84 protein-coding genes, 1 tRNA gene and 1 pseudogene (1 of these 86 running past the window's edge) are annotated in these 93629 nt (G+C 58.9%); 55 read left to right on the top strand and 31 right to left on the bottom strand.

The window, feature by feature from the left end; all coding sequences use genetic code 11:
• Window positions 1–174: 174 nt before the first annotated feature.
• Both GOB86_RS02040 and GOB86_RS02035 read left to right on the top strand, forming a co-directional pair.
• A pseudogene (locus GOB86_RS02040) lies at window positions 175–1290 on the top strand (cytochrome c peroxidase); the annotation flags it as partial.
• Between the two features lie 161 nt (window positions 1291–1451).
• Window positions 1452–2087, top strand: coding sequence for a Smr/MutS family protein (locus GOB86_RS02035; protein WP_165990736.1), 636 nt, complete (start codon window positions 1452–1454; stop codon window positions 2085–2087).
• Here GOB86_RS02035 and GOB86_RS02030 read toward each other — a convergent pair.
• Complete coding sequence (locus tag GOB86_RS02030; RefSeq protein ID WP_165990699.1) at window positions 2064–3206, bottom strand: hypothetical protein; 1143 nt, start codon at window positions 3204–3206, stop codon at window positions 2064–2066. The two genes, GOB86_RS02035 and GOB86_RS02030, sit on opposite strands and share 24 nt — an antisense overlap.
• A 101-nt stretch (window positions 3207–3307) precedes the next feature.
• Window positions 3308–4222, bottom strand: coding sequence for an oxygen-dependent coproporphyrinogen oxidase (hemF, locus tag GOB86_RS02025; RefSeq protein ID WP_165990698.1), 915 nt, complete (start codon window positions 4220–4222; stop codon window positions 3308–3310).
• 169 nt (window positions 4223–4391) lie between these two features.
• Between hemF and GOB86_RS02020 the strand changes: the two genes are divergently transcribed.
• The 4 genes from GOB86_RS02020 to GOB86_RS02005 all read left to right on the top strand — a co-directional run bounded on the left by GOB86_RS02020 (window position 4392) and on the right by GOB86_RS02005 (window position 7489).
• On the top strand, window positions 4392–5570 hold the full coding sequence (locus tag GOB86_RS02020; protein WP_165990697.1) for a cytochrome b: 1179 nt from the start codon (window positions 4392–4394) through the stop codon (window positions 5568–5570).
• Complete coding sequence (locus GOB86_RS02015; RefSeq protein ID WP_165990696.1) at window positions 5567–6328, top strand: cytochrome c1; 762 nt, start codon at window positions 5567–5569, stop codon at window positions 6326–6328. Before GOB86_RS02020 ends, GOB86_RS02015 begins: the two co-directional genes overlap by 4 nt.
• Window positions 6315–7202 carry an S-methyl-5'-thioadenosine phosphorylase gene (locus GOB86_RS02010; RefSeq protein ID WP_165990695.1) on the top strand — a complete coding sequence of 296 codons (888 nt, stop codon included), beginning with the start codon at window positions 6315–6317 and terminating at the stop codon, window positions 7200–7202. The genes GOB86_RS02015 and GOB86_RS02010 overlap by 14 nt, the downstream gene beginning before the upstream one ends.
• Window positions 7203–7348: 146 nt before the next feature.
• Window positions 7349–7489 (top strand): hypothetical protein, encoded by a 141-nt coding sequence (locus tag GOB86_RS02005; RefSeq protein ID WP_165990694.1) that lies wholly within the window; start codon window positions 7349–7351, stop codon window positions 7487–7489.
• Here the strand turns inward: GOB86_RS02005 and GOB86_RS02000 are convergent.
• Window positions 7458–7543: transfer RNA gene (locus GOB86_RS02000), tRNA-Tyr, on the bottom strand. The genes GOB86_RS02005 and GOB86_RS02000 overlap by 32 nt on opposite strands.
• Before the next feature lie 213 nt (window positions 7544–7756).
• Here GOB86_RS02000 and panB point away from each other — a divergent pair.
• Complete coding sequence (gene panB / locus GOB86_RS01995; RefSeq protein WP_165990693.1) at window positions 7757–8575, top strand: 3-methyl-2-oxobutanoate hydroxymethyltransferase; 819 nt, start codon at window positions 7757–7759, stop codon at window positions 8573–8575.
• A 141-nt stretch (window positions 8576–8716) separates the two neighbouring features.
• Here panB and GOB86_RS01990 read toward each other — a convergent pair whose 3' ends face one another.
• Window positions 8717–9808, bottom strand: a complete 1092-nt coding sequence (locus GOB86_RS01990) for an NADH:flavin oxidoreductase/NADH oxidase (RefSeq protein ID WP_165990692.1) — start codon at window positions 9806–9808, stop codon at window positions 8717–8719.
• A 99-nt stretch (window positions 9809–9907) separates the two neighbouring features.
• On the opposite strand from GOB86_RS01990, the gene GOB86_RS01985 reads away from it, so the two are divergent.
• Window positions 9908–10228 carry an ArsR/SmtB family transcription factor gene (locus GOB86_RS01985; RefSeq protein ID WP_165990691.1) on the top strand — a complete coding sequence of 107 codons (321 nt, stop codon included), beginning with the start codon at window positions 9908–9910 and terminating at the stop codon, window positions 10226–10228.
• On the opposite strand, the gene GOB86_RS01980 is transcribed toward GOB86_RS01985, so the two are convergent.
• The 5 genes from GOB86_RS01980 to argH all read right to left on the bottom strand — a co-directional run bounded on the left by GOB86_RS01980 (window position 10225) and on the right by argH (window position 17260).
• Window positions 10225–11208 carry a zinc-dependent alcohol dehydrogenase family protein gene (locus GOB86_RS01980; protein WP_165990690.1) on the bottom strand — a complete coding sequence of 328 codons (984 nt, stop codon included), beginning with the start codon at window positions 11206–11208 and terminating at the stop codon, window positions 10225–10227. The genes GOB86_RS01985 and GOB86_RS01980 overlap by 4 nt on opposite strands.
• 196 nt (window positions 11209–11404) lie before the next feature.
• Window positions 11405–14200, bottom strand: coding sequence for a DUF4175 domain-containing protein (locus GOB86_RS01975; RefSeq protein WP_165990689.1), 2796 nt, complete (start codon window positions 14198–14200; stop codon window positions 11405–11407).
• Window positions 14201–14203: 3 nt separating this feature from the next.
• A complete protein-coding gene (gene lysA / locus GOB86_RS01970; RefSeq protein WP_165990688.1) occupies window positions 14204–15547 on the bottom strand; it encodes a diaminopimelate decarboxylase in 1344 nt (447 codons plus the stop codon).
• A 118-nt stretch (window positions 15548–15665) separates the two neighbouring features.
• Window positions 15666–15806, bottom strand: a complete 141-nt coding sequence (locus GOB86_RS01965) for a hypothetical protein (RefSeq protein ID WP_165990687.1) — start codon at window positions 15804–15806, stop codon at window positions 15666–15668.
• 5 nt (window positions 15807–15811) lie between these two features.
• A complete protein-coding gene (argH, locus tag GOB86_RS01960; protein WP_165990686.1) occupies window positions 15812–17260 on the bottom strand; it encodes an argininosuccinate lyase in 1449 nt (482 codons plus the stop codon).
• Window positions 17261–17505: 245 nt separating this feature from the next.
• Between argH and GOB86_RS01955 the strand changes: the two genes are divergently transcribed.
• The 6 genes from GOB86_RS01955 to GOB86_RS01930 all read left to right on the top strand — a co-directional run bounded on the left by GOB86_RS01955 (window position 17506) and on the right by GOB86_RS01930 (window position 21407).
• A complete protein-coding gene (locus GOB86_RS01955) occupies window positions 17506–17814 on the top strand; it encodes a hypothetical protein (RefSeq protein ID WP_165990685.1) in 309 nt (102 codons plus the stop codon).
• A gap of 73 nt (window positions 17815–17887) precedes the next feature.
• Window positions 17888–18658 (top strand): N-formylglutamate amidohydrolase, encoded by a 771-nt coding sequence (locus tag GOB86_RS01950; protein ID WP_165990684.1) that lies wholly within the window; start codon window positions 17888–17890, stop codon window positions 18656–18658.
• Window positions 18655–19524: a shikimate dehydrogenase gene (locus tag GOB86_RS01945; RefSeq protein ID WP_165990683.1), complete on the top strand. Its 870-nt coding sequence runs from the start codon at window positions 18655–18657 to the stop codon at window positions 19522–19524. The genes GOB86_RS01950 and GOB86_RS01945 overlap by 4 nt, the downstream gene beginning before the upstream one ends.
• A 38-nt stretch (window positions 19525–19562) precedes the next feature.
• Window positions 19563–20150 (top strand): dephospho-CoA kinase, encoded by a 588-nt coding sequence (gene coaE, locus GOB86_RS01940; RefSeq protein ID WP_165990682.1) that lies wholly within the window; start codon window positions 19563–19565, stop codon window positions 20148–20150.
• A complete protein-coding gene (gene dnaQ, locus GOB86_RS01935; protein ID WP_165990681.1) occupies window positions 20147–20821 on the top strand; it encodes a DNA polymerase III subunit epsilon in 675 nt (224 codons plus the stop codon). The genes coaE and dnaQ overlap by 4 nt, the downstream gene beginning before the upstream one ends.
• Window positions 20822–20918: 97 nt before the next feature.
• Window positions 20919–21407 carry a hypothetical protein gene (locus GOB86_RS01930; protein WP_165990680.1) on the top strand — a complete coding sequence of 163 codons (489 nt, stop codon included), beginning with the start codon at window positions 20919–20921 and terminating at the stop codon, window positions 21405–21407.
• 238 nt (window positions 21408–21645) lie between these two features.
• Here GOB86_RS01930 and GOB86_RS01925 read toward each other — a convergent pair whose 3' ends face one another.
• The 5 genes from GOB86_RS01925 to purM form a co-directional block, all read right to left on the bottom strand.
• Complete coding sequence (locus GOB86_RS01925) at window positions 21646–23532, bottom strand: heparinase II/III family protein (RefSeq protein WP_165990679.1); 1887 nt, start codon at window positions 23530–23532, stop codon at window positions 21646–21648.
• Window positions 23533–23633: 101 nt separating this feature from the next.
• Entirely contained in the window at window positions 23634–24296 is a 663-nt protein-coding gene (rpe, locus tag GOB86_RS01920) for a ribulose-phosphate 3-epimerase (protein ID WP_165990678.1), read from the bottom strand.
• A 94-nt stretch (window positions 24297–24390) separates the two neighbouring features.
• The gene (locus tag GOB86_RS01915; protein WP_165990677.1) at window positions 24391–25713 is read right to left on the bottom strand and encodes an RsmB/NOP family class I SAM-dependent RNA methyltransferase; all 1323 of its coding nucleotides are present in this window, start codon (window positions 25711–25713) and stop codon (window positions 24391–24393) included.
• 40 nt (window positions 25714–25753) lie between these two features.
• Window positions 25754–26377 carry a phosphoribosylglycinamide formyltransferase gene (purN, locus tag GOB86_RS01910; RefSeq protein WP_165990676.1) on the bottom strand — a complete coding sequence of 208 codons (624 nt, stop codon included), beginning with the start codon at window positions 26375–26377 and terminating at the stop codon, window positions 25754–25756.
• Window positions 26374–27456 (bottom strand): phosphoribosylformylglycinamidine cyclo-ligase, encoded by a 1083-nt coding sequence (gene purM / locus GOB86_RS01905; protein WP_165990675.1) that lies wholly within the window; start codon window positions 27454–27456, stop codon window positions 26374–26376. Before purM ends, purN begins: the two co-directional genes overlap by 4 nt.
• 107 nt (window positions 27457–27563) lie before the next feature.
• Here purM and GOB86_RS01900 point away from each other — a divergent pair, with 107 nt between their 5' ends.
• The 8 genes from GOB86_RS01900 to GOB86_RS01865 all read left to right on the top strand — a co-directional run bounded on the left by GOB86_RS01900 (window position 27564) and on the right by GOB86_RS01865 (window position 38339).
• Window positions 27564–28340, top strand: coding sequence for a P-loop NTPase family protein (locus GOB86_RS01900; RefSeq protein WP_165990674.1), 777 nt, complete (start codon window positions 27564–27566; stop codon window positions 28338–28340).
• A 159-nt stretch (window positions 28341–28499) separates the two neighbouring features.
• On the top strand, window positions 28500–30785 hold the full coding sequence (locus GOB86_RS01895; RefSeq protein ID WP_253543661.1) for an RNA degradosome polyphosphate kinase: 2286 nt from the start codon (window positions 28500–28502) through the stop codon (window positions 30783–30785).
• Between the two features lie 90 nt (window positions 30786–30875).
• Window positions 30876–32366: a Ppx/GppA family phosphatase gene (locus GOB86_RS01890; protein WP_165990672.1), complete on the top strand. Its 1491-nt coding sequence runs from the start codon at window positions 30876–30878 to the stop codon at window positions 32364–32366.
• A 173-nt stretch (window positions 32367–32539) separates the two neighbouring features.
• Complete coding sequence (locus GOB86_RS01885) at window positions 32540–34858, top strand: adenylate/guanylate cyclase domain-containing protein (protein ID WP_165990671.1); 2319 nt, start codon at window positions 32540–32542, stop codon at window positions 34856–34858.
• Window positions 34855–35754: an MlaE family ABC transporter permease gene (locus GOB86_RS01880; RefSeq protein ID WP_165990670.1), complete on the top strand. Its 900-nt coding sequence runs from the start codon at window positions 34855–34857 to the stop codon at window positions 35752–35754. The genes GOB86_RS01885 and GOB86_RS01880 overlap by 4 nt, the downstream gene beginning before the upstream one ends.
• A gap of 1 nt (window position 35755) precedes the next feature.
• Entirely contained in the window at window positions 35756–36457 is a 702-nt protein-coding gene (locus tag GOB86_RS01875) for an ABC transporter ATP-binding protein (RefSeq protein WP_165990669.1), read from the top strand.
• Window positions 36457–37407: an MlaD family protein gene (locus tag GOB86_RS01870; RefSeq protein WP_165990668.1), complete on the top strand. Its 951-nt coding sequence runs from the start codon at window positions 36457–36459 to the stop codon at window positions 37405–37407. Before GOB86_RS01875 ends, GOB86_RS01870 begins: the two co-directional genes overlap by 1 nt.
• Window positions 37404–38339: a hypothetical protein gene (locus GOB86_RS01865; protein WP_165990667.1), complete on the top strand. Its 936-nt coding sequence runs from the start codon at window positions 37404–37406 to the stop codon at window positions 38337–38339. Before GOB86_RS01870 ends, GOB86_RS01865 begins: the two co-directional genes overlap by 4 nt.
• A 6-nt stretch (window positions 38340–38345) precedes the next feature.
• Here the strand turns inward: GOB86_RS01865 and GOB86_RS01860 are convergent.
• Window positions 38346–39142, bottom strand: a protein-coding gene (locus GOB86_RS01860; protein ID WP_198912025.1) for an IS5 family transposase whose coding sequence is annotated in 2 segments (ribosomal slippage) — window positions 38346–38803 and window positions 38803–39142 — 798 coding nt in all. Because the reading frame shifts where the segments join, the coding sequence is not laid out codon by codon here.
• 170 nt (window positions 39143–39312) lie between these two features.
• Complete coding sequence (locus GOB86_RS01855; RefSeq protein ID WP_165990666.1) at window positions 39313–40779, bottom strand: hypothetical protein; 1467 nt, start codon at window positions 40777–40779, stop codon at window positions 39313–39315.
• A 410-nt stretch (window positions 40780–41189) separates the two neighbouring features.
• Between GOB86_RS01855 and GOB86_RS01850 the strand changes: the two genes are divergently transcribed.
• A complete protein-coding gene (locus GOB86_RS01850; RefSeq protein WP_165990665.1) occupies window positions 41190–42197 on the top strand; it encodes an ion channel in 1008 nt (335 codons plus the stop codon).
• Between the two features lie 104 nt (window positions 42198–42301).
• Here the strand turns inward: GOB86_RS01850 and GOB86_RS01845 are convergent, their stop codons facing one another.
• Window positions 42302–44485, bottom strand: a complete 2184-nt coding sequence (locus GOB86_RS01845) for an FUSC family protein (RefSeq protein WP_165990664.1) — start codon at window positions 44483–44485, stop codon at window positions 42302–42304.
• Between the two features lie 241 nt (window positions 44486–44726).
• Here GOB86_RS01845 and GOB86_RS01840 point away from each other — a divergent pair, with 241 nt between their 5' ends.
• The gene (locus GOB86_RS01840; protein WP_198912024.1) at window positions 44727–45098 is read left to right on the top strand and encodes a YidB family protein; all 372 of its coding nucleotides are present in this window, start codon (window positions 44727–44729) and stop codon (window positions 45096–45098) included.
• A 76-nt stretch (window positions 45099–45174) separates the two neighbouring features.
• Window positions 45175–45705: a hypothetical protein gene (locus GOB86_RS01835; protein ID WP_165990663.1), complete on the top strand. Its 531-nt coding sequence runs from the start codon at window positions 45175–45177 to the stop codon at window positions 45703–45705.
• A 26-nt stretch (window positions 45706–45731) separates the two neighbouring features.
• Here the strand turns inward: GOB86_RS01835 and ccmI are convergent, their stop codons facing one another.
• From ccmI to GOB86_RS01800, 7 genes are read right to left on the bottom strand one after another with little or no spacing between them, the layout of a single operon-like run.
• Window positions 45732–46463, bottom strand: a complete 732-nt coding sequence (gene ccmI / locus GOB86_RS01830; protein WP_165990662.1) for a c-type cytochrome biogenesis protein CcmI — start codon at window positions 46461–46463, stop codon at window positions 45732–45734.
• Window positions 46464–46467: 4 nt separating this feature from the next.
• Entirely contained in the window at window positions 46468–46941 is a 474-nt protein-coding gene (locus GOB86_RS01825) for a cytochrome c-type biogenesis protein (RefSeq protein WP_165990661.1), read from the bottom strand.
• The gene (locus tag GOB86_RS01820; protein WP_165990660.1) at window positions 46938–47513 is read right to left on the bottom strand and encodes a DsbE family thiol:disulfide interchange protein; all 576 of its coding nucleotides are present in this window, start codon (window positions 47511–47513) and stop codon (window positions 46938–46940) included. Before GOB86_RS01820 ends, GOB86_RS01825 begins: the two co-directional genes overlap by 4 nt.
• Window positions 47510–49495: a heme lyase CcmF/NrfE family subunit gene (locus GOB86_RS01815; protein WP_165990659.1), complete on the bottom strand. Its 1986-nt coding sequence runs from the start codon at window positions 49493–49495 to the stop codon at window positions 47510–47512. The genes GOB86_RS01820 and GOB86_RS01815 overlap by 4 nt, the downstream gene beginning before the upstream one ends.
• 37 nt (window positions 49496–49532) lie before the next feature.
• The gene (gene ccmE / locus GOB86_RS01810; RefSeq protein ID WP_165990658.1) at window positions 49533–50063 is read right to left on the bottom strand and encodes a cytochrome c maturation protein CcmE; all 531 of its coding nucleotides are present in this window, start codon (window positions 50061–50063) and stop codon (window positions 49533–49535) included.
• Complete coding sequence (locus tag GOB86_RS01805; protein WP_165990657.1) at window positions 50060–50221, bottom strand: hypothetical protein; 162 nt, start codon at window positions 50219–50221, stop codon at window positions 50060–50062. Before GOB86_RS01805 ends, ccmE begins: the two co-directional genes overlap by 4 nt.
• Window positions 50218–50991, bottom strand: a complete 774-nt coding sequence (locus tag GOB86_RS01800; RefSeq protein WP_165990656.1) for a heme ABC transporter permease — start codon at window positions 50989–50991, stop codon at window positions 50218–50220. Before GOB86_RS01800 ends, GOB86_RS01805 begins: the two co-directional genes overlap by 4 nt.
• Before the next feature lie 180 nt (window positions 50992–51171).
• Between GOB86_RS01800 and GOB86_RS01795 the strand changes: the two genes are divergently transcribed.
• Window positions 51172–51465, top strand: coding sequence for a YciI family protein (locus tag GOB86_RS01795; protein ID WP_165990655.1), 294 nt, complete (start codon window positions 51172–51174; stop codon window positions 51463–51465).
• Window position 51466: 1 nt separating this feature from the next.
• Window positions 51467–51886, top strand: coding sequence for an EVE domain-containing protein (locus tag GOB86_RS01790; protein WP_165990654.1), 420 nt, complete (start codon window positions 51467–51469; stop codon window positions 51884–51886).
• Window positions 51887–51974: 88 nt separating this feature from the next.
• Here GOB86_RS01790 and GOB86_RS01785 read toward each other — a convergent pair whose 3' ends face one another.
• Together GOB86_RS01785 and GOB86_RS01780 are read right to left on the bottom strand one after the other, a co-directional pair.
• The gene (locus GOB86_RS01785) at window positions 51975–52310 is read right to left on the bottom strand and encodes a TIGR01244 family sulfur transferase (RefSeq protein WP_165990653.1); all 336 of its coding nucleotides are present in this window, start codon (window positions 52308–52310) and stop codon (window positions 51975–51977) included.
• A gap of 106 nt (window positions 52311–52416) precedes the next feature.
• Window positions 52417–53115 carry a hypothetical protein gene (locus GOB86_RS01780; RefSeq protein WP_242012383.1) on the bottom strand — a complete coding sequence of 233 codons (699 nt, stop codon included), beginning with the start codon at window positions 53113–53115 and terminating at the stop codon, window positions 52417–52419.
• Between the two features lie 247 nt (window positions 53116–53362).
• On the opposite strand from GOB86_RS01780, the gene GOB86_RS01775 reads away from it, so the two are divergent.
• Complete coding sequence (locus GOB86_RS01775; protein WP_165990733.1) at window positions 53363–54187, top strand: EcsC family protein; 825 nt, start codon at window positions 53363–53365, stop codon at window positions 54185–54187.
• A gap of 68 nt (window positions 54188–54255) precedes the next feature.
• On the opposite strand, the gene GOB86_RS01770 is transcribed toward GOB86_RS01775, so the two are convergent.
• Together GOB86_RS01770 and GOB86_RS01765 are read right to left on the bottom strand one after the other, a co-directional pair.
• Entirely contained in the window at window positions 54256–54426 is a 171-nt protein-coding gene (locus GOB86_RS01770; RefSeq protein ID WP_165990652.1) for a hypothetical protein, read from the bottom strand.
• Between the two features lie 26 nt (window positions 54427–54452).
• On the bottom strand, window positions 54453–55427 hold the full coding sequence (locus tag GOB86_RS01765) for an NAD(P)-dependent oxidoreductase (protein ID WP_165990651.1): 975 nt from the start codon (window positions 55425–55427) through the stop codon (window positions 54453–54455).
• Window positions 55428–55604: 177 nt separating this feature from the next.
• Between GOB86_RS01765 and aat the strand changes: the two genes are divergently transcribed.
• The 4 genes from aat to GOB86_RS01745 all read left to right on the top strand — a co-directional run bounded on the left by aat (window position 55605) and on the right by GOB86_RS01745 (window position 58430).
• Window positions 55605–56246 (top strand): leucyl/phenylalanyl-tRNA--protein transferase, encoded by a 642-nt coding sequence (aat, locus tag GOB86_RS01760; protein WP_165990650.1) that lies wholly within the window; start codon window positions 55605–55607, stop codon window positions 56244–56246.
• A 75-nt stretch (window positions 56247–56321) separates the two neighbouring features.
• Window positions 56322–57116: a DUF4412 domain-containing protein gene (locus GOB86_RS01755; RefSeq protein ID WP_165990732.1), complete on the top strand. Its 795-nt coding sequence runs from the start codon at window positions 56322–56324 to the stop codon at window positions 57114–57116.
• Window positions 57116–57784 (top strand): hypothetical protein, encoded by a 669-nt coding sequence (locus GOB86_RS01750; protein ID WP_242012381.1) that lies wholly within the window; start codon window positions 57116–57118, stop codon window positions 57782–57784. The genes GOB86_RS01755 and GOB86_RS01750 overlap by 1 nt, the downstream gene beginning before the upstream one ends.
• 46 nt (window positions 57785–57830) lie before the next feature.
• Window positions 57831–58430, top strand: coding sequence for a hypothetical protein (locus GOB86_RS01745; protein WP_165990649.1), 600 nt, complete (start codon window positions 57831–57833; stop codon window positions 58428–58430).
• A 71-nt stretch (window positions 58431–58501) separates the two neighbouring features.
• On the opposite strand, the gene GOB86_RS01740 is transcribed toward GOB86_RS01745, so the two are convergent.
• Window positions 58502–61765, bottom strand: a complete 3264-nt coding sequence (locus GOB86_RS01740) for an AsmA-like C-terminal region-containing protein (RefSeq protein ID WP_165990648.1) — start codon at window positions 61763–61765, stop codon at window positions 58502–58504.
• A 38-nt stretch (window positions 61766–61803) separates the two neighbouring features.
• On the opposite strand from GOB86_RS01740, the gene GOB86_RS01735 reads away from it, so the two are divergent.
• Together GOB86_RS01735 and bcp are read left to right on the top strand one after the other, a co-directional pair.
• Window positions 61804–64914: a bifunctional [glutamine synthetase] adenylyltransferase/[glutamine synthetase]-adenylyl-L-tyrosine phosphorylase gene (locus GOB86_RS01735; protein ID WP_165990647.1), complete on the top strand. Its 3111-nt coding sequence runs from the start codon at window positions 61804–61806 to the stop codon at window positions 64912–64914.
• A 46-nt stretch (window positions 64915–64960) separates the two neighbouring features.
• A complete protein-coding gene (gene bcp, locus GOB86_RS01730) occupies window positions 64961–65449 on the top strand; it encodes a thioredoxin-dependent thiol peroxidase (RefSeq protein WP_165990646.1) in 489 nt (162 codons plus the stop codon).
• Window positions 65450–65498: 49 nt separating this feature from the next.
• On the opposite strand, the gene GOB86_RS01725 is transcribed toward bcp, so the two are convergent.
• Together GOB86_RS01725 and GOB86_RS01720 are read right to left on the bottom strand one after the other, a co-directional pair.
• Window positions 65499–65804, bottom strand: coding sequence for a hypothetical protein (locus GOB86_RS01725; RefSeq protein WP_242012379.1), 306 nt, complete (start codon window positions 65802–65804; stop codon window positions 65499–65501).
• Window positions 65805–65940: 136 nt separating this feature from the next.
• Window positions 65941–67209: an MFS transporter gene (locus GOB86_RS01720; RefSeq protein WP_165990644.1), complete on the bottom strand. Its 1269-nt coding sequence runs from the start codon at window positions 67207–67209 to the stop codon at window positions 65941–65943.
• Between the two features lie 193 nt (window positions 67210–67402).
• Between GOB86_RS01720 and GOB86_RS01715 the strand changes: the two genes are divergently transcribed.
• From GOB86_RS01715 to rpsS, 21 genes are all read left to right on the top strand, one after another.
• A complete protein-coding gene (locus tag GOB86_RS01715) occupies window positions 67403–68674 on the top strand; it encodes a DNA recombination protein RmuC (RefSeq protein WP_165990643.1) in 1272 nt (423 codons plus the stop codon).
• A gap of 21 nt (window positions 68675–68695) precedes the next feature.
• Window positions 68696–69409, top strand: coding sequence for a response regulator transcription factor (locus GOB86_RS01710; protein WP_165990642.1), 714 nt, complete (start codon window positions 68696–68698; stop codon window positions 69407–69409).
• Window positions 69396–70769 (top strand): ATP-binding protein, encoded by a 1374-nt coding sequence (locus GOB86_RS01705; RefSeq protein ID WP_165990641.1) that lies wholly within the window; start codon window positions 69396–69398, stop codon window positions 70767–70769. Before GOB86_RS01710 ends, GOB86_RS01705 begins: the two co-directional genes overlap by 14 nt.
• 119 nt (window positions 70770–70888) lie before the next feature.
• Window positions 70889–74062 carry an efflux RND transporter permease subunit gene (locus GOB86_RS01700; protein ID WP_165990640.1) on the top strand — a complete coding sequence of 1058 codons (3174 nt, stop codon included), beginning with the start codon at window positions 70889–70891 and terminating at the stop codon, window positions 74060–74062.
• On the top strand, window positions 74059–75372 hold the full coding sequence (locus GOB86_RS01695) for an efflux RND transporter periplasmic adaptor subunit (RefSeq protein ID WP_165990639.1): 1314 nt from the start codon (window positions 74059–74061) through the stop codon (window positions 75370–75372). Before GOB86_RS01700 ends, GOB86_RS01695 begins: the two co-directional genes overlap by 4 nt.
• A complete protein-coding gene (locus GOB86_RS01690; protein WP_165990638.1) occupies window positions 75369–76976 on the top strand; it encodes an efflux transporter outer membrane subunit in 1608 nt (535 codons plus the stop codon). Before GOB86_RS01695 ends, GOB86_RS01690 begins: the two co-directional genes overlap by 4 nt.
• A gap of 106 nt (window positions 76977–77082) precedes the next feature.
• Entirely contained in the window at window positions 77083–77517 is a 435-nt protein-coding gene (rplK, locus tag GOB86_RS01685) for a 50S ribosomal protein L11 (protein WP_165990637.1), read from the top strand.
• A 4-nt stretch (window positions 77518–77521) separates the two neighbouring features.
• Window positions 77522–78214: a 50S ribosomal protein L1 gene (gene rplA / locus GOB86_RS01680; protein ID WP_165990636.1), complete on the top strand. Its 693-nt coding sequence runs from the start codon at window positions 77522–77524 to the stop codon at window positions 78212–78214.
• 284 nt (window positions 78215–78498) lie between these two features.
• Window positions 78499–79017 carry a 50S ribosomal protein L10 gene (rplJ, locus tag GOB86_RS01675; protein WP_165990635.1) on the top strand — a complete coding sequence of 173 codons (519 nt, stop codon included), beginning with the start codon at window positions 78499–78501 and terminating at the stop codon, window positions 79015–79017.
• 98 nt (window positions 79018–79115) lie between these two features.
• Complete coding sequence (gene rplL / locus GOB86_RS01670; RefSeq protein ID WP_165990634.1) at window positions 79116–79490, top strand: 50S ribosomal protein L7/L12; 375 nt, start codon at window positions 79116–79118, stop codon at window positions 79488–79490.
• A 213-nt stretch (window positions 79491–79703) separates the two neighbouring features.
• Window positions 79704–83876 carry a DNA-directed RNA polymerase subunit beta gene (gene rpoB / locus GOB86_RS01665; protein WP_165990633.1) on the top strand — a complete coding sequence of 1391 codons (4173 nt, stop codon included), beginning with the start codon at window positions 79704–79706 and terminating at the stop codon, window positions 83874–83876.
• Window positions 83877–83969: 93 nt separating this feature from the next.
• Window positions 83970–88145: a DNA-directed RNA polymerase subunit beta' gene (gene rpoC / locus GOB86_RS01660; RefSeq protein ID WP_165990730.1), complete on the top strand. Its 4176-nt coding sequence runs from the start codon at window positions 83970–83972 to the stop codon at window positions 88143–88145.
• A 340-nt stretch (window positions 88146–88485) separates the two neighbouring features.
• The gene (gene rpsL / locus GOB86_RS01655) at window positions 88486–88857 is read left to right on the top strand and encodes a 30S ribosomal protein S12 (RefSeq protein ID WP_003622698.1); all 372 of its coding nucleotides are present in this window, start codon (window positions 88486–88488) and stop codon (window positions 88855–88857) included.
• Window positions 88858–88871: 14 nt separating this feature from the next.
• Window positions 88872–89348: a 30S ribosomal protein S7 gene (rpsG, locus tag GOB86_RS01650; protein WP_165990632.1), complete on the top strand. Its 477-nt coding sequence runs from the start codon at window positions 88872–88874 to the stop codon at window positions 89346–89348.
• A gap of 90 nt (window positions 89349–89438) precedes the next feature.
• Window positions 89439–90629 (top strand): elongation factor Tu, encoded by a 1191-nt coding sequence (gene tuf / locus GOB86_RS01645; RefSeq protein WP_165990631.1) that lies wholly within the window; start codon window positions 89439–89441, stop codon window positions 90627–90629.
• A 106-nt stretch (window positions 90630–90735) separates the two neighbouring features.
• Window positions 90736–91044, top strand: coding sequence for a 30S ribosomal protein S10 (gene rpsJ, locus GOB86_RS01640; RefSeq protein ID WP_007282720.1), 309 nt, complete (start codon window positions 90736–90738; stop codon window positions 91042–91044).
• A gap of 10 nt (window positions 91045–91054) precedes the next feature.
• Window positions 91055–91738 (top strand): 50S ribosomal protein L3, encoded by a 684-nt coding sequence (rplC, locus tag GOB86_RS01635; protein ID WP_048852977.1) that lies wholly within the window; start codon window positions 91055–91057, stop codon window positions 91736–91738.
• Between the two features lie 4 nt (window positions 91739–91742).
• On the top strand, window positions 91743–92357 hold the full coding sequence (gene rplD, locus GOB86_RS01630; protein ID WP_165990630.1) for a 50S ribosomal protein L4: 615 nt from the start codon (window positions 91743–91745) through the stop codon (window positions 92355–92357).
• Window positions 92354–92689, top strand: coding sequence for a 50S ribosomal protein L23 (locus tag GOB86_RS01625; RefSeq protein WP_059023541.1), 336 nt, complete (start codon window positions 92354–92356; stop codon window positions 92687–92689). The genes rplD and GOB86_RS01625 overlap by 4 nt, the downstream gene beginning before the upstream one ends.
• 16 nt (window positions 92690–92705) lie before the next feature.
• Window positions 92706–93536: a 50S ribosomal protein L2 gene (gene rplB, locus GOB86_RS01620; protein ID WP_165990629.1), complete on the top strand. Its 831-nt coding sequence runs from the start codon at window positions 92706–92708 to the stop codon at window positions 93534–93536.
• A gap of 13 nt (window positions 93537–93549) precedes the next feature.
• On the top strand, window positions 93550–93629 hold the start of the coding sequence (gene rpsS, locus GOB86_RS01615; RefSeq protein WP_012812769.1) for a 30S ribosomal protein S19. The gene runs 199 nt beyond the window's last position; 80 of the gene's 279 nt are visible here — the first part of the coding sequence; its start codon is at window positions 93550–93552; its stop codon lies off the right edge, out of view.

The following is a 93629-nucleotide window of genomic DNA, read 5'->3' as shown; positions in this document are numbered from 1 at the left end:
CCCGTCAAAACGGGCCACAACACGCCGTCCACAGGAGGCTGGAAACTCATACGCGCCTGCGCTACACTCTGTCTGCATCGGGTTTTCTTATAGCTTACGAAAATTTCTTTTCTACAAAACAGACTTTTTCATAATCTAACCCGATGTACAACCCTTCTGTGAGATTTCCGCGTTGAACACGGTACGCCGCCGTCGGAAGAAGAACTGTCCCGCATTGAGGAAGTGATCGTGCAGAACCGCATGCCGCCTGCGCAGTATCTGCTGCTGCACTGGCATGCCCATCTGTCCAATGCGGAGCGCCAGAGCATTCTGGCCTGGGTGCAGCAGACCCGGCGCAAATACTACGCCAACACGGGTGCAACCGAGGCATTGGCTGCCGAACCCGTGCGCCCCGTGCCAGAAAGCGTGGAAGTTGACCCTGTAAAGGTGGCGCTGGGCAAAAAGCTGTTCTTTGATAAAAAACTGTCTGGCGACAATACGCTCAACTGCGCAAGCTGCCATGGTCTGGATAAGGGCGGGGTTGATAATCTGGTCACGGCAACGGGGATTGGTGGTCAAAAAGGCCCGATCAACGTGCCCACCGTGTACGATGCGTATTTCAAGGTTGCCCAGTTCTGGAACGCCCGCGCGCCTGATCTTGCCGCACAGGCCGCAGGCCCGGTCATGAACCCGCTGGAAATGGGCTCGCATGACTGGTCCGAAGTGGCCGCCAAACTGGCGACCGACCCCGATTACACCGGCATGTTCAAGGCCGCCTTTGGCCCGGATGTGCAGGTTGGAGAGCAGACCATTACGCAGGCTATTGCCGAGTTTGAAAAAACCCTGATCACCCCCGACAGCCCGTTTGATGAATATCTCAAGGGCAAGGAGGATGCGATTAGCGCGCAGGCCAAACGTGGCTATGAGCGGTTCAAGGCCATTGGCTGCTCGGGTTGCCATAGCGGTATTGGCGTTGGCGGCGGTGGTTATGAGGTCATGGGGCTGGAGTCCGATTACTTCAAGGACCGTGGTGGCAAACTGACGGATGCGGATGAAGGCATTTACGCCATTAGCCACAACAAGTTGGACGAAAACCGCTTTGTGGTGCCCACTTTGCGCAACATCGCCCTGAGTGCGCCGTACTTCCATGATGGCAGCGTTAAAACACTGGACGAAGCCGTGCGTAAAATGGCGCATTACCAGACCCCGGATGCCAATCCGTCTGATCAGGACGTGGCGGATATCGTCGCCTTCCTTCAGAGCCTGACCGGCAAGTATGATGGTCACGCCCTGACAGATATAAAGCAGTAAAACAGGGGCATTTTGGGCGGGCATCTTTGCAGGTGCCCGCTTTCTTTGCTTGAACAACGGCTCGCTCGCAGGCGATAAAGCCTGCTGGGCGGGCCGTTTGTGTTTGCGGTTGAACCCTGCACGGACCAGATTGGTGTAAACAGAGCGCGGTGGGTGACAGGGTGGTAAAAAGGCGGCGTCAGTTACAGGAGGCGGAAAAGCAGCTCTGGGCGCTGGTGGTGCGTGACGTGGCCCCCCTGACCAGCCCAAGCCTTGTACCTCCTGCGGCAGATACGGCATTTGCGGTGGAAGACCCTGCTATTCCCGCAGCGGTTACAGCTATTCCGCAAAAAAATTATAAAAAGAGCCAGTCTGGGGTCAGGCCCGCAGGGAGCCTGTTATGGACGGAGCGCCCATTGGCGGCTCTGCCTGTGGCTCCACCCACCGTAACATTGCGGCCAGCCCCCCCGATTGCGGAAAAAATTGGCCAGCGCCAGCCCGGTGTGGATGATTATAGCTGGCGGCGTTTCCACCAGGGGGACATGCGCGTGGAAAAGCGGCTGGACCTGCACGGTATGGTCGCGCAGGAAGCGTTTGTGCGCCTGATGGAATTTATGGATGTTGCGGCTCATCGCGGCCTGCGCTGCGTGGAAATTATTACTGGTCTGGGAACAGGGCACGAAGGCGGTATTTTACGGCGCGAACTGCCCCACTGGCTGGAACGGCCAGAAATGCGTTCGCGCATTCTGGGGCTGGCTTACCCGCATATGGGTAATAAGGGGTCTGTCCGGGTTTTACTGCGCAGGCGCAGGCGGTAGAGCCTGCACGGCGGGCAGAGCGCTCCGCCAGCGCGGTAGGTTAAGAGCCAGCCAGCGGCGCAGCGCCATACCCACGTTAACGTCGGGTGTTGCCATGGCGTAATAGGCAATGCATTTGCTGCCCGAAAGCACGGTCTGGCCATTGGCCAGAGCAATCTGTTGCAGGCTGAGTTTGGCAGCACATGTTTCCGCCGCATGGCGCCAGCGCGCGACTTTGGCTGGTGGGGTCAGCAAAGGCAGAACAAGGGCGGCCTTAAGGCTGGCGGCAGAGGCAATGGCCTGCCAAGCCTGGGGCAGAAAAGCCGGAGTGGATGTTCTGCGTTCACGCAATAAGACGGTTGGAAACGTGGGGGGGAGTTCCATGTCCGCCGGTGTGGGGCCCTGCTGTGCGACGGTGTTGAGGAAGAGCGGTATAAACCCCAACTTGTCCAGCATGGCCAGCCGGTCCTTAAGTGCCGCGTCCATGGGGAGCTGAATGGCATCCACCAGTCCGCCGGTCAGGGCGGCCATGGCGGCGTCTGGTGTTGCGTAGCCGCTGACCGGCAGGGGCCGCAGGGCCAGCAGGTCAAATGCCAGAAGGGTGGGGAGTTCCGGCCCGGTGGGGGTGGAAACCGCAACACGGGTGGTCTTGCTGCTTAAAATAACCCCAAGCGAGCGATGGAGGCTGACATGCCCCACAACCACGCTGGGCTGGCAGATTGTGAGGACGGGCGACCAGCGCTGGTAGGCGTAATGCACGCGGCTGTCCCCGGTCATGGAGGCCATCAGTGCTGTGCCGGGCACCAGTAGCGTGCTGGAGGCGCTGCTTAACTGTTCCTGCGCATCAAACAGATTTGCACCGGTTACCCCGTCCCACCCGGTGGTAAAGGTGAGTTCAAAGGGGGGTTGCCCCAGTTCTTCGGCCATGTCCGGGGCCAGTCGGCTGGCCCATGCGCCGCAAGGGGTTTCCGCACTGCCAGCCACAATCAGCTTTGTTGTCTGGTCGGATGTGGGGGTCGCCGCAGGGCCGACCAGAATGTCATCCGCCGCATGGGCGGTGGCGGTTGTAGCCACACATCCCAGCGCGCCGCTTATAAACAGGCGGCGGGACAGGGCAGGGCCTTGGTGTTGACGCGTCATTGAAGAAGCCGGGATGAGAGTAGACAAACACCAATAGCCTTCATTGTGGTTATCGCCGCTCCATACTATGCGAAATTAAAGGCAGAAACACGGCCATTTTATTACGGCCATTTAACTTCTGGTGGCATGCTCATCAGAATGGCTTCCGTGTTCCCCCCGGTCTTGAGCCCGAATAGGGTGCCACGGTCGTGCAGCAGATTGAACTCCACGTAGCGGCCACGGCGCACAAGCTGGGCGTCGCGCTGTTCGGGGGTCCAGTGTTCCATCATGCGGCCACGGATAATGCGTGGATACGCATCCAGAAAAGCAAGCCCGACATCCTTGGTAAAGGCAAAGTCCTCATCCGCGTTGCCGCTGTCCAGCCGATCATAAAAAATGCCGCCAAGGCCGCGCGGTTCGTTGCGGTGGGGAAGGTAGAAGTACTTGTCGCACCATGCCTTGAAGCGGGGATAATAATCCGGGTCATGCGTATTGCAGGCTTTGGCGAAGGCTGCGTGGAAGGTGGCGGCATCATCCTGAGCCTCCGCACTTTCGGGGAACATGGGCGTAATATCGCCCCCACCACCAAACCAGCCCTGCGTTGTAATGATCATGCGGGTGTTAAAATGGGCAGCGGGAACCAGCGGGTTGCACATATGCGCAACAAGGCTGATGCCGGTTGCAAAAAAATGCGGGTTTTCGGTTGCGCCGGGAATGGACGTTGCAAAGTCGGGGGAGAACGTGCCTTCCACGGTGGAGATGTTTACCCCCACTTTTTCAAAAACCCGGCCATGCATCAGGCTCATTACACCGCCACCACCGGGGGTTCCGTCCTCGTTCTGGCGGTTCCAGCTTTTGCGTTCAAAGCGGGCGGGTTGTTCGTGGCCGGGTAGGACCGGGCTGTTTCGTGCGGCGGCGTCTGTCTCAATGGCTTCAAAGGCTGCGCATATCTGGTTACGCAGCGTTTCAAACCATGTGCTGGCCGCGTCCTTGAGCTTGTCGTGCGAGGGAACAGAGGCGGGCTTTGTTGGCGTCATGTATAAAGCTCTTTCCATACTGGTCTGCTGCCCGGCAAGCAGAGAATCGGCTTTGGGCATTTTTTCAAGGGGTGCGCCTTAGGGCCGGTCATTGCAAGATCGCCCGGTTCATCGTTAAACGGGAACCGGAGTTCGCCCACGGTGTGGCGGGTCATGGGGGAGGGGTGCAATGGCTGGCAAACCAGTCTGCCACAATGGGCACGACACGGAGCCTGCGGCGCAGGACCAGCCCGGTGCGTGGGTTAGAGCCTACGGCCGCCTGCCCCTGCCTGCGGACCTGAACTGGCTGTGGACCATAGGGGCCATTCTGTGCGCCATTCTGGCTCTTATGCTGCTGAGCGGGCTAACGCTTACACTGGCCTACACGCCCGATGCCGGGTTGGCTTTTGGTTCGGTCGAAGGGATCGAACGGCGCATGCCCGCAGGTTGGCTGCTGCGCGCCATGCACATGACCGGCGCATCCTTTTTTATGCTGGCGCTGTATATCCACCTGCTGCGGGGGCTGTACTATCGCTCCTATCAGCCGCCACGCAGGGCTGTGTGGCTGAGCGGGTGCGGCCTGCTGGTTATGGTTATGGTTACAGCTTTTGCAGGTTATGTGCTGCCATGGGGGCAGATGTCCTATTGGGGGGCGGATGTGGCAGGCAAGGCCGTGGGGGCGCTCCCACTGGTTGGTGGTTGGCTGGAGGGCGTTTTTCTGGGGGGGGATGCACCGGGCACGCCAACCCTGCACCGTATGTTTGCGCTGCATTTTGGTCTGGCGTTCCTGATTGTGGCTATGGTTGCAGGCCACATTGCCCATGTGCATGCACGCGGCAGTTCCAGCCCGTCCGCCCGCCCGGTGGAGGTAACCGGAGCATTGCCTTTTCATCCTTATTTTACGGTGCGGGACATGCTGGCCATTGTGCTGGTGGCTATAACTTTTGTTGGGGTGTTGTGCTTCTGGCCGGAGTTGATCGCCGAGCCTGCTAATTACCGCCCAGCCAACCCGCTGCATACTCCGGCGGATATTGAGCCTGAATGGTATTTTCTGCCTTTTTACGGAATGATGCAGGCTGTGCCGTTCAAGCTGGGGGGGCTGCTGCTTTCCGGTGGTGCGGTGGCCGTGCTGTTTGCCGTGCCATGGCTGGACCGCAGGGCAGGGGCAGCCTGTGGCGCGCCTGCTCTGGTCCGGGTTTTTGCGGTGGCTGTGCTCATCTGTTCGGCTGTAGCAGCCGCTTGTGCGGGCCTGCACCATATGCAGGGCTACTGGCTGCTGGTGGCGCGGCTGGGCATGGTTGGGTATTACGCTTACTTTCTGGCCTATCTGCCCCTTTCTGGCCGTTTGCAGCGCGGAGGTGCGGCATGATGCCCCGGCGGTTTATGGCTATTGGGGCTGGTATGCTCTGGGCTTGCGCGGCGTGGGCGCAGCCCTCGGGCGGGCCAGTCCAGCCCGCGCGGCAGCAATGGTCCTTTGCGGGGGCTCTGGGGCATTTTGATCTGGCGGCAGTCCAGCGCGGCTATGCGGTTTTTGCGGGGTCCTGCGCATCCTGCCACAGTCTGTCCCAGCTTCATTTTTCCGATTTTACGGGTATGGGCATGCAAACTGCGGAGGTCGCGGCACTGGCGGCCACATGGCAGGTGCCAGACGGGCTGGATGCGGAGGGCAGACTGAAGCACCGCCCCGCCCGCCCTGATGACGCCCTGCCATCCCCCTATTTTGGGCCGGAGGCGGCACTGGCGGCCAATCAGGGGGTTGTCCCGCCTGATCTTTCGCGCATTCTCAAGGTTTATCCCGGTGGGCCGGACAGGGTGTACGGTCTGCTAACCGGGTATGCGCCACAGGCCGAACGGCAGAAAGGGCGCGGTTTTTTTAACCCCTATGCCATTGGCCACTTTACGGCCATGCCCCCGCCGTTGCATGGCAACGAGGTCAAATATGCAGATGGCACAGTGCCGGATGTGCAGGCCGAGGCGCGGGACGTTACAACGTTCCTTGCATGGGTTTCCGCCCCCTATCAGGACCAGCGCCGCAGGTTGGGTGTGGGAGCGGGGCTGTATCTGTGCTTTCTTGCCGTGCTGTTTGCGATTTTAAACCGGAGAATCTGGTCTGATGTCAGAAAATGAAGTTGTGGAACCCGTTATCGGTCTGGTTGGCGGGTCGGGCCTGTATGATATTGATGGTCTGGAAGACAAGGAATGGCGCACGGTGGAAACGCCGTGGGGCAAACCTTCCGACCAGCTCCTGTTTGGTCGGCTGGATGGCGTAAAATGCGTGTTTCTGCCCCGCCATGGTCGTGGTCACCCCATTCCGCCCTCACGGCTGAATTACAAGGCCAATATTGCCGCGCTTAAAATTTCTGGCGTGACCGATATTGTGTCCCTTTCCGCTGTGGGTTCGCTCAAGGAGGAACTGCCACCGGGTCGGTTCGTGATCATTGACCAGTTTATTGATCGCACCATTGCGCGGGATAAAAGTTTTTTTGATACAGGGTGTGTTGCCCATATTTCCATGGCGGACCCGCTGTGCAACCGCGTGGGCGATGTGCTCAAGGCCGAAGCCGACCGGCTTGGTATTGAGGCCACGCGCAAGGGTACGTATCTGGTCATGGAAGGGCCGCAGTTTTCCACACGGGCGGAGAGCGAACTCTACCGCACATGGGGCTGCTCGGTCATTGGCATGACCAACATGCCAGAGGCCAGCCTGGCCCGTGAGGCCGAGATCTGCTACGCCACCGTGGCCATGGTGACCGATTATGACTGCTGGCACACCGAGCATGATAACGTGACAGTGGAAAGCGTTGTAAAAACCATGCAGGCCAACTCCGCCAAGGCCAAGGCGCTGGTCAAGGCGGTCATTCCCGCACTGGGCGGCAAAAAGCGCGGCCTGTGCAGCGCAGGCTGTGACCGTGCGCTGGAATACGCCCTGATTACCGCCCCCGATGCGCGCGACCCGGAACTGATGGGCAAGCTCAAAACCATTGCCGGGCGGGTTATTTAAAACAGAGCATACCTGATGGCCTGTGGGGTTTGAGCCTTACGGGTCTATCGGTCTCGGTTATGGGGAACGGGCGGGCCTGCGGGGTTCGCCCGTTCTGCTTTGTGGGGGTGTCCAGCAAGTGCGAGTAAGGCAGGGCATGCAGCAGCATGGCCCACGCACAGGCCATGGAAGTACAGCGGCACAGTGCAACGCATGCAAAAACACCGCATTTGAGAAAAATGCAGGTAAAATATGACGATTTTTATTTTGGAAAAATGGTGGAGGGGGTTGGATTCGAACCAACGTAGGCGTACGCCAGCGGATTTACAGTCCGCCCCCTTTAGCCACTCGGGCACCCCTCCGACTTGTTGAGCACTCACCTAAAGCCTGAGTTGGGGGTTGTCAATGGCTTTGATGAATATTCTTTGCCCGTGGTGGGTTAGGGGGTTTTATGCTGCATCAAGAGCGTTACGGATTGGCAAAAGATTTACAGGCTTTGGGGTGGACATATGTGGAGGTTAGGGGAAAAGCTGCATCCGGTTTTGGGTATCCGACAGTTACGGGGAGTTTAGGTTTTGAGCAAACACCACACAGTGCGGCGGCACACGCCCCGTTCGCTGGCGGCACTGGATACGCCCATAGTCTCCCTGACCGCATACACAACCCCCATGGCCCGCCTGCTGGACCCCCATTGCGACCTGCTTCTGGTAGGGGATTCGCTGGGCATGGTGGTGTACGGCATGGAGTCCACACTGGCGGTCAGTGTGGATATGATGATCGCCCACGGGCAGGCCGTTGTGCGCGGGAGCCAGAAGGCCTGTGTGGCCGTGGATATGCCTTTTGGCAGTTATCAGGAAAGCCCGCAGCAGGCGTTCCGGGTGGCGGCGGATATTATGGCCAGAACGGGGGCTGGGTGCGTCAAGCTCGAAGGGGGGCAGGAAATGGCCCCGACCATAGAATTCCTCGTTCAGCGCGGTATTCCGGTTATCGGGCATATCGGGCTTAAGCCGCAGGCCGTGCATGCGCATGGGGGCTTCCGGACTATCGGGCGCGGGAGCGAGGCCGAGCAGGTTATGGCCGATGCTCTGGCGGTGGAAAAAGCCGGAGCCTTTGCCGTGGTGATCGAGAGCACAATGGAACCCCTCTCACGCGCCATAACCGAAGCCCTTGGTATTATGACCATTGGCATAGGGGCATCCCCGCAGTGCGATGGGCAGATTCTGGTAGCCGAGGATATGCTGGGTCTGTTCCCCGACTTTACGCCAAGGTTTGTGCGTAAGTTCGCCAATCTGGGGCAGGAGGTGGACCGTGCCGTGGCGGAGTATGCCCAAGCGGTGCGCACACGCACTTTTCCCGGCCCTGCGGAATGTGTGGGCATGCCCAAGGCGGACTAAGCCTGCCAGAATGTTTTTTGGGGGATTTGGGGAGGTAGAGCGCCATAACCCGCCATAATATGTGCGGGTTATGGTGCAGCCAGCCCGCACAGGTCAGGCCTGATACGGGCTGGTCGTTAACGCGGATTTTGGGGTGCCGCGTTACTGGTAGCGTGCGAGCCACCATGCGTAGGATGGCGGCAGAACGGTTTTTGCGTCCTTGGCGTGCAGAATACGCGCGGCTTCGTGCGGCCAGTGTGGGTTGGCCAGCAGCGGACGGCCGATTGTGGCCACATCCACAATCTCGTTACGGATCAGCGCATCAGCCTGACGTCCTTCGCTGATGTACCACGATGTGGTGACGGGCAGCCCCGTTGCCTGCCGCACCTTGTGGGCGACGGGGGTCATAAAGCCCGCACCCCACGGAATGGTGGCATCGGGGGTGGAAAATCCGATGCTGACATCCAGAAAGTCCAGTCCGTGCTCTTTCATTTTACGCACGAGGGCAATGGAGTCCTCAAGCGTCTGCTCGTCGTTGCCATCAAATTCAATGACGCCAAAACGTGCGCTCAGCGGGCGGTCTTCTGGCCAGACGGCGCGCACGGCGGCCAGTGTTTCCAGCAAAAAGCGTCCACGGTTTTCGGCCGAGCCACCATAACGGTCGGTGCGTTTGTTGGAGTGCGTGGACCAGAAGCTCTGCGCCAGATACCCGTGGGCAAAATGGAGCATCAGCCACTCAAACCCTAGGTCACGCGCACGAATGGCTGCGGCGACAAAGTCGTTTTTAACGCGCTCAATGTCCTCAAGGGTCATTTCATGCGGAACGCGGGGCAGGTTAGCGCCAAACGCTACGGGGGAGGGGGCAATGGGCTGCCAGCCGCGCGGGTCGGAGGCTGCAATATGGTCGTCGCCCTCCCATGGCACATGGGCGCTGGCCTTGCGGCCTGCATGGGCAATCTGGATCCCCGGTGTTGCCCCTGTTTTGCGAATGCTGGCAACAATGGGGGCAAAGGCTGCGGCCTGCTCATCATTCCACAGGCCAAGGCAGTTGGGGGTAATCCGCCCTTCGGGGGAGACAGCGGTGGCTTCCAGCGTGACAAGCCCCGCGCCACCCCGTGCGAGGGAGGCATAGTGTACGCTGTGCCAGTCATTGGGCATACCGTCCTGCGCCTGATACTGGCACATGGGGCCAACAGCAATGCGGTTGCGCAGTGTGCTGCCTTTAAGGGTATAAGAGTCGAAAAGCGTTGGCATGGACCATGCTCCTGTTACAAAGGGGCGTTATAGCCCCGTTAGTTCGACTATAGTCGAACTAACGGGCAAAGCAAGGGAAGAGGCAGGTCAGATATTTTCATGAAGCAGTATGACCACCCTTTGACGCAGGACCTGCAACTGTCCTGCCTGCTTTACGCCCTGTCCGACCCGTTCCGGCTGGAGGTGGTGCGCAAGCTTGCACTCTGCCAGCCACAGCCCTGTGCGCCGTTGCAGGATGGGCGGCCAAAGTCCTCCGTGTCGCACCATTTTTCCGTGCTGCGCAAGGCGGGGGTCATCCGTACCGATGTTGTGGGCGTGACCCATATGAACTCCCTGCGTGAACAGGAACTGGAAAGTCGTTTTCCCGGTGTTCTGGCCGCCATTCTGGCAGCGGCCAGAGCCGGGGATGTGCCCGCTTAGGGCACCAGTACGGCGGCGCCATCAAACCGGCCATGGCGCAGATCATCCAGCGCTTTATTGGCGTCCTTGAGCGCATAGGTCGTGGTGGTCGTGTGGATGCCAATTTTGGGCGCGAGGGAGAGGAACTCCAACCCGTCCTCCCGTGTCAGGTTGGCAACGGAGACAATATCGCGCTCCTCCCACAACGTATCGTAGGAAAAAGCGGGGATCTCGCTCATATGGATACCCGCGCACACCACGCGGCCCCCTTTGCGCAGGGTTTTAAGGGCTGCGGGTACCAGAGCGCCGTCGGGGGCAAAAATAATGGCCGCATCCAGTTGTTCGGGCGGCAGAGCGTCCGACCCACCGGCCCATCTGGCCCCCAGTGAGCGGGCAAATTCCTGCGTTTTTGTGTCGTTCGGGCGGGTAAAGGCGTAAACCTCGCGTTTTTGCCAGACCAGCACCTGCGCAATAATATGTGCCGCGGCCCCAAAGCCGTACAGACCAACTTTCTGGGCGTTGCCCGTTTTGCCAAGTGATCGCCAGCCGATCAGCCCCGCGCATAGCAGGGGAGCCAATGAGACATCGGACCCGACCTCCCCCATGGGGAAGGCAAAATGCGCATCGGCCACAGTCATTGTGGCGTAACCGCCATCACGCGTGTAGCCGGTAAAAATGGGGTGGTCGCACAGGTTTTCGTGGTCGGTGGCGCAGTAGGGGCAGTGGCCGCACGTATGGCCCAGCCACGGAATACCCACGCGCTGCCCAACCTGAAGCGACGTAACGCCACTGCCCAGCATATCAATACGGCCAATAATTTCGTGCCCCGGCGTTACGGGCAGTTTGGGGTGGGTCAGATCGCCATCGACTACGTGCAGATCCGTGCGGCACACGCCACAGGCCAGCACCTTGACCCGTATCTGGTCCGGGCCGGGGGTGGGGTCGGGCAGTTCTTCCCATTGCAGTGGGGTGCGCGGGCTGTGCAGACGCATGGCGAACATGAAGGCTCTCCCTTTATATGGGGCGGCAGGCTTGCAAAACTGGCACCCTGTGCCCGTCTGTTATGCCGCGTTGGGGCGGCCTTGGTCCAGTATGTGCCGTGCGGCCCGTGGCGCGGGAAGGCCGGACCTGCGCATTGCGGGGTCACTGTAGTGGCATGACCGGCCCTGAGTGGCCCCGCGCAGGGCTATGGTCTGCTCAGAAAGGTTTGAGCAGGCGGTCCAGATATTCCAGTTCCTGTTGCGGGCGGGTGCGGTCGGAATCGCGGCGGCGCAGTTCCTGTTCAATCTCACGCGCACGCTGGCGGGCTACCGTGTCAGGAATATGGGTGCTGTCATCCGTGTTTTGGTCCGCGCCTTCGCCTTCCTTGCGACCAAGCGGGTCCTTGCCGGTTGTGTTTTCGTCATCCCCGTTTTCGCCTGCATTATCGGAGGGCTGACCATTGCCGCTTTCCCCCGTATTGCCCGAGCCGGACGAGCCGTCACCACGATTGCCAAAGGAGGGCAAAAAGCTGGGGGTTGTGTTCTGGCCGTTGCCCTTCATGCTGTCCTGCATCTGTTTGCGGCTCTGGCGCAGGGCCTCAAGCGCTTTTTCCTCCGCACTGGCGGCGGCGGCATCGTCTCCATCGGCCAGTGCCTTGCGGGCGGCGGCCATGTTCTTGCGGGCCTGTTCAAACGCATCGGGGGTTTTGCCGGTTAAGTCCTTGAACTCGTCTTTGAGCTCGCTCAGGGCCTGTTCAAGCGCATGTTGGGTGGCCCGTTCCGTACGGCGTGCGGTGGCCTGCGCTTCCGCCTTGGCGGGGTCTGGCATGCCTGCCGGGGGTTGTGTTGCGCCGGGTGCGGGTTGTGGGCCTGTGTTGGGCGCGCCCATGTCCGGTGGAGCGGAAAGTCCAAGCCTGCGCAGGAGTTCGGATGTAGGGAGGTTGGCGTATTCCGCGGCTTCTCCATCCCCATCATCGGCAAGGTCGCTCTGCTGTTGGGAAAGGCTGCGCAAATGCTCATCAAGGCGGGACTGGGCGTGGTCCAGCAGGCTGGATTCCTTGGTTGTCAGGTCGTGCAGGGCGGCGGCCTGTTCGCGTGCTTTTTGCTGTGCCAGCATCTGCTGGGCCAGAGCGGCAAGGTCCTGTGGTGTTGCGTTGCGCATGCGCTCGGTTGCGTTTTCCATCTCCTGCAGGCGTTGCATGGCATCCCCCGAGCGGCCATTGGCGGCATCGGAGCGCAGTTGTTTCATCAGCCGGTCAAACGCCTTGTTCCCTGCGGCGGAAAAACCGGGCAGGTCAGGTATGGCTGTATGGTTGCGCAGGGCGGCATCGGCCAGAGCCTGCATTTTGCGGGCAATGGCGTCCTGTAGTGCTTTAAGGCTCTGTTCCAGTTCTTCCTGTGCTTGCTGGTTGTGGGTGCCGTCGCGCTTCATGTCGGCCAGTTTCTGGGCAACATCGGCCTGTGCTGCGCGTACGTCGATGGAGGCTTGGGCACTGGTGTTATCGCCTGTGCGCCGGTCTTCTATATCCAGCGCAAGGTCCCATAGCAGGTTGGTCGCACTTGTTCGTGCTGTCTGGGCATCTATGTCGGCGTTATCGAGCAGGGCTACAATGCTGGTCAGGTTCAGGAACATGCCTGTATGGTCATGCACCGGCCCGGGGGCCTCGCCCAGTGCTTCCAGATCCTGCGCGGTGTCTTCACGCTTTTCCTGCTCCAGAGCAAAACGTCTGCGCACATCCAGAATGGCGCGGGCAATGGGGGAGTGGAAAACCCGGCCCCCAAGCCTGAACGTGGCTGGAGCACTCAGCCCCTTGTGGCCGCTGGTGGCGGTGGCCTCAATCTGGCCTGTGACTTCCTGCCCGGCCCACGGGTTTTCCGACAGGTCGGGTGCCACAACATTTTTAACCGATTTGGGGTGCCCGGTCAGGGGGAGGGGAATGCTGAGTTCCCGCTTGGGGTTGGCGCCACGGGCGGGGTGGGTTGCGTGCAGCACAACCTTAACATCCGACAGGCCATAGGCATGGCTGGCGGTGTAGGGCAGGCGGGTATGCCAGTCGCCCTTGGCGGTGGCGCCGGGAGATTCTCCCCAGGCGACCTGGGGTGCCAGATCTGGCAGAACAGTTATGGGCCAGCTTGCAATGGTGCGCGCCCGCCCGGTCAGGCGGAGCAGGCCGCTATGGGTCAGGGTGACTTCCAGCTTCCAGCTATGCGGGTCCAGCTTCTGGCGTTTTGCATCCTGCGCCACCATGCCGCGTGAGCCTTGCAGCACGGGATGGGAGGCCATGCCGTTTACAATAACGGTCAGGTGCGCCCCTTCGAGCACCTGTGGCACGGGGTGGCCTGCGCTTAAAAATACGGGAGCGTCTGGTGCGTAGGTGGGGGGGGTGATCCACGCATCTATGTGGGGCAGGGGTACGTCCGGGTCATCGCGCCCCGGAATAAAGGCGGCCAGAACGCGCCCCGGAGCGGAGGGGCCAGCAATACCCGTGGCAATGCCAAGGGCTACCACCAGACCAGCGGCTGTAAGCTGGCGGGCGCGCCCTTGGGGCATAAGGTTGGGCCAGCCCGCCCGCAAATGACCAAGGGAGGCCAGAAGCCGTTGCCGGTGGGCCTGCCACAGGACGGTGCTGCTGGTATGGGGCAGCGGGGCGGGGGTGTCCATCAGGCTGGCAAGGGGGCGGTTGTGCAGGCTGGATGCCTGTTCGATCCGGCGGTCAACTTCCTCCGGTGTGTTGGGCCGCAAACGGCCCAGATCGGTATGGAGCCGCCAGCCACACAGGCTCAGCCAGCCCGCCACGCCAACAAGGCGCAGGCCGTCCGATAGGTGTTGGGGCAGGCGGAGCAGGCCCGCCAGCGTGTAGCCCCCCAGCATGGCCAGTGTTGGCTGGAGTGCTGGCCAGAGCCGTTCAATGTGCAAAACAAGGGCCGCATGGCGGCGCATATGGGCCAGACGGGCCGCCAGTGTACCATCCTGCGCGGTTGACGCGGTCAGATCATGTTTCAGACCGCCCATGTGTCATACTTTTCCGGTGGGGGGGGCTGGCATGGCTTCATCTTGCCACAACTCTTCCAGTGTCTGCCGGGGGCGTATGACCGTCCATTGTCCGTTCTCTACCAGAACCTGCGTTGCCAGAGGGCGGCTGTTGTAGGTGGAACTCATGACTGCACCATAAGCGCCCGTGTCCAGAATGGCTATACGGGATGCACGGCCAAGGGGTGGAAGCAGGCGGTCACGCGCAAAAGTGTCACCACTTTCGCAAACCGGGCCAACAACATGGGTGGGGGCTACGGGCTGGCTGAAGGACTGGGGTGCCAGGGGCACAATGCCATGCCATGCGTCATACATGCTGGGGCGGACCATGTCGTTCATGGCGGCGTCGAGCACCACAAACGGGCTGGGTAGTCCTTCCTCCTTGCGCAGGATAACGCTGCTCAGCAACACACCCGCCGGGCCTATGGGCCAGCGCCCCGGCTCAATGCTCAGCCGCAGACCCAACTCGCCCAGCTCCGCGCGGATGGCGCCTGCCAGTGCTTCGGGCTGGCCTTCCACCTCGTTGCGGTAGCTAATGCCCAGCCCGCCGCCACAATCCACGGCTTCCACGCTCAGGCCGCTTGCACGCACGGTACGGACCAGTTCGGCCACGCGGGCGTAGGCGGCACGGTATGGCGCGGTGGAGAGTATCTGGCTGCCAATATGGGTGGCAAAGCCGACCGGCTTAAGGCCGGGCAGGGTAAAGGCGTGGGCATACAGGGCGGCTGCGTTATCAAACGGAATGCCAAACTTGTTGGCGGCAAGCCCTGTTGTGATTTTGGCGTGGGTTTTGGCATCCACATCGGGGTTGATGCGCAGCGTAACGGTGGCCTGCTTGCCAAGGCGTGTTGCAATGGCCGAGATAATGGCCAGTTCCTCAGCACTTTCCACGTTGATCTGACCAATGCCCAGACCAATGGCGTATTCCAGTTCCGCATCGGTTTTGCCCACGCCGGAAAACACCACCCGTTGTGCGGCAATGCCTGCTTTTTGGGTGCGGGCCAGTTCGCCACCGCTCACAATATCCGCGCCGTACCCTTCCTCCCCGATAAGGGAGAGAACGGATAAGTGGTCATTCGCCTTGACTGCGTAGTGAATGCTTACGTCCAGCCCGGCGTTTTTCATGGCCGCCTGCATGCGGCCAAGGCGCTGGCGCAGTGTGCCAGCACCCAGCACCCAGCAGGGTGTGCCCACGGCATCGGCAATGGCGTTAAGGGGAACACCCTCAAACATCAGCCCGCATACGGGGTCTGTTGTCAGTTGCGGGTGTGTTGCCAGCAGTTCAGCAAGCGTGGGGTCGGCGTCGGTATAGACGGGTAGGTCAGCCATGAGGCGAACAGGGCCTTAGGAAAAAGGGGTAGGGTCAAGGGTGGGCGAGGCGGCCAGTAGCCTCACACCGGGCGCGCTTGGGCACAGGTGCGGGGCTGTTGTGCCCGGGGTGTTACGCTCAGTCCGGCGGATAGACGTGGGGGTAGGTAATTTTGTCACGCGGGCCGGGGGCTACATTGGGCCCCTTTTTGCCACAGGCGGCCAGCGGCAGGCACAACACGGTTGCCAAAAACAGGCCGATGAACAGGCGGGGGGTCATCGTGTTCAGCCTTCTGCTGTGGTGGGGTGGTCTGCCAGCGTGTCCAGCCAGCGCGTGGCCTGCGCCAGAACGTTGGAGCCAGCGGTCCCGCCCTCGCTCGTGCGGGAGGCTATGGAGGCGTCAACGGTCAGAACAGAGTAGATATCCTGCGTAATGCCCGGCTCTTCGGCCTGCATTTCAGCCAGTGTCAGGTCCGCCAGACCAATGTTCTGGGCTTCCGCCCGGGCAACAAGGCGGCCCGTTACGTGGTGGGCGGTACGGAAGGGCACCTTGAGCACACGCACCAGCCAGTCCGCAATGTCGGTCGCGGTGGAGTAGCCAGAGCCCGCCAGTGCGCGCATCTGCTGCGTGTTGGCGGTCATGTCACGCACCATGCCATCACATGCGGCAAGGCACAGGGCGGCGGCATCTGTTGCGGCAAAAACGGGTTCCTTGTCTTCCTGCATGTCCTTGGCGTAGGCCAGCGGCAGCCCTTTCATGACCGTTAGCAGTCCGATCAGGCTGCCGTTAATGCGGCCTGTTTTGGCGCGGACCAGTTCGGCCGCATCCGGGTTGCGCTTTTGCGGCATGATGGAAGAACCGGTGGTAAAGGCGTCCGACAGTCGGATGAAGGAGAAGGGGGAGGAACACCAGATCACAATCTCTTCTGCCATGCGGGAGAGATGCATGGCCATGATGGACAGGGCGGACAGGTATTCAAGCGCGAAATCACGGTCAGAAACCGCATCGAGCGAATTGGCGGTCGGGCGGTCAAAGTGCAGCAGGCTGGCGGTCATCTTCCGGTCAATGGGGAAGGACGTGCCAGCAAGGGCGGCCGAGCCAAGGGGGCATTCGTTCAGGCGGCGGCGCGTATCGGCCAGACGGCCCCGGTCGCGGGCCAGCATTTCCACATAGGCCATAAGGTGGTGGCCAAATGTGACCGGCTGCGCCGTTTGCAGGTGCGTAAAGCCGGGCATTGGGTCGGCCGCATGTTCGCGCGCGCGCTCGGCCAGCGCGCGCATGAGGGATGCTACCTGCTGGTCCAGCCCGTCTATGGCGTCGCGCACCCACAGGCGGAAGTCGGTTGCCACCTGATCATTGCGTGAGCGCGCGGTGTGCAGGCGTTTACCAGCCTCGCCAATCCGTTCGGACAGGCGGGCTTCGATATTCATGTGAATGTCTTCCAGCGCTTCGGAAAAAGCAAAGTTGCCAGCCGCGATTTCCGCGCCAATTTCGGTCAGCCCCTTGCGGATTGCCGCTTCATCCTCGCGGGAGATGATGCCCACATGCGCCAGCATGGCCGCATGGGCCAGGGAGCCGGCAATATCCTGCTTCCACAGGGCTTTATCAAAGCTGATGGAGGCGTTGATGGCCTGCATGATGTCCGAAGGTCCACCCGCAAATCGTCCGCCCCACTGCGCATTGGCATTGGCTGTGGTGGCTGCTTGGGCCGGGGGCTGGTTCTTCAAAGACATGGTTGGCTGACCTGTTCGTTTACATGTATCGTTGAGCCGCAGCCATAATACCGCAGAGGGCTGAATGCAAAGCCCATCCTACCGGCGCATGCCTTGGTGCGCAAACCACCATTCGTGCGTCAGATCATGCCAGTGCTGCGGTGCGGGCGGGGTTTTTATACCCAAAGTGGGGTGCGCGGGGGTGGCTGCATGCCCATTTCTCTGCTTATAAAGTGTGTAAATTACAAAGGGTTCAGGAAAACACCATGGCTCACGAACTTGCAACTTTTGGAGTGATCGACCCGGCAGCCAATGTGCTGCTCGAAGTGATCAAGGCAGAAAACCCGATTACCGCCGTCCGTCGGCTGGAAGAAAAGATGCGTGGGCCAGAATATGTGGCAGCCCGCAGCTACAGTGAAGGTGGCGAAGAATCGCTCGATGGTACGGACCCGGCCTATCTGGTCTACGCGCTTGATGGCAGCGGTCTGGACGCGGAAGGTCTGGGTGGTGAGGACGCAGGCCGCGTAAGGGCCGAGGCCGATCTGGCGGCTGTTATTGTGTCTTCCGCCCAGTAAGGCGCTTTTTTCAGACTTTGGTTGGGGTGCGGGTATGACCCCACCCCGCAGACTGGCAAATGCTTGATACCTGATGACAGAAACATTGGCTGAAAGCTTTAGGGTTTACGGGCGCGATGCAGGCCAGCCTTTTGTGCTGGTCAGTGACCATGCGGGGCAGGCCATTCCCCCCGCGCTGGAGGGGCTGGGCCTGAGCGCGGATGAACGCGCGCGGCATATTGGATGGGATATCGGCATAGACGGGGTGGGCCGCAAACTGGCCGACGCCCTGCCTGCCGTGCTGATCGAGCAGGTCTACTCCCGTCTGGTTATCGACTGTAACCGTGCCCCCGGGCATCCCACTTCCATTGTAACTCAAAGTGATGGCACACCGGTTCCTCGTAATCAGAACCTGAGTGCGCAGGATGCGGCATGGCGTGAACGGGCCATTCTGCACCCCTACCACCAGCGGATCACGCAGGAGATCGATGCCCGTCTGGCGCAGGGGCGCCCCGTGGTAGTGGTGGCCCTGCACAGCTTTACCCCCGTCATGCGTGGGCAGGAGCGCCCGTGGCATGCTGGCCTGCTGCATAACCACGACCCGCGTCTGGCACAGATCATGATTGATCTGCTTCGGGCGGAAGGGCTGGTCGTGGGGGATAATGAACCCTATGCCCTGACCGATACATCGGATTACACAATCCCTCTGCACGGCGAACAACGCGTATTGCCGCATATTGAAATTGAAATTCGTCAGGACCTGATCGCCCATCCCGCCGGTCAGGCGGAATGGGCCGCTCGTCTGGCCAGCCTGCTCCCCAGAGCATGGCAGATTTTTTGCACAAGGTACGAACAGCGGCCATGACCACATCTTTACCCACCCCGGCACCCCAGATCATTACTGGCAAGGCCAGACTGGCCGGGGTACTTGGCTGGCCGGTCGAACATTCCCGTTCACCTGCGCTGCATAACTACTGGCTGCGCCGCTATGGGGTAGATGGTGCCTATGTGCCCCTGCCTGCGGCTCCCGAATATTTTGTTGCTGCCGTGCTGGGGTTACAGGCAGCGGGTTTTCGGGGTGCCAATGTGACCATTCCCCACAAGGAGGCCGCTTACCAACTGGCCGATGTGCTTGATGCTTCCGCCCGGCGGGCAGGAGCTGTGAACACGCTTGTGTTCCGCGAGGATGGTAAAATCCTTGGCCTTTCAACCGATGGTGGCGGGTTTGTTGCCAGTCTGGAAGCCAGCAGCCTGCCCCCAAGGCCACAGACCCGCGCCCTGTTGCTGGGGGCCGGTGGTGCCGCGCGTTCCGTGGCTGCCGCCTTGCAGGATAGAGGTGTCAAGGTTGCCATAACCAACCGCACACAGGAGCGGGCCGAGGCTCTGGCCGCAGCACTGCCCGGTACGGACGTGCTGCCATGGCATGTGTGGGAGCAGCGGCTGGGGGAATTTGCTCTGCTGGTCAATACGACCTCGCTGGGTATGGAGGGGGGACCAGACCCGTTGTTCAGTCCCTCTTTGGTGCATGCATCAGACCATCTGGTCGTGGCGGATATTGTTTATGTGCCCCGCGTTACGCCCCTGCTGGCCGCGGCAACAGGGCAGGGCCTGCGTACGGTGGGGGGGCTGGGCATGCTTTTGCATCAGGCACGGCTGGGCTTTAGGGAATGGTTTGGTGTTGACCCACAGGTGGATGACGCAACGCGGGACTATGTTCTGAACAGCTTCTGAGCACAGTCCACTCCTTCTGATCAGGGCAGGGTTTGAGCATGCGGATACTGGGCCTGACCGGCGGCATGGGTATGGGCAAGAGCACGGTTGCCACCATGCTGCGCCGTGCAGGGCTACCTGTGTTTGATGCAGATGCGGTTGTTCATAGCTTACAGGCTCCCGGTGGTGCCGCATTGCCCCCCATAGCGCGGCTGGTGCCCAAAGCCGTAACGGAAAGGGGGCTGGACCGGGCCGCACTCCGGCAGGCTGTGCTGGACCATCCGGCGCTGCTGAAAAAACTGGAAGCCATTATGCACCCGCTGGTGCGCCGTGCGCGTGCAAGGTTTTTGCGGCACTACCGCCAAACGGGTGCGGCCTGTGTTGTGCTGGATATTCCCTTGCTGTTTGAAACACGGGCGGATCGGCTGTGCGACAGGGTGGTTGTGGTCTCAGCGCCAGCATGGGTGCAGCGCAGGCGGGTGGCGTTGCGGCGGAACATGCCTCATACACAGGCCCGGAAACTGATAGCCTGTCAGATGCCCGATGTCCGCAGGCGGCAAAAGGCGGACGCCGTCATCCGCACCGGGTTGTCTATGAAGGAAACAGAGCGGCAGGTCCGCCGCTTTATCGGGAGTTTGAGGGCATGAAGCGATCCATCCTGTTTGACACGGAAACAACAGGCCTGGACCCTGCAACCGGGGATAGGGTGATTGAAATTGCAGCCCTTGAACTGGTGGGTGACCTGCCAACGGGCAATAGCTACCACACCCTGCTCGACCCCGAGCGGGATGTGCCCGAAGAGGCCAGCCGCGTGCACGGCTTTACGCGTGAAGACCTTGTAGGTAAGCCAAAATTTGCTGAGGTTGCAGGCGACTTTCTGGCGTTTGTTGGGGATGATGCCCTGATTGCACATAACGCCCGGTTCGACTTTGGTTTTTTAAATGCCGAGCTCAAACGTGCTGGCCGCAAACCGCTGGATATGGGGCGTATGGTCGATACGCTGGATATGGCGCGTGAGCGTTTTCCCGGTATGCCGAACAGTCTGGATGCCCTGTGCCGCCGTTTTGGTGTGGACCTGTCCGCCCGCACAACCCACAACGCTTTGCTGGACTGCAAGCTGCTGGCCGAAGTGTATGTGGAACTTATGGGCGGTCGGCAGCACGGCCTTGGGCTTATGGCGGATGGGGAGCAGTCCCCCGCCGTGGTGTACGACGGGCCAGCGGAACGCAGGGTTGTAAAAGTCTGCCCCACAGCCGCGGAACTGGCCGTACACGCAGCCTTTGTGGAAAAGCTCAAAGACCCGATCTGGAACGCCTGAGCCGCTCAGCCATTCCCCTCTATGCCAGCAATAAGGCTATGCAGCGGCAACACCCTATGCCATGTTTTGGTGGTCCCGAATACAAGGAGCATTTTTGATGCGCTTAGCATCCCGTCGTTTTCTTGCGGCTCTGGCACTGTCCGGCGCATGGGCTTTGCCCGCAGGAGCAGAGACCGCTCTCGGCCCTGCCATGGCGGAGGTTACCTTCAAAACCCGCTCGGCCGATCTGGGGGTGGGGTATACATGGGGCAACGGTGTGCTGACTTATGGCGGGCATGACTACCCGTTTGAAGTCAGTGGGGCTTCGGCCGCCGCAATTGGTTTTTCCTCCGGCAATAGTGTGGGCAAGGTCTACAATCTGCAACGGCTGGAAGATTTTGCAGGCACGTACTGGTCGCTCTCGGGCGAGACAACTGTGGGCAAGGGCGTTGCCGGGCATCTGATGGAAAATGACTCAGGTGTGCGTATCCGGCTGGATGAAATCCGCACAGGGGGGCGTCTTGCGGCCTCTCCGTCGCGTCTGAGCATCCGTTTTTTGCCCGTGCCTAAAAAAGCCGTTACGGATAGCCCCGCCAAAAAAGACTGAACCGGTCCGGGACCGCATGGGGGAATACTCATGCGGTCCCGGATGCGCTTGCAGGCATCAGCAATAAGCCCGCTATGATCCATTGGTCATAGCGGGCTTATTGTTGCATGGCCTTGCCCTGCCTTCTGGCGGCAGTTCTCTTCCTGCTTGTCGTCAGTTGTTCCGGCTTACACCAACGGAAAGCAGCACGGTGAGCAACCTCCCCTTTGCTAAGGCGCGTGTTGTTACAACCGCACCCTCACTCATTGACGAGGGAAAGCGCCCAGTGGATTGGTTTGGGTGGCGGTAACCCCGCCAGCGGGTGTGCCGGCGGCAGGGCGCTAGTGCTCTGGGGCGTGGGGGAAGGCTCCTGCGTATTTGCCTTAGGGGCAATATCGACGGCACTTTCCGTAACCTCGGGTTCTGGGTGGTCCATGCTGGTATCGGGCACGTTATCCTGTGCTGCGGGGGCTGCTTCCAGCGTGCGTTCCTGCTCGGGTGGTGTGGGTGTGTCGGCTGTGCCCTCTGGCTCATCCGGTGGCGCGGGGTGCGCATTCTCTTCCGCGTTTTCCTCGGGGGAAAGGGCGGGGGGAGCCTCGTCCTGTGGTGGCAGAGGGGGAGTAATGACAAGCTGGAGCGTAGTTGTTCTGCGGCCCTGCCCCAGATACACGCTTTCTTCCACACGAACCTGCCCGTCGGATTGGAAGAGCCAGCTTTCTTCTTCGCTGTGCAGCAGGTGCCCGTTTTCGGTTGGTTCCACCATAATGTCAGGGTGCAGGTGGAAGCGCACACAGGGCGCGCGGGCCAGCGTAGCCCCTTCCAGTTTTTCTTCCCCCCGGAGTGTCCGGCCGTCCTTGCCCAGATAAAGCTGGCGGTGGTACACGCCTCCGCCCTGACTTTCGTACCCGTTATGGGTCATGTCCAGCCAGTGCGCGCCATCCTGTGTGGCGTGGGTGCGGCTGACCTGTGGTGGCCTGCTGGTGGTGCCGTTGGTCTCGAACGTCATGGGGGACATGCCCGCAAGTTCCAGCACGGAATGGGCCGCAGGGTAGCGGAGTGCTTCTGCCCAGCCCTTCTGCCTGCTGGCACCGCAATTGACGATCAGCCGCTGTTTGCCGGATGAAAATTCGAACGAGAGCATGCCCGCATGGGCTGTATGGTCAAAGCCTGCGGGGGCTGGGGCTGCCGCATCGGCTATAACCAGCGCGCGACCACTGCTCAGCCGGGCAAACCCGCTATCGGGCAGGCCCGCTGCCATAACCCGCGAGCGGGATGCACGGTTGAGTACGAGTTCCACCAGTTGCGGGTCACGCTCGCGGCTACCATTAAACAGGGCCAGTCCACCATCAGCATGGCGCATGGCGCGCAGGGCGGGAACCGTGCGGTTGGCGGCATCCACCAGCGTTGTGGGGAGTGGCAGGCGCGCGGCCTGAAGAATGTAGAGCATTTCGGCCAGTTCCTTTACGGTCAGGAACAGCTCTTCGGGGCTGCGGGTAATATGGCCACCATCGGGCAGAATCTGGCTGGTTATGACCTCGTCAATCAAACGCAGGTAGCGGGTCAGAAACTCCGGGTAGTCGGGAATGGAGACCGCAACAGCCAGCAACCCCTTGAGCGCGCACAAAGCCTGCCAGCCATAAACGGCATCGGGCATGAGCGCCATGATGGAGCGAGCCTCCATCATAAGGGAGGCCATAAGGTTCTGCCGGAAAGCATCATCCGCAGAGGCTGCAAAAAACTCGTAACAGCCAAGCCATGCGCATAGCCGCGCCCCGGTTACGGATGGGTCTATAACCGCGCGTTCGGCCGCGGGCAGGCGGATCCAGTGCGCCACAAGGGTGCGTGCCTTGATCCGTGCGGATTCCGCGCCAAGTTCGCGTAGGTCCTGTAACCAGCCAAAGCCCTGTAACCACCGGCGGTAAGCCGTGGGCCATGTCGGGTCATCCCATACGCCGGACTGGAGTGAGCGGGGCACTCCTTCAAATTCGGTCCGGTTGCGGACCAGTTTTTCCCCTACAGTCGCATTGCCCGGCCACAGGTCCCGCAGCACAACGGCGGGGGCCGCGGGAACACGTGCAAAACCACCAAGCGGGTTGCGCATGGCATAGGCAAGGCGGGGGGCACGGGTCCAGCGGCGTAGGGGCATTAGATGAGTGTAACTCCAGAGCTGGGGTGTTAAAGGCGCTACTCTAATGGAACTTTATGACAGCATTTGGTGCATTTGCACGGTGCCCACCATGCGGCAGATCAAGCGGGACGGAGGGATGCAATGGCCGCGCCGTAGTCTGGCTTGCCGTAAACGGCGCTTCCCGCGATCAGCACATCCGCGCCAGCCTGTGTTGCCAGTGGCGCTGTTTTTGCATCTATTCCCCCATCAACCGCCAGACGGATGTCACGCCCGCTGCGTGTGATCATGTCCCGGATACGGGAGATTTTGGGCAACTGGCTTGGCAGAAACTTCTGGCCACCAAAGCCGGGGTTTACGGTCATGACCAGAATAACATCCACAAGGTCCATGACCTCGGCAATGGCGTCTGCCGGTGTTGCGGGGCACAGCACAATGCCCGGCTTTGCCCCGAGCTGGCGGATCAACTGGAGCGAGCGGTGCGTATGTGGCCCGGCCTCTATGTGAATGAGAATCTGGTCCGCCCCGGCTTGGGCGAATGCCTCCAGATAGGGGTCTACGGGGGCAATCATCAGGTGCACGTCAAAGGGCAGGGTGGTGCGCCCGCGCAGGGCCTTGACCACGGCTGGCCCGAACGAAATATTGGGCACAAAATGGCCGTCCATCACATCCAGATGGATCCAGTCCGCCCCGGCGTGGGCCACGGCTTCCACTTCTTCTCCCAGCCGCGCAAAATCCGCAGCCAGTATACTTGGGGCAATCAGGGGGAATGATGCAGAACTCATTCCTTGTTTATCCGCAATAGCAGCCGCCTGCGCAACTGGAGAAAAATGGTTTACGCGCTTTTACGTGGCAACTGCCTATACAGGGGGCAGTTGGTCAGGCTGCGCGGGTAAAGCGGGCGGCAAAAAAGCCGTCCATACCGCCCTTGTCCAGCCATAGGCCGGGGTGGGTGCGCAGCCAGCCCTCCGGGGTAAGCGCTTCTGGCAGAAAAGCGAGTTCCTCGGGCGTGAAAGGCATGGGCACCAGCCCCATGGCCTGTGCGGCACGGGCGCGGGCTGGTCCTTCTTCCTCCTGCAAGGAGCACACGGCATAGACCAGCCTGCCGCCGGGGCGGAGCATGTCCCTTGCCGCGGCCAGTAGTTTGTCCTGCATGGCGGTCAGGGTGGTCAGGTCCCGTGGGCGTTTGACCCACAGCACATCGGGGTGGCGGCGGGCCGTGCCGGTGGCCGAGCAGGGGGCGTCCAGCAAAATGGCATCCAGCGGTGCATCGGGCTGCCATGTGGCGGCATCGGCCTGCAAGGTACGGACCTCCAGACCAAGGCGGGCCATGTTTTCCTTCAGGCGGAGCAGCCGGGTGGGGTTGTTTTCCACCGCAGTGACCTGCGCACCCGTTATGGCGAGCTGGGCGGTTTTGCCACCAGGTGCTGCGCACAGATCGGCTACCTGCTCGTTGGCCTGTACGTTCAGCAGGCGGGCGGGCAGGGTCGCGGCGGCATCCTGCACCCAGAAGGCACCGTCCTCATACCCGGGCAGTTCCGTAACCCGGGTGCCTGCGGGCAGGCGAACGGAGCCGTTGGGGAGCGTTATGCCGCCTTCTGGCACCTGTGCGCCGGGGCGTAAGGTAATGTCCAGCGGGGCTTCGTGGCTGATGCCCTGCGCAATGGCGCGGGGCACACCTTTGCCTAGCCCTGCCCATGAGGTCCATAGCCATGAGGGAATATCCAGCCGGGGCTGGTCCAGCCCTTCCAGCACGCTGGGGCCGCTGGTGGCAACGCGGCGCAATACGGCGTTGGCCAGCCCGGCAAAGGGGGCCAGCTTGCGCCTGCGCAGCAGGGAGACTGTGGTGCCAACGGCTGCGTGGGGTGGTGTTTCCAGAAACAGCAGTTGCGCGCAACCCATCATCAGGGCGACCCGCACGGGTTCTGGTGGTTCTTTTTTCAAAAAAGGTTCCAGCACCGTGCGGAGCGTGCCCATGTGGCGCAGGGTTGCTGCCGCCAGACGGTGGGCGGCAGCCCGGTCGCGCGCCTCGGCCTGATGGGCGGTGGCCGAGCGGGAGAGACTGTTCTCCAGCATACGGCGGTGTTCCACAACGCCGCACAGAATATCAAACGCCACATCCCGCGTTGGGTCGGGCTGCGGGGGGGCAGGGCGGAACTTGCCACGCGGTTTGGAAGAGGATGGGCGCGCTGGTGTGGTCATAGGGGCAAAAAACCGTTCGGTAAGCAGGGGAGGTGGTGGCTTATGCCACCACAAGCGCGGCGCCGTTGGGCGCTGTTGCCGGGTTTTGCGTTAAAAAGTGCTGCAAGGCCAGAGGATAAAGCCCGTGCTCCTGTTGCAGAACGCGTGCGGCCAGTAAATCGGGGGTATCTCCGGGCAGAACAGGGACTGCCGCCTGACCCAGAATAGGTCCTTCGTCCATACCCTCGGTGACCAGATGCACCGTGCAGCCATGCACGCGCACACCAGCAGCCAGAGCACGCTCATGCGTATGCAGGCCGGGGAAGGAGGGTAGCAGGCTGGGGTGAATGTTCAGCATTCGCCCGGCCCATGCGTTGGTCAGGTAGGGGGTCAGCAGGCGCATATACCCCGCAAGGCATACAGCCTGCGCCCCGGCATTTTCCAGAGCGGCATGGATGGCGCGTTCGTGTGCTGCGCGGTCCTTGCCAAAAGTCCGGTGGTCTATTGCCTGGGCAGGCAGGCCCGCCGCACGTGCCATGTCCAGCCCCGGTGCGTCGGGGTTGTTGCTCAGCACAAGGCAGATACGCGCGGGAAAAGCAGGGTCCTGCGCCGCCTTGATCAGGGCCGTGGCATTGCTGCCGCGCCCGCTGAGCAAAATGGCAACAGGCGTTTTAAGCGGGCTCATGCTGCCCGAAAATCCGGAGTTGCCAGCATTTTAAGCTCAGGTTTGGCATCCGGGCTTGCCGCGGCTGCAATGGAGCCAATACGGAAGGCTTCCTCCCCAGCTTCGGCCAGCATGGCCAGAACTTTTTCCGGCTCGGGGGTGATCAGGATCATGCCAATACCGCAGTTGAACACGCGCAGCATTTCAGCCCCGTCCACGTTGCCTGTGCGGGCCAGCCACTTGAATACGGGCGGCATGGGCCACGCCTGATCAATAACCGCATCCAGCCCATCGGGTAGCACGCGTGGCAGGTTGCCCGGCAGACCACCCCCCGTAATATGGGCCGCACCGTGCAGCAGACCGGCCTTATGCAGCGCCAGAACGGGGCGGACGTACAGGCGGGTTGGCTCCAGAAATGCCTCGCCCAGCGTGTTGCCCGGCGCAAAGGCTGCGGGGTCTGTCCATGTCAGGTGGGCATCGGCCACAATGCGGCGCACGAGCGAAAAGCCGTTGGAATGCACGCCGGAGGAGGGGAGCGCGATCAGCGTATCACCTGCGGCAATAGCTCCTGGCAGCAGGGCCGTGCGTTCGGCCGCACCAACGGAAAACCCCGCCAGATCGTAGTGGCCATCGGCATACATGCCGGGCATTTCAGCCGTTTCGCCACCCACAAGGGCGCAGCCGGAGAGTTCGCAGCCTTTGGCAATACCGCGCACAACCTTGGCGGCGGAGGCAACGGACAGGCGACCAGTGGCAAAATAGTCGAGGAAGAAAAGCGGCTCAGCCCCCTGCACAATCAGGTCGTTCACGCACATGGCCACAAGGTCGATCCCCACGGTTTCGTGCAGATCATTATCTATGGCGACAGTCAGCTTGGTGCCAACGCCATCTGTGCAGGAGACCAGAACAGGGTCGGTAAAGCCTGCGGCCTTCAGGTCGAACAGAGCGCCAAAGCCGCCAAGGCCACCCATGGTGCCGGGCCGGTCCGTGGCTTTGGCGGCGGGGCGAATGGCGTCAACAAGGGCTTCGCCTGCTTCAATGTCCACGCCGGAATCACGGTAGGTGAGGCCGGAGGAAGGGGTGCTAGGAGAAGACGTCATGCGTGCGCTCTTGGTCCGAATGAGAGTAAGGTCGATGCCGGGAACCAAGGTCACTCAGGATTCCCGCGAACAGTCTTTACGGCAGGAGACGCGGCGCGCAAAGCGGCATGACGCGGTTTGATGAAACAAAAGCACCTTCCTACCCCCATAAAGAGGGCGGGAAGCGGCGTATAAGCGGAGGTGACGGGGTGGCGCAGATAGCCTTGCCATTTGTGTACCGCCCCCGATTCGGGCGGTCAGATTTTGTAGCGGCCCCCTCCAACGCCGCCGCACGCGCATGGGTGCTGGACGCGGAGGCCCCCTACCGCTGGCCCGAAGGTCGCATGGCATTGTGGGGCGAAGGGGGGACCGGCAAGACGCATCTGCTCTCCATCTGGGCGGGGCGGTATGGTGCTCCTGTCATGGCGGGTGAGCGGCTGAACGAGCGTGAGGTCGCGGCTTTGTTCGAGGCAGGCGGGTTCAAGGCCTTGGCGCTGGACAATGCGGATTGCGTGCCCAGCGAGCATGACCTGCTGCATCTGATCAATCTGGTGCGCGAGCACCGCGTGTTCCTGCTCATGGCCGGGCGTCTGCCGCCCGCGCGTTGGCCCGCCGTGCTGCCTGACCTTGCCAGCCGCCTGCGCGCCACGTCCTCCGTGCCGCTGGGGCAGGCGGAGGAGGATCTGCTGCGTCGTCTGCTGTTGCGCTTGCTTGCGGAGCGGCAGATTGTTGTTGCACCACAGGTGACCGAATGGCTGCTGCGCCGCCTGCCGCGCCGGGCCAGTGCTGTGCGTGACTGCGTGGGAGCGCTTGATCAGGCGGCCATGGCGTCGGGCGGAAAAGTGACCCGTGCGCTGGCGGCAAGCGTGCTGGAAGGACTTTTTGCGCAGGACGGTGAAGCGTGAAAGGAATATTTCAGTTTTATGACATGATGGCGATTTGACGCCCCTGAACATTCCGGGGCTATGGTGTTTGGGATATGTTGACGGCGGATCTGGTTTATCGCGGCCAATGGATGGGTCGGATAATCAGGGAAGTAGATGCACGAGAGGGAGCGCAGGCAAGTGGCGGCACAGGATAAAAAGAATACAACCCCCGTCAGTCGCGCCCGTGCGCCCGCCAAACGCGCGCCTGCCCGTGCCAGAACCACGGCCAGTACCCGTGCCAAAAAAGTCGTCGAACAAAAAGTTACCCTGCAAACGCCCTCGCGCTTCATCAACCGCGAACTCTCATGGCTCGACTTCAATCAGCGTGTGGTGGAGGAGGCGGATAACGCCCGTAACCCGCTGCTGGAGCGGCTGCGCTTTCTGTCCATCAGTGCAAGCAATCTGGACGAATTCTATTCCGTGCGCGTGGCAGGTCTTGTTGGCCAGATCCGCGAAGGGCTGACCACCATCTCCCCCGATGGCCGCACGCCCGCCCAGCAGCTTGAGGCCGTGCGCGAACGCTGCGCCCGCCTTTTGCGCGAGCAGCAGCGCATATGGGTGGAGTTGCGTGGCCTGCTGGCCAAATCCGATGTCACATTGTGCGAAACGCAGGACCTGAACGACGCGGACCGTGAATGGCTGGAAAAATGCTTCATGGACCGCATTTTCCCCGTGCTGACGCCGCTGGCGGTCGACCCGGCGCATCCGCTGCCCTTTATCCCTAACATGGGGCTGGCTCTGGGTCTGCGCCTTTTGTACGAGGGGACGGGCCTGTTCGCCATGAACGCCCTTATTCTGCTGCCCGCGCAGGTTGAGCGTTTTATCCGCCTGCCAGCCTCGGGTGCGCAGGTTGCGGGCGAGCCCGCGCGCGTGCGCTTTATCCGTCTGGAAGACCTGATTTCCCAGTTTATCGACCGGCTGTTTGCCGGGCTGGTTGTGGGCGAGAGCGGTGTGCTGCGCGTTGTGCGTGACACAGACGTGGAGTTTGAGGACGAGGCGGAAGACCTTGTCCGCTCGTATGAGAGCGCTCTCAAGCGCCGCCGCCGTGGGGTGGTCATCCATCTGGACATGGAAAAGCGCGTGCCAGCAGAACTGGCGGACGCGATTGCCTCCGACCTTGATCTGCCACCCGATGAAATTGCCGTGCATTCAGGCATGATCGGTGTGGCTGACCTCAAACAGATGATTGTGGATGACAGGCCGGACCTGCTCTTCCCCCCCTACACACCGCGTTTTCCCGAGCGGATACTTGATTTTAATGGAGACTGCTTTGCCGCCATCCGGGCCAAGGACCTGCTGGTCCACCACCCGTTCGAAAGTTTTGACGTGGTGGTGCAGTTCCTGCGGCAGGCAGCATTGGACCCCAATGTTATTGCCATCAAGCAGACCCTGTACCGCACATCACGCGACTCCCCCATCGTCAAAGCACTGATCGAGGCGGCGGAAGCGGGCAAGTCCGTAACCGCCATGGTGGAATTGCGTGCACGGTTTGATGAAGAGGCCAATATCCGCCTCGCCCGTGCGCTAGAAGCCGCTGGCGTGCAGGTTGTGTTTGGCTTTGCGGACCTTAAAACCCACGCCAAGCTCAGCCTTGTGGTGCGCCGCGAGGGCGCGCAGGTGCGCTCCTACGCCCATTTTGGCACAGGCAATTACCACCCCATTACAGCGCGGATTTACACCGACCTGTCGTTCTTTACGTGCAACCCCGCCCTTGCACGGGATTCGGCGCGGCTGTTCAACTACGTTACCGGCTACGCCATGCCCGCGCAGATGGAGGAAATCGCCTTTTCCCCCATCACCATCCGCAGTACCCTCAAGGAACTGATCGAGGAGGAAATCGCGCATGTAAAGGCAGGTCGTTCGGGTACGATCTGGCTGAAAATGAACGCGCTGGTTGACCCCGATCTGATCGACTGCCTGTACCGTGCGTCCTGTGCGGGGGTTAAGATTGTGGGTGTCATACGCGGCATATGCTGCCTGCGGCCCGGTGTTGCCGGACTTTCGGAAAATATCCGCATCAAGTCTGTTGTGGGGCGTTTTCTGGAGCATTCGCGCATTTTTGCCTTTGGCAATGGCCACCGCGTTCCTTCGCGCCACGCCAAGGTCTATATTTCCTCCGCAGACTGGATGACCCGCAACATGGACTGGCGTGTGGAGAGCATGGTGCCCATTACCAACCCCACCGTGCACGCGCAGGTGCTGGACCAGATCATGGTGTCCAACATGCGGGACAACCTGCAATCGTGGATACTGGAGCAAAATGGCGTGTGGCGCAGGCTGAGTGCCGGGGCCAAGCCGTTCTCGTCCCACGAGTGGTTCATGACCCATCCTTCCCTTTCCGGGCGGGGGTCTGCTGCACATGAGACCCTGAGCCGAGCGCCTGCATCCCTGTCTCAGGCCAAAGACCTGATGCTGGATGACTGAAAACGGGGTTTCTTTTTCCCATATGTCGCGTATGTCTGTGCACTTTCATACTGCCGGGCAGCATAATGGCCTGTCCGGGAACGGCTGGTAATGGAGACGGACATGCAGCGTCGTTCAGCGGTGGTTGATCTTGGGTCCAATTCGGTCCGTCTGGTTGTGTTCGAGGGTGTCTCGCGCAATCCGCTGCCCATTTTTAACGAAAAAGCGGTTCTGCGGCTCGGGCGTGGGCTAACCACCACAGGCCGCCTGAATGATGAGGGCGTGGGCATGGCCATGGAGGTGCTCAGCCGCTTCCATGCCATTGCGCGCGCCATGCAGGCCGACCCGTTTGAGGTGCTGGCTACAGCCGCCGTGCGGGACGCCACAAATGGCCCGGCCTTTGTGGAAATGCTGCGCCAGAGCATGCCCGGCGTGCCTGTGCGCATCCTGTCCGGCAAGGAGGAAGCTGACCATTCCGCCATTGGCGTTATGTGCGGCATTCCCGGTGCGGATGGTCTGGTGGCGGATGTGGGGGGCGGTTCGCTCGAACTCATTCACCTGACCGAGACCGGGCGGCACGATGCCACAACCCTGCCTTTGGGCATGATCCGTCTGGCAGACCGCTGTGAGGGCGATCTGGACGTAGCCAAACTGCTGACCGATCAGGATATTGATGGTGTTGAATGGCTGTCCAGAGTTAAGGGGCAGCCGCTTTATCTGGTGGGTGGAGCGTTCCGCGCCCTTGCGCGCCTGCAGATCGCGCGGACCCAGTACCCGCTGAACATCGTGCATTATTACACGCTGGACGTGCAGGAAGCGCGCGAGATGACCGGCTGGCTCCAGAACAGCTCCCGCCGCAGCCTTGAGCGCCTGCCTGGTGCTCCGCGCAAACGGCTGGATGATATTCCGTTCGCTGCCGTGGTCCTGCGCAGGCTGATGAAAAAAATCCAGCCCAGCAAGATCGTGTTCTGCGTGGATGGCCTGCGCGAGGGCTGGTACATGATGAACGTGGCCCCCAGCTACCTGCCGCAGGACCCGATGGAAAGTGTTGCGCGCGACATGTGCGCCCGCTTCGGCCGCAGCAATACGCTGCCCGAAATCCTGTGGACATGGACAGGCTGCATAAAACCGGACGAAACACCAGAAGAGCAGCATCTACGCCGTATAGCCTGCTGGTTGTCCGATATTGGGAGCCATGACCACCCCGAATACCGGGCCGAACAGACATATTTGCGAATTTTGCGCGTGCAGGGGGCCGGGTTCGACCACCGGGCGCGCGTGTGGCTCTCCCTTGCTCTGGCCGTCCGCTATTCGGTGGATATGAGCGTACCGGCCCTTATGCCGTCCTTTACTCTGCTGAGTGATGGGGAACGGCATGATGCCGTAGCCTGCGGTCTGGCGCTGCGTCTGGCCTATTCACTGTCCGGCGGGGCAGGGAGCCTGCTGGAAGGCACATCCCTTGCGTGGGACGGGCTGGAACTGGTGCTGACCCTGACCTCCGCCCGTGTAGCCGTAAAGGGGGAGAGCGTGCGGCGCGGTTTGGAGCGGCTTGGGCAGGCGCTGGGGGTACAGACACGCTTTGAGGTGGAACTGGCGGTCTGATCTGCCTCCCTCCTTAAAGGGGTGGACAACTCCGCTGGTGACAGGCACGTTACCAAATAGACATCTCTGTTGTATGGAGAGCCCAACCTTTGCCATTGTGCCAGTGGCCTTGACTGGCGCTATGGTGGCAGGGACGTGAATGTTCATGACCAACAGGCAGTGGAATTTGGTGCGTGTCTTCTGAAGAGATCATAGACCCGACAGTCCAGCATGATGCATCCGTTCGGCGGGTGCTGCTGCACATGGTTCTCCCCTTTGTGCTGATTATCATGACCGTTGGCGCTATTGCGTGGGTGGGTATCAGCTCATACCGTACGACAAGTGAGGGCGTGTCGGTCCTGACGCGTGAACTCATGGAGGCCACGCAGCAGTATATCGGGCAGGAGGTCGGGGATTATATTGCCCCTTCCGCTGCCGGGAACCTGATTGCGGGCGGCATGATCGAGCACGCGCCACCGCTTGTGTCGGACAAGGTGTTCTATTCCTACGGCAGCATCATGCTGCAAAAAATTCCCCAGTTGCAGTCTTTTTATCTGGCTGATGATCAGGGGAATTTTACGCTCATTACCCGGTCCTCCACCAAGGACGTGCAGGACCATGTTCGCCTGCTAAGTGGGCCGGACGGTAAAAAGGTTTTCCAGCACACGCTGTACAATGCGGCAGGGCAGAAGGTGGGGCAGAATGATGTGCCCGCCAATGCTTATGACCCCCGCACCCGCCCGTGGTACAAGAATACGGCAGGCAAAGACACCATTCAGTGGACGCAGCCTTACCTGTTCCCGTCGGATAAGCAGTTTGTCATGACCAGTTCGCTCCGCTTCCGGCGCGATGATGGGCATGAAATGGTGTTCGCCACCAATATCTCGCTCAATGAGCTGAGTGCTTTTCTGGACAAGATCAAAATTGGCAAGACCGGCAGCGCCATGATCGTGGATGCCAATGGCCGGGTTATTGCCGGGCGTAACCTGATGCAGCACGCGGAAGCTGCCGGGTGGGACCCCGACAAAATGGTGCTCGACCCCAAGGTCTATCCTGTTTTTGCTCTGGGGTATGACCATTACCGGGTGCGTGGCTTTGGCCCCAAGCATGTGGAATGGGACGGTAAAACCTATATTGCCATGGCATCCGCCCTACCGCGTTATTCGCAGGGCTGGATTTTGCTTATTGTCGCCCCAGAAAACGATTTTGGCAGCTTTGCACACCAGAGCAGCCGCCAGAGCCTTCAGTTTGCTGGAATTGTTACGGTATTTTCCCTGCTTCTGGGCGGCTTGTACATTCGCCAGTTGCGCAAGACCGAAGCCGGTAACCGCAGGTTGGAGGTGCAGCGGTCTCAGGTCGCGCAGGAAAGTGGTGCCCTGCAACAGGTTGCCGTAGCCCCCAACCTGTTTGACCCCACGGCCGAACCGCTGGTTATTACGGAGCAACTCACGCAGGTCAGTGGCGCGCGCCGTGCCAGCCTGTGGCGGTTTTTGCACGATGGCGCGGCCATGGTGTGTGATGACACATATGACCGGACCCAGAACACCCATTCCGGTGGGTTTGAAATGGGGCGGGAGGAACTGGGCAAGTTCTTTGATGCCATTGAAGAAGGCTCCTCCTTCTCTGTCAGTAATGCCGCAACAGATGAGCGAACAACACGCTTTGAACGACTGGTCATGCGCGAGGTCGGCACCCGTGTGCTGGCCGTTTACCCCGTGCATGGTCCGCACGGCACGTTGGGTATGCTGGCACTGGAAGACCCGGTCATGCTGCCGCATCTGCTGTATTTTGTAGAGCTTATGGCCAGCATTGCAGGTACGCGCTTTGCCGCGCAGAGTGCTCTGGAAGCCCAGCAGGTTCCTGTGCTGGAAAATAAAGCGTCCACGCCTGTGGCCGTGCCGGGAGCGCCCAAATCCGATAATCTGCTCATGCGCGCGGATGAAATGGCAGCGGTAACAGGGGCGAGCATTTACCCGTCGGTTGCAGTGCTTGTTGTCAGTTTTTCCGACCCTGTGGTGGAAGGGAATAAAGAGACCACGACCCTTATCGCCCTGATCAACCAGTTGGCGACGCAGGTGCAGGCCGTTGCGCAGGAAGAGCATCTTTTTGCGGTGGAAGTGGCCGGGCACCGCATGATCTGCATGGCGGGCTGCACAACGGAGCCAGACCCCACGGCCCTGTTCCGCCTTGCCAATGCCGCACTTAAAATGCGCGAAACATTTATGGGTGCGCTTGCCGCGGCAGATCTGGAGCCCGTGTTTACTATGGGCATGGATTTTGGCCCCGCCTTTGGTGGCGCCGTAGGGCAGTTGCCAACGGTGTTCAACCTGTGGGGGCAGACTGTCTCGCTCGCGGAACTGATGGCCGAAAGCGCGATAGACCCCGGCACCATTCAGGTTACCGAGCGTGTTTATGCCAGTCTGCGTGACCGGTATCTGTTCCGCAGCCGCGGCTCGTTTTTTGTGCCGCATCTCGGGCTTGGACGCGCCTACACGTTGGCGGCCCGCCGATGAGTGAGACCGACCATCAGGCAACCCAAGCCACACCGCCCCCGACCGATACAACGCGGGACCCGGTTCTGGCCGGGCAGACCGGGGGGGGCAGGTTCTTTACCCCTGTTCAATGGGGCCTTGGCAAGCTGGCATGGATCGGGCGGCTGACGCGCAGGCAGGCGCGTTTTCTGCTCATCATGCTCGGTGCGTCATGGGGTGTGATTTTTGAAAGTTTTCGTGCGCATTCATGGCGCAGGACGGTTCGGTACGAATTTATCAGCACCATGAACAACATCATTCGTGGAGGTCTTGTGGCCACCATGTTTGCCGGGGTGCTGACCGGGGTTGCTGCTGTTTCGCAGGTTATTTACTGGCTGGGTCTGACCGGACTTGCCACCATGACCGGCTCGATCCTGATCAATATTGTGGTGCGTGAAATAGCCCCTATTCTGGTCGGGGTGCTCCTGTTGGGGCGTAATGGCATGCTTTCCACCACGGAACTGGGGCTTTTGAGCATTGGAGGAGAAATCCGCTCGATGCAGGCCGTGGGCATAGACCCGTTCCTGCTACTGGTGTTGCCGCGTACGCTGGCTTTTACCGTGGCCGGGTTTACGCTGGGTATTCTGTTTTCGTTTGCATCACTTGTTACCGGGTATGTGATGAGCCGCATGTCCGGTGTGATCAATAACCCGGTCTGGGTTTTTCTGGATGATGTGGCAACCGCCATGTCCGGCACGGATTACATTATTATTCCGCTCAAATTCATTACTGTCGGGTTTGTGGTAGGGCTTGGTGGGTGCCTGACCGGTCTGACTGCCACAAACGAGGATTCACTCCGCACACTGCTCCCCCGTGGCTTTTCCCGCGGGATGTTGATTGTGATGGTGGTGAGCGTTCTGTTCAGTCTGGATCTGTAAGATGGATGTGTATTCTTCCGGTCCCCTGCTTGAACTGAGCAAAGCCATTCCATCGTTTGATGAGAGCGGGTTACCGCCTGTTCCGTTCAGCATGAAGGTCATGCCGGGAGACTGCATGGTGGTGGAAGCGCGCGATATTGGGCACGCCACCATGTTTGCCGACCTGTGTTGCGGGCTTGTGCCGCTCGATGATGGTCTGGTGCGGTTTATGGGGCTGGACTGGAATGATCTGGGCGACAGGGAACTCAATGCCCTGCGCGGTCGTATTGGCCGTGTCACACACCGGGCAAGCTGGCCCGAGTTTGTGCCAATACATCTTGCGATTGTATTGCAGCAGTTGCACCATACAACGCGCCCGATTGATGATCTGGTGCAGGACGCGGCCCATCTGGCGGAAAGGTTCGGCCTACCCGGCCTGCCAACAGAAAATCCCAGTTTTTTGCCCGAGGATGATCTGCTACGCGCAAGCTGTGTGCGGGCATTTTTGGGGCGTCCCCATTTATTGCTGCTGGAAGACCCGCTTGAGGGCGGACCGGCAGAATTGAGCAATTCTTTTCTGGCTGCAATAACCGAGACGCGCGACAGGGGCGCTGGGGTTATCTGGCTGGTAAGGAATAACGCAGTCTGGCAGGAATATCGGCAGGGTATTACGGCAACCTGGCGGCTTGCAGATGATGGTCTTGTAGCAGTACGGATGGGATAATGTTCCAACTCCGCTTACGACAGAAAGTAAAACCCCTCATTTCTCTGCGCTACGCGGATGAATGGGTCGGGTTTCTCGTGCTTCTGAGCATACTCATTTTTGGGGGCGCGGTTATCGAGGCTGGTGTGCTGCGTGACTGGCTGACCCCACCCGCCCGGCTGCGTGTTGTGCTGCCGGCATCGGGCGTTGGCGGGTTGACCGTTGGTGGGGACGTGCAGCTTATGGGGGCTCATGCGGGCACCATTCGCAGTATCAAGCTCAATCCGTCGGGCAATATGTATGCCATGGTTGATCTGGACCCGCAGGCCAAGCCTTTCATCCGGCGCGACAGCACGGCACTTATTCGCAAGCAGTTGATTGTCACTGGTGCCTCTTATCTGGACCTCAGCCGTGGGCATGGGGATCCGATGGACTGGAGCTACGCTGTTATTTCGGCCACACCCGCTCCAAACCCCGCAGACCAGATTACCGCAACCCTGAACAGTATTCAGGCCGAAATCATGCCAGCACTCGCCAGTGCCAGGCATATGATGGCGCAGTTGGATGGCACCATTACCGACATGCACGCCGGTAAAGGCACAATTGGGCAGTTGATGACCAATGACCAGCTTATCCGCCAGTCTGAAGCGACTATTGCCTCTTTGGATGCTGTGATCGAACGGCTTAAACCGATTGAAAAACAGGTTTCCGGGATCATGAGCAAAACAGACGCCACAATGGGCAATCTCAAGTCCGCGACCAAGGACGTAAAGGACGCAACGCCCCATCTGCCCGCTATTGCCAGTAATGTGGAAGCCAGTACAGCGGACCTGCCAGCCATGCTGACCCAGGCCCAGACCACGCTTTATGGGTTGCAGCAGTTGACTGACCAGTTGCGTGGCATGTGGTTGCTGGGTGGGCACAAGGTAACGCAGCACAAACGTCTGGCTCCCAAGCAGGTGCGGCCATGAGACGCCTTACGCATATGCTGGTGCTGGCTGCTCCCTTGCTGTTGGCGGGGTGTGGTGCAAGCCAGAGCAAACCAACCGCGCAGGATGATGCCGCATGGGATCAGGCCATGCTGGCAGGGCGGGATTCCTTCGAACTGGGACGTTACACGGTTGCTGTGTCGCAGTACCGTAAAGCAGCCAACCTTGCGCTGGTGCGTGATGATGGAACCGCTGTGGCCGAGGCGGGGTATGATCTTGCCGTCTCGCAACTGGCGGCCAATGCTCCTGCGCAGGCACTGCAAACTACGCAGGCAACCCGGCAGGCTGTGCAATTGCGCGGTGCGCAGGATATGACCTCGCTGGATCTGGTTGAGGCGGCAAGCCATTACCGTCTTGGTCACTACGCGCAGGCAGTAGCTTCGGCTGGCCATGCCATGCAGTCGTCCGATACTGCGCTGGCGGCACGGGCGGCCCTTGTTATGGGCCTGGCTGCCGATGCACAGGGCGACCAGAGCGGCCTGCAAACTGCGGCAACCTATTTGAACAGCCTTAAACAGCCGTTATCTCTTACGCAGCAGGCGGACAGGGCCGAAATTCAGGCACGGATGCTTGGCAGGTCTAATCCCGCATTGGCCGAACAGCAGGCGGAGGAGGCGGCGGACCTGCGCCAGAGTGAGGGATCATATCATGATATGGCGCGTGCCCTTGCTCTTGCGGCACGGATTGCGGCTAGTCAGGGTGATCAGGCCAAGGCGCATGCACTCTGGGCGCGTGCAGCCCAGAGTGCCGCCGCACAGTCTGGCAGTCTAAATCGGATGGATGCACAGACACTCGCACATGGTAGCCTGACCAAAGGCAATGCCACCCCACCGGCAGATGATGCACAGGTATGGGCACGTAATGCGGGTGATATTGTGCTCAGTCCGTTTAGCGAGACAGACGGAACGCATTAGGGCCTGTTAGCACTTGATCCAGTCTGCGGCTGCAGCGATGTGTATGACGGCCAGGAACGACGCTGCGGTTTTCTCGTATCTGGTTGCAACAGCACGCCACTCCTTGAGACGGGCCCAGAGGTTCTCGACCAGGTGCCGACACCGATAGACCCATCTGGGGCAGGCAACCGGCGCATCGCGTCGTTTTGCGGGAATGGCCGGTCGGGCTCCCATGTCCCATATACGTTCACGGAAGGCGTCCGAGGCATAGCCCTTGTCCGCCACCACCCACAAAGGAATGGCGGGAAGGCTATCGAGCATATCTGGAGCCAGCGGCAGTTCATGGGCCTGGCCGGGTGCCAGGGCAAAACCAACAGCCTTTCCATGCCCGTCTGCTATCACGCAGACTTTTGTGCCATAGCCGCCGCGAGAGCGGCCAAGTGCTTCACGATGGTCTCGCTCTTCAAAAGAGCCCCCTTTTTTGGGGCTCCCGCCGCCTTGTGGTGAGCTCTGATATTCGTGCCATCCAGAAAAGTCATGCCGAGTGCTACTCCCTGTTGTTCCTGAACCAGTGCGAGCAGGCGTTCCCACACACCCAGCTTCGCCCAGCGGATGAAAAGCTGGGCCGCTCGCCACCACGGCCCCAGTTCAGCGGGGATGCTCCGCCATTTCGCGCCATTCTCATGACGCCAGAAAATTGCTGCTATCGTACGCCGCAGATCATGGGGCGGCGTCTTGCCCCTTGGGCGAACCGCCTCAATCAGAGGTTCCCAGATTGCCCATGTCTCGTCCGTAAAGGTGCCTGTTCTGTCTCCTTCTTCCATCCCTACAATATGGGAAGAAATTCAAGATCTAACAGGCCCTAGTCTGGCGCTTTGCTTTACGAATATGCGCCAGCCGTGTGGGTTATGCTGTGCAGACAAAGTTGTTCCTGAGTTTATGATGTGTCTGGGGGTAGTTTGATACTGCCCCCAGAGTATTAATCCACAAATTGTCAGTGCAGGTGAGCGTTACGTAAGATTTGTTCAAAATTGACGATTGTAACATCAGGCTGCTTGGGGGCGTCTGCAAGAGGCCCCACGCGGGCGGTTTTCAGCTTGACGATGTTGGGTGAGTGTCTGGTGTTCAGAAGTATCCAGATCATGCTTGCTGGAACCCATTCCTGTGACGTGGAAGGGAGCCCAAACTCATGATACCTGAAAGACGGTGTAAATGTCTGCTCCTGTTTGGATGTGACAAAATAGAGAGATGAAGAATTACTTAAATTATCTGTTTGGGACAGATATTCGGATGCTAATTTCAGTTCAGTAGATTGTTGGAATGCAAAGCCATTTTTTACATTACTATAAGCTGTGTATGAGCAGACGATAAACACAAGACCCATGCATGGTGTTATAAGGTTGCTACGCCTGTTGACATGAAGGCCCCTACAGAGTGCGAGAGTAAAATATAGCAGCATAAGGCTGGTTAGTGCTGCTTGAGATCGATAGGGCGCAATACATTCCTTTACAAGCAGATTTGGTAGATAGGTTAGGGGAATTAAAATAAACCAAATGCATATTTTTTTTGTATCAAAATATTGACTATTTTTTTTACAAAAATAGAGACCTGAAGAGATGAATAGAAAGGAAAATATAGATACTGCTAAGTTCTCTTTTACAGATGCAAGGTTGAGTGCGCAGCGCATGACCTTGGATACAAACCATGTGCATTTTTTTCCGATATTGGAGACGAGAGCTGTGCGGGGAAGAGAGTGAAAATCATGGAATAAAAGTGGTGGGAGGATTTTGGTTGCGGCAAAATCAATAACTAATGCGCCACCCATGATTGCACAGGTTACAAATATGGATTTTAGAGATGGTAGTGGCCTGTCAGACGCCAGCCAGGTTGTTCCTGCGAAGACCCAGTACATCATTGCCGATGGCTGATAAGTACATATCGCCAAACTAAGAAGGATAAGTGCCCCTAAGCTGTTTTTCCAGTTAGGTTCTGCCTGGCGGCATAGAAGCCGAAAACTTAAGCCAGCCAAAAAGGCAGACCATGCAAAAAAGGAAGTAGTGGCCCATGCGGCATAAACCTGAAAAGGTGGCATGAGGCCGATACACGCGGCAAGCATGATACAGACAGGAGAGGGTAAGTCGGTCGCCTCCTTTAAATGTTTCATGAAAAGCGTGCATAACGCTGCAATTCCGGCAATGCCAAAAAGTCTTATCCAGACTAGGTCGGAAACATCATGTGTTAAGGTAAAAGCATAATTGAGTAAGGCATAGACAGGTCTGCCGCCTTGTATGATCATTTTTGTAATGGGCAGAATCTGGGTTTGGCCGTCTTTTATATTGGCATAGTCATCAGAAAATCCATAAACTGTAGTTATAACAGAAATATAAATAACAATAAAAAAAGTCAGATATGCAGCATAAGGTATAACATTTTTTTTGATGTATTTATTTAAAGTCGTCACAGAGCTATCCTTTATAATGACGAATTTACAAATTTGGGCCGTTTTTATCAGGAGCGCATAGGCAAGTCTACTGCACTTATTGCATCGGATTAAGCGGGGGCAACAAAAAATGGCACGGAGGCATCGTGTCTTTGCGTGCGCGTGTTGGCCGTAGTGCCACCATGGATAAGTGTGCGCTGACAGAGATTTTGGATGCAGGAACGGGGAGGGTGGATCAAGTTATAGTGTTTTGCCCTCAGCACTTTTTGGGTTTTTGTTCCTGTTGCTTGAAAAATACGGCACTTAAAAAATAATCGCAAGTTAAGCAGGTCTTCCATGCAGAATCCAAGGAGCACAGACGCCGGTATGCTGTGTAACACCGCAAGAATGCGCCGGTCGTTCTGCATGGCTGCGCGCGCGGAGCGGTGATTATGAAAAGACTTTTCCACCATTACAGAAAACGCAGCCGCAAAGGGGAGGCGGAGCGCTATACCAAGCTGGAGGATGTAGCGTCAGGCCCCGATGGCAAAGAAGGGGGACGTTTTCACTTAAGCACCAAGGAAGCGGTCAAGCGCTTCCGTGCCCATGCACTGGTCGAGGAAAAAAGCCACCGTGATGTTGTGCGCGTGGGCTTGAAGGACAGTGTATGGAGTGATCTTTATCACCATGCGCTAACGGCAAGCTGGCCAGCTTTTGCGGCTATTTCCGTAGTGTCCTACATCGTTATCAATCTTGTATTTGCGTTGCTGTATATGGCCGCTCCGGGGCAGATCACCGGGCTGTCACACGGTATGCTGCTGTCTTTGTTCTTTTTTAGTGTGCAAACACTCTCGACCGTTGGTTACGGGACCATGAGCCCGATAGGAGCGTATGCCAACGCCGTTGTCTCGGTCGAGGCGTTTGTGGGCATGATGCTGACAGCTCTTGCAACCGGGGTGGTTTTTGCCCGCTTTGCCCGCCCCCGTGCCCGGCTGATGTTCAGCAACATGGCAGTTATCAGTAACGAAGGGGGGATTCCGGCCCTGTGTATCCGCATTGCCAACCTGCGGATGAGCGTTATTCTATCGGTTGATATTGAGGTTGCCCTGTCCCGTCTGGTCATGAGCGACAATGGGCATCTGGTGCGTAAGTTTGACCAGCTTCTGCTCATGCAATCCCATGTGCCGGTGTTGCGTTTTGCTTTTGTTATGGCGCACGTCATTACCCCCGACAGCCCCTTGCACGGCAGAACAGTTGCGGAGCTGGAGAACGAGGAAGCCGAGATTATTGTTACCGTGACCGGCACGGATGAGGCGCTGGGCCAGACCGTGTTTGCAAGAACTGCCTATAGGTTTGACCGGGTACAGCATAACCATCGGTTTGTGGATATTGTGCTCTCTCGCCCCGATGGACGCATTACGGTGGATTACACCCGCTTCCATGATGTTGAGGCACATTAAAAGGTAGGGAGCGCGTGCGGTTTAAACGCTTCGCGCCCCTTTACCTCACTCAATAAATCCTATTTGCAAAGAAGAATGCCGAAGACCTTGTAACAAAGGTGCTTTTAGGCCGCGCGGTAAGGACGGGACGCGTCCAGGAACACAGCATTGGCGTCCAGTTCGTGGGAAACCACGATCAGGTAGGCAATGGCGCGCGTGAGTTCGATACGTGTGGAAATATTGGGCTCGGCCGCTTCCATCCGCCGCAATGCGGTTGTTGCCACGCGTGCGGCGTGGGCCGTATGGCCATATTTACCTGTAAAGTGGCTCATCCGCTTCATAACAATTTCTATAGCCCGGCGCGCGGCAGGCGGGATCTGGTTGCGGTGCAGAAGTGCGCGCAGGCGAATAATGTTCAGCCCGATGGTCATGGCCGCCAGTGTGCCTTGCAAGCAGCCCTCAATTGTGGGGGAGGGCGTAGGGCCAGCGTGGCGGATCAGGCGGGCAAAGCGGTCGATGTTGCGGCCAATCCAGTCCCGCGTCATGGGCATGGGCTCGGCCGAGGCCAGTGTGCGCAGGTCCCGTAGCAGGGTCCTGCGCATGCGCCAGCGCTCGGCCGCACTGTTAAAGGGCAGTACGGCGCGGAAAATAAGAACCGCAAAAAACACACCCAGCAGAATGGCCCATGTGGAGTTGAACCATGTCACTTCGTCTACCCGTCCCTGATTGAGCGGGTGCACAAAATTAGGGAGCAAAAGTGTATAGGCCGCGGAGTGTAAAGCCGTGCTGGCGTTACGTGCGGCCAGCCCCCCGGCAAACATGGGAATGGCGAGTGTTGCCACCAGCATTTCGTAATTGGCCTGTGTGGGCAGTACAAAAAAGACCAGAAAAAACGCAACAAGGGCCGCCCATATGCCACCGATCATGAACTGCGTGGTCGCAACAACCGGATTTTCCCGCGTGGCGAACAGGCCGCATACAATGGCCACGAATGTAATAAACCCAAGCCCCGTGGGCCATGCCGTACATTCCCACACCAGCCCGGCCGCACTCAGGGCTACGGCTGCGCGTACGCCATTATAGGCGGCCTCGCGCTTGTCCACATGCGATTGAAGGCGGAAGTGGAAGTGGTCTCCACGAATGAAATGCTGGCTGGCATCGTATTCCCGAATGGCCTGTTCCAATTCGCCCAGCAGTTCGTCCATGGCGTTGTGCAGGATACGCCCGTCCAGCAGAGCGGAAATCTGGGCATGTTCGTCTTCCAGCGTAAAGGCCGACCCGATTTCGTGCGTCAGGGCATCCACAATCTGCTGGTGGCATTCCGCGCGGAGCAGTTGCAGGTCACGCAGAATGCCGCGTACCCCGGTTTCCGTATTCAGGCGGTTGGGCAGACCGCTCAGAAAAGTGCTGACGCGGGAGGCTGTCTCGCGGAATATGGGCTGGTCGGTTTGCACGTATTGCAGGCGGACAGTCATGCCCAACCCGCGTGAGAGCAGGACAGATACAGCCGCCAGTGCCGCGCGGGCGTGGTCCCCTTCGTGCCCGTGGGGGCCCATTTCCGCTTCGGAGAATTCGATCTGGTCGTTAATCGAGAGGATGGGGCCAAACATGGCGCGTGAGCGGATGAGTGCCTCGTCATCCCCCGCCAGCAGGCTGGATACGGCCTCGGACACATTGCTCAGGGCGGTGCGGAGCTTGTCGCGGATGTTGCGGCGCGCGGTTTCGGCCAGATTATGGGCAAACAGACCCGCAACCGTGCTCTCACACACAATACCCAGCACAATATAGGTTGCGCGGGACATGGCGGTCATGAACACGTTTTCGGGGTGGGGAATGGCGCCTATGGCAATAATGGCCGTTGTATAGCCCGCCAGCACCAGCGCGTAGGAGCGGAAGTTGCGCACAAGGGTTGCAAGTCCGCAGCATAACCCCAGCCAGATGGAAAGAGCGGGAAAAAACAGCCACGCGGTCTGGTTGAAGGCGGAAATGAGGGTGATGGACATGACCACTCCAATGGCCGTCCCCACCAGACGCCAGCGTGCCTTGGACAGGCTCTCCCCGCGCGAGCCCTGCGCCACAATCCATACGGTCATGGCCGCCCATTGCGGGTCGTCCAGTTCCATCCACAAGGCAATGACAAGGGCAATCAGGGCGGCGGCTGTTGTGCGCAGTGCAAACCCTATTGCGGACGGCGTAGGTGCAAGCAGCCAGCTCAGGGGCAGTTTGCGCTGCACACCGGGTGGCCCTAACGGGCGGAAGGTCCGCAGGCGACCGATCCTGTCAAGCAGGGGAAAAGAAAGACTGGGCACAATGGCTACTTTGTTGCAACAGAGGAAGGTGGGGAATCAGATTGTAACCGTAGCCCCTTTTCCCCTTTTTTCCTTGTGGGTTCAGACGCATATCAGCTATCGCTTCTCAAACGGGAAGGGGCGGTCTGGAGCCGGTTTATGTTTATAAGTATCGCATGGATCTGTTATTCTATCCATGATGAAATTGGACCGCGCCAGCCGTTTGGCTGCCTTGGTGGCGCATATGGGAAAGATGATGGATATGTCTGATTTTTTTCAGAATATTGTGGGTAAGGTTGAAAGTGTTCTAGGTGGGGATGTCCAGACCATTGTCAAACAGCAGCTTCAGTCCCTGACGCAGCCGCAGACAATTCAGGCGTTGCTGGACCGGGCTGATCAGGCCGGTCTGGGGGACAAGGTCCGTTCATGGATCAGCCAGAGCGGCAATGTTCCTGCCACGCCGGATGAAATCCGCTCCATTCTGGGGAGCGGTGCGGTGCATGATCTGGTGGAAAAGACCGGCCTGCCAGCCGATGCTGTGGTAACAGCGCTGGTGCATTTTCTGCCAGATGCCGTGGATAAGCATACGCCAGATGGGGTGCTGCCCACAACTGATGCCACCAAGAACGCCTGATCTGTAAATTGGGCCGCACATGTGTGATGCACGGCATTTTCGTGCATCATGCCGCATATTCCGTTATGATACTGCCATGACATTGGGTGAACGTATAACGCGGATGGATAGCTGGCTGCTCGATCAGGTATGCCAGCCCATGGCGGACAGGTTGCCGGAGCGCTTTCCGGCCTTTGATGCGGGGATGAGCTGCCAGTTCGGCTCCCTGCTGCTTTCTGCTGTTTCCATTATTGCCGTGTTCGTGCTGACCGGCATGAATGACTTTGGCAACATGATTTTTAACGTGCTGGTCTGGTGCCTGTGCGTGAGTTTTTTTGTCGGGTTGAGCCGCCTGCGCGTACTGGTCAAACCGGGTAAGCCCAACCCGCTGCGGCATATGCTTATAAGCGTGCGGATTATTTCTATCCCGTTCGCTCTATACGTTGTGTATCAAGCCCTTACATCGCCCCCCACATTCGGGACTGCGGTGTGGTTCAACGCATTTTCAAACATTGTGTTTGTTGTGGGGCTGTATCTTATTTCGTGCCAGCCGCGTCCGCCGCAGGTGCGCACGAAGGAAGATGTCTGGGGCCGGAACTTTGCGCCCCGGCCCGGTGGTGGTTTTTAGCAGCCAATAACAAGGTGCGTGGCAGATCAGGGGTTTTCCTGATCATGCTCCCCTTGCGCAATGCGCCCCTGCACCGCAGGACGCCAGTCTGCATCCTTGGGAGCCGCATCAAGCGCTTTGCGGAACAGGTCTAGCGCCTGAGCCGTTACGTGGTGTTCTGCCCGTGTCATGGCTTCAGCCGTGCGGGCTGCAAGTTCGGGGTCAAAACCCAATGCCAGGGCATGGCCCCATGCGTCCGCTGCCTGTGCGTAATGGTCGCCCGATGCCTGTAACTGGCCAAGGAGCAGGTAGCCCTGCCGTCTGTTGGGGTCATCCGCAGGTAAACCGGCAATAGCCTGCTGGAGTTGGGCAATAAGGGCATCAGCCTTGCGGTTCTGCATGTGCTGGGCCACCAGCCGTGGCCCAAGTGGCTGTGCGGGCAGACCGGGGGCGCCGTTGGTCAGGTACAGTGCAATGGCAAGGGTCGGAGCCGCCGCAAGGGCAAACCAGCCAAGCATGGCCGAACTGTTGGCCCGGGCGGCTGAAGGTGCGGCATCTGCCACAAGAATACGGCGCTGGATTTCCAGTATGGCAACGTCGTGTTCGGCGGGGGCAATCAGACCTATGGCAAGGTCACGGTCCACCTCGGCCAGTTGGGCCTCGTGCAAGGCAAGGGCCGTGCTGCGTTCGTCCTGAATAACGCGGGTGGGTATCCAGAGTGTGTAAAAGGCCGGAGCCAGTGCAAGCAGGCTGAGCAGCCCGATGGAAAGCCAGATCATGCTCTCAGTCCTTTGTCAGTCTGGCCAGACGGGCCTTTTCTTCTTCGGTCAGGGGCGGCGGTGGTGGTGCGGCAGCCCTGCGGCGGTAGAACAGAAAAGCCGTGCCAACCCCGATCAGCAGGGCCAGAACCGGCATGGCCCACAGCAGCAAGGTGCCAACCGAAAGTGCCGGGCGCAGCCGAATGAAGTTGCCATAACGGCTGACCATCCAGTCCATGACCTGCTGGTTGTTCTCGCCCTTGGCAACGTGTTCGCGCACAACGCGGCGCAGGTCGCGCGCCAGCCCCGCACTGCTGTCCTCAATGGATTCATTTTGGCACACAAGGCACCGAAGTTGCGCACCAATGGCCTGTGCACGGGCTTCCTGCTGCGGGTTTGCCAGCATTTCGGACGGGTCATCCACGGCCAGCACCAGCACCGGGGTTGCCATAAGGGCCAGACCAACCAGCAAAGCGGCCAGTTTACGGTGCAGGGTCATGGTGTTTGCACCCTGTGGACCAGTGGCAGCAGCACCTTGTTAATGGTGTTTTCCGTGAGCGGGGTAGCTGTGTGCCAGCGGATAACGCCGCCCGGCCCGACCAGAAAAGTTTCTGGCACCCCCGAAATACCCCATTCAATCCCCGCCCGTCCGGCGTGGTCATCGCCCAGACGGGTAAAAGGATTGCCCGAATGGCGCAAAAAACTGGCAGCGTTTTCGGGCTTGTCCTTGTAGGCAATGCCCCACATGTCCAGCTTGTCCTTGAGCATCATGAGGGTTGGCATTTCCGCAAGGCAGGGAATGCACCATGAAGCAAAAAAGTTGACCAGAACCGGCTTGGTGATCTGTTGCAGGTCCTGTGCGGTAAATCCATCCGCCGGGGGGAGGGGCGCAAGAGTAAAGTCCGGCACGGTCCGGTTCAGCACGGGGGTGTTGATGTCATGCGGGTTGAAGGAGCCATGCTCCATGCCATCCAGCATTTTCCAGAAGGCAACACCCGCAACACCGGCTCCGGCCAGCGGCAGGGCCATAAGCAGGCGGCGGCGGGTCAGGTTGTCCGAAGGTGTGGTCATGATACGCTCGCGGTTGCGGAGGAGGGTTTGGCCCGTTGGGGCGCGCCAACACGCATGCGCCGGTCGGAAAGGGACAGAGCCCCCCCAAATGCCATGATCAGCGCACCCAGCCACATCCACGGCGCCAGTGGGTTGTAGTGTAGGCGTAGCACGTAAGTCGGGTTGGTGTCGGGGCCATGTTTGTCCCCCAGAACGCCATACAGGTCGGCCAGCATGTTGGTGTGGATGGCAACATTTGTGGTGGTCTGGTTCTGGCTGTTAAAGCTGCGCTTGGACGGGTGCATGACTGTTACCAAATGGCCATTGTGCCGGACTTCCAGCGTTGCAACCATGGCGGTGTAGTTGGGGCCGGGTTCCTGCTCCACGGCCTTGAGGGTCCATGTGTACCCGGCAAGCTGTTCCGTGGTGCCAATGGGCACTTCCACAATTTTGTGCTGTGCCTGAGACATGGCGGCAAGGCCAAGCACGGTAATGCCTACGCCGGCATGGGCAATGGCGGTGCCAACAATTGCACGGGGCAGCATACGGGCGCGTTGGATGGAGGTGGCAAAAGGCACGCGGAACAGCCGCATACGCCCAGCCATATCCGTAATGCTTGCGGCAATAACCCATATGGCCGCCGCCGCACACAGAATGGCCAACACGCCCGAGAGTTCAAAAACGGCAACCGCGCAGGCCAGTGCTGCCACAATGGCTGCGATCCACAGTTTTTGCAGCACCGGCCACAACTGCGCGCGCTTCCACGGCAGCATGGGACCAAACCCCATAAAAATGAACAGGGGCAGGGCCAGTGGAATGGTCGTTGCATCAAAGAAGGGTTTGCCAACCGATATGGTGCGGTCAAACAGCAAGGACATGAAGGGCGGATACATGGTGCCGGTCAGCACCACCGCGCAAAGGGAGCACAGCAGAATGTTGTTGAGCACCAAAGCTCCCTCGCGCGAGATGGGGGCAAATAGCCCGCCAGCGGTCAGTGCCGGGGCGCGATAGGCGAACAGTGCCAGAGAGCCACCAATAACAACGCCCAGCAGGCCCAGAATGAACACCCCGCGCGCCGGGTCGTTTGCAAAAGCATGCACGGAGTTCAGGATACCCGAACGCACAAGGAACGTGCCCGAGAGCGAGAATGAGAAGGTGGCAATGGCCAGCAGCACGGTCCAGATTTTAAGGGCTTCGCGTTTTTCCACCACAATGGCGGAGTGGATCAGGGCGGTGCCCGTCAGCCATGGAATGAGCGAGGCATTTTCCACCGGGTCCCAGAACCAGTAGCCACCCCAGCCCAGCACGTAATAAGACCACCATGACCCCATGGCGATGCCACAGGTCAAAAAGCACCACGCAGCCACCGCCCATGGGCGCACCCAGCGGCCCCACGCGGCGTCCACCCGGCCTTCGATCAGAGCCGCAATGGCAAAGGCGAATGGTACGGCAAAGCCGACGTAACCCGTGTACAGAATGGGGGGGTGGAAGGCCAGACCAGGGTCCTGCAACAGGGGGTTCATGCCCTGCCCATCCATGGGGGCGGGCCAGATGCGGGCAAACGGGTCTGATGTGGTCAGGCAGAACAGTTCAAACCCTGTGGCCACAAGGCCCAGCACGGCAATTACGCGCGCACGCAGGGCGGAGGGCAGGTTCCGCCCGAAGGCGGCAACCGCTGCCCCACACAGTCCCAGAATAAGCGCCCAGAGCAGAATGGAGCCTTCGTGGTTCCCCCATACGCCGGTAATTTTGTAGAGCAGGGGTTTGGAAACCGCACTGTTTTCCGCAATGTTCTGGACCGAAAAATCGTCCGTAACGGCTGCGTAAATCAGGCTGAGGAAGGACGTGCCAAGGGCGATCATCTGCCCAATGGCAAGGCCGGGGGCCAGCGCCATAAGTCGCGCGTCACGCCGTGATGCACCAATAAGGGGAATAATGCCTTGCACGGCAGCCAGCACACAGGCCAGCGCAAGGGCGTAATGTCCGAGTTCGGGGCTTAACATATCTGGGGGGAGGCTCCCGTCTTCTTTTTCAGGCTGTTCAGTTCGGTGCAGCGGGGGCGGACAGGGTCTTGCTTGCGTCCTGCACGGTCATGTTGTTCCAGCTTGCCGCACTTGGGGGCGGGCCAAAGCGGGGGTCCCATTTGCCGGATTTTTTAAGGGCTTCGGCCACTTCCTTGGGCATGTAGGTCTCATCATGCTTGGCCAGAACCTCGCTCGCCATAAATTCGTGCGGCGGCTGGACCGTGCCAATGGCCACCACACTCTGGCCTTCGCGGAACAGGTCCGGCAAAATTCCTTCGTAATGCACGGTTACGGCGGCCTGACCGTCGGTTACGGCAAAGGTTGCGACCGGGGTCTCACCGTGTTTTTCACGCTTGACCGAGCCAGCAACAACCATGCCTCCCAGCTTGACCGTGCGGTCTGTGGGGGGGGGCGAGGCTTCAACCTGAGACGGTGTTACAAAAAAAACAATGTCGGAAGAAAAAGCCCGCAGGATCAGGGCTGCCGCGGTGCCAAGGCAGGCAACGCAGGCAATGACAAGCCAGAGGCGACGGGTCTTGCGGGTCATGGAGTAAGGGGTGTTCCTGCGTTGCGGTTATGGGTCTGCTCAAGAGCTGTCAGTCTGGCCCGGTCGCGTTTGAGCCTGAGTGCCGCACCAAGGGAGAGAACAAGGGCCATAATGGCGGCCAGCCCGTAGCTGGCAACAATGTAGGGAAGGTGGGTCATGCTGCTCCTCCGCCCCGGCGGGGGGAGGAAAGCAGTGCGCGAATGCGGCTTTCCATGACCGCCGCACGGGTGCGTGCGACAACAATGGCTGCAAAGCCAAGAGAGAACCCGATGGTAGAAAGAGCCAGCGGCCACAGCATGGAGGCGGACATGGTGGGCGCTCCTGTTATGGTAATGCTGTCTGGCTGGTGCAGCGTATTCCACCATTGCACGCTGAACTTGATGATCGGCAGGTCCACCGCCCCGGCAAGTGCCAGAATGGCTGCGGCCCGGTAGCCGCGCTGCGGGTCATCAAACGCGCGAATAAGGGCAATGTGCCCGAGGTAGAGAAAAAACAGGACCAGTACGGAGGTCAGGCGCGCATCCCACACCCACCACGTGCCCCACATGGGCTTGCCCCAGATGGAGCCGGTGGCAAGGCATAGTGCGGTAATACAGGCCCCAACCGGGCCTATTTCCACCGCGGCAAGGTCTGCTAGCGGGTGGCGCCATACCAGCGAGAGCAGGCCGCACAGGGCAAGCCCTGCATAACCGCCCGATGCCAGCATGGCGGCGGGCACATGCACATACATGATGCGCACGGAATCTCCCTGTTGCCAGTCGGCGGGGGAGTAGAACAATCCCCAGCCCAGACCCACAAGCGTAAAGGCAATGGCAGGCCATGTCAGCCAAGGCTGAAGGCGCGCGCCCAGCTTGAGAAACCGGCCGGGGTTGGCATACCGGTGGAAAAAACTGCCAGTACGCGCGACAAAGGTCGGTGAGGCGCTCAAAAGTTGGTCCGTTCCGTCTGTCTGGTTTATGGGCAAGGGATGACACCCTTGCCCGTAGGGGGCGATATGTCTCAAAGTGGGACTGCTGCTGTCTCCTTTATATCATTATAAGCGTTCTGACACGATGCAGTTCTTCATGGGCGACCATGCCCGTAAGACACAACAGAAGGAAAAAGAGGCATGTTGTTTGCCATTATCTGTACAGATCGCCCCGGCTCTCTGGCCCTGCGTATGGCGACCCGCGCGCAGCATCTGGCCTTTCTGGAGCTTAACAAGGCGTCCATCCAGTTTGGTGGTCCGCAGTTGGATGCAGACGGCAAACCCTGTGGCAGTCTGATCCTGCTTGAAGCCGAAGACCGTGCCAGTGCCGAGGGCTTTGCCGCAGCCGACCCCTACGCCAAGGTGGACCTGTTTGAGAGCGTGGTTGTGCGCCCGCTACGCACGGTTTTCCGCGATGGGCAGTTGGCCGAATAACATGGCATTCTGGCTGATAAAGAGCGAGCCTGACGCCTTTAGCTGGGACGAGCAGGTTGCAAACGATGTAGAGCCATGGACCGGAGTTCGGAATCATCAGGCCAAAAAGAACCTTGCCGCCATGGCCGTGGGGGACAGGGCTTTTTTCTACCATTCCAACGTGCAGCGCGCGATTGTGGGCGTGGTGGAGGTGGTGCGTGCCGCCTACCCCGACCCCACGGCGGAAACCGGGGCGTGGGTGTGTGTGGATGTTAAGGCGGTAGGCCCAATGCCAACACCGGTCACGCTTGCCCAGATCAAGGCTGAACCGGGGTTGGAGGAACTGGCGCTGGTCCGGCAGTCCCGCCTGTCCGTCTGCCCTGTCTCGGCGGAGCATTGGCAGGAATTATGCCAGATGGGCGGATGGGTGGAGCAGGGCTGAAACCGCTCTGTTTGCACCGCTATCAAATTATTGTGAAAAAGGCCGCCCAACCGGGCGGCCTTTGCCATTTTGTGCGTGTTCGTGTGGGTCAGCCCTGTGTGGCTAGCATCCATGCCTGCGCGGAACGGTTGCCGGAGCGACAATAGGCAAAATATGGCCCGGGCAGGGTGTTGAGCACTTCCTGTGTTTCAATCACCACGTCAGACGTGGGGGGCACGCCGGATGCTATGGGAATGGCAATAAAGGTCAGCCCGGCTGCACGCACGGCTTCACCAATGGTTTCGGCTGCGGGTTGGCCTGCTTCCTCACCATCGGGGCGGTTGCAGATAACGGTTTTAAACCCGGCTTCCTTGATCGCGGGAATATCGCTGAGTGCGATCTGGCCTGTTACGGCAAAGTTCGGGGCAATGGACTGGTAATTCATAGGGTCTGTAATCCTGTAAGCAGAGAGCCTGACCCGAGCAGGATGAGGTTTTTGGTCCTCAATGCAAGGGCTGTGCTGGCATGTGGGTATGGGGGAGCCGTGGTGTTCAGCGGTGAATGAAGTACATGTCGGAGTACAGGTTTTTAAGGGCTGCATGGTCTGCAAGGCAGTGGCGGACCAGCAGGGCACGCAGGCTGACGGCGGCCTGTTGCACGGATGGGTCCGTACTGTTGGTCTGCAAGGCAGGGTAGTGTGTCATGCAGGCCTTGAGCGTGGGGTTGTTCATGTCCACACCACTGCTGATTTTGGCCTTCAGTTCATCATAATACTTGGAAACCTCGGTATCGGAGTTCCATTTGACGAGCGAAGTATCCACTTTGCCGTTATGCATGAAGTAGGCGACGGTCATGAACCCGGTTTCGGGCGCATGGCTGCCAGCCTGAATGGTCATGTGGCATGAGCGCTGGGAATAGGGCGGAAAGTTCACGTTCGGCATGGCGGTGGACGCCGTAACCTTGATGTGTGGCAGGCTGCCCTGCGGCGGGGCAGAGGCATCCTGCATGTCCGCATCTCCGCCCATGTGGGCTTTCTGCCATGCTTGTGCCAGAAGTGGGTAGTAACGGATGGACTGGCACAGGCTTGGGTCCGTGCGGGCATCGGCCAGCGCCATGTCGTAGGTTTTCTGTTCTGGCGTGGCGCACGCGGCCAGAGCCAGAACAGAGGCAACGCAACTCAGGCGGCTCAGGCTACGGCCCGGCTTGGAGGCGTTTGCACGCGGAGAAAAAAGACGGAAAAGACCAGCCATGAGGAAAGCTCCTTAAAAGCGGCACGGCGTTAAGCCAGATTCTTCATGAGTTGTGTAAGGGCTTAAAGCCACGCTTACAACGCTGTTTGCGTGGGCACTGGGGGCGCGTTGTAACAGGTCATCTGTTTTTCATACGATCAGCCTGTTATGATCAGCGCGAATACATAGCATACGGCGCTCTGGCAGCGCCGATTGTCGCATTTGCTGTAAATGAGGCAGGTAGCAGACAGGAAAGGCACGTATGAGCATGAAGGAAACAGCAGGCAACGCCCTGACTCCGCTAGCGCTGAGTGGCCGCGACCTGGGGGATCTGGAGACAGCCCTGATCGCAGTTGAATCCGGGCGCGGCGTTCTGGTGCGTCTGGCGGACCTTATGGGGGGTGCTGTTGGCCATGCCGCACGTTTGGGCATGCGCGGTCTGGGCATGGCCCCCAACATGGAACAAAAACTGCGCGGACTGGCCGAAACAGCCATTACCCGTGCGTTTGACGTTGCCGTGCTGGGCATGAAAGGCCCGACCGATACCGCCATGGAAGACTCGCGCTGGCGCACATCGGGCCTTCAGGCGGCGGTGGCTGTATCGGGGGCTGTAGGTGGCTTTGCCGGGCTTGCCGGGCTTGCGCCAGATATCGGGTTTACTACCCTGACCATCATGCGCGAGATTGCCCGTATTGCCCGGGAGGAAGGTGAGGACCTGAGCGACCCGGATGCCCGGCGCGCCTGCCTGGAAGTGTTCGCACTCAAGGCGTTTCCCAACCGCCGGAATGGGGAAGAGAGTGAACTGGGCTATTTTTCGGCCCGAGCGGTGCTGCGTGGCCGCCCGGTTGTAATGCTGATAGCCGAAGTGGCCTCGCATTACGGTCTGGCGCTGGGGCAAAAAATTTCTGTCCAGCTTATGCCTGTTGCGGGCGCTCTGTGTGGCGCATCACTCAATACGGCGTTTTTTAACCACTACCGTGCGCTGGCCCGCGCACATTTTACCATCCGCAGGCTGGAGCGTGAGCATGGTCCGGTGGTGCGTGATACCGCCCTTGCGCTGCGTGACAGCCTTGAAGGGCGTGAAAAACTCTGAGTATCGGCTAACTTTGGCGAGATGCAAAAACAGGGCCGCGTGATGCGGCCCTGTTTGGTATTGGCGTGTTATTTTTTGGCGTGAACGGGTGGATCAGAGCGTTCTATAAAAGTCGCAATAACGGCCATGCCCAGAAAGCTGATGCCCAGCACTCGCAAAACGCCCTGATAATGGAAGGCCGGGTACCAGAGCAGGGCGCAAATACCGATACCAAGAACGCAAAAAAGCCGCATGGTCATGGGGTGGTCCTCCTTGGGTTACTGCTTTACGCGCTGACACCGGAGGGCAGGGGTTTGCCCGCCGCCAGCGCTCCAACGTTATCGAGTGCGAGCATGCCCATGGCGGTCCGGGTTTCCACCGTGGCACTGCCGACATGGGGGGTCATGAACAGGTTGGGCAGGGCCAGCAGTGCCGGGTTGGGGTTGGGCTCGTTATGGAAAACGTCCAGACCCGCGGCAAAAAGCTGACCGGAGCGCAGGGCTTCAATCAAAGCGTCTTCATCAATCAGGGAGCCACGGGCGGCGTTGACCAGCACGCTGCCGCGCGGCAGCAGGCCAAGCGTGTGGGCGTTGATCAGCGGCGGGGCAGTGGGCGAGCCGGGCATGTGCAGGGTCAGAATGTCGCAGTGCGGCAGCATGTCCTCAAGTTTTTCAAAGTAGGTGGCTCCGGCTTCTTCCGCCGCATCCAGCCGTCGCCGGTTATGGTAGAGAATGGACATGTCAAACCCACGGGCGCGCTTTGCAACGGCCTGACCGATGCGGCCCATGCCCACAATGCCCAGACGTTTGCCACTTACGCGGTGGCCCAGCATTTCCCCCATGCCCAAGGCGCGGCCCCATCCGGCCTTCATGAGCGTATAATATTCCGCAGCCCTGCGGCTGGCTGCCAGAATGAGCATGATCGCCAGATCGGCGTTGCAGTCGGTCAGCACATCGGGGGTGTTGGACACGGCAATATTGCGTGCCAGCAGGGCTGGCACATCAAGGTGGTCCAGCCCTACGCTGACCGTTGCAACAAGTTTAACACTTTCCGGCAGGGCCGCCACATCCGCGCCTTTCAGGGGGGATGTGTGGGTCACCAGTACGGCAAAGGGCTGGTAGGCATGTGCCAGTTCCAGCAGTTCGGCCGTGCTCAGGGCATGGTCTGGCGGAGGGGGGGCATCAAACTCGGAGCGGATACGGTTTTCTACGGCATCCAGCAGACGGGTGGAGCGGATAAGGCGCGGGGCTTGGGTGGTCACAAAAATCTCCATGGTGCGGCATGGTGGGCCGGGCAGGGATGTATTTATTCTTTGGGCAGGGTAGCATACCGCGCCGGGTGCGCTACACAGCAAGCCGCCCATGGCTGATAACGAGTGCGGGAAAAACCGGTTGCACGGGACCAAACGCAGGGGAAAACACATGGGAGCAGACCCGGCATGCCAGATGGCTTAACACCCGAGCTTATGCTGGGGGCCTATGCCGCAGGGCTGTTCCCCATGGCGGAGGGGGAGGACGACCCGACCCTAAGCTGGTATGACCCCGACCCGCGCGGTATTCTGCCGCTGGAGGGTTTTCACGTTCCACGGCGTTTGCGCCGCACAGTTTTGTCGGGCCGGTTTGAGGTCAGTGTGGACAGGGACTTTCCCGCCGTCATGTGGGGGTGTGCAGCCCCCGCCAAAGGGCGGGAAAGTACGTGGATCAACAGCCGTATTTACCAGTTGTTCTGCGCGCTCCACACCATGGGTTTTGGCCATAGTGTGGAATGCCGCGTGGAGGGCGCGCTTGTAGGCGGTCTGTATGGCGTAGCCCTTGGCGGTGTATTTTTTGGCGAGAGCATGTTCAGCCGTGTGACCGATGCCTCCAAGGTAGCACTTGTCCATCTGGTTGCCCGCATGCGCCTGAATGGCTTTATTCTGCTCGATACGCAGTTTGGCACGGAGCACCTTGCCCGCTTTGGCGGGGTGGAAATACCGGCAGCAGAGTACAAACAGCAGCTTGAGCGCGCAGTATGTATGCAGCTCTGCTGGTCCGATACGTTAGCACCCGATATGCTGGAAGCCGAAATACGCAGCATGTAACGCTGCCACAAACTAGACAAAGCCGGTTGCGTGAACCGTGCGCACAAACAGTGCGGGCCGGAAAAAGATATGGAGATGGACTTGGTGACAGACAGATTTTTACCGGCCTGCAAACGTGGCCTACGTGTGCTTGGCCTGTGCGCCATAAGTGTTCCCTCCGTGTCTGCCATGATCGCCCCATCCCTGCATGCCCAGCTTGCCACCGATCACCCCCGCCTGACACCGGGGCGCGATGCTGTCATTGACTATGTTTTTCAGCCCCGCCCGACCGAGCAGGACCTACAGGCCGGTGCCAAGGCGGACACGCCCGTTGCAAGCCGCCATGTGCAGGTTCTGTACTCGGGTGATGGCGGGTTGATGCGGATCAACTACATGACTCGCATGGAGGGGGATCAGAGCCGTGGCGCGGTTATTATCAACCGTGCCGCGCAGGAGGTTCTGGTTATTATTAACGACCGCCGTGTCTATACCCGGCTGGTGCAGCAGGAGGGCATACGCAACCCCTTCCTGCTTGATATGTCCATGCAGTTCACCAAAACGGGGAGTGATGTGGTGGCGGGCCAGCCCTGCACCACTTGGCAGGCGGTCTCGGCTCAGGGCAAGGCGTCAACCTGCGTAACGGATGACGGCTTTGTGCTCCAGCAGGACGGTGTGGATGTGGATGGGCTGAACGGCAGCCTGCGCGCCATGAAGGTGGCTTACGATATTGTGCCGGTCAGCGCCTTTGAACCACCACAGGGTTTTCAGGAAGTCACCCCCCATTCCCCCCGCTCGGATGAAGCCGCCCAGCCCGAAACACCCGCAGCAGGTGTTGGCCCCACCACCAGCCTGCCTACGGGCAATACCAACCCAGAAGGGGAGACCCGGTAATGGTGTTACGTTCCATAATGGTGCCGCGCAGTGCTCTGGTGGTTGCAGCTTTTGGGCTGGTGCAGGCCGGTATGGCGGGCGCGCAGGCCCAAGCGCAGCAGGTGGCCACACCACAGGTCTCTGCCGCAACGCCTGCCAATGCCGTGGGTGAACCGCCGGCGGAAGCTCCGGCCATTACCCCTTCGGTGGATGTGGATGTGGAGTATGAACTGGCCTCCCCGCAAGGGGATGTCAGCACCCGCCAGCGCATGCGTTGGCAGGTTGCAACCCTGCGCCAGCGGCTGGACCCGGATAAATCCGCCGTGTTCATGCTGACCTCATGGCGTGACAGAACCCTGAGTGTTGTGGATAACGGACGCAAACGGGTCAGTATCATGCCTGTGCCGGGCACACAGCAGCTTACCCCACCGGGGCAGCCCGCAATGGTCGGCTCCTATGCACGATTGGGGAGTTCCGTTGTGGCGGGTGAGCAGTGCACAGTGTGGCGCACAAAAGATACGGATGGCCACCCGACGGATGCCTGTTACACAGCGGACGGGGTGTTGCTTCAGGTCGCGCAGGGTGGGCAGATTACGGTGCGCGCACTCAGCGTACAGCGCACAGCCCAGCCTGACAGCCTGTTTGTTATTCCCCCCGGTTTGCGGCAGGAGGCTCCGGCACACCCTTAACACATGGGTGCGTGGTCATTGGTGACAAAGGCAGGAAAGGCATGGAATGCATAACTCAACCTATGGCCGCACCGCGTTACTCTTTGCGTTATGCGCAGCCTTTGGGGGTGCGTGCAAAACCGCGCATGCACAGGCGGCGGATGGGCCAACCACGGTCTGCGTAACGGAGCAGGCAGCACAACAGCCGCAAACGCTGGTTGTTGTGCCTTCGGGTACTGTGTTTGCCACGGATAATTCAGGCAAGGCCAACTCCACCGGGCATGCGGCACCCGCACAGGCCATTGTTACGACCGAAACCATAACCCTGACCCACATGCAGCCCTGCATGGTGGCCGATGCGTCCAGCGTTGTCTCCCACACCCGCCACTGGCTGCGCGAGAAGGTACGGCCCCATAACGGGCTGGTCCTGCATGCCGTGGGCGAGGTCAGCGGTAATGGCGTGGACACTGATATGGGAGACGAGGATGCCTCTCTGCGTGATCTGATTCATTCGGGTGCGCTCAGCGTGTCCATCAACCGGACCGTGCAGGACCCGGTTTTTTTGCAAGAAAGCGATGCGGACCTGCCAGATGCGGGTGATGGGGTGGATACATCCGCCTCGCGCGATGCGACGTCTGACCTGCCATCACAGCGGCATGCGCATTAGCAGGCCGGTAATTCTGGGCCACTACGCCCCGCACCGCATGACAGGCGCATGCAGTGCGGGGGCGCCCTGCCTCAGAACATCTCGCGCAATGCGCCGGGCAGAAAAATGGAATAGGGGTTGATGTGCAGGGTCGGGTCTTCCAGATTACCCGTAACGCCAAAGGTCACCGCCAGCAGACCGCCATTTTTTTCCGGGCTGAACAGTTTACCAATTCCCGGTAGTTTGCCGGGCAGGGTGTTAATGGCAAAAACGGGCACTACGGTGCCGTGCAGGTCAATACTGTTGCGATCAAGGTTGACCTTGCCTTCCAGCGTAGCGCCAAGGGCACCATTGCCTGTTGTGCCATCATGAATTTCCAGCACGCCATCTTCAAACGTTACGGGCATGTTGAAGTGCGTGACCAGAAAGTCGTTGGCGTCCTGAGCATTAAGCCAGCCGTAAAGGGAGATATTGCGTGCGACCTGCAAAGAGGTTGGCGCTTTTTTGAGCGTGAACGGGGTGACGCTGAGCTTGCCACTAAAGGGGGCTGTCGGCTCGGTATCATCAAACGTGCCGTCCAGCACCGCCTGCCCCCCTTTAACGTCTGGTAGAACGCCAAACGCGGCCAGAAACGCCCCCATGTCGGGAATATGGGCATGTAGAGTGCGGTTTGCACCAGTGGGCGTGAGTGTCATGCTCGCGGGTACGGGGCCACGCATGGTAAAGCGCATTTTTTCCAGCCGCAGACCGTTATCCTCAAAATAGGCCTGCACGGTGCGCAGGGGCTGTTTGTTCTTGCTGTACCAGAGCTGGTTGGCGGTCAGGTCAATGGCCCAAGCAGTGCCGGGGGGGCCGTGCAGCTTGCCGGTTGCGGCTTCTGGCACATGGTAGTTGGTCGGTTTTTTGGCTTCGGCCGCACTCTGTTCGTGTTCATCCCTGCTCATGAGGGGGGAGAGGTCGAGCGTGTCGGCATAGACGCCAACATGGATCATGTTGCCAGACTGGTTTTGTGGCAGCACCAGTCTGGCATGACCGTTCGAGCGCGCGATCTTGAAGGACGAAATAATAAGTTCTGGCGCATGCCCCGCCTGCAACCGCGCCTTGCCGATAACACTCATATCCGGCCCCGAGGCCTGAAGATGATCCACATTGGTGATCTGGCCTTTGTCCAGATCCAAAGTGGCGGTGGCCTGGGCAGCCTGTCCCGCCGTTTTGTGCCACATGGGAATGCGGATGTCCGAGTGGGCAAGGTCCAGATCAAGGGCAACCGTGCCTGTATGGTTGGCTAGTTGCTGGTAGTCCACGGCAAGGTCCGCGCTGCCGCCAAAATGTTCACCCGTGCCAATGCCCGCGGCCAGTGCCGTATCTGGTGTGATGCGGGATGTCAGATGGGCTTTTTCCGCTACCGCGTCTGGCGGCAGGGAGCGGAAATCCATGTCGTATGTCAGGTCGGATGGCAGGCCGCCAATAACGCCATGCCCGGCAAGGGCAAGGCCGTCCGTGGTTACGTCCAGCCCAAAGCGGGCATTGGCCACATCGCGCCCGGCTACAACATTGCCGATCGAAGCATGGGCCACATCGGCATGGCTCTGGATGGTCATGTCATTAATGGTTACGCGGCTGATTAGCGGCAGGCTCAGGCCCAGATGCAGGCTGGCCGTACCGCGCGGACGGGTCAGGCTGAGTGGGTGGCGGGAGAGCAGGTGCAGGCGTGGCTCGGCCAGCAGGGCAATCACATCCTGTAAAGGACCATGCAGGTCTGTCTCTATAATGCCGGTCTGGTCTTTTTTGGTCAGGCCCACAATGTCCATGCTGCCGGGGCCTGCCTCAATCCGGCCGGTGCCGGTCTGGCCCACGTTTTTGCCTGTCCGGTCCACCAGTTGGTAGCCGTGGTCAAAATGGATGCTCAGCTTGTCCGGGTTTACAATATCCAGCCGGGCGTCCAGCCCCTGTAGGGGGGTAATGGGGCGCAGCCAGTGAATGGTCAGGCCCGTGGCGTCAATCCCGCCCTGTATGTTGGTCAGCTTTATGCCGTTCCAGCCTTGGGTGCTCCCCAGATCAGCGGTGGTGACAAGGTTGGTGGCCGTGCCGGTTGTTATATTCTCCGTGACCCATTTTTTGCCTCCCTTGGCGGCAAGGGTGGGCCAGTAATAGGTCAGGTCCTCAAACGAGACCTGAGGAATGGTGGTGGTCAGCCGGGCTTCCACGTTTTTGGGCTGCACAAGGTCGGAGGCGTTGAGGAAACCGCTCAGGTTCACGCTCAGTGCGCGCGTTGCGTCATCGGGCATGCCGGGGTTGCGCAGCAGCAGATGCACAAAGGGAATGGTAATCTGGGCTGGAATGGACTGCGGTTGTGTCTGGTTTAGCAACACAACCGCATTGGCCGTACCGTGGTCCACCTCATAGCGTGTGCCGCCTGCATCCACATGTCCCGCACCAAGGGAGGTTGTCAGTTCCAGTGCGTTGGGCAGCATCCATGGCGTTTTGGCAGCGGCTGTAAAATACGTCTGCGCCGTAATGCTCAGGGGGAGGTCTATTTTGGCCAGTTCGGGGCGCAGGGGGGCAAATGTGGCTGGGTTGAGCGTGTTGGTGTTCAGGTGCCACACAATCTGCTTGCCATTATCGGCTGGCGCGCCATGGGCATTCAGTACAAGCTTGGTGCCGGGGTTGTTCTGTGGGGCTATGCTCAACTGGACAGAGCCAGTCACGCCCATGGCCCGCCCGATTGTGCGCAGGCGCAGGTCCACCCCAATGTTGGATGCCAGCCAGTGGGTGCCGGTCAGGCGGTCATCCATGCTTATGGCGGCGTCTTCTATGCGGGCGTGTTCCAGCCCGTAGGTTTCCAGCGTGTTGCTCTGCTGGGTCTGGGGGGCGGGCGGCAGGTCCAGATCAAACTCCACGCTGCCATTATGGGCGCGGCGCAGGGCAAGGCGCACCCCTTTAATGTTGATGGTGCGCAGCCGTATGCTGCCACGCAGCAGGGCCAGCGGGTCCAGCGTTACGTCTGCTTCGCGCACAGTGTTCGGGTGGGTATTGCCCGGAGCAATAAAGCTCAGATCCTGCAAAACAACGGCAATGGGTACACCCATGCCCTCACGCAGACCATTCCAGCGGAGTTCAGCATGGCCAAGGCGCAGACTGACCGCAGGTGGCTGTGCGTGGTCGCCCTTAATAATTGTAATAGGCAGAAAAGGTCGCACGATAGGAGTAATATCGAGCGGGCCAAACGCCATGCAGCCCAGTAGCGCGGCTACTCCCACAAATGGCGAGGCCACCAGAACACAGGCCCCAATGGCCAGCGCACGGGGAATTTTTGTTCTTGCGGGGGGTGAGGTGTCTTGACCGTTGGAAGTCAACGCAGCAAGCCTTTATGGTTCACATTACGGGCCATATCATGACGCAGGCAGATCATTCTCTCTTCCGTGACGTAAGACAGACCCGCAGGCAAGGCCCGCGGACCTGGCCGGATGCAGACTGGCCTGCTCCGGCAGACAGCCAGAGAGCCGCCGTGTTTGTTGAGGACATGCTGGAACTGGCCAGCCAGAGCGGTATTGCGGCATCGGTTATGGCGCTGCCGGGTGCGCGTGCGTTGATGTTGTGCCTTGGTGGGAACAGCCCATACCTGTCCGATCTGGCGCGGGAGGACATTCAAGCCTTTGCTGCCCTGCTGGACAAGGGGCCAGATAGCTGTGTGCTCGATGCGTTTGCGACATGCGCACAGTTTGACGCCACATCGGGGCGAGAGTATGTCGCGGCGTTCCTTCGGCATGCAAAAAAGCGTATAGCTTTTATTTGCGCTATTGCGGACCTCGGGGGCTTCTGGTCTTTGGAGGATGTCACACAAACGCTCAGCCGTCTGGCGGAAACCGCGCTCGAACTCGCACTCAAACATATGCTGTGGCAGGCCAATGAGGCCGGGCAGCTTGATCTGCCACACCCCGAAAACCCCACGCAGGGGTGTGGGTTGGTGGTGCTGGCCATGGGCAAGCTGGGTGCGCGTGAACTGAATTTTTCATCCGACATCGACCTGATAGTGTTGTACGACCCCACAACGTATTCTCAGTCAGACGCGGTGCGACGTGTGTTTGTGCGTATGACTAACGATCTTGTTAGTCTGATGGAAGCGCGCGATGCGAATGGCTACGTTTTTCGTACCGATTTGCGGCTCAGACCCGACCCGTCCTCCACGCCACCCGCGGTCACAGTGCAGGCGGCCATGCTGTATTACGAAAGTCTGGGCCAGACATGGGAGCGCGCGGCCATGATCAAGGCGCGGGCCGTAGCGGGGGACCTTACGCTGGGGCGGCGCTTTCTGGCGGCCATAAGGCCCTTTATCTGGCGCAAGCACCTCGATTTTGCCCTGATAGATGACATTCACGACATGAAGGCCCGCATAGACCGCTACCGCAAGGCGGGGCGCACGGATCTGGCGCAACTGCCCGATTCTGTTCTGGCGGACCCCGATGCCAGCCGGACGTGGCTTTTGGGCCATAACCTCAAGCTCGGTCAGGGCGGCATACGCGAAATTGAATTTATCGCGCAGGCCATGCAGCTTGTCTGGGGGGGGCGTGAACCCGGACTGCGGGACAAGACAACCTTTGGCGCGCTCAAAAAACTGGTGGGCTCGGGCAGGCTGCCCCGGGCAGAGGCCGAGGTGCTGGCCCGCACTTACCGCTTTTTGCGCGATGCGGAACACCGCCTGCAAATGCGTGCCGACCATCAGACCCACAGCCTGCCGGATACGGTAGCTGGGTTCGACGCATTCGCCATTTTTATGAACTACCCCGACGGTGAGGCGCTGGCGCTGGACATGCTCCCGCGTATGCGGGAAGCGCGGCGGATTTTTGAACGGCATTTTGTTATTCAACCCGCACAGAACGGCATGGAAGCCGGTAGCGTGCTCATGCCCGGCCCAGAAGAGGGGCAGGTCGCCGAACTTTTGGAAAAATACGACTTTCCTCCCGCTCAGGTGGTGGAGGCAGCGCAGGTTCTGGGGCGGTGGAGTGGTAACAGCCTGCGCGCCCTGCGTTCCGAACGTGCCCATGCGCTGCTCCGTGCGCTGCTGCCTGCACTCCTGTCCAATTTTGGCCAGCGCGGGAACCCACTGGCCTGCCTGCGCAGGTTTGATGCCCTGCTGGCGCGCCAGCATGCGGGTGTGCAACTGCTCTCGCTTTTTGAACGTAACCCCGAACTGATCGACCGCATTGCCAGTATTTTTGATGCCTCGGCCTTTCTGGCCGACCATCTGGCGGACAAGCCCTCCGCACTGGAGGGGCTGCTTGCCCCCGAGCCGGAGGAAGGGCGAAATGTTGTTGCCCGGCTGAAAACACTGGCTGAGGAAGTGGCGGATGTGGAGGAGTTGCTCACCACCCTGCGCCCGCTATTGCGGGGGGAAGAGTTCCGCCTGTCCGTAGCCCTGCTGGAGGGGCGGATTGGTGAGGACGAGGCCGAGCGCGCCCGCACCCTGCTGGCCGATACGATCATGACCGTGATCAAACAGGCCGTGGAACGTGACCATGTGCGGCGCTATGGCCGCGTGCCCGGCGGTGGCATGGCGGTTATTGCCATGGGCAAGGCTGGCTCGCGCGAGATGATGCCCGGCTCAGACCTTGACCTGCTGATGGTATTTGACCACCCGGAGGATAGTCAGGTCAGCCTTGTGCCCGCCCAAAAAGGCAGTGCGGAGCAAGGTCTGGCTTTTTCCCGTCCCCGCTCCGTGGCTGTGGGGCAGTATTACACCCGCCTTGCCCACGCTTTTATAGCAGCATTGACCGCCCCGGGACCAGAAGGCCCGCTTTACGCGGTGGATATGCGGTTGCGGCCATCGGGGGCAGCTGGGCCGGTTGCGGTCCCGCGCACGGCGTTTTTGCGTTATCATGCGGAAGCCGCGTGGACGTGGGAGTGTATGGCCCTTACGCGGGCACGTATTGTGGCAGCACCACAAACGTTGCGGCGGGCTCTGACGCAGGATCTGGAGCATGTGCTTGATGGCAGCATTCGCCCCACCCGCCCCACTCGCGCGGCTTTGCTGGCCGATGCCCGCACCATGCGGGAGCGTCTGGCGCGCGACCTGCCCGCAAGTTCGGTATGGGATATCAAACGCCGGGCAGGGGGGCTGATGGAGGTGGAGTTCATCGCCCAGATTTTTCAGCTTGTCGCAGCAGACCCCACAGCCCGCAGCCCGTCCACACGGCTGGCGCTGGGGCGGCTTGAGCGGTGTGGCGTGCTGAATGCGGCGGATGCAAAACTGTTAAAGCAGGCGGATTTTTTCTGGCGGCGTTTGCAGGCCCTGCTGCGTTTGCTGTGTGGCCCCGTGCCACCCAAGGAACTGGAGACGGATATGGTGCCTGCGGCACTGAATATTCTGCTCAGGAACATGAGGGCCCGTACCCTGCCCGAGCTTATGGAGCGGACCAACCAACTGGCACGGGACGTACGGACCTGTTTTGAAAAACTGGTGGGGCCAGTAGCCACCACAGGCCCAGCCGAACGGCCCGAGGGCTGAATGCCGGACACATGCGACCGAACACACGCTAAAGGAGTTTAAGGTTATGGAAAAAAATCACGCGCTAAAGGTGGGGGATCAAGCGCCAGCCTTCAGCATGGCGGCCAGTGGTGGGCGCACGGTGGATACCGTAGCCCTAAAGGGCAAACCCTTTGTGCTGTATTTTTACCCCAAGGCGGATACGCCGGGCTGCACCAAGGAAGCCTGCGGGTTTAATGAGACCCTACAGGCGTTTGAGCAGGCCGGGTTAAGCGTTATCGGCGTCTCGCGCGATCCGGTTAAAAAGCTGGATGCCTTTGCCACCAAATACGGCCTGACATTTCCCCTTGCCTCCGACGAAGCCGGGCACGTTACTGAGGCTTATGGCGTATGGGTGGAAAAATCCATGTATGGACGGACCTATATGGGCATAGAGCGTGCCACATTCCTGATCGATGCCAGCGGTCACATTGCTCACATTTGGCCCAAGGTTAAAGTAACGGGCCATGTGGAGGCTGTGCTGGCGCAGGCCCGTACACTGGGCGCGGCCGCCTGAACACCTTCTACTCACGCTAGAAGGTGCGGCGGTTCAGGCGGATAAGACCTTACCAGCCTGAATAATAGCCACCGGGTGCTGCGTAGTAGTAACCCGGAGGTGGCCCCATGGGTGCAACCGGCACCATATAGGCGCGCGGTGGCGGGGGCGGGCCATACCCGTAACCATAGCCATAGCCGCCGGGGCCACCGCTCATGGCAGCCCCCGCAAGCGCTCCAACGGCCAGACCGCCAATAAGTGCTCCAGCAATGGCCCCACCACCACCGCCCCAGCGTCCGGGTTGCGCCTGAGCGGAGGGCAAAGCTGCCAGACCAAGACCCGCAATAACGGGCAGGGCCATCAGAAATTGTGTCATGCGGCGCATCAAACGTGCCTCCTTGGAACAGGGTGTCAGGCTGCTCCATGTTTTTTGTTCCTCCTTAAATATCGATCCGCTTGTGGCAAATTAAAGGCTGTTCCCTGTCCTTTTGTTGAAAAAAGCAGGGTCCGGGTCAGGGGGTGTTGTCGGGTATTGTACTGGTTTTGCTGAGCGTCAGAGCGGTTGCAAGGGTTACCAGCGCACAGGCGGACACGTACCATGCAAACCAGTTTTCATGGCCGACATGCTTGCACCACAGGGCAATATACTCGGTTGTTCCCCCAAAAATGGAGACGGTCAGCGCATAAGGCAGGGCCACCCCCAATGCACGCACACGGGTGGGAAACAGCTCAGCCTTAACAATGGCGTTAATGGACGTGTAGCCAGAAGCCATGAACAGGGCTGCAACAATCAGCCCGAACGCCACCCAGCCCGATGTGGCGTGGGAAAGAGCGTTCAGCAGCGGTATGGTGCCAAGGCTTGCCCCCACACCAAAAAACAGCAGCAGGGGTTTGCGCCCGACCCGGTCGGAGACCGCGCCAAACAGGGGCTGCATGGCGGCAAACACGAACAGGCTGGCAGCGGAAATAAGGGTTGCCGTTTCCTTGGAAAAACCAAGCGAGTTGGCAAGGTATTTCTGCATGTAAATGGTGTAGGTATAAAAAGCGACTGTGCCACCAAGGGTCAGCCCGCAGACCCGCAACACGGATGGCCAATGCGCAAGCATAACGCGTATGCCCCCTTTGGCCTGTTGTTTGTTTGTGCTTTCAAAGCTTTCGCTTTCCACCATCTGGCGGCGGAGCCAGAACACCAGCACCGCGCCACACGCCCCGATCAGGAAGGGCACGCGCCAGCCCCAACTGGCAATCTGCTCGGGTGTTAAAAACACATATTGCATGACCAGCAGCACGCACAGGGCCAGCAGTTGGCCCATGACCAGCGTGACGTACAGGAACCCGGACCAGAAGCCCCGGTGCTGCGGTGTGGAGACCTCGGCCAGATACGTAGCGGAGGCACCATATTCCCCACCAAGGCTTAACCCCTGCACCAGTCGTGCGAGCACAAGAATAACCGGGGCCACAACCCCGATCTGCTCATAGGTGGGGCATAAAGCTATGGCCAGAGACCCAAAACACATGGCCAGAACAGAAAAAGTCAGCGCCTTGCGCCGCCCGTATCTGTCCGCCGCCATACCCAGCAGCCATCCGCCAATGGGGCGCATAAAAAAACCAACAGCAAAGACGGCCGCGGCATTGAGCAGTTCGGCCGTTGGACTGCTGTGGGGGAAAAACGCATGGGCAAAGTAAATGGTGAAGGAGGAATAGACGTACCAGTCAAAATATTCGAGCAGGTTCCCGGCCGATCCCGCCAGAATACCCCGAATGCGTTGTGCCGTGTTCAAGCTGCGTTCTCCACTTTTGGGCTTTTTGGTTTGTTGGTGAACAAGGCACCGTGGGCAGGGGTCTTATCATTACCGCGCTATGCCTGTCATTACGTTCACGGCATGAGGGATGTTGCGTGGTGGCACTCTTTTTTGTGCAAAAACAGGAGACAAGGGTGCTTGCTCTTGGCCAGAACATCAGACACAACAGGGCATGGGTTCTGTAATTGTTCTTGTATGTGTGGCGGTCACGGCTCTTTTGCTGGGCGTGGTGCTGGCCTTTGTGTTGCGTAAACCACCCGCAAAAAGTGCCGATAGCGACCTGCTGGCGCGGCTGTACGTCATGATGGAGCGCGAGGCCGCCGCCGCCCGTGCTGATTCGTCGGCCCAGAGAACCGCCATGAACGAGATGGAGCGCGCGTTTGGCGAGCGGCTGGAGCGCATGCGCACCGAACTGGCCGAACAACTCGGCAATCTGTCCGGCGGTCTGGGGCGCGAGCAGGCGGAGGCGCGCGCCGCCCAGTCCGAGGCGCTGCGCAATATGGCGGAGGCCTCTGCCCAGCAGCTCGGGGCTATCCGCCACGCGGTGACCGAGCAACTGCACGAGGCGGTGGAGCGGCAGATGCACACATCGTTCCAGCGGGTGTTGGAGCAGTTTACCGCCATGCAGAAGGCCATGGGCGAGGTCCGCGCCATGACCGCCCAGATCAGTGACCTCAAGCGGCTGTTTAGCAATGTTAAAACCCGTGGCGGCTGGGGGGAGGCGCAGCTACGCGCCATTTTGGATGATGTGCTGCCGCCGGGCACATATGAGAGCAATGTAAGGCTGGGGCCGGGGAATGACGTGGTGGAGTTTGCCATTCGCATGCCCGTCAAAACCGAAACTCCGCCCCTTATGCCGGTGGACAGCAAATTCCCGACCGAAGCGTACGAAAAACTGCTCAATGCGGCGGAAGAGGGCGATGTGGTGGGGGAAAAGGCCGCCCGCAAGTCGCTGGAAAATACGGTGCGGGCGGAAGCACGTAAAATTGCCACCAAATACATTCAGCCTCCCGCAACGGTTGAGTTTGCCGTGCTTTATCTGCCAACAGATGGGCTTTATACTGAAGTGGCCCGTATTCCGGGGCTGATAGATGAGGTCGGGCGGCAGTTCCGGGTTATGGTCATGGGGCCAGCTCTTATGCCCGCCATGCTTCGCACTATTCATCTGGGCTACGTAACCCTTGCTCTGGAAGAGCGGACGGAAAGCATTGCCCGCCTGCTGGGTGCCACCCGGCAGGAAATGCTGAAAATGGATACGGTGCTGGACAAGCTCGCACGGAATGCGCAGGCTATGTCCTTTTCAATTGAAGAGGCCAGACGGCGCACCAGAGTGGTCACACGCAGGCTCAAGGAGCTTGATAATCCGGTTGTGAGCGAGGACGAAGGCGAAGAGTCTGAAATTGAATTTAGTGGCCATGAGAAGGGCAGCACTGCAACAGGGTAGAACACGAGCGAGAGGGCAGGTATGTCTGAAGATGATACGCTACCCCCTTTTTTGGAAGGGCGGACAGTTCTCCTTATCGAGGATGACGGCAGAATTGCCGAGGAAATTGTGGGAGAACTCACAGGTCGCGGCTTCAACGTCGATCATGAGGAAACAGGCACCGCAGGGCTGGATGCCGCCTTGCGGGGTGAGGCCGATGTTATGGTGGTCGACCGGCTACTGCCCGGGTGCGATGGCCTGTCTGTTATAGAAACCATGCGCCAGCAGGGGATTCGGGCACCAGTGCTGGTTCTGTCCGCCCTGTCTGCTGTGGATGACCGCGTAACAGGTCTTAAGGCGGGGGGGGATGACTATCTGACCAAACCCTTTGCCATGGAGGAACTGGTTGCACGGATAGAAGCCCTGCTCCGCAGGCCGGATGACACGCGCAACACCAAGCTGCGCGCCGGGCCGCTGGAGATGGATCTGATCGAACGCCGGGTCTGGCGGGATGGGCGCGAGATTGATCTGCTCCCGCGTGAGTTCAGGTTGCTTGAATACCTCATGCGCAGACCCAGTCAGGTGCTGACCCGCTCCATGCTGCTGGAGGATGTCTGGCATTACCGCTTTATACCACGCACCAATCTGGTAGATGTGCACATAGGCAAACTGCGCAGGAAGGTCGATGCGCCGGGCGAGGAACCGCTGATCCAGAGCATTCGTGGTACGGGGTTCCAACTGCGTGTTTCTGACTGAGGTTTTTCGGACAGCCACATTCCGGATCACTCTCATGGCGCTGGCGGCCATGGCTGGCGTCATGCTCATGCAGTTCGGTCTGGTGTATGCCCAGATGGAGGCCGTCGAATCCCGCCGCTCTACCGAGTTGCTGCAAGGGGAGGCCGAATTGTTGGCCCAGATGTCCCCCGAGCATCTGGAATATGTTATACGTCGCCGTGCAACAGATGATCTGCGGCTGATCATTAACAGTGCGGGGCTGTTTGATGCAGGGCACGCGTTAATCGCGGGGGATCTGCATACATGGCCCAGAGGGCTGATGGCGGACGGCAAGCCCCATAATATCGAAATTTATCCCGAGGAAGGGGCCGCCTACCCGTTGCGCCTGCTGGCGGTAACCCTGCCAGACCACACTATTCTGGTGCTGGGGCGCAGTTTTCATCTGCTGGCGGAGCAGAAGTTCATGCTCCGCCATGCTATGCTGGTGGCGGCGGTTCCCACCTTTTTGTTTGCACTGTTCCTCGGGGTGGCCCTGAGCCACCGCGCCCTGTCCCGCGTTAAGGAAATGCACGAGGCCATAGACCGCATTATGGCGGGCGATATTCATGAACGCCTGCCCGCCAACCGTGAGCGGGATGATCTGGAGCGGCTGGCGGGGAGTGTGAACCGCATGCTCGACCGACTGGAACATCTGATGGACGGCATGCGTGCGGTGGGGAACGATATTGCGCATGACCTGCGCACCCCGCTCTCCCGCGTGCGGGCCAAGCTGGAGCGCGCCCAGACGGGTGAGAGGGACCCAGAGCAACTGGAAGCCGCCATAGGTCGGGCGGTGGACGATCTGGACCAGTGCCTTGGCATTATTACCGCCCTGCTCAGGATTGCGGAAATAGAGAACAGCCGCCGCATGGCCGGTTTTGCACAGGTCAGGCTACGTGAGTTGATGGATGATGTGTTCGATCTTTACGAACCCATTGCCGAAATGGAGGACAAAAAACTACAGGCTCTTCCTTCTGCGGTGGAAGGGCAGGTATGGGGGGATCGGCATCTTCTGATCGAACTGCTGGCTAATCTGGTTGATAATGCTATCAAATTCACTCCTGAAGGCGGTAGTATCGTGCTGGATGTGCAACAAAAAGATGACGCAGTCCTGCTGATCGTCACGGATACGGGCACAGGCATTGCCCCTGAGGAAAGACAGAATGTGTTGTCCCGCTTCTATCGTTCGGACAAGAGCCGGCATGTGCCCGGCAGTGGTCTGGGCCTGAGCCTTGTTTGCGCCATTGCTCATCTGCACGACGCAAACGTAAGGATAGAGAGCGGCCCCAATGGCAGGGGTACGTGCTTCAGCATTGCTTTTCCGGCCCGATTGCCGGGCTAGAGCAATGGTTTGTAAAGATAATGTCACAAGCGGGAGAGGGATGTGCGGGTATCTACTGGCAAAATGACGACCATTTCCAGAATGATTGCCGGGCCCGTTGTAAGTCAGGGGCCAGGTGAATGAACCAGATTGTTCTTATAGCACTCAAAAAACCGTACACCTTTGTTGTGCTGTCCATCCTGATTCTTGTTTTTGGAATTAAGGGTATTTTCTCAACCCCAACGGACGTTTTCCCTAGTATCCGCATCCCTGTTGTGGCCGTTATCTGGCAGTATACGGGGCTTATGCCCGAGGATATGTCTGGCCGTGTGGTCTATTATTACGAGCGCGCACTGACCGCGACCGTCAATAATATCGAACACATAGAAAGCCAGTCCTATTACGGGCGCGGGATTGTTAAAATCTTCTTCCAGCCCGGCACCAACACATCCGTTGCGCAAACCCAGATCACCTCCGTCTCCCAGACCGTGATCAAGCAGATGCCAACCGGGTCCACGCCGCCACTTGTGCTGGCGTATGATGCCTCCTCCGTGCCGGTCATTACGCTTCAGGTGGCTTCCACCTCCATGACCGCGTCCGAGATTTATGACATGTCCTCCAACCTGATCCGGCCTGCGCTGGTTTCGGTGGCGGGGGCGGCCATTCCCAACCCGTATGGGGGTAAGCCGGGTAACGTCATGGTCGATCTGGATCCGGTCAAGCTGCTGGCGCACAGCCTGTCCCCGGTCGATGTCTCACGCGCGCTTAACAGCCAGAACATTGTTCTGCCCGCGGGGGACCAGCGCATTGGCCCGTTTGACTGGATGGTCCAGACCAACGCCGCCCCGCGAGAACTGGATGAACTGAACGATATTCCCATCAAACAGGTCGGGCACGCGGTTGTCCGCCTGCGGGACGTGGCGTGGGTGCATCAGGGGGGGCCACCCCAGACCAACCTTGTGCTGGTCAAGGGCCAGCAGGGCGTTCTGATTGTGGTCATGAAGAGTGGTGATGCCTCAACACTGGATGTGGTGGCGGGGATCAAAAAGCTGCTCCCCGGCATTGTGCAGACCCTCCCGCCCGGTGTGAGCATCCGTGTGCTCAATGACGCCTCGACCTTTGTTAAGGAATCCGTGCAGGACGTGGTGCGCGAAATGATAACCGCCGCCTTCCTGACCGGGCTTGTGGTGTTGTTGTTCCTTGGGTCGTGGCGCTCCACGGTCATTATTGCTACATCCATTCCGCTGGCCATGCTGTGCTCGATCATCGGGTTGGGCTGGGCTGGGCAGACCATTAACGTCATGACCCTTGGCGGGCTCGCTCTGGCGGTTGGTATTCTGGTCGATGACGCCACGGTCATGATCGAGAATATTGATGCCCATCTGGAGATGGACAAGGATCTGGAGACCGCCATTGTGGATGCGGCCAACCAGATTGTTATTCCAACATTTGTGTCCACCCTCTGCATCTGCATCGTGTGGATGCCGCTGTTCCAGCTTACGGGCGTTGCGGGCTGGCTGTTCATGCCTATGGCCGAAGCCATTATTTTTGCCATGCTGGCGTCGTTCATCCTCTCGCGCACATTGGTGCCGACCATGGCCAAATACATGCTGGCCGCACAGGTGGCGGCACATGCACATGGCCCGCAGGAACCCAAAACGATTTTTGGCCGGTTCCAGCGCTCTTTTGAGCGTGGGTTCGAAACCTTTCGGCATCGTTACCACGCCCTGCTCACCTATCTGATCGAGGTGCGCCGAACGTTTATTCCCGTGTTCGTGCTGTGTTCATTTGGGTCTCTGGGGCTGCTGTTTTTTGTTGGGCAGAACTTCTTTCCCGAAGTCAATTCGGATGTCATTGCCTTGCATATGCGCGCGCCCATTGGCACACGGCTGGAGGAATCTGGCAAAATTTCCCAACTGGTGGATGCGGAGGTCGAGCACACGCTGCCCGGGCAGGTGGAAGGTATCGTCAATAACTGCGGTCTGGCGTTCAGCCCGCTCAATATGGCCTATATTCCAACCCCCACAGTTGGCACGCAGGACTGCGATATTACAATTTCGCTCAAGGATCAGGCCGCACCTGTTGCGGAGTATCGGCGTCTGCTGCGCCACAGCCTGAATGAGAAGTTCCCCGGTACGCAGTTCTCCTTCCTGCCGGGGGACCTGACGGCCAAAATCCTCAACTTCGGCCTGCCATCCCCGATTGACGTGCAGGTTGTCGGGCGTGACCTGCCTGCCAACTTCCGCTTTGCCAACCGTATTGCCGAGAAGCTGCGGCATGTTACGGGCCTGACCTATATTTCGGTGCAGGAGCCCATGACCACGCCAACCCTGCGGGTGAATGCCCGACGGATGTACGCACTGGGCACGGGTATCCGCGAGGCGGATGTGGCCGACAACGTGCTGGTCTCACTCTCTGGCAGTTCGCAGGTCGGGCAGGTTTACTGGCTGGATACAAAGACCGGGGTTTCGCATCTGATCGATATCCAGACCCCCGCATCGTTCCTCCAGACCATGAACGACCTTGAGATCACCCCGATCGACAAGGGAGATGGGAACCCCAGCGGGCAGACTCCCCAGATATTGGGTGGCCTGAGCCAGATCGAACAGGTTGGTACCCCGGCCGAGGTCGCGCACTACAACATTATGCCTGTGTTCGACATCTATGCCTCCAACGAGGGGATCGACCTGGGCACCGTCTCGCGCGAGGTGGAACGGATTGTGGATGAGCTAAGGCCCGACCTGCCGCGCGGGGCATCGCTTACGGTGCGCGGGCAGGCTGTGACCATGAATAGCGCCTACGTGCAGTTGCTGGCGGGGCTGGCCATGTCCATCCTGCTTGTTTACCTGCTGATCGTGGTCAACTTTCAGTCATGGCTGGACCCGTTCATTATTATCACGGCGCTGCCCGGTGCGCTGGCGGGTATTTCGTGGAGTTTGTTCCTGACCCACACAACATTGTCCGTCCCGGCTCTTACGGGGGCGATCATGTGCATGGGCACGGCCACGGCCAACGCCATTCTGGTCGTGGCCTTTGCGCGTGAGCGGCTGGATGAGCACGGAGACGCCATTCTGGCGGCACTGGAGGCAGGGTTTGAGCGTATTCGCCCTGTTATGATGACAGCCTCCGCCATGATTATTGGCATGTTGCCCATGTCCCTGAGCAATTCGCAAAATGCGCCTTTGGGCAAGGCGGTCATGGGGGGGCTGCTGGTGGCAACGGTGGCTACGTTGCTGTTTGTCCCCTGTGTGTTTGCAATGTTGCACAACAAAAAAGAAGTGCCGACGACAAAAGAAGAGGAAGCTGGCGTATGACCCCGGAGCACGACAACACGGGTGGCGTGGACGCCAAGGCAAAAGCAGCGGCAGCCGCCCGTAAACGAAAAATGGGGTTTGCTGTTGTCGCTGGTGTGGCAGGCTTCCTGATCATTATGGGGCTTGTGCAAAGGCATTCGGCCTATGTGCAGCTTGCGCAGGAAACAGCGCATGACGCGGTGCCGGTCGTGCAGATCATTTACCCGCAGCAAGGCCCCGATGAGCGTGAACTCTCCCTGCCTGCCAATATCGCTGCGTGGTATCAGGCCCCGATTTACGCTCAGGTCTCTGGCTACGTAAAAATGTGGTACAAGGACTTTGGCGCACGCGTAAAAGCGGGAGACGTGCTGGCCGAAATTGATACTCCGGGTCTGGATGCCCAGTACGCCGCAGCCAAGGCCGATTACAATGTGGCTCTGGCCCGTTACAAGCTGGCGCAGATCACCGCGCGGCGCTGGAAGGCGCTACAGGGTACGCAGGCTGTCTCTCAGCAGGAGGTGGACGTGCAGGCCGCCAATGCCGAGGCCCAGAAGGCACAGGTTGAGGCAGCTCAGCATGACGTGGAGCGTTATGCCGCACTGGAGGCATTTAAAAAGATTGTTGCTCCGTTTGACGGGATTGTCACATCGCGCATGGCCGACGTGGGCGATTACGTTAATGCCGGACGCGGGGATGTGGATTCACGCGGGAACGCCACCGAACTGTTCAGTGTTGCGGACGTGCACGCCATGCGCGTGTTTGTGGCGGTTCCACAGGATTACGCGGATATTATCTCTCCACGCCTACAGGCAAACCTGATTGTGCCGCAGTACCCCGAACGCACGTTCAAGGCGCGCTTTTTAGCGACGGCAAGTGCTTTCAACCCCAATACCCGCACGGTTACGACCGAACTGGTTCTGGACAACAAAAGCGGGGAGCTATGGCCCAACTCCTATGCCACGGCGACTTTCCGCGCACCGGCTGATCCTGACCAGCTTATTCTGCCAGAAGGGGCGATCGTGTTCCGGCAGGAAGGTACGCAGGTGGCTCTGGTGGATGACAGCAACCACGTGCATCTGGTCAGCGTGGCTCTTGGCCGCGATCTGGGCACAACGGTGGAAGTGCAGCGCGGGGTTAAAAAGACCGACAGGGTTATCAATAACCCATCCGCCGGTCTGCTGGATGGGCAGCTTGTGCGGATTGTAAAAGGCACTCCCGGTTACAATGTGCCGCCAACACTTCCTGCAAAAGCGGCAGCCCCGAGCAAGGATGACACACGTGCCATGCCTGAAGATAACCGGCCCATGCCGGAATCCGGGGGACGTCAATGAAGGGGCAGGGCACCAGACTTTTTGCATCACGGTTAATGCTTGGCTCGTGCCTTCTGTCCGTGCTGGCAGGGTGTGACATGGCGCCACGTTACAAACCCGCCACGTTTGCATACCCCGATAACTGGCAGGGTGGCGGCGTGATGCAGCCAGCAGGTGGGGCGGATACAACTCTCAGCCCCAACTGGTGGACCGTAATGGGGGACCCGGTGCTGAATGATCTGGAGGAACAGGCCATGCGCCTGAACCCCGACCTTCAGGCACAGGCGGAGGCCTTCCTTCAGGCCCGTGATCTGGCCATGGAAGCCAAGTCAAAGCTTTATCCGCAGATCGGCGGCATGGCGGGGGGGGCAAAATACAAGGGGTCCGACCACCGCCTCTGGCGTGGGGCAGGGTCCACAGGACCGATGTACATGTCGTCCGAGCAGTATTCGGGCACAGCGACATGGGAGCCGGATTTCTGGTCCGCCATTCGTAACAAGACCCGCATGGCCAAGCAGAACGTGCAGGAGCGTGCGGCGGACTATGCCGCGGCAAGGCTAAGCCTACAGGCCGAGCTTGCGAGCGATTATGTTATTCTACGCGGGCTGGATGCGCAGGATGCCGTTTATCAGGATTCCATCCGGTACTATAAAACGGCGGTGCAGATTACAAACATGCGCCTTGCGGGTGCTATTGCGCCAGGCATGGATGTCTCCCGCGCGGAGGCGCAGCTCTACACCACGCAGGCGCAGGAGACCGATATTCACACCCAGCGTGATGTTATGGAACACGCCATTGCAACGCTGGTTAATCAGGCCCCTGCCGCGTTTCACATTGCGCCGGTCGATAAGCTGAACTTTGCACAGGGGCCATTGCCGGTTGCCCTGCCGTCCACATTGCTCGAACGGCGGCCCGATATTGCCGCGGCGGAGCGGCGCATGGCGCAGGCCAATAGGGCTATTGGTGTGTCGCGCGCGGCTTTTTATCCGCATGTGACCTTTAACGCCATGACCGGGTTTATGGATAACGGGTTTGATCTCGCATCGCTCTCCAACTCCATGTACCAGTTTGGTGCGCAAGCACTCCTCCCGCTGTTTCAGGGCGGGCTGCGGCGTGCCGACCTGCAACGGAGCTGGTCGCAGTACCGCGAGAAGGAGGACATGTACCGCAGCACGGTTCTGGATGCCTTCAAGGAGGTCGAGGACGGACTGACGCGTGTCAACAGGCTCAAGGTACAGGTGGGGCAGCAGTCCAGCGCGGTGGATGCAGCATTGCGCACGCAGGGCATGACCATGGCGCTATATACGGGTGGTCTGACCAACTATCTGGACGTTGTGGTGGCGCAGGTTGCCGCGTTGAATGCGCGTATCGCCATGGTGCAGACCTGCACACGCGGCATAGATGCCCGCGTGGAACTGATTCGCGCGCTGGGTGGTGGATGGTCGCGGAACCAGATACCTCGGGGCGAAAACGTGCTCATGCCCTTCAAGCCACTGCAATACAGCAATCTGCGTCAGGCTCCGGCTGCAGGCGGCATTACAACCGTGCGTGACCCGGCCAGTACGGACCTTGGTGGGGGCACAAAAGCACGTGTCCCTCTTGACAGTCCTGCCGCGCACAGGTAAGCGCGCTTTTCCTGATCGGAACGCGGGAGGTTTCTGCTAGCGCCATGTGTGCAGGTGGGAATCGTTACGAACCGCGGTCCGGGTACATTTTTGAGGAGTCCCGGATATGGCCAAAAAAGTTGTTGGCTACATCAAGCTTCAGATTCCCGCTGGTAAAGCAAACCCTTCGCCGCCAGTTGGTCCGGCACTGGGGCAGCGCGGTCTGAATATTATGGAATTCTGCAAGGCATTTAATGCCAAGACCCAGGGCCTTGAACCTGGCATGCCGATTCCTGTGGTGATCACCGCCTATGCTGACCGTACGTTCAGCTTCATCACCAAGACCCCGCCGAACACCTACTTCCTGCTCAAGGCCGCCAAGATTTCCAAAGGCAGCCAGACAGTTGGTAAGGGCGGCTCCGTGGGTAAGGTGACCATGGATCAACTGCGCGAAATCGCAGCCCAGAAGCACCAGGACATGAACGCAAACGACATCGACGGCGCCGTGCGCATGCTGATCGGTTCTGCCCGTTCCATGGGTATTGACGTGGTGGAGGGCTAAGATCATGGCACAGAACAAGCGTCTTACGGCTGCTCGCGCCAAGGTTGTTGCCGGTCAGGCATACAATCTGGACGACGCCATTGCTCTGGTCAAAGGCAACGCAACCGCCAAGTTTGACGAAACGGTTGAAATTGCCCTGAACCTGGGTATTGACCCGCGTCATGCTGACCAGATGGTCCGTGGTTTTGTGTCCCTGCCCAACGGCACGGGCAAGACCCTGCGCGTTGGCGTGTTCGCACGTGGCCCCAAGGCTGAAGAAGCCAAGGCAGCCGGTGCTGACGTTGTGGGCGCGGAAGATCTGATGGAGCAGGTGCAGGCTGGCGAAATCGCTTTCGATCGCTGCATTGCAACGCCGGACATGATGGCTCTGGTGGGTCGTCTGGGTAAGATCCTCGGCCCACGTGGCCTGATGCCTAACCCCAAGCTGGGCACCGTGACCATGGATGTTAAGGGTGCCGTTACGGCAGCCAAGTCTGGTCAGGTTGAATACCGCGCTGAAAAGACCGGTATCGTCCATGCAGGCGTTGGCAAGGCTTCCTTTAGTGCGGACAAGCTGGCAGAAAACGTACGGGCATTTATTGATGCCGTGCAGAAGGCCCGCCCAACCGGCGCCAAAGGCACCTACATGAAGAAAGCTGCCCTGACCTCCACAATGGGGCCGGGTGTGCAGCTGGACGTCTCTGCCTTCGCGGGCTGAGCAAGAATGTGGCCGGGCTGGCCCTTGTGGCCGGTCCGGTGCATGAAAGAGGTGGTTTACCGCTTCTTATACCTGTCCGAGACCGCACGTGACTTTGCTCTTAATCAGCTCTTCGGGGCTGGCGCGCGGTAAGACGGGGATGCTGGTTGCAAGCTGAGAGTTTTTCGGCAGAGCCAGATATTCCGTTTATCAAGGACAGGCGAGCGGGTTCTGTTTATTGCAGGACCTAAAGGGCAACCCGTTCCCTCAGGTTTAGATCTGATGGAACAAGACGGAGACGGGATTTGGACCGTACGGAAAAGAAGGCCCTTGTTGCCTCTCTGGCCGCCGTGTTCGCCGAAACGTCCATGGTTGTGGTTACCCGTAATAACGGGTTGACCGTGGCTGATGTGACGGATCTGCGACGCAAGGTGCGGGCAGCGGGTGCAGACTACAAGGTTGCCAAAAACCGGCTGGCAACTCTCGCCCTGGATGGGACCCAGTTCAGCGGCATCGCGCCGTTGCTGACGGGGCCGACCGCGCTTGCGTGGGCGGACGAACCTGTATCAGTGGCGAAGGTGATCGTTGAGTTCGCCAAAACCAATGACAAGCTTGAGCTGCTTGGCGGTTCTCTTGGTTCTCAGGTGCTTGATGCAGCTGGGATCAAGGCTCTGGCCGAGCTGCCGTCGCTCGACACGCTGCGCGCGCAGCTCGTGGGTCTTATCTCCACGCCCGCTACGCGCATCGCCAGTGTTGTTCAGGCGCCGGCTGGCCAGCTTGCTCGTGTTTTTGGGGCCTATGCCAAAACGGGTGAAGCTGCCTGACCACGTGCTCCCAATTGGGGGTATGTACAAGAAATACGCGTAGCCTCAGTGTAGAGGTTGCGTTTTGCTAACCAGTGTTTATATTAGGAAGTCTGACTATGGCTGATCTTGCTAAGCTTGTTGACGAACTGTCCGCTCTGACCGTTCTTGAAGCTGCTGAACTTTCCAAGCTGCTCGAAGAAAAGTGGGGCGTTTCTGCCGCTGCTCCTGTTGCAGTTGCTGCCGCTGCTCCGGGTGCTGCCGCTGCTCCTGCTGAAGAGCAGACCGAATTCACGGTTATTCTGGCCGCCGCTGGCGACAAGAAGATCAACGTGATTAAAGAAATCCGTGCGATCACGGGTCTGGGTCTGAAGGAAGCTAAGGACCTGGTTGAAGGCGCTCCTAAGGCCGTTAAGGAAGGCGTCAGCAAGGACGATGCTGCTAAAATCAAGAAGACTCTTGAAGATAACGGCGCAACCGTCGAAGTTAAGTAAGATTGCCTTGATCCCGGCCGTATTGGTTGGGGTGAAGGAAATTGAGGTTCTCGGGTGGGGGTGTATACCTCCGCCCGTTTGCCTGTTTCAGGTTGATCTGGGGCAGGTAGCCGGGTAAATCCGGTTTGGTTTTGGCCGAAATAGGTCGGACCATCAGGCTCGCGGCAGACCACGAGCCTGATGGTCCGAGATAAGGGCGGGGCAGGAGCGACGATGAACGCAATCACCAAATCGTTCACAGGACGGAAGCGGATTCGCAAGAGTTTCGGGCGGATTCCCGAAATCGCCCCGATGCCGAACCTGATAGATGTGCAGCGCGCGTCTTATGAGACTTTTCTTCAGGCCAATGTGTCGCCTGATGCGCGTATGCCTACGGGTTTGCAGGAGGTATTTCGCTCCGTATTCCCGATTAATGACTTTGCCGGTCGTGGTCGTCTGGAGTTCGTAAGCTACGAATTCGAAGACCCGAAGTATGATGTTGAGGAATGCATCCAGCGTGGCCTCACATTCTCTGCGCCGCTTAAGGTCATTCTGCGTCTGATCGTGTGGGATGTGGACGAGGATACGGGTTCGCGCTCTATCCGCGACATTAAAGAGCAGCCGGTATACATGGGCGACATGCCGCTCATGACCGATAACGGTACCTTTATCGTCAACGGTACTGAACGCGTTATTGTCAGCCAGATGCACCGTTCCCCCGGTGTATTTTTCGACCACGACAAGGGGAAGACGCACTCCTCGGGCAAGTATCTGTTCGCCGCGCGCGTTATCCCGTATCGTGGTTCGTGGCTCGACTTCGAATTCGACGCAAAAGACCTGCTGTACGTCCGCATTGACCGCAAGCGTAAGCTGCCCGTCACCACGCTGCTATATGCGCTGGAAGGTGCTGCTTCCGCTGCCGCCCGCAAAGCCAAACTGGCAGAAGGTGGGGATGTGGACGCGCTGGATATTCATGGCATGGATGCCAATGAAATCCTCGGCTACTTCTATGACACGGTGACCTTTACCAAATCCGCCAAGGGTTGGGCGCGTCCGTTCGATGCGGACTCTTTCCGTGGTCTCAAGCTGCTGGCGCCGCTGGTGGATGCCGAAACCGGCGAAGTCGTGGCCGATGCCGAAACCAAGCTGACGGCACGCCTTGTTCGTAAAATCGCTGAAAAAACCCGCGAAGTGCTGGTGGGTGAAGTTGATCTGATCGGGCGCTTTATTGCGCACGACATGGTTAACCAGAACACTGGCGAAATCTACGGCGAAGCTGGCGAAGAAATTACCGAAGCCCGCCTGATCGCTCTGGAAGAAGCCGGGATTTCCGAACTGCCGGTTCTGGCTATTGATTCCGCCAAAGGCCCGTGGATCCGCAACACGCTGACCGTTGACAAAAACAGTGGTCGTGATGAAGCGCTGATCGACATTTACCGTGTCATGCGCCCCGGTGAACCGCCTACCGCGGAAACCGCAGAAGCCATGCTGCAGGGTCTGTTCTTTGATGCAGACCGCTACGACCTGTCCGCAGTTGGTCGCGTGAAGATGAACATGCGTCTGGACATTGATGTGCCAGACACCGTGCGCGTGCTGCGTAAGGACGACATCCTGCGCACCATCAAGGTCCTGTGTGACCTGAAAGATGGTCGCGGTCAGATTGATGATATTGATAATCTGGGTAACCGTCGTGTCCGCTCCGTGGGCGAACTGATGGAAAACCAGTATCGCATCGGCCTGCTGCGCATGGAACGTGCCATTCGTGAACGTATGGGCTCGGTTGATATTGATACGGTCATGCCGCATGACCTGATCAACGCCAAACCTGCTGCGGCTGCAGTGCGTGAGTTCTTTGGCTCCTCGCAGCTCAGCCAGTTTATGGATCAGACCAACCCGCTGTCCGAAGTCACGCATAAGCGTCGTCTTTCAGCGCTTGGCCCGGGCGGTCTGACGCGTGAACGCGCAGGCTTTGAAGTCCGTGACGTTCATCCGACCCATTATGGCCGTATCTGCCCGATTGAAACGCCGGAAGGCCCGAACATCGGTCTGATCAACTCGCTCGCCACATACGCCAAGGTCAACAAATACGGGTTTATTGAAACACCGTACCGTCTGGTCAAGGACGGCGTGTTGCAGGACGGCTGGAAATACCTCTCCGCCATGGAAGAGGAAAAGCTGGTTGTTGCGCAGGCTGATGCCAAGGTGAACGATCAGGGCGCTTTGACCAGTGACCTTATTTCGGTGCGTCGTAATGGTGACTTCCGTCTGGTGCCCCCGACCGAAGTGACCGCCTGTGACGTATCGCCCAAGCAGCTTGTGTCTGTTGCCGCCGCACTCATTCCGTTCCTTGAGAACGATGACGCGAACCGCGCACTCATGGGTTCCAACATGCAGCGTCAGGCTGTGCCGCTGGTGCGCTCTGATGCGCCGCTGGTTGGTACGGGCATGGAAGCCGCTGTTGCGCGTGATTCCGGTGCGACCATTGTTGCCAAGCGCAACGGTATTGTGGACCAGATTGATGGTGCCCGTATTGTTGTGCGCTCGACGGATGCCAGCGGTGCCACGCAGGGGGTCGATATCTATCGCCTGCGCAAGTATTCCCGCTCCAACCAGTCCACCTGCATCAACCAGCGTCCGCTGGTCCATGTGGGCGATCAGGTTAGTGTGGGGGATATTATCGCCGATGGTCCTTCCACGGAGCTGGGTGAACTGGCTCTGGGGCGTAACGTGCTGGTCGCGTTTATGCCGTGGAATGGTTACAACTTCGAAGACTCCATCCTGATTTCCGAACGGATTGCCAAGGATGACGTGTTTACCTCGATCCATATCGAGGAATTCGAAGTCATGGCCCGTGATACCAAGCTTGGTCAGGAAGAAATCACCCGCGATATTCCCAATGTTGGTGAAGAAGCCCTGCGTAACCTCGACGAAGCTGGCATTGTTTATGTTGGTGCCGAGGTTAATCCGGGTGATATTCTGATCGGTAAAGTTACACCGAAGGGTGAAAGCCCGATGACGCCGGAAGAAAAACTTCTGCGCGCCATCTTTGGTGAAAAAGCATCTGATGTGCGTGACACATCCCTGCGTCTGCCACCTGGCACAACAGGCACTATTGTTGACGTACGCGTGTTCTCCCGCCGTGGTGTGGACAAAGACGAACGTGCAATGGCCATTGAGCGGGCCGAAATTGAACGTCTTGCCAAGGACCGTGATGACGAGCGGGCCATTCAGGAGCGTTCCTTCTACAGCCGTCTGCGTGAAAAGCTGCTCGATCAGACCGCAGGTGCGGGCTACAAGGGCATCCGCTCTGGCACGGTGATTACGCAGGAGGTGCTTGACGAGCAGCCACGCGCAACATGGCGCCACATTGTTGTGACCTCGGACAGCGTTATGGCCGAGTTGGAAACCCTGCGTCGTGAATTTGATGCGGCAATTGCCCGTATTCAGGCACGCTTTGAAAGCAAGGTTGAAAAACTCCAGCGTGGTGATGAACTGCCACCCGGCGTGATGAAGATGGTCAAGGTGTTTGTCGCGGTTAAGCGTAAGCTTCAGCCGGGTGACAAAATGGCCGGTCGTCACGGGAACAAGGGTGTTGTCTCCCGCGTGGTGCCTGTTGAGGACATGCCGTTCCTTGAGGATGGCACACCTGTTGATCTGGTTCTGAACCCGCTTGGCGTGCCATCACGTATGAACGTTGGTCAGATTCTGGAAACGCATCTGGGCTGGGCTTGCGCTAATATCGGTCGTGGCATTGGTGAGTTGGTTGATGACTACCAGCGCACAGGTGAGCGCCGTCAGGATCTGCTGGATCGTCTGAAGGACGTGTATGGCGACAAGGTCTATGATGACGCCATTGCAGATATGAGCAACGCCGAGCTGGTGGAACTGGCCAATAACCTGCGCAAGGGCGTGCCTATTGCGACCCCGGTGTTTGATGGTGCGTCCATTCCCGATATTGAAGCCATGCTGGAAAAAGCAGGCGTCAACAAATCGGGCCAGTCGCAGTTGATCGACGGGCGGACGGGCGAACAGTTCGAGCGCAAGACGACCGTTGGTTATATTTATATGCTCAAGCTGCATCACCTTGTTGATGACAAGATCCATGCACGCTCCATTGGTCCATACTCGCTTGTTACGCAGCAGCCGCTGGGTGGTAAGGCGCAGTTCGGTGGCCAGCGGTTTGGTGAAATGGAAGTCTGGGCGCTTGAAGCTTATGGCGCGGCATACACGTTGCAGGAAATGCTGACGGTCAAGTCGGATGACGTGTCGGGCCGAACAAAGGTTTATGAAGCAATCGTACGCGAACAGGATGACTTTGAAGCCGGTATTCCGGAAAGCTTCAACGTGTTGATCAAGGAACTCAAATCCCTTGGTCTCAATGTGGAGCTGGAGCAGGGGGCAGACTAACGGTGACTTTCCCCGCCACAATCCGTACTTATTTCAAGAAGGAGGCTGGAGCCATTGCTCCAGCGCTCCGTTTCCCTTTGGGGGCTTCTGCACATGAATGAACTCATGAAAATTCTTGGCCAGACTGGCCAGGCAATGACCTTTGACCAGATCAAGATCCAGCTTGCATCTCCCGAGCAGATCCGGTCCTGGTCTTTTGGTGAAATCAAGAAGCCCGAGACCATTAACTACCGTACGTTCAAGCCTGAACGTGATGGCCTGTTCTGCGCTCGGATTTTTGGCCCGATCAAGGACTATGAATGCCTTTGCGGCAAATACAAGCGGATGAAGTTCCGCGGTATTATCTGCGAAAAATGTGGCGTTGAAGTTACACTGGCCAAAGTCCGGCGTGAGCGCATGGGCCATATTCAGCTGGCCAGCCCGGTTGCACATATCTGGTTCCTGAAGTCCCTGCCAAGCCGTATCGGCCTCATGGTCGATCTGACGCTCAAGGATCTGGAAAAAGTTCTGTATTTTGAGAACTATCTGGTTCTCGAACCCGGTACCTCTCCTCTTAAGCAGTACACCCTCCTGAGCGAAGAGCAGTATCTCGACGCCATGGATGATTACGGCGAGGAAGGGATTGAAGTCGGTATTGGTGCTGAGGCGATCAAGAAGGTTCTTGAACGCATTGAGTGCGATGTCGAAAAGGTAGAACTGCGTCAGGCGCTTAAGGAAACGACGTCCGAAGCCAAGCGTAAAAAGCTGGTCAAGCGCCTCAAGCTGGTGGAAGCGTTCTCGGAAAGTGGTGCCCGTCCTGAATGGATGATTCTGGATCTGGTTCCGGTTATTCCGCCGGAACTGCGTCCGCTTGTGCCGCTCGATGGTGGTCGCTTTGCAACGTCCGATCTGAATGATCTGTATCGCCGGGTTATCAACCGTAACAACCGTCTCAAGCGGCTGATGGAACTGCGCGCGCCCGATATTATCGTGCGTAACGAAAAGCGCATGCTGCAAGAAGCCGTGGATGCCCTGTTCGATAACGGTCGCCGTGGTCGTGCGATTACGGGTGCAAACAAGCGTCCGCTCAAATCCCTGTCCGATATGCTCAAGGGCAAGCAGGGGCGTTTCCGTCAGAACCTGCTGGGTAAACGCGTTGACTACTCTGGTCGTTCGGTCATTGTTGTTGGCCCCGAGCTTAAGCTGCACCAGTGTGGTCTGCCCAAAAAGATGGCGCTTGAACTGTTCAAGCCCTTCATTTACGCCAAGCTGGAAAAATACGGTCACGCTACAACCATCAAGGCCGCAAAGCGGATGGTGGAAAAAGAGCGTCCGGAAGTCTGGGATATTCTTGAAGAAGTTATCCGCGAACATCCCGTTCTGCTGAACCGTGCACCGACGCTGCATCGCCTTGGCATTCAGGCGTTTGAACCGGTTTTGGTCGAAGGTAAGGCCATTCAGCTGCACCCGCTGGTCTGCACCGCGTTTAATGCGGACTTTGACGGTGACCAGATGGCCGTGCATGTGCCGCTCAGCCTGGAAGCCCAGCTTGAAGCGCGCGTTCTGATGATGTCGACTAACAACATCCTCAGTCCTGCCAACGGTAAGCCTATTATTGTGCCGTCGCAGGATATTGTTCTTGGTCTTTACTATCTCAGCCTTGAAACACCTGAGTTCAAGGTCACGCCAGACCGGAACGAGTATAACGAAACGACGGGTGAACTGGTTAAGGCTGGCGCGGCGTCCTTCTCTTCCATTGGGGAAGTGGAATACGCTCTGAGCGCAGGCGCGCTTAAACTGCACGATAAAATTCGTGCCCGGTTTGAGCAGATTGGTGCCGACGGCAAACGTGTTTATGAAACAGCCGTCACAACACCTGGCCGCGTGCTGATCGCACAGATCCTGCCCAAGCACGAAACCGTCCCGTTCTCTCTGATCAATCGCCAGTTGACCAAAAAGGCCGTGTCCGATGTGATCGATACGGTCTACCGTCATTGCGGTCAGAAAGAGGCCGTCATTTTCTGTGACCGTCTGATGGCTCTTGGTTTCCGCCATGCTGCTAAGGCTGGTATTTCCTTCGGTAAGGATGACATGATCATCCCCGCTGAAAAGAAAGAGCTGGTTGACCGGACTGCTACCGAAGTTAAAGAGTTTGAGCAGCAGTATCAGGATGGTCTGATTACCGCTGGCGAACGCTACAACAAGGTGGTTGACGCATGGTCCCGTTGCACAGACGAAGTGCAGGCGGCCATGACCAAGGAAATTTCCCGTCAGGAAGTTGGTAAGCCCATCAACTCGGTATGGATGATGAGCCACTCCGGGGCTCGTGGGTCGCCGGCGCAGATGAAGCAGCTTGCCGGTATGCGTGGTCTGATGGCCAAGCCGTCTGGTGAAATTATTGAGCAGCCGATTATTGCCAACTTTAAAGAAGGTCTGTCGGTGCTCGATTACTTTACGTCCACTCATGGTGCACGTAAGGGTCTGGCCGATACAGCGCTGAAGACGGCTAACTCCGGTTATCTGACCCGTCGTCTCGTTGACGTGGCGCAGGACAGCATCATTATCGAAGAAGATTGCGGTAGTGAGCGTGGCCTGACTGTCCGTGCGGTCATGGATGGTGGGGAAGTCGTTGCATCTCTGTCCGAACGTATTCTGGGCCGTACGCTTGCATCTGACGTTGTGGATCCGGCCACAGGTAAAGTCATTGCTGCCCGTAATCAGCTGGTTGATGAAGCTGATGCTGAACGCATTGAAAACTCGGGCGTGGAAGTTATCCATATCCGTTCCGTTCTGACCTGTGACAGTCGCGTCGGTGTTTGCGGACGCTGCTATGGTCGCGATCTGGCACGTGGTACGCCGGTCAATATTGGTGAGGCTGTTGGTGTTATTGCCGCGCAGTCCATCGGTGAGCCTGGCACCCAGCTGACCATGCGTACCTTCCATATTGGTGGTGCGGCACAGCGTGGTGCAGAGCAGTCCATGATCGAAGCGTCCCGCGATGGTAAAATTGTCATCCGTAACCGTAACGTGGTGCAGAACAGCCAGAACGTGCCGATCGTCATGGCCCGTAACTGTGAAATCCTGCTGACAGATGAAAAAGGTGCGGAAAAGTTCCGCTACCGTGTGCCTTACGGTGCGCGTCTGCTCACAACCGAAGGTGCTACGGTCCCCCGTGGCCAGAAGCTGGCTGAGTGGGACCCCTACACCCTTCCGATCATTACGGAAAAAGCCGGTAAGGTTGAGTATCTTGACCTCATTGACTCCATTACGCTTGTCGAGCGTATGGATGAGGTGACCGGCCTGACTTCCAAGGTTGTGGTTGACTACAAGCAGGCTGGTAAAGGTGTGGACCTGCGTCCTCGCCTGCAGCTCAAGGATGCCAACGGTGAGGTGGTCAAGCTGGATAACGGGTCTGAGGCGCGTTACTTCCTGTCCCCTGAAACACTTCTGTCGATTGAAAATGGCGCGGAAGTGAACGCGGGTGACGTGCTGGCACGTCTGCCGCGTGAAGGTTCCAAAACGCGCGATATTACCGGTGGTCTTCCGCGTGTTGCCGAGCTGTTTGAAGCACGCCGTCCCAAGGATCATGCCATTATTGCGGAAATGGAAGGGCGCGTTGAATTCGGCAAGGATTACAAGTCCAAGCGTCGTATCGTCGTGAAGAATGACGAAACCGGTCATGAGCAAGAATACCTGATTCCCAAAGGGAAACACATTTCCGTTCAGGAAGGTGACTTTGTGGAAAAAGGCGATCCGCTGGTTGATGGTCCCCGCGTTCCGCATGACATTCTGAAGGTGATGGGCGTTGAGGCTCTGTCTGACTACCTGATCAATGAAATTCAGGATGTCTATCGTCTGCAGGGCGTGAAGATCAACGATAAGCACATTGAGGTTATCGTGCGTCAGATGCTCCAGAAGGTTGAAATTCTGGAGCCGGGTGACACCACCTATCTGATCGGCGAAACGGTTGACCGGCTTGAGTTCGACGTAGAGAATACCAAGTGCCTCAATGCGGGTGAGCGTCCTGCTCTGGCAATGCCAGTGCTGCAGGGTATTACCAAGGCATCGTTGCAGACACAGTCGTTCATCTCGGCTGCATCCTTCCAGGAAACCACGCGCGTTCTGACTGAAGCGGCAACAGCCGGTAAGGTCGACAAGCTCATGGGGTTGAAGGAAAACGTTATCGTGGGTCGTCTGATCCCTGCTGGTACTGGTAGCGTGATGAAGCGTCTGCGGGCCATTGCGGCGGAGCAGGACAAACAGCGCGTAAGCCGCACGGCAGCGGAATAAAGTCTTTATAATAAAGACTATGAGGAAAGGCCGGGGCACTGCTCCGGCCTTTTTTTGTAGGATTGGGCTGAGTGGAATAGAGAATCGCGGGGTAAAGCTTGACTTCTGGTGGGGGGAGCGGTAGTTAGCAGCCCTCAGCTTTACTTATCTTGTCGATGAGTAAGGCACTCAGGTTCTCTGTATGAGTTTTAGCATGCGGTTGGCTTCCGGGGGGAAGCGGAGCCGGATGCCAATATAGCCCCATTCGGGTTGTCACCTGATGGGATGTTTTTAATGAAAGTCGGCTAGCCGCAGAAGATGTAGCTGGTCGACCGAACTGTGTAAGGATCGGGAAAGGCGCATGCCGACCATCAACCAGCTCATTGCCAAGGGGCGTAAGCCTGCAGTCAAGCGGAACAAAGTGCCCGCTCTGCAGGGCTGCCCCCAGAAGCGCGGTGTTTGCACCCGCGTTTATACGACGACACCGAAGAAGCCTAACTCCGCACTGCGTAAAGTTGCCAAGGTGCGTCTGACGAATGGCTATGAGGTGGTTAGCTATATTCCTGGTGAAGGTCACAACCTTCAGGAACATAGTGTTGTGCTTATCCGCGGCGGTCGTGTGAAAGATTTGCCGGGTGTTCGTTACCACATCCTTCGCGGTGTTCTCGATACGCAGGGTATCGCCAAGCGGCGTCAGCGTCGTTCGCTGTATGGCGCCAAGCGTCCGAAATAAGAGGAAGTTAAGGTATGAGTCGCCGTCATCGTGCTGTTAAGCGCGAGATCCTTCCCGATCCGAAGTTCGGAGATGTCGTCATTACGCGTTTTATGAACGCGCTGATGTTCGACGGTAAGAAGTCCACAGCCGAAAAGATTGTCTATGGAGCGATTGACTCCATGGCCCGTCGCAATGGTGCAGCATCCGATCCGATCGCGCTGTTCCATAACGCTCTGGACAACGTAAAGCCGGCCGTTGAGGTCCGCTCCCGCCGTGTTGGTGGTGCGACCTATCAGGTTCCGGTCGAAGTGCGCACTGACCGTCGTCAGGCTCTGGCTATCCGCTGGGTCATCGACGCTGCGCGCAAGCGTGGTGAAAACACCATGCAGGATCGTCTGTCCAACGAGCTTCTGGATGCCGTGAACAATCGTGGTGCGGCTGTGAAGAAGCGTGAAGACACGCATCGTATGGCTGAAGCCAACAAGGCGTTCAGTCATTATCGCTGGTAATCCGTGAAAGTTCTGCTTTCCCTCTTGTCGAGGGATTGGGGCGCTTATAACAACTGCATCCCGGATATTTTTTGGGGCATGGAGTAAACAATGGCTAAGGCTAAATTTGAGCGGAATAAACCGCACTGCAACATCGGCACCATTGGTCACGTTGACCATGGTAAGACGTCTCTGACGGCTGCTATTACGAAGATCCTGGCAAAGACCGGTGGTGCTGAGTTCAAAGCATACGACATGATCGACGCCGCACCCGAAGAACGCGCTCGTGGTATCACCATTTCCACCGCTCACGTGGAATACGAAACCGCAAACCGTCACTACGCGCACGTCGACTGCCCCGGACACGCTGACTATGTGAAGAACATGATCACCGGTGCGGCTCAGATGGATGGTGCCATCCTCGTTGTGTCCGCAGCTGACGGCCCGATGCCGCAGACCCGTGAACACATCCTGCTTGCTCGTCAGGTTGGTGTGCCGGCTCTGGTGGTCTTCCTGAACAAGGTTGATCAGGTTGACGATCCGGAACTGCTTGAACTGGTTGAAATGGAAGTTCGTGAACTTCTGTCTTCCTATCAGTTCCCCGGTGACGACATTCCCGTAATCAAGGGCTCCGCTCTGGTTACTCTGGAAGATGGTGATCCGGAAGTTGGCGAAAACCGCGTTAAGGACCTGATGGATGCGGTTGATGCCTACATTCCTCAGCCTGAACGTCCGGTTGATCGTCCGTTCCTGATGCCGATCGAAGACGTGTTCTCGATCTCTGGTCGTGGCACGGTTGTGACCGGTCGTGTGGAACGTGGTGTTGTCAACGTGGGTGACGAAGTTGAAATCGTCGGCCTGAAAGACACCATCAAGACCACCGTTACGGGCGTTGAAATGTTCCGCAAGCTGCTTGATCGCGGCGAAGCTGGTGACAACATCGGCGCTCTGGTGCGTGGTACGAAGCGTGAAGACGTTGAGCGTGGCCAGGTTCTGGCTAAGCCCGGCTCAATTACGCCGCACAAGAAGTTCAAGGCAGAAGCCTACATCCTGACGAAGGAAGAAGGTGGCCGTCATACGCCATTCTTCACCAACTATCGTCCGCAGTTCTACTTCCGTACGACTGACGTGACGGGTGTTGTGCACCTGCCCGAAGGCACGGAAATGGTCATGCCCGGTGACAACTGCGCTATGGAAGTCGAGCTGATTGCTCCGATCGCCATGGACGAAGGTCTCCGCTTCGCTATCCGCGAAGGTGGCCGTACCGTTGGTGCAGGCGTTGTTGCCTCCATTATCGAGTAATCGATAAGGGATTAGAGACTGAGTGGCCCCGGCCGATCTTTTCGGCTGGGGTCTTACTTGGCGGCCGGGTAAACCCGGACAAGTAAAGTGTTGGACTAAGAAACAGATGGACAACCAGAACATCCGCATTCGCCTGAAAGCGTACGATCATCGGGTGCTTGATAACAGCACGAAAGAGATCGTGAATACGGCGAAGCGTACGGGTGCGCGGGTTCGGGGTCCTATCCCGCTGCCGACGCATATCGAACGGTTTACGGTTAACCGTTCTCCTCACGTTGACAAGAAGAGCCGCGAACAGTTCGAAATTCGGACTCATCGTCGTTTGCTCGATATTGTTGAGCCCACTCCGCAGACCGTGGACGCTCTCATGAAGCTCGACCTCGCCGCTGGCGTGGATGTCGAGATCAAACTTTAAGGTCCAGACGATGCGCACCGGATTGATCGCAAAAAAGTTGGGCATGTCCCGACTGTTCAAGGAAGACGGCACGCATGTGCCTGTCACCGTTCTGCACGTTGATGAAGTGCAGGTGGTAGACGTTCGTACTCAGGAGCGTGATGGTTACGTAGCCGTCCAGCTGGGTATGGGCAACGCCAAGGTGAAAAACGTAACAAAACCCAACCGTGGCCATTTTGCCCGCGTGAAGGTTGAACCCAAGAAAACAGTTCGCGAGTTCCGTGTGGCCGACGACGCCACTCTCGAAGTTGGTGCTGCTCTTTCTGCCTCCCATTTCGTTGTTGGCCAGAAGGTTGACGTGACGGGGACAAGCAAGGGTAAGGGGTTTGCTGGCGCCATGAAGCGCTGGAATTTTGCTGGTCTTGAAGCCTCGCATGGTGTGTCCATTTCGCATCGTTCGCATGGTTCGACCGGTAACCGCCAGGATCCCGGCAAAACCTTCAAGAACAAGAAAATGGCTGGTCATCTGGGTGATGAACGCGTGACCACCTTGAATCTGGAAATCGCAGCGGTCGATCCGGAAAAGAATCTGATCATGATTCGTGGCTCCGTTCCGGGAGCAAAGAATGGTGTCGTTCTCATTCGTGATGCGATCAAGAAAGCCCGCCACAGCGATGCGCCGTATCCGGCAGCACTTGTGAAGGCGGAGGCCTGAGATCATGGAAATCGAAATCAAGACACTTGATAACGGCACGGCTGGTTCAGCTACGCTTCCGGAAGAACTTTTCGGCGCAGCACCCCGGGCGGATGTAATGGCACGCGTTGTGCACTGGCAGCTGGCAAAACGCCGGGCTGGCACGCACAAGGTCAAAGGCATGGGCGAAGTGTCCGGCACGACCAAAAAGCCGTATCGTCAGAAAGGCACTGGTAGTGCACGTCAGGGCTCCCTGCGCGCTCCTCAGTACCGTACTGGTGGTGTTGTGCATGGTCCGGTTGTACGCGATCACGGTTATGACCTGCCTAAAAAGGTGCGTCGTCTGGGTCTGATCTCCGCACTGTCCCAGAAGGCAGCGGAAGGTAAACTGGTTGTTCTGGACGCTGCTTCTGGCGTGACCAAGACCAGCGACCTGGCGAAAAAGTTGCAGGGTCTCGGCTGGGGCTCCGCTTTGATTGTTGATGCATCCGTGGACGAAAACTTCGTGCGCGCTGCTCGCAATCTGCCGAAGATCGACATTCTGCCGACCATTGGCGCGAATGTTTATGACATTCTGAACCATGAGGTGCTTGCCATCACGCAGGCAGGCCTTGAAGGACTGAAGGAACGCCTGGCATGACGAATATTCTTGCTATTCGCAAGAAAGCCGAGCGTCTCTCTCGGGAGGCTCTGTACGACATCGTGCGGACGCCTGTCATTACCGAGAAGGCGACTGCGCTTTCTGAAAAAAATCAGGTTGTTTTCAAGGTCGCAATGACGGCTAGCAAGCCTGAAATCAAGGTTGCGGTGGAAACGCTGTTCGGGGTCAAGGTTGTTGGCGTCAACACACTTGTCCAGAAAGGTAAAACCAAACGCTTTAAAGGGCGTCTGGGTCAGCGTTCTGACGTTAAGAAGGCGTTCGTTCAGCTTGCAGAAGGTCAGTCCATTGACCTGACCGCGAAGCTGGCGTGACCAAGGGTAGAAACTAATGGCACTGAAGCACTTTAATCCTGTCACGCCGAGCCTGCGTGGTACGGTTCTGATTGATCGTGCTGACCTGTGGAAGGGCAAGCCGGTCAAGCAGCTTACGGAAGGTAAGAGCAAGTCGGGCGGTCGTAATAATAACGGCCGTATCACGTCTCGCTTCCGTGGCGGCGGTCATAAGCAGTCCTATCGTTATGTGGACTTCAAGCGTCGTAAATTCGACGTGCTGGGTACTGTGGAGCGTCTTGAATACGATCCCAACCGCACGGCATTTATTGCGCTCGTGAAGTACGAAGATGGTGAGCTGGCTTATATTCTCGCACCCCAGCGCCTGAAGGTTGGTGACAATGTCATCGCCGGTGCGCGTGTGGATATCAAGCCAGGCAATGCTATGCCGCTGTCCGCCATTCCGGTGGGTACGATCATCCATAACATCGAACTGAAGCAGGGCGCTGGCGGCAAGCTGGCCCGTTCCGCAGGGACGTATGCTCAGTTGGTTGGTAAGGATTCGGGCTACGCCCAGATCAAGCTGCAGTCTGGTGAATTGCGTGTTGTGCGCGGTGAATGCATGGCGACCGTTGGTGCTGTGTCCAACCCGGACAACATGAACCAGCATATGGGTAAGGCTGGTCGTTCTCGTTGGCTGGGTCGCCGTCCGCATAACCGCGGCGTGGTGATGAACCCGGTTGACCATCCGCACGGTGGTGGTGAAGGCCGCACATCTGGCGGTCGTCATCCGGTTACGCCGTGGGGCAAGCCCACCAAAGGTTACAAAACTCGGGTCAACAAGCGGACGGACGGTCTGATTATCCGTCGCCGGAAGACCGGCAAGTAAGGGGCAATAGAAGATGGCACGTTCCGTCTGGAAAGGTCCGTTCGTCGACGGGTATCTGCTGAATAAGGCTGAAGTATCCCGCGCATCGGGTCG

Origin of the sequence: Acetobacter lambici (genome assembly GCF_011516885.1) — a bacterium.
Classification (GTDB): domain Bacteria; phylum Pseudomonadota; class Alphaproteobacteria; order Acetobacterales; family Acetobacteraceae; genus Acetobacter; species Acetobacter lambici.
Note: the sequence above shows the minus strand (reverse complement) of the source record. Positions and strands in the feature narration are given on the sequence as shown.

Coding starts and splice junctions, on each gene's coding strand:
- GOB86_RS01750 (WP_242012381.1), top strand. CDS start 57,116: ATGGTGTTACGTTCCATAATGGTGCCGCGCAGTGCTCTGGTGGTTGCA.
- GOB86_RS02010 (WP_165990695.1), top strand. CDS start 6,315: ATGTCAGAAAATGAAGTTGTGGAACCCGTTATCGGTCTGGTTGGCGGG.
- rpe (WP_165990678.1), bottom strand. CDS start 24,296: ATGAGTTCTGCATCATTCCCCCTGATTGCCCCAAGTATACTGGCTGCG.
- GOB86_RS01930 (WP_165990680.1), top strand. CDS start 20,919: ATGCGCTTAGCATCCCGTCGTTTTCTTGCGGCTCTGGCACTGTCCGGC.
- purM (WP_165990675.1), bottom strand. CDS start 27,456: ATGACGTCTTCTCCTAGCACCCCTTCCTCCGGCCTCACCTACCGTGAT.
- GOB86_RS01880 (WP_165990670.1), top strand. CDS start 34,855: ATGAGTGAGACCGACCATCAGGCAACCCAAGCCACACCGCCCCCGACC.
- GOB86_RS01795 (WP_165990655.1), top strand. CDS start 51,172: ATGTTGTTTGCCATTATCTGTACAGATCGCCCCGGCTCTCTGGCCCTG.
- GOB86_RS01840 (WP_198912024.1), top strand. CDS start 44,727: ATGTCTGATTTTTTTCAGAATATTGTGGGTAAGGTTGAAAGTGTTCTA.
- GOB86_RS02020 (WP_165990697.1), top strand. CDS start 4,392: ATGGCTGGCAAACCAGTCTGCCACAATGGGCACGACACGGAGCCTGCG.
- GOB86_RS01980 (WP_165990690.1), bottom strand. CDS start 11,208: ATGTTCGCCATGCGTCTGCACAGCCCGCGCACCCCACTGCAATGGGAA.
- ccmE (WP_165990658.1), bottom strand. CDS start 50,063: ATGACCCGCAAGACCCGTCGCCTCTGGCTTGTCATTGCCTGCGTTGCC.
- GOB86_RS01770 (WP_165990652.1), bottom strand. CDS start 54,426: ATGACCATGCGGCTTTTTTGCGTTCTTGGTATCGGTATTTGCGCCCTG.
- rpsG (WP_165990632.1), top strand. CDS start 88,872: ATGAGTCGCCGTCATCGTGCTGTTAAGCGCGAGATCCTTCCCGATCCG.
- GOB86_RS01725 (WP_242012379.1), bottom strand. CDS start 65,804: ATGACACAATTTCTGATGGCCCTGCCCGTTATTGCGGGTCTTGGTCTG.
- GOB86_RS02015 (WP_165990696.1), top strand. CDS start 5,567: ATGATGCCCCGGCGGTTTATGGCTATTGGGGCTGGTATGCTCTGGGCT.
- ccmI (WP_165990662.1), bottom strand. CDS start 46,463: ATGATCTGGCTTTCCATCGGGCTGCTCAGCCTGCTTGCACTGGCTCCG.
- rpsL (WP_003622698.1), top strand. CDS start 88,486: ATGCCGACCATCAACCAGCTCATTGCCAAGGGGCGTAAGCCTGCAGTC.
- rplL (WP_165990634.1), top strand. CDS start 79,116: ATGGCTGATCTTGCTAAGCTTGTTGACGAACTGTCCGCTCTGACCGTT.
- GOB86_RS01950 (WP_165990684.1), top strand. CDS start 17,888: ATGACAGAAACATTGGCTGAAAGCTTTAGGGTTTACGGGCGCGATGCA.
- rplA (WP_165990636.1), top strand. CDS start 77,522: ATGGCACAGAACAAGCGTCTTACGGCTGCTCGCGCCAAGGTTGTTGCC.
- aat (WP_165990650.1), top strand. CDS start 55,605: ATGCCAGATGGCTTAACACCCGAGCTTATGCTGGGGGCCTATGCCGCA.
- GOB86_RS01790 (WP_165990654.1), top strand. CDS start 51,467: ATGGCATTCTGGCTGATAAAGAGCGAGCCTGACGCCTTTAGCTGGGAC.
- rpoC (WP_165990730.1), top strand. CDS start 83,970: ATGAATGAACTCATGAAAATTCTTGGCCAGACTGGCCAGGCAATGACC.
- GOB86_RS01820 (WP_165990660.1), bottom strand. CDS start 47,513: ATGACCACACCTTCGGACAACCTGACCCGCCGCCGCCTGCTTATGGCC.
- GOB86_RS01900 (WP_165990674.1), top strand. CDS start 27,564: ATGACGCGGTTTGATGAAACAAAAGCACCTTCCTACCCCCATAAAGAG.
- GOB86_RS01955 (WP_165990685.1), top strand. CDS start 17,506: ATGGCTCACGAACTTGCAACTTTTGGAGTGATCGACCCGGCAGCCAAT.
- GOB86_RS01815 (WP_165990659.1), bottom strand. CDS start 49,495: ATGTTAAGCCCCGAACTCGGACATTACGCCCTTGCGCTGGCCTGTGTG.
- GOB86_RS01990 (WP_165990692.1), bottom strand. CDS start 9,808: ATGCCAACGCTTTTCGACTCTTATACCCTTAAAGGCAGCACACTGCGC.
- GOB86_RS01875 (WP_165990669.1), top strand. CDS start 35,756: ATGGATGTGTATTCTTCCGGTCCCCTGCTTGAACTGAGCAAAGCCATT.
- GOB86_RS02005 (WP_165990694.1), top strand. CDS start 7,349: ATGGCCCACGCACAGGCCATGGAAGTACAGCGGCACAGTGCAACGCAT.
- tuf (WP_165990631.1), top strand. CDS start 89,439: ATGGCTAAGGCTAAATTTGAGCGGAATAAACCGCACTGCAACATCGGC.
- GOB86_RS01710 (WP_165990642.1), top strand. CDS start 68,696: ATGTCTGAAGATGATACGCTACCCCCTTTTTTGGAAGGGCGGACAGTT.
- hemF (WP_165990698.1), bottom strand. CDS start 4,222: ATGACGCCAACAAAGCCCGCCTCTGTTCCCTCGCACGACAAGCTCAAG.
- GOB86_RS01925 (WP_165990679.1), bottom strand. CDS start 23,532: ATGCCCCTACGCCGCTGGACCCGTGCCCCCCGCCTTGCCTATGCCATG.
- GOB86_RS01975 (WP_165990689.1), bottom strand. CDS start 14,200: ATGGGCGGTCTGAAACATGATCTGACCGCGTCAACCGCGCAGGATGGT.
- argH (WP_165990686.1), bottom strand. CDS start 17,260: ATGTCTTTGAAGAACCAGCCCCCGGCCCAAGCAGCCACCACAGCCAAT.
- GOB86_RS01695 (WP_165990639.1), top strand. CDS start 74,059: ATGACCCCGGAGCACGACAACACGGGTGGCGTGGACGCCAAGGCAAAA.
- GOB86_RS01775 (WP_165990733.1), top strand. CDS start 53,363: ATGAAGGAAACAGCAGGCAACGCCCTGACTCCGCTAGCGCTGAGTGGC.
- coaE (WP_165990682.1), top strand. CDS start 19,563: ATGCGGATACTGGGCCTGACCGGCGGCATGGGTATGGGCAAGAGCACG.
- dnaQ (WP_165990681.1), top strand. CDS start 20,147: ATGAAGCGATCCATCCTGTTTGACACGGAAACAACAGGCCTGGACCCT.
- GOB86_RS01915 (WP_165990677.1), bottom strand. CDS start 25,713: ATGACCACACCAGCGCGCCCATCCTCTTCCAAACCGCGTGGCAAGTTC.
- GOB86_RS01715 (WP_165990643.1), top strand. CDS start 67,403: ATGGGTTCTGTAATTGTTCTTGTATGTGTGGCGGTCACGGCTCTTTTG.
- GOB86_RS01755 (WP_165990732.1), top strand. CDS start 56,322: ATGGACTTGGTGACAGACAGATTTTTACCGGCCTGCAAACGTGGCCTA.
- rplC (WP_048852977.1), top strand. CDS start 91,055: ATGCGCACCGGATTGATCGCAAAAAAGTTGGGCATGTCCCGACTGTTC.
- GOB86_RS01945 (WP_165990683.1), top strand. CDS start 18,655: ATGACCACATCTTTACCCACCCCGGCACCCCAGATCATTACTGGCAAG.
- rplD (WP_165990630.1), top strand. CDS start 91,743: ATGGAAATCGAAATCAAGACACTTGATAACGGCACGGCTGGTTCAGCT.
- rplK (WP_165990637.1), top strand. CDS start 77,083: ATGGCCAAAAAAGTTGTTGGCTACATCAAGCTTCAGATTCCCGCTGGT.
- GOB86_RS01700 (WP_165990640.1), top strand. CDS start 70,889: ATGAACCAGATTGTTCTTATAGCACTCAAAAAACCGTACACCTTTGTT.
- GOB86_RS01825 (WP_165990661.1), bottom strand. CDS start 46,941: ATGACCCTGCACCGTAAACTGGCCGCTTTGCTGGTTGGTCTGGCCCTT.
- GOB86_RS02030 (WP_165990699.1), bottom strand. CDS start 3,206: ATGACGCGTCAACACCAAGGCCCTGCCCTGTCCCGCCGCCTGTTTATA.
- bcp (WP_165990646.1), top strand. CDS start 64,961: ATGGAAAAAAATCACGCGCTAAAGGTGGGGGATCAAGCGCCAGCCTTC.
- GOB86_RS01985 (WP_165990691.1), top strand. CDS start 9,908: ATGAAGCAGTATGACCACCCTTTGACGCAGGACCTGCAACTGTCCTGC.
- rplB (WP_165990629.1), top strand. CDS start 92,706: ATGGCACTGAAGCACTTTAATCCTGTCACGCCGAGCCTGCGTGGTACG.
- rpoB (WP_165990633.1), top strand. CDS start 79,704: ATGAACGCAATCACCAAATCGTTCACAGGACGGAAGCGGATTCGCAAG.
- GOB86_RS01835 (WP_165990663.1), top strand. CDS start 45,175: ATGACATTGGGTGAACGTATAACGCGGATGGATAGCTGGCTGCTCGAT.
- GOB86_RS01850 (WP_165990665.1), top strand. CDS start 41,190: ATGAAAAGACTTTTCCACCATTACAGAAAACGCAGCCGCAAAGGGGAG.
- GOB86_RS01735 (WP_165990647.1), top strand. CDS start 61,804: ATGACGCAGGCAGATCATTCTCTCTTCCGTGACGTAAGACAGACCCGC.
- GOB86_RS01865 (WP_165990667.1), top strand. CDS start 37,404: ATGAGACGCCTTACGCATATGCTGGTGCTGGCTGCTCCCTTGCTGTTG.
- purN (WP_165990676.1), bottom strand. CDS start 26,377: ATGAGCCCGCTTAAAACGCCTGTTGCCATTTTGCTCAGCGGGCGCGGC.
- GOB86_RS01785 (WP_165990653.1), bottom strand. CDS start 52,310: ATGAATTACCAGTCCATTGCCCCGAACTTTGCCGTAACAGGCCAGATC.
- rpsJ (WP_007282720.1), top strand. CDS start 90,736: ATGGACAACCAGAACATCCGCATTCGCCTGAAAGCGTACGATCATCGG.
- GOB86_RS01890 (WP_165990672.1), top strand. CDS start 30,876: ATGGAGACGGACATGCAGCGTCGTTCAGCGGTGGTTGATCTTGGGTCC.
- GOB86_RS01745 (WP_165990649.1), top strand. CDS start 57,831: ATGCATAACTCAACCTATGGCCGCACCGCGTTACTCTTTGCGTTATGC.
- GOB86_RS01780 (WP_242012383.1), bottom strand. CDS start 53,115: ATGGCTGGTCTTTTCCGTCTTTTTTCTCCGCGTGCAAACGCCTCCAAG.
- GOB86_RS01625 (WP_059023541.1), top strand. CDS start 92,354: ATGACGAATATTCTTGCTATTCGCAAGAAAGCCGAGCGTCTCTCTCGG.
- GOB86_RS01690 (WP_165990638.1), top strand. CDS start 75,369: ATGAAGGGGCAGGGCACCAGACTTTTTGCATCACGGTTAATGCTTGGC.
- GOB86_RS01805 (WP_165990657.1), bottom strand. CDS start 50,221: ATGACCCACCTTCCCTACATTGTTGCCAGCTACGGGCTGGCCGCCATT.
- GOB86_RS01965 (WP_165990687.1), bottom strand. CDS start 15,806: ATGACCCCCCGCCTGTTCATCGGCCTGTTTTTGGCAACCGTGTTGTGC.
- lysA (WP_165990688.1), bottom strand. CDS start 15,547: ATGGCTGACCTACCCGTCTATACCGACGCCGACCCCACGCTTGCTGAA.
- GOB86_RS01870 (WP_165990668.1), top strand. CDS start 36,457: ATGTTCCAACTCCGCTTACGACAGAAAGTAAAACCCCTCATTTCTCTG.